This window comes from Nitratidesulfovibrio sp. HK-II (genome assembly GCF_003402415.2).
Taxonomy (GTDB): domain Bacteria; phylum Desulfobacterota; class Desulfovibrionia; order Desulfovibrionales; family Desulfovibrionaceae; genus Cupidesulfovibrio.
On the sequence record NZ_AP036014.1, the window covers coordinates 3,421,902 to 3,537,244 of the forward strand.

General features: G+C 67.2%; 98 protein-coding genes and 3 tRNA genes (1 of these 101 only partly in view). 46 read left to right on the forward strand and 55 right to left on the reverse strand.

What is annotated here, in order from left to right; translation table 11 throughout:
- Positions 1 to 131: 131 nt before the first annotated feature.
- From RVX_RS14455 to RVX_RS14500, 10 genes are all read right to left on the reverse strand, one after another.
- Positions 132 to 2,177 (reverse strand): methyl-accepting chemotaxis protein, encoded by a 2,046-nt coding sequence (locus tag RVX_RS14455; protein ID WP_116307909.1) that lies wholly within the window; start codon positions 2,175 to 2,177, stop codon positions 132 to 134.
- Between the two features lie 308 nt (positions 2,178 to 2,485).
- Complete coding sequence (locus tag RVX_RS14460) at positions 2,486 to 3,190, reverse strand: ABC-type transport auxiliary lipoprotein family protein (protein WP_116307910.1); 705 nt, start codon at positions 3,188 to 3,190, stop codon at positions 2,486 to 2,488.
- The gene (locus RVX_RS14465) at positions 3,187 to 4,110 is read right to left on the reverse strand and encodes an MlaD family protein (protein WP_116307911.1); all 924 of its coding nucleotides are present in this window, start codon (positions 4,108 to 4,110) and stop codon (positions 3,187 to 3,189) included. Before RVX_RS14465 ends, RVX_RS14460 begins: the two co-directional genes overlap by 4 nt.
- Before the next feature lie 19 nt (positions 4,111 to 4,129).
- A complete protein-coding gene (locus RVX_RS14470) occupies positions 4,130 to 5,041 on the reverse strand; it encodes an ABC transporter ATP-binding protein (protein ID WP_230404798.1) in 912 nt (303 codons plus the stop codon).
- 1 nt (position 5,042) lies between these two features.
- Positions 5,043 to 6,362, reverse strand: coding sequence for an ABC transporter permease (locus RVX_RS14475; protein WP_116307912.1), 1,320 nt, complete (start codon positions 6,360 to 6,362; stop codon positions 5,043 to 5,045).
- Between the two features lie 390 nt (positions 6,363 to 6,752).
- A complete protein-coding gene (locus tag RVX_RS14480; protein WP_043608924.1) occupies positions 6,753 to 7,025 on the reverse strand; it encodes a hypothetical protein in 273 nt (90 codons plus the stop codon).
- A gap of 258 nt (positions 7,026 to 7,283) precedes the next feature.
- On the reverse strand, positions 7,284 to 8,087 hold the full coding sequence (locus tag RVX_RS14485) for a DODA-type extradiol aromatic ring-opening family dioxygenase (protein ID WP_116308089.1): 804 nt from the start codon (positions 8,085 to 8,087) through the stop codon (positions 7,284 to 7,286).
- 167 nt (positions 8,088 to 8,254) lie between these two features.
- Positions 8,255 to 8,647 (reverse strand): hypothetical protein, encoded by a 393-nt coding sequence (locus tag RVX_RS14490; RefSeq protein WP_230404799.1) that lies wholly within the window; start codon positions 8,645 to 8,647, stop codon positions 8,255 to 8,257.
- 178 nt (positions 8,648 to 8,825) lie between these two features.
- Positions 8,826 to 9,251: a hypothetical protein gene (locus RVX_RS14495; RefSeq protein WP_230404801.1), complete on the reverse strand. Its 426-nt coding sequence runs from the start codon at positions 9,249 to 9,251 to the stop codon at positions 8,826 to 8,828.
- Between the two features lie 432 nt (positions 9,252 to 9,683).
- The gene (locus RVX_RS14500) at positions 9,684 to 11,096 is read right to left on the reverse strand and encodes a sigma-54-dependent transcriptional regulator (RefSeq protein ID WP_116307914.1); all 1,413 of its coding nucleotides are present in this window, start codon (positions 11,094 to 11,096) and stop codon (positions 9,684 to 9,686) included.
- A 202-nt stretch (positions 11,097 to 11,298) separates the two neighbouring features.
- Here RVX_RS14500 and RVX_RS14505 point away from each other — a divergent pair, with 202 nt between their 5' ends.
- The 4 genes from RVX_RS14505 to RVX_RS14520 all read left to right on the forward strand — a co-directional run bounded on the left by RVX_RS14505 (position 11,299) and on the right by RVX_RS14520 (position 14,990).
- Entirely contained in the window at positions 11,299 to 11,994 is a 696-nt protein-coding gene (locus RVX_RS14505) for a hypothetical protein (protein WP_116307915.1), read from the forward strand.
- A 168-nt stretch (positions 11,995 to 12,162) separates the two neighbouring features.
- A complete protein-coding gene (locus tag RVX_RS14510) occupies positions 12,163 to 12,549 on the forward strand; it encodes a Rid family detoxifying hydrolase (protein ID WP_116307916.1) in 387 nt (128 codons plus the stop codon).
- 381 nt (positions 12,550 to 12,930) lie between these two features.
- On the forward strand, positions 12,931 to 13,827 hold the full coding sequence (locus RVX_RS14515; RefSeq protein ID WP_116307917.1) for an HD-GYP domain-containing protein: 897 nt from the start codon (positions 12,931 to 12,933) through the stop codon (positions 13,825 to 13,827).
- Complete coding sequence (locus RVX_RS14520; RefSeq protein WP_116307918.1) at positions 13,824 to 14,990, forward strand: sensor domain-containing diguanylate cyclase; 1,167 nt, start codon at positions 13,824 to 13,826, stop codon at positions 14,988 to 14,990. The genes RVX_RS14515 and RVX_RS14520 overlap by 4 nt, the downstream gene beginning before the upstream one ends.
- A 141-nt stretch (positions 14,991 to 15,131) precedes the next feature.
- On the opposite strand, the gene RVX_RS14525 is transcribed toward RVX_RS14520, so the two are convergent.
- From RVX_RS14525 to RVX_RS14535, 3 genes are read right to left on the reverse strand one after another with little or no spacing between them, the layout of a single operon-like run.
- Positions 15,132 to 18,248 carry an efflux RND transporter permease subunit gene (locus RVX_RS14525; RefSeq protein ID WP_116307919.1) on the reverse strand — a complete coding sequence of 1,039 codons (3,117 nt, stop codon included), beginning with the start codon at positions 18,246 to 18,248 and terminating at the stop codon, positions 15,132 to 15,134.
- A complete protein-coding gene (locus RVX_RS14530; protein WP_116307920.1) occupies positions 18,245 to 19,663 on the reverse strand; it encodes an efflux RND transporter periplasmic adaptor subunit in 1,419 nt (472 codons plus the stop codon). The genes RVX_RS14525 and RVX_RS14530 overlap by 4 nt, the downstream gene beginning before the upstream one ends.
- Complete coding sequence (locus RVX_RS14535) at positions 19,660 to 20,559, reverse strand: CerR family C-terminal domain-containing protein (RefSeq protein WP_116307921.1); 900 nt, start codon at positions 20,557 to 20,559, stop codon at positions 19,660 to 19,662. Before RVX_RS14535 ends, RVX_RS14530 begins: the two co-directional genes overlap by 4 nt.
- Positions 20,560 to 21,352: 793 nt before the next feature.
- On the opposite strand from RVX_RS14535, the gene RVX_RS14540 reads away from it, so the two are divergent.
- The 6 genes from RVX_RS14540 (at position 21,353) to RVX_RS14565 (ending at position 26,653) form a co-directional block, all read left to right on the forward strand.
- Positions 21,353 to 23,299, forward strand: coding sequence for an NADH-quinone oxidoreductase subunit L (locus RVX_RS14540; RefSeq protein WP_420192357.1), 1,947 nt, complete (start codon positions 21,353 to 21,355; stop codon positions 23,297 to 23,299).
- Positions 23,299 to 24,147, forward strand: a complete 849-nt coding sequence (locus tag RVX_RS14545; protein WP_007524160.1) for a respiratory chain complex I subunit 1 family protein — start codon at positions 23,299 to 23,301, stop codon at positions 24,145 to 24,147. The genes RVX_RS14540 and RVX_RS14545 overlap by 1 nt, the downstream gene beginning before the upstream one ends.
- A gap of 15 nt (positions 24,148 to 24,162) precedes the next feature.
- Complete coding sequence (locus RVX_RS14550; RefSeq protein ID WP_007524163.1) at positions 24,163 to 24,636, forward strand: NADH-quinone oxidoreductase subunit B family protein; 474 nt, start codon at positions 24,163 to 24,165, stop codon at positions 24,634 to 24,636.
- A gap of 122 nt (positions 24,637 to 24,758) precedes the next feature.
- A complete protein-coding gene (locus tag RVX_RS14555) occupies positions 24,759 to 25,151 on the forward strand; it encodes an NADH-quinone oxidoreductase subunit C (protein ID WP_116307922.1) in 393 nt (130 codons plus the stop codon).
- Positions 25,152 to 25,163: 12 nt separating this feature from the next.
- Positions 25,164 to 26,240: a nickel-dependent hydrogenase large subunit gene (locus RVX_RS14560; RefSeq protein WP_116307923.1), complete on the forward strand. Its 1,077-nt coding sequence runs from the start codon at positions 25,164 to 25,166 to the stop codon at positions 26,238 to 26,240.
- A 17-nt stretch (positions 26,241 to 26,257) separates the two neighbouring features.
- Positions 26,258 to 26,653: a 4Fe-4S dicluster domain-containing protein gene (locus RVX_RS14565; RefSeq protein ID WP_116307924.1), complete on the forward strand. Its 396-nt coding sequence runs from the start codon at positions 26,258 to 26,260 to the stop codon at positions 26,651 to 26,653.
- 207 nt (positions 26,654 to 26,860) lie between these two features.
- On the opposite strand, the gene RVX_RS14570 is transcribed toward RVX_RS14565, so the two are convergent.
- Entirely contained in the window at positions 26,861 to 29,524 is a 2,664-nt protein-coding gene (locus RVX_RS14570; protein ID WP_116307925.1) for a sigma 54-interacting transcriptional regulator, read from the reverse strand.
- A gap of 277 nt (positions 29,525 to 29,801) precedes the next feature.
- Here RVX_RS14570 and RVX_RS14575 point away from each other — a divergent pair, with 277 nt between their 5' ends.
- The 5 genes from RVX_RS14575 (at position 29,802) to RVX_RS14595 (ending at position 32,695) form a co-directional block, all read left to right on the forward strand.
- Positions 29,802 to 30,101: a DVU0150 family protein gene (locus RVX_RS14575; protein ID WP_116307926.1), complete on the forward strand. Its 300-nt coding sequence runs from the start codon at positions 29,802 to 29,804 to the stop codon at positions 30,099 to 30,101.
- 30 nt (positions 30,102 to 30,131) lie between these two features.
- The gene (locus RVX_RS14580; RefSeq protein ID WP_116307927.1) at positions 30,132 to 31,157 is read left to right on the forward strand and encodes a sulfite exporter TauE/SafE family protein; all 1,026 of its coding nucleotides are present in this window, start codon (positions 30,132 to 30,134) and stop codon (positions 31,155 to 31,157) included.
- 41 nt (positions 31,158 to 31,198) lie between these two features.
- Positions 31,199 to 31,534, forward strand: a complete 336-nt coding sequence (locus RVX_RS14585) for a hypothetical protein (RefSeq protein WP_116307928.1) — start codon at positions 31,199 to 31,201, stop codon at positions 31,532 to 31,534.
- Positions 31,535 to 31,623: 89 nt separating this feature from the next.
- Positions 31,624 to 31,857: a hypothetical protein gene (locus RVX_RS14590; RefSeq protein WP_116307929.1), complete on the forward strand. Its 234-nt coding sequence runs from the start codon at positions 31,624 to 31,626 to the stop codon at positions 31,855 to 31,857.
- Position 31,858: 1 nt separating this feature from the next.
- Positions 31,859 to 32,695: a hypothetical protein gene (locus tag RVX_RS14595; RefSeq protein WP_116307930.1), complete on the forward strand. Its 837-nt coding sequence runs from the start codon at positions 31,859 to 31,861 to the stop codon at positions 32,693 to 32,695.
- 247 nt (positions 32,696 to 32,942) lie between these two features.
- On the opposite strand, the gene RVX_RS14600 is transcribed toward RVX_RS14595, so the two are convergent.
- Complete coding sequence (locus RVX_RS14600; RefSeq protein ID WP_420192358.1) at positions 32,943 to 33,572, reverse strand: flavin reductase family protein; 630 nt, start codon at positions 33,570 to 33,572, stop codon at positions 32,943 to 32,945.
- 92 nt (positions 33,573 to 33,664) lie between these two features.
- Positions 33,665 to 33,970, reverse strand: coding sequence for a putative quinol monooxygenase (locus tag RVX_RS14605; RefSeq protein WP_116307931.1), 306 nt, complete (start codon positions 33,968 to 33,970; stop codon positions 33,665 to 33,667).
- Between the two features lie 312 nt (positions 33,971 to 34,282).
- Between RVX_RS14605 and chrA the strand changes: the two genes are divergently transcribed.
- Complete coding sequence (gene chrA, locus RVX_RS14610) at positions 34,283 to 35,533, forward strand: chromate efflux transporter (protein ID WP_116307932.1); 1,251 nt, start codon at positions 34,283 to 34,285, stop codon at positions 35,531 to 35,533.
- 161 nt (positions 35,534 to 35,694) lie between these two features.
- Here chrA and RVX_RS14615 read toward each other — a convergent pair whose 3' ends face one another.
- The 3 genes from RVX_RS14615 to RVX_RS14625 form a co-directional block, all read right to left on the reverse strand.
- A complete protein-coding gene (locus RVX_RS14615) occupies positions 35,695 to 36,642 on the reverse strand; it encodes a zinc dependent phospholipase C family protein (RefSeq protein WP_230404802.1) in 948 nt (315 codons plus the stop codon).
- A 356-nt stretch (positions 36,643 to 36,998) separates the two neighbouring features.
- Entirely contained in the window at positions 36,999 to 38,465 is a 1,467-nt protein-coding gene (cls, locus tag RVX_RS14620; RefSeq protein ID WP_116307933.1) for a cardiolipin synthase, read from the reverse strand.
- A 73-nt stretch (positions 38,466 to 38,538) separates the two neighbouring features.
- On the reverse strand, positions 38,539 to 38,964 hold the full coding sequence (locus RVX_RS14625; RefSeq protein WP_007524182.1) for a universal stress protein: 426 nt from the start codon (positions 38,962 to 38,964) through the stop codon (positions 38,539 to 38,541).
- A 326-nt stretch (positions 38,965 to 39,290) separates the two neighbouring features.
- On the opposite strand from RVX_RS14625, the gene RVX_RS14630 reads away from it, so the two are divergent.
- The gene (locus tag RVX_RS14630; protein WP_116307934.1) at positions 39,291 to 41,966 is read left to right on the forward strand and encodes an EAL and GGDEF domain-containing protein; all 2,676 of its coding nucleotides are present in this window, start codon (positions 39,291 to 39,293) and stop codon (positions 41,964 to 41,966) included.
- 220 nt (positions 41,967 to 42,186) lie between these two features.
- On the opposite strand, the gene speB is transcribed toward RVX_RS14630, so the two are convergent.
- The 7 genes from speB to speA all read right to left on the reverse strand — a co-directional run bounded on the left by speB (position 42,187) and on the right by speA (position 50,168).
- Positions 42,187 to 43,056: an agmatinase gene (gene speB / locus RVX_RS14635; RefSeq protein ID WP_116307935.1), complete on the reverse strand. Its 870-nt coding sequence runs from the start codon at positions 43,054 to 43,056 to the stop codon at positions 42,187 to 42,189.
- Between the two features lie 296 nt (positions 43,057 to 43,352).
- On the reverse strand, positions 43,353 to 43,562 hold the full coding sequence (locus RVX_RS14640) for a hypothetical protein (RefSeq protein WP_116307936.1): 210 nt from the start codon (positions 43,560 to 43,562) through the stop codon (positions 43,353 to 43,355).
- Between the two features lie 206 nt (positions 43,563 to 43,768).
- Positions 43,769 to 44,986, reverse strand: a complete 1,218-nt coding sequence (gene nspC, locus RVX_RS14645; protein WP_116307937.1) for a carboxynorspermidine decarboxylase — start codon at positions 44,984 to 44,986, stop codon at positions 43,769 to 43,771.
- Between the two features lie 88 nt (positions 44,987 to 45,074).
- Complete coding sequence (locus RVX_RS14650) at positions 45,075 to 45,767, reverse strand: hypothetical protein (protein WP_420192359.1); 693 nt, start codon at positions 45,765 to 45,767, stop codon at positions 45,075 to 45,077.
- On the reverse strand, positions 45,748 to 46,263 hold the full coding sequence (locus tag RVX_RS14655) for a hypothetical protein (RefSeq protein ID WP_230404804.1): 516 nt from the start codon (positions 46,261 to 46,263) through the stop codon (positions 45,748 to 45,750). Before RVX_RS14655 ends, RVX_RS14650 begins: the two co-directional genes overlap by 20 nt.
- A gap of 358 nt (positions 46,264 to 46,621) precedes the next feature.
- Entirely contained in the window at positions 46,622 to 47,812 is a 1,191-nt protein-coding gene (locus tag RVX_RS14660) for a saccharopine dehydrogenase family protein (protein WP_116307939.1), read from the reverse strand.
- Between the two features lie 436 nt (positions 47,813 to 48,248).
- Positions 48,249 to 50,168, reverse strand: coding sequence for a biosynthetic arginine decarboxylase (gene speA / locus RVX_RS14665; protein ID WP_172596666.1), 1,920 nt, complete (start codon positions 50,166 to 50,168; stop codon positions 48,249 to 48,251).
- An 812-nt stretch (positions 50,169 to 50,980) separates the two neighbouring features.
- Here speA and RVX_RS14670 point away from each other — a divergent pair.
- Positions 50,981 to 52,126, forward strand: a complete 1,146-nt coding sequence (locus RVX_RS14670) for a GGDEF domain-containing protein (RefSeq protein WP_116307941.1) — start codon at positions 50,981 to 50,983, stop codon at positions 52,124 to 52,126.
- Between the two features lie 231 nt (positions 52,127 to 52,357).
- Here the strand turns inward: RVX_RS14670 and RVX_RS14675 are convergent, their stop codons facing one another.
- Both RVX_RS14675 and RVX_RS14680 read right to left on the reverse strand, forming a co-directional pair.
- A complete protein-coding gene (locus RVX_RS14675; RefSeq protein WP_116307942.1) occupies positions 52,358 to 53,923 on the reverse strand; it encodes a leucyl aminopeptidase in 1,566 nt (521 codons plus the stop codon).
- Positions 53,924 to 54,182: 259 nt separating this feature from the next.
- Complete coding sequence (locus RVX_RS14680; RefSeq protein ID WP_116307943.1) at positions 54,183 to 55,502, reverse strand: malic enzyme-like NAD(P)-binding protein; 1,320 nt, start codon at positions 55,500 to 55,502, stop codon at positions 54,183 to 54,185.
- A gap of 251 nt (positions 55,503 to 55,753) precedes the next feature.
- Between RVX_RS14680 and RVX_RS14685 the strand changes: the two genes are divergently transcribed.
- Together RVX_RS14685 and RVX_RS14690 are read left to right on the forward strand one after the other, a co-directional pair.
- Positions 55,754 to 57,118 (forward strand): TrkH family potassium uptake protein, encoded by a 1,365-nt coding sequence (locus tag RVX_RS14685; protein ID WP_116307944.1) that lies wholly within the window; start codon positions 55,754 to 55,756, stop codon positions 57,116 to 57,118.
- A gap of 36 nt (positions 57,119 to 57,154) precedes the next feature.
- Positions 57,155 to 57,820: a potassium channel family protein gene (locus RVX_RS14690; RefSeq protein WP_116307945.1), complete on the forward strand. Its 666-nt coding sequence runs from the start codon at positions 57,155 to 57,157 to the stop codon at positions 57,818 to 57,820.
- Between the two features lie 1,442 nt (positions 57,821 to 59,262).
- On the opposite strand, the gene RVX_RS14695 is transcribed toward RVX_RS14690, so the two are convergent.
- Positions 59,263 to 60,141 carry a DMT family transporter gene (locus tag RVX_RS14695; protein ID WP_116307947.1) on the reverse strand — a complete coding sequence of 293 codons (879 nt, stop codon included), beginning with the start codon at positions 60,139 to 60,141 and terminating at the stop codon, positions 59,263 to 59,265.
- A gap of 342 nt (positions 60,142 to 60,483) precedes the next feature.
- Between RVX_RS14695 and RVX_RS14700 the strand changes: the two genes are divergently transcribed.
- Positions 60,484 to 61,137: a septal ring lytic transglycosylase RlpA family protein gene (locus RVX_RS14700; RefSeq protein WP_116307948.1), complete on the forward strand. Its 654-nt coding sequence runs from the start codon at positions 60,484 to 60,486 to the stop codon at positions 61,135 to 61,137.
- 303 nt (positions 61,138 to 61,440) lie between these two features.
- Positions 61,441 to 63,624 carry an EAL domain-containing protein gene (locus RVX_RS14705; RefSeq protein ID WP_116307949.1) on the forward strand — a complete coding sequence of 728 codons (2,184 nt, stop codon included), beginning with the start codon at positions 61,441 to 61,443 and terminating at the stop codon, positions 63,622 to 63,624.
- Between the two features lie 119 nt (positions 63,625 to 63,743).
- Here the strand turns inward: RVX_RS14705 and RVX_RS14710 are convergent, their stop codons facing one another.
- The 8 genes from RVX_RS14710 to RVX_RS14745 all read right to left on the reverse strand — a co-directional run bounded on the left by RVX_RS14710 (position 63,744) and on the right by RVX_RS14745 (position 73,247).
- Complete coding sequence (locus RVX_RS14710) at positions 63,744 to 64,094, reverse strand: hypothetical protein (protein WP_116307950.1); 351 nt, start codon at positions 64,092 to 64,094, stop codon at positions 63,744 to 63,746.
- Between the two features lie 5 nt (positions 64,095 to 64,099).
- On the reverse strand, positions 64,100 to 64,705 hold the full coding sequence (locus tag RVX_RS14715) for a hypothetical protein (protein ID WP_007524218.1): 606 nt from the start codon (positions 64,703 to 64,705) through the stop codon (positions 64,100 to 64,102).
- Between the two features lie 169 nt (positions 64,706 to 64,874).
- A complete protein-coding gene (locus tag RVX_RS14720; RefSeq protein ID WP_116307951.1) occupies positions 64,875 to 66,671 on the reverse strand; it encodes a glycosyltransferase family 9 protein in 1,797 nt (598 codons plus the stop codon).
- 242 nt (positions 66,672 to 66,913) lie between these two features.
- Complete coding sequence (locus RVX_RS14725) at positions 66,914 to 67,693, reverse strand: septal ring lytic transglycosylase RlpA family protein (protein WP_116307952.1); 780 nt, start codon at positions 67,691 to 67,693, stop codon at positions 66,914 to 66,916.
- 507 nt (positions 67,694 to 68,200) lie between these two features.
- Positions 68,201 to 70,030: a cache domain-containing protein gene (locus RVX_RS14730; protein ID WP_116307953.1), complete on the reverse strand. Its 1,830-nt coding sequence runs from the start codon at positions 70,028 to 70,030 to the stop codon at positions 68,201 to 68,203.
- A 2-nt stretch (positions 70,031 to 70,032) separates the two neighbouring features.
- Positions 70,033 to 70,815 (reverse strand): hypothetical protein, encoded by a 783-nt coding sequence (locus tag RVX_RS14735; protein WP_116307954.1) that lies wholly within the window; start codon positions 70,813 to 70,815, stop codon positions 70,033 to 70,035.
- Between the two features lie 1,465 nt (positions 70,816 to 72,280).
- Positions 72,281 to 72,919 carry a type I restriction endonuclease subunit R gene (locus RVX_RS14740; RefSeq protein ID WP_116307955.1) on the reverse strand — a complete coding sequence of 213 codons (639 nt, stop codon included), beginning with the start codon at positions 72,917 to 72,919 and terminating at the stop codon, positions 72,281 to 72,283.
- 70 nt (positions 72,920 to 72,989) lie between these two features.
- Complete coding sequence (locus tag RVX_RS14745; protein WP_116307956.1) at positions 72,990 to 73,247, reverse strand: hypothetical protein; 258 nt, start codon at positions 73,245 to 73,247, stop codon at positions 72,990 to 72,992.
- Between the two features lie 564 nt (positions 73,248 to 73,811).
- Between RVX_RS14745 and dsrA the strand changes: the two genes are divergently transcribed.
- The 6 genes from dsrA to RVX_RS14775 all read left to right on the forward strand — a co-directional run bounded on the left by dsrA (position 73,812) and on the right by RVX_RS14775 (position 80,557).
- Positions 73,812 to 75,125, forward strand: coding sequence for a dissimilatory-type sulfite reductase subunit alpha (dsrA, locus tag RVX_RS14750; RefSeq protein WP_116307957.1), 1,314 nt, complete (start codon positions 73,812 to 73,814; stop codon positions 75,123 to 75,125).
- 18 nt (positions 75,126 to 75,143) lie between these two features.
- The gene (dsrB, locus tag RVX_RS14755; protein ID WP_007524226.1) at positions 75,144 to 76,289 is read left to right on the forward strand and encodes a dissimilatory-type sulfite reductase subunit beta; all 1,146 of its coding nucleotides are present in this window, start codon (positions 75,144 to 75,146) and stop codon (positions 76,287 to 76,289) included.
- A 63-nt stretch (positions 76,290 to 76,352) separates the two neighbouring features.
- Complete coding sequence (locus tag RVX_RS14760) at positions 76,353 to 76,586, forward strand: dissimilatory sulfite reductase D family protein (protein WP_007524227.1); 234 nt, start codon at positions 76,353 to 76,355, stop codon at positions 76,584 to 76,586.
- Between the two features lie 433 nt (positions 76,587 to 77,019).
- Positions 77,020 to 78,627, forward strand: a complete 1,608-nt coding sequence (locus RVX_RS14765) for a cobyrinate a,c-diamide synthase (protein WP_116307958.1) — start codon at positions 77,020 to 77,022, stop codon at positions 78,625 to 78,627.
- A 466-nt stretch (positions 78,628 to 79,093) separates the two neighbouring features.
- Positions 79,094 to 79,990, forward strand: a complete 897-nt coding sequence (locus RVX_RS14770) for a hypothetical protein (RefSeq protein ID WP_116307959.1) — start codon at positions 79,094 to 79,096, stop codon at positions 79,988 to 79,990.
- Between the two features lie 117 nt (positions 79,991 to 80,107).
- Positions 80,108 to 80,557, forward strand: coding sequence for a MarR family winged helix-turn-helix transcriptional regulator (locus RVX_RS14775; RefSeq protein WP_116307960.1), 450 nt, complete (start codon positions 80,108 to 80,110; stop codon positions 80,555 to 80,557).
- A 181-nt stretch (positions 80,558 to 80,738) separates the two neighbouring features.
- On the opposite strand, the gene RVX_RS14780 is transcribed toward RVX_RS14775, so the two are convergent.
- Both RVX_RS14780 and RVX_RS14785 read right to left on the reverse strand, forming a co-directional pair.
- Positions 80,739 to 81,032: an integration host factor subunit alpha gene (locus RVX_RS14780; protein WP_007524232.1), complete on the reverse strand. Its 294-nt coding sequence runs from the start codon at positions 81,030 to 81,032 to the stop codon at positions 80,739 to 80,741.
- A 26-nt stretch (positions 81,033 to 81,058) separates the two neighbouring features.
- Positions 81,059 to 81,478, reverse strand: coding sequence for an HIT family protein (locus RVX_RS14785; RefSeq protein WP_007524233.1), 420 nt, complete (start codon positions 81,476 to 81,478; stop codon positions 81,059 to 81,061).
- Between the two features lie 575 nt (positions 81,479 to 82,053).
- On the opposite strand from RVX_RS14785, the gene RVX_RS14790 reads away from it, so the two are divergent.
- A complete protein-coding gene (locus RVX_RS14790) occupies positions 82,054 to 83,064 on the forward strand; it encodes a radical SAM protein (protein ID WP_230404806.1) in 1,011 nt (336 codons plus the stop codon).
- Between the two features lie 63 nt (positions 83,065 to 83,127).
- Here RVX_RS14790 and RVX_RS14795 read toward each other — a convergent pair whose 3' ends face one another.
- Entirely contained in the window at positions 83,128 to 84,084 is a 957-nt protein-coding gene (locus RVX_RS14795) for a uracil-DNA glycosylase (RefSeq protein ID WP_230404807.1), read from the reverse strand.
- Between the two features lie 114 nt (positions 84,085 to 84,198).
- Positions 84,199 to 85,401 carry a pyridoxal phosphate-dependent aminotransferase gene (locus tag RVX_RS14800; RefSeq protein WP_116307962.1) on the reverse strand — a complete coding sequence of 401 codons (1,203 nt, stop codon included), beginning with the start codon at positions 85,399 to 85,401 and terminating at the stop codon, positions 84,199 to 84,201.
- A gap of 303 nt (positions 85,402 to 85,704) precedes the next feature.
- On the opposite strand from RVX_RS14800, the gene RVX_RS14805 reads away from it, so the two are divergent.
- From RVX_RS14805 to RVX_RS14815, 3 genes are all read left to right on the forward strand, one after another.
- Positions 85,705 to 86,397, forward strand: coding sequence for a YaeQ family protein (locus RVX_RS14805; RefSeq protein WP_116307963.1), 693 nt, complete (start codon positions 85,705 to 85,707; stop codon positions 86,395 to 86,397).
- Positions 86,398 to 86,958: 561 nt separating this feature from the next.
- The gene (locus tag RVX_RS14810; protein WP_147307543.1) at positions 86,959 to 87,534 is read left to right on the forward strand and encodes a hypothetical protein; all 576 of its coding nucleotides are present in this window, start codon (positions 86,959 to 86,961) and stop codon (positions 87,532 to 87,534) included.
- A 24-nt stretch (positions 87,535 to 87,558) separates the two neighbouring features.
- Entirely contained in the window at positions 87,559 to 88,110 is a 552-nt protein-coding gene (locus tag RVX_RS14815; protein WP_116307964.1) for a DUF4823 domain-containing protein, read from the forward strand.
- 186 nt (positions 88,111 to 88,296) lie between these two features.
- Here RVX_RS14815 and RVX_RS14820 read toward each other — a convergent pair whose 3' ends face one another.
- From RVX_RS14820 to RVX_RS14840, 5 genes are all read right to left on the reverse strand, one after another.
- Positions 88,297 to 89,709: an FAD-binding oxidoreductase gene (locus tag RVX_RS14820; protein ID WP_116307965.1), complete on the reverse strand. Its 1,413-nt coding sequence runs from the start codon at positions 89,707 to 89,709 to the stop codon at positions 88,297 to 88,299.
- 91 nt (positions 89,710 to 89,800) lie between these two features.
- Complete coding sequence (locus RVX_RS14825) at positions 89,801 to 90,475, reverse strand: amino acid ABC transporter permease (protein ID WP_116307966.1); 675 nt, start codon at positions 90,473 to 90,475, stop codon at positions 89,801 to 89,803.
- Positions 90,475 to 91,257, reverse strand: coding sequence for an amino acid ABC transporter ATP-binding protein (locus RVX_RS14830; RefSeq protein WP_007524251.1), 783 nt, complete (start codon positions 91,255 to 91,257; stop codon positions 90,475 to 90,477). Before RVX_RS14830 ends, RVX_RS14825 begins: the two co-directional genes overlap by 1 nt.
- Before the next feature lie 10 nt (positions 91,258 to 91,267).
- Positions 91,268 to 91,948: an amino acid ABC transporter permease gene (locus tag RVX_RS14835; RefSeq protein WP_116307967.1), complete on the reverse strand. Its 681-nt coding sequence runs from the start codon at positions 91,946 to 91,948 to the stop codon at positions 91,268 to 91,270.
- A gap of 166 nt (positions 91,949 to 92,114) precedes the next feature.
- Positions 92,115 to 92,864 carry an ABC transporter substrate-binding protein gene (locus tag RVX_RS14840; RefSeq protein WP_116307968.1) on the reverse strand — a complete coding sequence of 250 codons (750 nt, stop codon included), beginning with the start codon at positions 92,862 to 92,864 and terminating at the stop codon, positions 92,115 to 92,117.
- A 305-nt stretch (positions 92,865 to 93,169) separates the two neighbouring features.
- Between RVX_RS14840 and RVX_RS14845 the strand changes: the two genes are divergently transcribed.
- Together RVX_RS14845 and wbaP are read left to right on the forward strand one after the other, a co-directional pair.
- The gene (locus RVX_RS14845) at positions 93,170 to 93,742 is read left to right on the forward strand and encodes a flavin reductase family protein (protein WP_116307969.1); all 573 of its coding nucleotides are present in this window, start codon (positions 93,170 to 93,172) and stop codon (positions 93,740 to 93,742) included.
- Positions 93,743 to 93,869: 127 nt separating this feature from the next.
- Positions 93,870 to 95,282 (forward strand): undecaprenyl-phosphate galactose phosphotransferase WbaP, encoded by a 1,413-nt coding sequence (gene wbaP / locus RVX_RS14850; protein WP_116307970.1) that lies wholly within the window; start codon positions 93,870 to 93,872, stop codon positions 95,280 to 95,282.
- Positions 95,283 to 95,407: 125 nt separating this feature from the next.
- Here wbaP and RVX_RS14855 read toward each other — a convergent pair whose 3' ends face one another.
- The 5 genes from RVX_RS14855 to RVX_RS14875 form a co-directional block, all read right to left on the reverse strand.
- Positions 95,408 to 96,538: a glycosyltransferase gene (locus RVX_RS14855; RefSeq protein ID WP_116307971.1), complete on the reverse strand. Its 1,131-nt coding sequence runs from the start codon at positions 96,536 to 96,538 to the stop codon at positions 95,408 to 95,410.
- Positions 96,539 to 96,756: 218 nt separating this feature from the next.
- Complete coding sequence (locus tag RVX_RS14860; protein WP_172596667.1) at positions 96,757 to 98,472, reverse strand: SulP family inorganic anion transporter; 1,716 nt, start codon at positions 98,470 to 98,472, stop codon at positions 96,757 to 96,759.
- An 844-nt stretch (positions 98,473 to 99,316) separates the two neighbouring features.
- Positions 99,317 to 100,477 carry an AraC family transcriptional regulator gene (locus tag RVX_RS14865; RefSeq protein ID WP_116308096.1) on the reverse strand — a complete coding sequence of 387 codons (1,161 nt, stop codon included), beginning with the start codon at positions 100,475 to 100,477 and terminating at the stop codon, positions 99,317 to 99,319.
- 339 nt (positions 100,478 to 100,816) lie between these two features.
- Positions 100,817 to 101,053 carry a hypothetical protein gene (locus RVX_RS14870; protein WP_116307972.1) on the reverse strand — a complete coding sequence of 79 codons (237 nt, stop codon included), beginning with the start codon at positions 101,051 to 101,053 and terminating at the stop codon, positions 100,817 to 100,819.
- Between the two features lie 151 nt (positions 101,054 to 101,204).
- Positions 101,205 to 102,062, reverse strand: a complete 858-nt coding sequence (locus RVX_RS14875; RefSeq protein ID WP_116307973.1) for an SDR family oxidoreductase — start codon at positions 102,060 to 102,062, stop codon at positions 101,205 to 101,207.
- A gap of 132 nt (positions 102,063 to 102,194) precedes the next feature.
- Here RVX_RS14875 and RVX_RS14880 point away from each other — a divergent pair, with 132 nt between their 5' ends.
- A complete protein-coding gene (locus RVX_RS14880) occupies positions 102,195 to 102,605 on the forward strand; it encodes a winged helix-turn-helix transcriptional regulator (RefSeq protein WP_268914482.1) in 411 nt (136 codons plus the stop codon).
- A 93-nt stretch (positions 102,606 to 102,698) separates the two neighbouring features.
- On the opposite strand, the gene RVX_RS14885 is transcribed toward RVX_RS14880, so the two are convergent.
- From RVX_RS14885 to RVX_RS14895, 3 genes are all read right to left on the reverse strand, one after another.
- Positions 102,699 to 102,775: transfer RNA gene (locus tag RVX_RS14885), tRNA-Asp, on the reverse strand.
- Positions 102,776 to 102,875: 100 nt separating this feature from the next.
- Positions 102,876 to 102,952 (reverse strand) — tRNA-Asp (locus RVX_RS14890).
- Between the two features lie 6 nt (positions 102,953 to 102,958).
- Positions 102,959 to 103,034 (reverse strand) — tRNA-Val (locus RVX_RS14895).
- Between the two features lie 355 nt (positions 103,035 to 103,389).
- Here RVX_RS14895 and RVX_RS14900 point away from each other — a divergent pair.
- From RVX_RS14900 to RVX_RS14945, 10 genes are all read left to right on the forward strand, one after another.
- Positions 103,390 to 103,590, forward strand: a complete 201-nt coding sequence (locus RVX_RS14900; RefSeq protein ID WP_116307974.1) for a hypothetical protein — start codon at positions 103,390 to 103,392, stop codon at positions 103,588 to 103,590.
- A gap of 37 nt (positions 103,591 to 103,627) precedes the next feature.
- Complete coding sequence (locus tag RVX_RS14905) at positions 103,628 to 104,416, forward strand: polysaccharide deacetylase family protein (RefSeq protein ID WP_172596668.1); 789 nt, start codon at positions 103,628 to 103,630, stop codon at positions 104,414 to 104,416.
- 591 nt (positions 104,417 to 105,007) lie between these two features.
- A complete protein-coding gene (locus tag RVX_RS14910) occupies positions 105,008 to 106,192 on the forward strand; it encodes an ABC transporter substrate-binding protein (RefSeq protein ID WP_116307976.1) in 1,185 nt (394 codons plus the stop codon).
- A 315-nt stretch (positions 106,193 to 106,507) separates the two neighbouring features.
- Complete coding sequence (locus tag RVX_RS14915; RefSeq protein WP_007524300.1) at positions 106,508 to 107,434, forward strand: branched-chain amino acid ABC transporter permease; 927 nt, start codon at positions 106,508 to 106,510, stop codon at positions 107,432 to 107,434.
- Positions 107,431 to 108,372 (forward strand): branched-chain amino acid ABC transporter permease, encoded by a 942-nt coding sequence (locus tag RVX_RS14920; protein ID WP_116307977.1) that lies wholly within the window; start codon positions 107,431 to 107,433, stop codon positions 108,370 to 108,372. Before RVX_RS14915 ends, RVX_RS14920 begins: the two co-directional genes overlap by 4 nt.
- A complete protein-coding gene (locus tag RVX_RS14925) occupies positions 108,369 to 109,091 on the forward strand; it encodes an ABC transporter ATP-binding protein (RefSeq protein ID WP_043608964.1) in 723 nt (240 codons plus the stop codon). The genes RVX_RS14920 and RVX_RS14925 overlap by 4 nt, the downstream gene beginning before the upstream one ends.
- On the forward strand, positions 109,084 to 109,788 hold the full coding sequence (locus RVX_RS14930) for an ABC transporter ATP-binding protein (protein ID WP_116307978.1): 705 nt from the start codon (positions 109,084 to 109,086) through the stop codon (positions 109,786 to 109,788). Before RVX_RS14925 ends, RVX_RS14930 begins: the two co-directional genes overlap by 8 nt.
- Before the next feature lie 42 nt (positions 109,789 to 109,830).
- A complete protein-coding gene (locus tag RVX_RS14935; protein ID WP_007524308.1) occupies positions 109,831 to 110,484 on the forward strand; it encodes a CBS and ACT domain-containing protein in 654 nt (217 codons plus the stop codon).
- Between the two features lie 528 nt (positions 110,485 to 111,012).
- The gene (locus tag RVX_RS14940) at positions 111,013 to 113,193 is read left to right on the forward strand and encodes a glutamine synthetase III (protein WP_116307979.1); all 2,181 of its coding nucleotides are present in this window, start codon (positions 111,013 to 111,015) and stop codon (positions 113,191 to 113,193) included.
- A gap of 229 nt (positions 113,194 to 113,422) precedes the next feature.
- Positions 113,423 to 113,797 (forward strand): hypothetical protein, encoded by a 375-nt coding sequence (locus tag RVX_RS14945; protein WP_007524311.1) that lies wholly within the window; start codon positions 113,423 to 113,425, stop codon positions 113,795 to 113,797.
- A 43-nt stretch (positions 113,798 to 113,840) separates the two neighbouring features.
- On the opposite strand, the gene RVX_RS14950 is transcribed toward RVX_RS14945, so the two are convergent.
- Positions 113,841 to 114,128 (reverse strand): hypothetical protein, encoded by a 288-nt coding sequence (locus RVX_RS14950; RefSeq protein WP_172596669.1) that lies wholly within the window; start codon positions 114,126 to 114,128, stop codon positions 113,841 to 113,843.
- A 406-nt stretch (positions 114,129 to 114,534) separates the two neighbouring features.
- On the opposite strand from RVX_RS14950, the gene RVX_RS14955 reads away from it, so the two are divergent.
- Positions 114,535 to 115,343, forward strand: the 5' portion of a protein-coding gene (locus RVX_RS14955) for a sialate O-acetylesterase (RefSeq protein ID WP_116307980.1). It continues 82 nt past the right edge of the window; only the first 809 of its 891 coding nucleotides appear in the window; the start codon lies at positions 114,535 to 114,537; its stop codon lies off the right edge, out of view.

The window sequence follows — 115,343 nt, forward strand, 5'->3', positions numbered from 1 at the left end:
TCCTTCCCGGCGTTCCTCCACGCCCTGCTTTCCACTCCCCGCTCCGCCACAAACGCCAACGGGCCGCCCGGCATCGCCGGACGGCCCGTCCCTTTGCATCCATATATAATGTATGTGGCGCTACGCGCCGCCTATCCCTGCTTCAACTGCTCCACAAGCTGCCGCAACTCCTGCCCCATGCGGGCCAGTTCCGCCACGGCCTGCGCCGACTGCTCCATGACCTCGGCCGTCTCGGCCGCGATGCGGTTGACCTCTTCGGTGCCCCGGTTGATCTCCTCGCTGGCCGCGGACTGTTCCTCCGCCGCCGTGGCGATGGCCCGCACCTGGTCGGCGGTTTCCTGCACCACGTCCACGATGACCCGCAGCGAATCCCCGGCCATGGTGGCCAGTTCCGTGCTGCGCCCCACCGACATGGACGCCTCTTCCATGCCCCGCACGTTCTCGCGCGACGAGCCCTGGATGGCCCGCACGGCGTCGCCCACTTCCTTGGTGGCGTTCATGGTCTTTTCGGCCAGCTTGCGCACCTCGTCGGCCACCACGGCAAAGCCGCGCCCGGCGTCACCGGCGCGCGCAGCCTCGATGGCCGCGTTCAGCGCCAGCAGATTGGTCTGGTCGGCAATGTCGCTGATCACGTTCAGGATCTGGCCGATGGACTCGGCCCGGTCGCCCAGTTCGTGCAGGCTGCCCCGGAGCAGGGCGGTCTTCTCGTTGACGTCCTCGATGGCCTCCACCACCGAACCCACGATACCCGACCCGTCCTCCGCCTGACGGCGAGCCTTTTCGGCGTTATCCGCGGCGGACGACGCGTTGCGGGCCACTTCCATGACCGTGGAGTTCATCTCTTCCATGGCCGTGGCGGTCTCGCCGGTGCGCTCGCGCTGCACGTCGGCGCCCCGGCTGGCCTGCTCGATCTGCGCGGAAAGCTCTTCGGCAGCGGAGCCCACCCGGTCCACGATGACCTCCAACTGCGAGGCGGCCTGGTGCATGCCCTCGCTCTTGGCCCGCTCTGCGGCGGCGCGGGCGGCTTCCGCCTCGGCCATGGCCCGGCGGGCCTGTTCGCCCTGCTCCTCGGCCTCGCGAGTCTTCTGCTCGGCGGTCGCGATCATGGTCTTCAGGCGGTCCACCATGGTGCGCAACGCGGTGGCCAGCGTGCCGATCTCGTCGGCGCGGGCAAGGTCCAGGTTGCGCGAAAGGTCGCCCTCGGCCACCGCGCTGGCAAAGGCCACGCCCTTGCCCAGGGCCCCCACGATGTTGCGCACGATGAAAAAGATGACCAGACCCACCAGCACCAGGATCACCGTCGTGGCCACGCCGCTGACGTTGCGGATGGCCGCGATGGGATCGCTGATGTCGCTGTCGTCCACCGTGACGCACAGGATCCACCCGGTGTAGGGCTCTTCCGCGAAGTAGGCCAGCTTGGTCACGCCCTGCCGCTCGTAGCTGATGCTGCCGGAGCGCTTGGCCAGCACCTGCTTGCCCCAGTCTTCCTCGCTGATGTCCACCTTGAAAATGCGCGAGGCGTCCGGGTGGGCCAGTATCTTGCCGTTCTTCGCCACCAGGAAGGCATACCCCGTCTTGCCGACCTTGATGGGGCTGATGAATTCCTTGGCGTACTTGCCAAGGTCAACCGAGCCGTAGACAACGCCCGCCACCTTGCCGTCCACCTTCATGGGCGCGGCCACCACCACCACGGGGGTGTTGGTGGTCATGCTCATGAGCGGCTCGGACACCGTGGCCTCGCCCTGCATGCCGCGCTTGAAGTAGTCGCGGCTGGCGCGGTTGTCCTTGCCCACGGACTCGTCCAGGTTGCTGGCCACCACCACGCCATCCGGCCCCAGCACGTTGACCACCTGGTACACGTCGTAGGTGGCCACCACCTGGCGCAGGGCCTCGTTGGCGCGGCGCGTCACGGCGGCCCTGTCGCCGCCGGGGGGCACGCGCAGCACGTCGATCAGCACGTTGCGGGTGGCCTGCGAGGCGATGTCGTCGCGCTGGTCCTGCACGCGCCGCCCAAGTTCACCCACGGCCGCTCGCGTCATCATCTCCGACTGGGTGGTAATGGCTTCGAACAATGCTTCTTTCGACACGGAATAGGAAAGCCACGAGGAAACGACCATGCCGATGAGCACCAACCCCAGCGTCGGCACCAGAAAACGATTGCGAAGATTCCAACCCATGGAGCACCTCGCCCTGTTGCAGCCCTCCCCCGAGAGCGCCGCAGCTACCCGTCAGGGTGCCAGCTTACCATTACCCACGGCGCAGCGATAGACCCGTGGACCAACAAAACGGGATACGGCGCGAACAAACGGGGCCGGACGCAGGTCCAGCCCCGGAAAGCATGCGGAGAAGATGCAAGGGCACCCCGGATTTCGGGGGGAATGGCATGCGCGCCACGAGCGGCAGTCGGGGCCGGTGCCCGGCGGCGCTCCAGTGTGCGCCAGGAGCGGCAGTCCGGGCCGGTGGCCCGGCGGCGCTCCAGCGTGCGTCAGGAGCGGGCGGCGGCCATGGCGTCCAGGCTCCACGCGGTGGCCCGCGCCAGCACATCGCCCATGGCCGTCTCGAAGGCTGCGGCCACCTGCGGCAGGCCGGTCCCCGTGGCGGCAACCCGCTGTGCAACGGCGGTGAAGGCCACGATGCGCCCGGTCTTCAGGTCCACCAGGCGCAGGGCCAATTCCACCTCCACCTCGGGAGCGGACGCACCGCCATCGGCACGGGTGTTGAAACGGCGCAGGTCGGTCATCAGCCTGTAGTCGGGATAGATGCCCGCCGATTCCTCTGCCGCACCATCCAGCCTTCCGGCGCGCTCGAAAGCCTCCACCAGCAGCCGCTGCACCAGGCGCGGCGCGGGGCTGGTCCACTTGGCCCCGGCGTAGTAGCGCACCTCGCGCCCGGCGCCTGCCCCCAGCACCAGGGCGATGCGGTCGGTATCCAGCATGCGGCTGGTTTCCGGCAGGGCCACTGCCAGTTGAAGGCGCAGCGGCCCGCCCGCCGCCGGGGCGGGCATGGCCGGGGCCAGCAGCAGATGCGTGGGGGCCGGGCCGGGGTCCAGCACGCCAGCGCAGCCGGTCAGCAGACACGGCAGCAGGAACAGCAGGCACAACGCCAACGGCGGCAGCATGGCCCAGCGGGTGGGGTGGGAGGGGCGGACGGGGCGCGCGGCGGCGACGCGCGGATCGGTCGGGGGGGTCATCGGGCGTCATACTCCGGTACGGGGTTGCCGAACAGGAAGCGTCGGGGGTCGCTTTCCACCTTGTGGGCCAGCCGGTCCATGGTGGCCACCAGTTGCCGGGCCTCGGCCAGCAGGCGGCGCATGTCTTCCAGCCCTTCGCCCGAAAACTTGGCCAAGCCCGGCTCGGCCCGCGCCACCAGCCCGTCCATGCGCCGGGCCATGTCGCCCACGGCGCGGGTGGAATCGCGCAGGTCGGTGCGCAGGTAGTCGCGCATGTCGCCGGTGGCCCCTTCCAGCCCGGCCGAGGCGTTGGCCAGGCGGCGGGTGGTCACGTCCAGGTTGCCGATGATGCGGTCCATGGCGTCGGCCCTGGCGGCCAGCCGGGTGGTGAGCAAGTCCAGCGACTGCAACACCTGGGCCAGTGCCCGGCGGTTCTCGTCGTCGGCCATGCCGGACATGCGCTGGATCAGTTCGCGGCTGTCGGAAACCACGGCGGGCAGCCCGGCGAACAGGGCCTCCAGCCGTGAAAGCTGGGCGGGAATGACGGCCACGTCCTCGCCGTCGCGGGGCTTGAGCAGCGGGCTGCCCGCCGTGCCGCCGGAAATCTGCACCACGGTCACGCCAGTGATGCCGCGCGCCTCCAGCGCAGCAACCGAATCCTCACGCACCGGAGTCTGGGCGGCGATCTCGATGCGCACCTTGACCCGGCCGGGGTCGGTGGGGCTGATGGTGATGGCCTTCACCGCGCCCACCTTCACCCCGTTGAACAGCACGTCGTTGGCCACGCTGAGGCCGGAGACGTGCCCGGTGAAGTTGATGTCGTACTGCACCAGGTCCACCCCGCTGCCGCGCCCCGCCGTCCACAGGATGAAGGCCAGCGCCCCCACCACCGCCATGAGCGTGAACACCCCGACCAGCACGTAACTGGCTCTGATTTCCATGCATTCTCCCTTGGCAGAGCTAACTTGCCCGGTCGCCGACACCACCCGCCGCGTACGCGCCAGGCCCGCCAGGTCCGGCAGATCCGCCAGATCCGGCAGACCCGGTGGACCCGGCCCGCGCCTGCCCATTGGCCGGGGCGTCATGCCCCGCGTGGCCGGAAACTTCGGCCACCCCGGCGGCCACGCGTCCGCGCGGCCCGGTGAAATATTCGCGCAGCCACGGGTGGTCCACCCGCAGCAACTCGTCGATGGCGCCCACCGCGTAGATGCGTTTTTCCGCCAGCACGGCAACCCTGTCGCACACGGCATACAGCGAATCCAGGTCGTGGGTGATCATGACCACGGTAAGCCCCAGCGCGGCGCGCAGGTCCGCGATCAGCGCGTCGAAGGCCGCCGCGCCGATGGGGTCGAGCCCGGCCGTGGGCTCGTCCAGAAACACCACCGCCGGGTCCATGACCAGCGCGCGGGCAAGCCCGGCGCGCTTGCGCATGCCGCCGGAAAGCTCTGACGGGTATTTCAGCGCCGCCTCGGGCGCAAGGCCCACCATGCGCAGCTTCATGGCGGCCACGTCGTCCATGGTGTCGGGCGGCAGGTTGGTGAACTCGCGCAGGGGCACCTTGATGTTCTCGATGACCGTCAGCGACGAGAACAGGGCTCCGTCCTGAAACAGCACGCCCCACTGGCGGCGCACGGCGCGCCGCGCGGCCTCGTCGGCATGGATGATGTCCACCCCCAGCACGCGCACGTCGCCCGCCTGGGGGCGGCGCAGGCCAAGGATGGTGCGCAGCAGCACCGACTTGCCCGAACCGGAGCCGCCGATGAGCCCCAGCACCTCGCCGGGCAGCACGTCCAGGTCCAGATTTTCGTGCACCGTCACCGGGCCGAAGCGGTTGGCGATGCCCCGTAGCGAGATGATGGGCGCGTCCGTCATCCTACACCCCCAGCGACATGAACAGGATGGCGAAGCCCGCGTTGGCCACGATGACCAGGAAGATCGCCTCCACCACCGCCTGGGTGGTCAGCCGCCCCACCGATTCCGCGCTGCCGGTCACCCGGAAGCCCTGAAAACATCCCACGATGCCGATGATCAGCGCGAAGAACGGGGCCTTGACGAGGCCGGTGACGAAATTGGCCAGCCGGGTGATCTCCAGGAAGCGCACGGCGAACGCGCCGGGCGAGATGCCCAGCGACAGCCACGAGGCGATGCCCCCGCCCAGCACGCCCATGAAGTCGGCGATGAAGGTGAGCACCGGCAGCATCAGCACCAGCGCCACCACGCGGGGAATCACCAGCACCTCCATGGGGTCCAGCCCCATGGAGCGCATGGCGTCCACCTCTTCGTTGGCCACCATGGCCCCGATCTGGGCGGTGAACGACGAGCCTGAACGGCCCGCCACGATGAGCGCCGTCAGCAGCACGCCCAGCTCGCGCAGGGTGGAGACCTCGATAAGGTTCACCACGAACACCTGCGCGCCGAAGCGGGTGAACTGCTCCGACCCCATGTACGCGGTAACCAGCCCGATGAGAAAGGTGAGCAGCGCCACGATGGGCACGGCCTGGATGCCGGTCTGCTCCATGTGGTGCACGATGGACACCCAGCGCAACCGCCACGGCCGGACGGCGGCGGCGGCCAGCGACACCAGGAACATGCCCAGAAACCCGATGATGGAGCGGGCCTGCTCCAACTCCTCTACGAAGGATGCGCCGATGGCGTTCAGCGCGCGCAGCACCGGGGATACCCGGCGCTCGCGCGGCACCGTGGAAATGTCGATGGCCCGCACCCGGTCCAGCAGCATGGCCCGGCCCGGGTCGGGCACGTGCCATACCACGTGCGCGCCCGCAGCGGCCATGTTGGCGGCGGCCCGACACAGCAACTGCGCCCCCGCGGTGTCCAGGCGGCTTACCTCGGCAAGGTCCAGATGCACCACGGGGGCGTCGCCCCGCACGCCGCAGGCGGCGCAGACCCCGGCGCAGTGGCGCAGCAGCCGTGACGCCATGCGGCTGATGGAGCCCACATCCCACGCGCCGGTAAAGGTGAACACCTGCTCTTGCGTGCAGGTTTGCGCCAGGCCCACCCGTTTTCCCGCCTCCGTCCCATCGGGCGTCCCGCGGGCGAACGCGCCGTCCGCGCTGGCGGCGGCGGGCGCGCAGATCAGCCCCGGCTCGTGCGCCCCGGCATGGGCGTCCGGGTCGGGCCGCCGGTAGTCGCCCTTGAGGGTGGGTTCTCGGAACGGAGGGACGGTTTCGCGCATTGGGGCAATCTACCACGCCCCACCAGCCGCGCCAAGGGCAGGCTGCGCGTGCGGACAGCGGATCAAGCGCCGTGCAGGCCCGGAAACGGAGAGCGCACCGACGGCGGGCGCACAAAAGGACATCGCCGAAATGGACTGGAGGGGAAGGGCGCGGACGTGACGGAACGCGAAACCGACGGGCCCAGTTCGCACTGAAGGGGCCGGTTGCGCCCCCGGATGAATCGATGAATCGGACGAATCGAACGAACCGGGTGAATCGGGCGTGACTGGACCTGACCTGGCAGACCGGGCAGACCGGACATGAAAGGGCGGGCAAACACGAAGAGCCGCGCGGCCACGGCCCGCGCGCACCATGAAACTGCCCGATGGCGGCGATGCGGCGACGGCGGGCTATTCCGCGTCGTCGTCGTACCACTCGTGTTCGTAGCCGTCGGTGAGCTTGTAGCTGCGCACCTGCACCAGCATCTCGCCGTCCTTTTCGCGCACCGTGCCCACGATCTCCACATGGGCGTTGATGTGCGCCGCAAGGTCGGCCCCGGCGCCGCGCGGGATGATGTGGAACTCGGTATCCCCGGCGGCCACGGCCACCTTGGCGGCCATGTCGTCGTGCCCTTTCAGGGTGAGCGGCACGATGTACCCCTGAATAGTCCTGATGCCTTCCATGGTGTTCACAGATGTCTCTCGCGCGAACGGGAAAGGGTCCGCCCTTCGGACCCACACAACATTGCGAAATATTACCCCTTTCCAGAAAATGCAAGCGTTTGCCGGGCAAGGGCGCGTAAAAAAAATACCTTGCGGAAAATTACCTTTTATTCCGGATCATTGCGCATCCATACAGCGCGACCTTTCCGCCCCGGCACCGCCGTATTCCCCCGGAAAAGACCGGACAGCGGACGCCGCCGCGCCCCTTCCCGGCCGACGCTACCCGAAACGGTACGCGGCGATGGTGGCCCCCATGGCCCGGCAGGCGAACACCCGTTGCCCGATATCATCGCCCGCCGCCCCCGCAACGACCATCAGCGGCAGCAGGTGGTCTGCGCGGGGATGGGAGTCGCGCGCGGCCGGGGCCGCCTGCCAGCGGGCCAGGGCGTGGTTGCGCCGCGCCGGGTCCGCGTCGGTGACCGTGGCCGTCAGCCAGGTGTCGAACACGTCCGAATCGGGCAGGGGCAGGTTGTCGGCGCGGCGGAAGGCCCGCATGTTGTGGTAGCTCATGCCGCTGCCCACCACCAGCACGCCCTCGTCGCGCAGCGGCGCAAGGGCGCGGCCCAGCGCCAGGTGGGCCGCCGGATCCAGGTCGTGGCGCATGGACAGTTGCAACGTGGGGATGGTGGCCTGCGGGTACGAGAGCAGCAGCGGCACGAACACCCCGTGGTCGAAATCGCGCTCCGGGTCTTCGTCAAGGAAAATGCCCGCCCCGTCCAGCAGCGCGCGCACGCGGGGAAACAGGCCCGGCGCGGGCGGCGCGGGCCAGCGCAGTTGGTAGGTGTGCGGCGGAAAGCCGTAGTAGTCGAACAGCAGCCCCGGATCGGGCGTGGTGGCCAGGGTGAAGACGGGCTCTTCCCAGTGGGCGGAAATGACCAGCAACGCGGCGGGCGGTTCCGGCAAGGTTTCGGGCAGGCGGCGCAGCCATGCGGCCAGCGCGTCCCAGGTGCCGGGCGGGGTCCAGTCCATGAAGAAGCAGGGTCCGCCGCCGTGCGGTATGTAGAACGCGGGCTGCCGGGCCATGGGATGCACCTCGCTGCGACGCGGCAGACCGCGGCCCGCCATGAAAAAACAAACGGACACTCCGCCTCGCGCCCTAGGGGCTGTAACGCCGTGTCCGTCCTGTGCCCCGCGCGCACGGCGGGGCGCTGCCCCTCAATCGCGGAGCAGCGTGCATCGCCGGAACATGCCTAGATTCGACGTCCCAGATACGCGGTATCCACCCCGTACAGGTGCGACGCCTGCGGCGCGGATTCCCCGTTGTCCTCGTCCACCACCGAATAGCCGGTGACGTCAAGGGTGAAATAGCCGTCCTCGATCTGGCTGGCGATGCCCGTCACCACCACTTCCAGCCCGTCCAACTCAAGATCGGTGACGCCCCGCAGCAGAAAGATGCGGTCATCCATGGTCTCCAGCAGCGGGCCGTCGTCGGTAACCACCACCACGCCGGTCACCACCACTTCGGGCGTTTCCGGGGCCATGGTCATGCCCGCCGCATGGGCCGGTGTTGCCGTCAGCATCCAGTTCGACAGCAGCACCAGCAACAGCGCCACCACGGCCGCAAAGACCCTGCCGCCGCTCATCCCTTCCTCCGTCCGCGCCATCATGATCCGGCCCTCGTCCTTGCCTTGACATTCCCACCGCGCGGGCGACCACCCTGCGCGGACCCTTGCGAGTCGGCACGCCGTGCCCCGGCATCCCCGGTTCCGCGCCGCCTGTCCCGCTCCGGGCGCATCAAACCTTGTCACGCGCCCCCCAAATTCACCCCGCCGCATCCACCACCCCGAACTCCCGCACGGTGAGCAGCAACCGCCCGTCGCGCGCGGCCAGCCAGCCCGTGGCCGTCACCTTGCGGCGGCACAGTTCCAGCAGCGCCGGATGCTCCGCCACGTTGCCCACCACCAGTTCGCGTTCGCGGTCATCGGCAATGAGCACGCCGGAAACCTCGAAATTCTCGCCCCACGCATCCGGCAGGACATAACCCGTCACGGACACCAGGGAACCGTGGCCCCGCGCGGCCTGCCGCCCTTCTTCAGCGAGGGGCCCCGCCGTGCCCCCCTTGGGGGCCTCGAGCTCGCCGGAGTCTCCGGAAAGCCCGCCGCGCACGCTGGGGGCAATCATGCCGGACGTGGCGGCCGCCAGATCGGGCCCGTTGGGCTCGTTGCGCGAAGGATGACGTGAATCCATTCCGCATGGACAGCATTTTCCGCGCCATACCGCCAACTTGGCGTTCTTTCTAGACTTTCTGTATACGCACGACAAAAATAGGAACTTTGAATTCCTTTTTTTACGGATTGCCCGTTCAGCCCTGCATGAAAGAACACCTAACCTGCCGTTTCCCTGCTCAATACTATCATGTAACATACTGTATATGAAGAAACAGCGCAACAATCAGAATTTAAAGTTCCGAAATTTACAAAAGAGAATTCATACTTCCGCTTTATTGCATCTCCAGGCCGCGACCCACCAGAACGCCGCACGCCGACGGCGGGGAACGATCCCGCCGTCGGCGTGCAGGGCGCGTCCGGGCATGGTCCGACGCCCGGCAGTGGCGACCAGACGGGTCAGCCCCGCGCGGGGCTCCCGCTATCCGGTGCGGAGGATGACGCGCGGCGGTCCTTACCCGCGCAGTTTGTAATCCTCCTTGCGCAGGCCGTGCCGGGTCATCAGCGTGTGCAGTTGCCGGGTGGTCACCCCGGCAAGCGCGGCGGTGCGCTGGACGCTGCCCCCGCACTGGGCCAGAGCCCGTTCCAGGTAGGCCCGCTCGAACACGTCCACCGAGCGGCGGCGCGCCTCGGCCAGGGGCAGGGTGGTGTCCACCGTGGCCAGCCGCCCGCCCCCGCCGGGGCCGAAGAATTCCGCCGGAAAGCTGTCCGGCATGAGCACCGTGCTGCCCTCGAGGATGCAGGCCCGTTCGATGAGGTTTTCCAGTTCGCGCACGTTGCCCGGCCAGTCGTAACCCATGAAGGCGTCGATGACCTCCGGATGGATGGACCGGATGTCCTTGACCATCTGGGCGTTGTAGCGGCGCACGAACAGTTCGGCCAGCAGCAGCAGGTCTTCCTTGCGCTCGCGCAGGGGCGGCACGTCCACGGGAAAGACATTGAGCCGGTAATACAGGTCGCGCCGAAAGCGCCCCTGCGCGCACAGCGCGGCCAGATCCTCGTTGGTGGCGGCGATGACGCGCACGTCGGCCCGCAGCAACGCCTCGCCCCCCACCCGCTGGTAGGCGCGGTCCTGCAGCACGCCCAGCAGCTTGATCTGGGCCGACTGGCTGACGGTGCCGATTTCGTCCAGAAATATGGTGCCGCCCTCGGCAATCTCGAACTTTCCCGGCTTCTTGCGCACCGCGCCGGTAAACGCGCCCTTCTCGTGGCCGAACAGTTCGCTTTCGATGAGCGTGTCCGGGATGGCCCCGCAGTGCACGCTGATGAACCGCCGCGAACGCCGGTTGCTGTGGTTGTGGATGAGCCGGGCGATGAGGCTCTTGCCGGTGCCCGTCTCGCCCGTGAGCAGCACGGTGCTGCGCGTGCCCGCCACCAGCCGCACCTTGTCGAACACCTCGCGCATGCGGGGGCTGTTGGTGTGGGCCAGGTCCACCGCGTCGCCCGCCCAGTGGCGGTCGCGCAGGTAGTCCAGTTCGGACCGCACCAGCGCCGATTCGTGCAGCTTCTGGGCGACAAGGCGCACCTCCTCCTCCAGCAGGGGGTACGGCAGGTAGCCCCCGGCCCCGGCCTGCACCGCGTCCACGGCGTGGCGCACCGCGTCGGCCTCTGCCAGCACGATGATCTCGGCGGAGGGCACCCGGCGCTTCACCTCCCACACCGCCTCGTGCAGCACCCGGCGCGAGGGTTCGCGCCCCTCCAGCAGCAGGCCGAGGTCGATCAGCACCATGTCGTGCGCGCGGCCGGTGGCCTGCGCCAGCGCTTCTGCGCGGGTGCGGCAGGGAATGACCGTGACGTCGTCGGCAAAGCTGGCGCGCAGCACGTGCAGGGCGTCTTCATGGGGGGTGACGGCGAGCAGGTATTTCATGCGTTCCTCATTGCCCTTCCGCCTATGGGAAGCCGCGACGGAGCGCAAGCCCCGAGAAACGGCGGCGGCGGGCACTGCATCGACCCGGCTTTACACTTCTCTTTAAAATTCATAGAAAAACATAATGAGAAATACCGGACGCGGCAGACGGGGCGCTGGGGTCTCGTCGCTTCCGCGTCCCCACGATCACAGGAGGTTTCGCATGTTTCGTTCGCATGATGTCGCGCGCCGATCGGTGTTCGCCCTTCCGCAGCCGCCGGCCCTGCTGCTGGCGCTGGCCCTGGCGGCCATCCTGCTGCTGCCCGGCATGCCCCGCAACGCCACGGCCGCCGATGCCGCGTCGGTCATCGGGGCCATCGACGACGCCGTGCGCGAAGCCGACCGCGCGCGCGATGCTTACGACCGCGTGCGCTCCTCTGGCGACCGGGATGCCATCTCGCGCTACGAGCGCGATTGGCGCGATTCCGAATACAAGCTGGAAGACGCCCGCATCGAAAACCTGTCGCGCGAATCGGGCATGTCGCCCTCGCGCATCCGGGCCATGCGCGAATCGGGCATGGGCTGGGGCCAGGTGGCCAAGGAAGCGGGCGCGCACCCCGGCTCGCTGGGCGTGGGGCACTCCAAGAACAAGAAGGGCGGCTGGAACCGCGACGACGACCGTGACCTGTACCGCGACTACTATCGCGACCGTGATCGTGACCGCGACCGTGATCGTGACCGCGACCGTGATCGTGATCAAGGCGGCAAGGACGGCACGCACGACGACAAGCACGCCAAGGGCGGGCACGCGGACGACGGTCGGCAGGGCAAGGGCGGCAAGCCCGACAAGGGTGGAAAGGGCAAGGGCGGAGACGACTATCCCTACGATGGCAAGGCAAAGGGCAAGGGCAAGAAGTAACCGCCGACGCACGCCGGGATACGCGCGCGGCAACCAGCCGGGGGCCGCGCGTTGCCGCCGCCACGCCTTTACAACCACGGGGCCGCGCGGCTAGGCTGCGCCGTCGACGTACGTTGCCCGCGCGGCGCTTCCGCCGCGTTCCTTCCCCGCAACCCGCAGGAGCCCCCCATGGCCCAACGCACCGCCATCATCCCCGCCGGAGCCCCCGCCCCGGTCGCCCCCTATTCCCCCGGCCTCGCCTGCGGCGGACTGCTGTTCGTCTCCGGCCAGTTGCCCGTGGACCCGGCCACCGGCGCCTTCGTGGAGGGCGACATGGCCGCGCGCACCCGCCAGTGCCTGTGCAACGTGCAGGCCGTGGCCAAGGCCGCCGGGGCGGACCTGGACAAGGTGGTCAAGGTCACCGTGTTCCTCACCAACCTGGCCGACTTTGCCGCCATGAACGCCGCCTACGGCGAATTCTTCGCCGCGCCCTTCCCGGCCCGCTCCACCATTCAGGTGGCCGCGCTGCCGTTGGGCTCGAACATCGAGATCGAAGCCATCATCGACCTTTCCTGACGGTTCACTCCCGGAACTTCACGCGCCCGGCGGCTCCATTCCTACGGATGAACCGCCGGGCGCGCTTGCCCGGCTCCCGCCGTCGCCAGCCCCCCCGCCCGTCTCCTTAACGGCCCAGTGCAGCCCGTTCCTGCCCCGTCAGACTTCCTCACGACCCCATTTGACCCCATCCGGCCCCATCCCCGGCCGCATCCGGCCGCGCTCTGCCCCATCCGAGCCTCGTCCACTTTTTCCGGACAATCCGCCATTCCACCATTCCGTCCCCATTGACCTTGCCGGGGGATGGGGATATCTCCCTTTTTCATGAGAATGATTTTCAACATCACGATATCGGCAGCCCATTCCGGCGTCCTGATCCGCAAAACACCGGAGCGGCGGGCCATGCTGAGCATCCTGCTGCACCAGTTCGCGGAGTCGCTCGGCAACGCCATCGACGCCAAGGACGCCCACACCCGCTCGCATTCCGAGGAAGTGGCCCTGGCCGCCTTTCTGCTGGCGCGGGCCATGGGCCTTTCCCCGGCCGACGCCGACCGGGTGCACGTGGCCGGGCACCTGCACGACATCGGCAAAATCGGCGTGCCCGACGCCGTGCTGCTGAAGGCGGGCACCCTGACCCCGCAGGAATGGGAACACATGCGCGCCCACCCGGTCATCGGCGCGCGCATCGTGAGCCCCGTGGCCGACCTTGCCGACGAGGGCGTGGCCGCCATGATCCTGCACCATCACGAACGATGGGACGGCCGGGGCTACCCCAACGGCCTGCACGGCGAGGCCATCCCCCTTGGCGCGCGCATCATCGCCCTGGCGGACAGCCTGTCCGCCATGCTCCAGCACCGGCCCTACCGCCCGGCCATGCGCTTCGAAGAGGCCGAGGCGGAACTGCTGCGCTGCTCGGGCAGCCAGTTCGACCCCGCCGTGGTGCGGGCCTTTGTGAACGTGCGCGACGAGTTGCACCGCGCCATCACCGCGCCCTTGCCGCCACGCCCCGAGATTGCCAGCGCCGCCGTGGCCCCTTGCTGCCGCCACGGGCACGCCGTGCCCGATGCCATGCATGACGCCGCCCCCGGCGCGCGCCCTGCCCACTCGCCCGAAACGTCCGCCGTCACCACGGCAACCGCGACCAACGGCACTGGCGCAGTGGGCGGCACTGGCGCGGCGGGTGGGTCCGAGCCCCCCCGCCGAAACGATATCACCGCCCCACGGAGCGCCACATGGGAAGACACGTGGGAAGACGGCCGCGCCACGCCGCGCGGCCTGATGATCCCGGTGCCCGCATGAATCACCTTCATTCCTGCAATACCGGCGGCGCGCACGCCGACGCCGCACACCCCGCGAACCGGACCGACGCCGCCGCGCGCGCATGGGGTCTGCCCCTTGCCGCCCCCCGCTGGCTGCGCCGCCTGACCGACGCCTTCTGGCGCGGCGTGGACGCGCTGAACCCGCGCACCCGGCTGGCCATCGCGCTGTTCCTGGTGGTGGCCGCCCCCGCCGGGGTGCTGCTGCACCACCTGGAATCGCAGGGCCGCGCCGTGCTGCCCGCGGTGCCCGGCCTGCCCCGGGCGCTGCCCCTGGCCGTGTACGACGACATCATCCTGGCCGTGGCCCTGTACCTGGCCGGTGCGCTGGTGCTGTGCATTCCCGTGGCCGGGCTGGTCTGCCGCTTCGTGCTGCTGCGCGACATCCGCGAGATCAACGTGTTCTGCCTGGCCCTGCGCGAAGGCCGCCAGCCGCGCCCCCTGGCGCTGCCCAACGAGCAGGAGGACGAGCACGAACTGCTGCGCCTGAAGCGCAACCTGGAATGGATGGCTCACCTGGTGGCCAGCCGCGAGCGGCACCTGATGGCCCGGCTGGAGGCCACGGACAGCCGCGCCAGGCACATGGAGGAACTGGCCGTGCGCGACCCGCTGACCGGCCTGTTCAACCGCCGCCACTTCGAGCGGCGCATGGCCGAGCTGACCGCCGAGGCCCGGCTGCGCCCGCCCTTCCATCTGATGCTGGTGGACTGCGACCGCTTCAAGGCCGTCAACGACACCCACGGCCACGCTGCGGGCGACGAACTGCTGCGCCTGCTGGGCGACGTCATCGCCGAGGCGGTGCGCGCGGGCACCGACACCCCCTGCCGCATCGGCGGCGACGAGTTCGGCATCCTGTTCGCCTGCCCGGACGAGAACGCCGTGCGCACCGTGGCCGAACGCATCCGCCACCGCTTCGCCCAGTGCCAGTCCCACGGCTGCACCCTGAGCATCGGCATCGCCCGCTATCGCCCGCAAGGCGACGGCAACGCCGACGCCGCCTGCCAGTTGGCCCCGGTGACCGACGCGGGCAACGCCGCCTGCGCGGGCGAGGGCGCGCCCCTGGCCGTGCAGGCCATGGTGGCCCGCGCAGACGGCGCGGTGTACGCGGTGAAGCGGCGCGGGGGCAACGGCATCGCCGTTCGCTAGGGCGCGCGCATTCCCGCCCGCGTGCGGCTCCACGCCTGCCTCCCTGGACGACGACACCCCCGCCGATGCGCGCATCGGCGGGGGTGTTTCGTCATGGGGCAAGGGCCACTCGCGGCGGATACGGGAATGCCGCCGGGCGCGCTACGCCTGCGGTTGCGGCGCGCTCCGCTCGTTGCCCAGGGCGCGGCCCATCTTGCGCTGCAGCCAGCGGCTCAGCCTGTCCAGGTACATGTAGTACACCGGGGTGATGTACAGGGTCAGCAGCTGCGACACCATCAGGCCGCCCACCACGGCCAGGCCCAGCGGCCTGCGCTCCTCCGCCCCCGCGCCGAAGCCCACGGCGATGGGCAGTGCGCCCATGAGCGCGGCCATGGTGGTCATCATGATGGGCCGAAAACGCACCAGGCACCCGTGGAAGATGGCGTCGGCCGGTTCGCGCCCCTCGTTGCGCTCCGACTCGATGGCGAAGTCGATCATCATGATGGCGTTCTTCTTCACGATGCCGATGAGCATGATGATGCCCACGAAGGCGTACAGGTTCAGGTCGTAGCCGAAGAACATCAGCGTGAGCAGCGCGCCCATGCCCGCCGAGGGCAGGCCGGAAAGGATGGTCAGCGGGTGGATGAAGCTCTCGTACAGGATGCCGAGCACGATGTAGATGACGAACACCGCCAGGGCCAGCAGCACGGTCATGCCCTGCAGCGAACTCTGGAAGGCCTGCGCCGTGCCCTGGAACGACCCCACCACGTCGGCGGGCAGCAGGGGCGAAGCCACCTGCTCCACCTGGGCCACGCCTTCGCCCAGGGCCACGCCGGGCCGCAGGTTGAACGACACAGTCACGGATGGCAACTGGCCGGAATGGTTCACCGACAACGGCCCCACCCCTTCGCTGAGGCTGGCCAGGGTGTCCAGCGGCACCAGCATGCCGGAATTGGCCCGCACGTACAAAAGCGGCAGCACCGAGGCATCGCGCTGGTATTCGGGCAGCAGTTCCAGCAGCACTCCATAGTCGTTGGTGGGCGCGTAGATGGTGGATACCTGCCGCGAACTGAAGCCCGACTGCAACGCCTCTTCGATGCGCTGGGCCGAAACCCCCAGGGCCGCCGCCTTGTCGCGGTGGATGGTCACGCGCACCTCGGGGTTTTTCAGTTGCAGGTCGCTGGTCACGTCCTGCAAGCCGGGCAGGGTGCGCATTTTTTCTTCAAGCAGCGGTGCCACCCGGTACAGTTCCTCGGTGTCCGGCCCCTGGATGGTGTACTGGTACAGGCTCTTGGTGGTGCGCCCGCCGATGTTGATGGACGGCGGGTTGGACACGAAGGCCTGGATGCCCGGCAGGGTGTTCAGTTTCGGGCGCAGCCGCTGGATGATCTGCTCCGGAGTTTCCTTGCGCTGGTGGCGGTCCTTCAGCATGATGATCAGCCGCCCGGCGTTGCCGCCAAGGTTGGGCCCGCCAGCACCCACGATGGAAGTGAACGAGGCGATGGCCGGGTCCGCCGCCAGCACCCCATGCAGGGCGGTCTGGTTGCGCACCATGGCGTCGAACGAGATGGACTGGTCCGCCTCGGTGAAGCCGGAAAGCTGCCCCGTATCGCCGCTGGGCAGAAAGCCCTTGGGCATGACCACGAACAGCCACGCCGTCAGGCCCAGCACGCCCAGCGAGGCGAGAAAGGTGATGAAGTGGTGGCGGGTGGTGAAGCGCAGGCTGCGCTCGTAGATGTGCAGCAACCCGTCGAAGAACGCCTCCAGCGCGTTGTACACGCGGCCGTGGCGCTCCGCGCCGTGCGGCTTCAGAAAGCGGCTGCACAGCATGGGCGTGAGCGACAGCGAGACCACGCCCGAAAGGCCGATGGCCACCATGATGACCACCGAGAATTCGCGGAACAGCCGCCCCACCACCCCGCCCATGAACAGCACGGGAATGAACACCGCCGCCAGCGAGATGGTCATGGAAATGATGGTGAAGCCGATTTCCTTCGACCCGTCCAGGGCCGCCTGCATGACCGGCTTGCCCATTTCCTTGTGGCGCACGATGTTCTCGAGCATGACGATGGCGTCGTCCACTACGAAGCCCACGGCCAGCGTCAGGGCCATCAGTGACAGATTGTCCAGGCTGTGCCCGAACACGTACATCAGCGCAAAGGTGCCCACCACCGACATGGGCAGGGCCAGGCTGGGGATGACCGTGGCCGAAAGGCTGCGCAGGAACAGGAAGATCACCAGCACCACCAGGAACACGGTGAGCACCAGGGTGAACTTCACGTCGTCCACCGATTCGCGGATGGTCTGCGAGCGGTCGTACATCACGTTCAGCTGCACCGACGCGGGCAACTGCCGCTCGAACGAGGGCAAGATATCCTTCACCGCGTTGACCACGGCCACGGTGTTGGAGCCGGGCTGGCGTTGCACGGCCAGCACGATGCCGCGCGTGTCGTTGAACCAGGTGAACTGCTTGTCCTGCTCCACGCTGTCGATGACCCGGCCAAGCTCGCCCAGGCGCACCGGCGCGCCATCGCGCCAGGCCACCACCATGGGCCGGTACGAGGCGGCGTCGAACAGCTGGCCGCTGGCCTGGATGTTGCGCGAGGTGTGGTCGCCCTGCAGGGTTCCGGTGGGCAGGTTGACGTTGGAATCGGCAATGGCCTTGGCCACCTCGTCAAGGCCAAGGCCGCGCGTGGCCAGGGCGCGCGGGTCCACCTGGGCGCGCACCGCGTACTTCTGCGAACCGTACACCTGCACCTGGGCCACCCCGGCCACCATGGAGATGCGCTGGGCCAGCATGGTGTCCGCGTATTCGTTCACCTGCGACAGGGGCAGGGTGGGCGAGGTGAGCGCGATGTACAGGATGGGCTGGTCGGCGGGGTTGACCTTGCGGAAGTAAGGCGGCGTGGTCATGTCGTCGGGCAGGCGGCGCTGCGCCTGCGAGATGGCCGACTGCACGTCCAGCGCGGCCGCGTCGATGTCGCGGTCGAGGGCGAACTGGATGGTGATGCGCGTGCGCCCCAGGGTGCTCGACGAGGTCATGGAGTCGATGCCCGCGATGGTGGCGAACTGGCGCTCCAGCGGGGTGGCCACGGCGCTGGCCATGGTTTCCGGGTCGGCCCCGGAAAGTTCCGCCGTAACCTGGATGGTGGGAAAGTCCACGTTGGGCAGGTCGCTCACCGGCAGGTTGCGGTAGCCCACCACCCCGAACAGGAACATGGCCAGCATGACCAGGCAGGTGGTCACCGGCCTGCGGATGAAGAACGCCGCGATGTTCACTGGCGCGCCTCCGCCGGGGCCGCGCCCTTGCCGCCGGACTCGACCTTCTGGCCAGATTGCCCGGACGGGCCGGACTGGCCGGACGGGCCGGACTGGCCGGGCTGGCCGGACTGGCTGGCCGGGTCGCCGGGGGTGACGGGCTTGGCCGAGGCCGGAGCAGCGCCCGCCGGGGCCTTTTCCTCCACCAGCGCGCCGGGGGTCAGGCGCAGGTGGCCGTCCACCACCACCCGCTCGCCGGGGGCCACGCCCTCTTCCACCACCACGGAGCCGCCGTGGGAAAGCCCGGTGCGCACCTTGCGCAACTGCACCGTGTTGTCCTGTCCCACCACGTAGGCGAACAGCCCCTGGCTGCCGGTCTGCACCGCCTGCGAGGGCACCACCACCGCGCCGGGCAGCGCGCCCAGCTCCACGTACACGTCCACGAACTGGCCGGGCCAGAGCACCCGCGATTCGTTGGCGAAGGTGCCGCGCATGCGGATGGTGCCGGTGGCCGTGTTCACCGTGTTGTCCACGAAGGTCACCGCCCCGCGCGCGGAAACGGCCGTGCCTGTGCCGGGCCCGCCGTCGGCCTTGCCGCCGTCGCCCGTGCCGGGACCGGGCACCCGCGCCTCCACGGGCACGCCCCCGGCGGCCAGGCGCGCGCGGGCGGCGGCCAGGTGCATTTCCGGCAGGGCGAAGCCCACGTAGATGGGCTCTATCTGGTCGATGACCACCAGCACCGTATCCGCCCCGGCGCGCACCATGTTGCCCTGGTCCACCTTGACCTGCCCGGCGCGGCCCGACATGGGCGCGGTGATGGTGGTGTACGAAAGCTGCACCCTGGCCGTCTCCACCGTGGCCTCGTCGGCGCGCACCGTGGCCCGCAGCGAATCGGCCGTGGAGCGGTACTGGTCGAACTGTTCGCGGCTGATGTAGCCGTCGGCCACCAGCGCCTCGAAGCGACGCACGTCGTCGTCGGCCTTGGCCAGCAGCACGCGGTCGCGCTGCAGCTTGGCCTGGGCCTCGTTCAGCGCGGCCTCCAGCACCCGGCGGTCCACCGAGAACAGCAGGTCGCCCTTGCGCACGTCCTGCCCTTCCCGAAAGTGCACGCCCACGATCTGGCCGTCCACGCGCGACTTCACGGACACCGTGGCGTAGGGCTCCACGTTGCCCACGGTGCGCACCACCACGGGCAGATCGCGCCGCTCGGCCAGGGCCGTGGCCACGGGCACCGGGCGCTTCTGGGGCTTGGCCTTGGCGGCGTCATCGCCGCCGGAGCAGCCCGCCAGCACGGCCAGCAGGGCCAAGGCCAGCAGCGCGGACAGGGCGGGCAGAAGCCGTCGGACGCGGGGACGGGCGGACGGAAGGTTCCGGGCGGGCGCAAGGCCCCGGACGGACGGCGAGGGGGCGATGGGGGATCGGGTGGAGGTGTTCATGCGGGGTTCCGTTTGCGGCTGGGAGTGGGGGTGGCGGATGCGGCGCGCGACGCCGCTTCGTCGGGGGATTCCGGGTGTCCGTCGCGCAGGCGCGCCCGCAGGGCGGCTATGCCCGCCAGGGAGAAGGCGGTGATGTGGTCCTCCAGCTCGTCAAGGCTGGCGGCGTCGTACGAAATTTCAGGATACAGCAGCGGGATGACGTGCCGCGCGAAGTGGTGGTGCAGGCTCTGCCCCACCACGCTGAGCGCGCACAGGGCCACGGCGCAGGTGCGCTCCGGCTCGTCCAGCAACTCGCGCACCGTTTCGGCCAGGTACCCGGCGCGCGCGCCGATGACCCGGCCCACGATGTCGCCGATGACGCCGGTGGGGTCGGTCATCTCGCGGATGAGCAGCCTGTTGTACCAGTCGGGCCGACGCGAACCGCGCGTGCGGTGCAACTGCGAATGGATGAAGGCGCGCAATCGTGTTTCCGGGTCGGCAGGTTCGGCGGCGGCGCCGGGCGCCTCGCCGGGCGTGCCCGCTGGGGGCAGCGGCGGTTCCGGAAAGGGTTGCAGCAGCACCTCGCGGTACAGGCCCTGCTTGTCGCCGAAGTGGTATTTCACCAGGGCCACGTTGACGCCCGCCCGGCGGCAGATTTGGCGCAGCGAGGCGCGGTGGAAGCCCAGTTCGGCAAAGGTCTCGCCAGCGGCGGCCAGAATGCGCGCCCGGCTGTCCTGGCCGGTCGCATCGGCTGCGTTCCTGTCCGGGCTGGCCGTACCCGTACCAGCAGCACCCGGACCAGCCATGTCCGGACCGGCCATGCCCTGACGGGCAGGAGCGGCGGCGTTGTCGGCGGACGCGGCCTGGGCGCGTTCGAGAGAGGCGGAGGGATGGAAGTCCGGCAAGGCGTCGTGCATGGGATGTCCGTAGGGCATGTGGGCGTGGCCAGGGCCGAGGCCGGGGCACGGGGGCAGGATGCGGCCCCGCGCTGGCGGGCCGCGCATCTCCGGTCCGCACCGGAGGGCGTTCGGCCTACTTAAACGAGTGTTTAAGAAAGTCAATAGCCCGTCAACGCTCTGTAATAAAAGCTCATCAGCACAACTCACGGCGCACCCCGCGCCGCCCTCGCGCTTGTACCCTTTCGCCACATGCTCGAAGGGCGCGCAGCCGCTCCGGAGCGGCGGCCCACCGCCTGCCGCCCGCGCCATATCCGCCCGCGCCAACGGATACACACGCCCCTCCCCCGCCGCGTCGGCGACCAGCCCGGCCACTCAAAACGCCTCCCGCGCCAGGGTGCGGGAAACCGCCCCCTCGTTGCGCGCCCCATCTGCATGCCCGGACACATCCCGAATGCGCCCCTATCGCTCCCCTGATGCTCCCCTGTCGCACCCGCGGCATTGCCTTGATCCCGCGCCCGCCGCGACGCGGACGCACGTTCCGGCATGTTTGCCCGCGCAACTCGCCATTCCATGCTCCCGCAAATAAAAGCAATGCTCACATGTGAGACATGCGCTAATTCCTACCTGCCAATTAGACTGTGCGACCAACCACCTGTACTATTTTACAATTTCCTTGACGTTTCCAGGTTGGCGGGACATAGAATCCGTGCGGGAATCCAAGGGCCCATGCCTGTAGGGCATGCAATCCGTGAGCGGCGACGTCCACCCGGAGGCGGCGCGGCTCTCCTTTGTCCTTTGTTACGAGGTGCGTATGCTGGACACCCTTGTCTTCGGAAGCGTCGTGTTTCCACTTTTAGCTGCCCTGGCGGTCTATTTCGTCAGGGGCGACGCCGCGCGCAGCATCATCGTCCCGGTATCGGTGGCGATAACCGCCGCGGCGGCGGTGGGACTGGCGGGTCTCGGCTCGTTTTCCTACTCGCCCCAAGCCATTCTTGGCATCAGCCTCAACGGCCTCATCACCGTTCTTGATTTCGCCCTTCTCGGGTTCATTTTCCTCATCGCGCTGCGCATGGGGCACCTGCTTATCATGGGGCTGACGGTGCTGCAGGTGCTCGGCATGGTCTATCTGGACTTCTTCCTGATGGACCACGGGGCGCCGGTCACCGGCTTCTTCGCCGACAGCCTGTCGCTGACCATGGTGCTGATCATTTCCATCGTGGGGGGCCTCATCTGTTTCTACGGCCTCGGCTACATGAAGGAGCACGAGGAGCACCTGCACCTCGCCAAGAGCCGCCAGCCGCGGTTCTTCTTTTTCATGCTGCTCTTCCTGGGCGCCATGAACGGCCTGGTGCTGGCCAACAATCTGTCGTGGATGTACTTCTTCTGGGAAGTGACCACCCTTTGCTCGTTCATGCTCATCGGGCATGACGGCACCGACGAGGCCAAGACCAACGCCACCCGCGCCCTGTGGATGAACATGGCGGGCGGCGTCGCTTTCGTGGCCGCGCTCATGTTCCTGCAGAAGAGCACCGGCACCCTTTCGGTGCAGGACATCCTGGCCAAGTCGGCCGCCCCCGGCATGAAGACCGCGGCAATGCTGCTGCCCATGGCCTTCCTGTGCTTCGCGGGCTTCACCAAGGCCGCGCAGGTGCCCTTCCAGAGCTGGCTGTGCGGCGCCATGGTGGCTCCCACCCCGGTTTCCGCGCTGCTGCACTCCTCGACCATGGTCAAGGCGGGCGTGTACCTGGTCATCCGCATGGCCCCTGCCTACCAGGGCACCATGCTTTCCGCCGCCATCGCCATCTTCGGGGCGTTCACCTTCATCACCACCTCCGCCCTGGCCGTAGGCCAGAGCAACGGCAAGAAGGTGCTGGCCTACTCCACCATCGCCAACCTGGGCCTGATCATCGCCTGCGCGGGCATCAACACCTCGGCCGCCATCGCCGCCGCCGTGATGCTGATCATCTTCCACGCCATCTCCAAGGGCCTCCTGTTCCTGTGCGTGGGCGCCATCGAGCAGAAGATCGGCTCGCGCGACATCGAGGCCATGCGCGGCCTGTTCAAGGTGATGCCCCGCACCGCGGTGATCACCGTCATCGGCATCGTGACCATGATGCTGCCGCCCTTCGGCATGCTGCTGGCCAAGTGGATGGCGCTCGAATCGGCCGCCACCGCCACCGCCGCCATGCCCCCGCTGGTTATCATGCTGGCTCTGGGCAGCGCCCTGACGGTGCTGTTCTGGGCCCGCTGGGCCGGGGTGATGCTGGGCTCCACCATGCCGGGCGAAAACCCGCCCGCCGAACACCAGCCCTTCTCGGTGCGCCTGCCGCTCTTGCTGCTGGCCGCCGGGGCCGTGGGCCTCTCGCTGCTCTCGCCCTTCGTCTACAGCATGCTGGTGGCCCCGGCCACGGCCCTGTACGCCAAGGCTTCCGCCTACACCGTGACCATGGGCGTGTTCGAGAACAACGCCGGGGTGTTCGCGGTGTACCCGCTGTTCCTGCTGCTGGGCGTGGGCTTCATGTACGCCCTGCGCGCCGCGAAGAAGGTGGGTCCCGAAGCTGCCAGCCTGCCCTACATGGGCGGCGCGCAGAAGATGGTGGACGGCAAGATCGGCTTCAACGGCCCCATGAACGGGTTCGTGGAAGCCGCCGCGGGCAACTACTACCTGGAAGCCCTGTTCGGTGAATCCAAACTCTCGAAGTCCATCAACGTGATCGCCATCGTGCTGCTTGCGGTCATGCTCGGGGGGGTGCTGTAATGCTTACGTTCATCGCCGCTCTCATCGGGCTTGCCCTCACCCCGGTGGTCGGGGGCCTTCTTGCCGGTGTTGACCGCCGCGTCACCGCCCGCCTGCAGTCCCGCTTCGGGCCGCCCATCCTGCAGCCCTTCTACGACGTGCTGAAGCTGCTGGGCAAAGCGCCCATGGTGGTCAACTCGTGGCAGGTCATGTCGGCCTACATCTACGTGATGTCCTCCGCCCTGGCCGTGCTGCTGTTCTTCATGCAGGGCGACCTGCTGCTGCTCTTCTTCGTCATGACCATCGGCGCGGTGTTCCAGGTGGTGGGCGCGCTGTCCGTGCCTTCCCCCTACGCCCAGGTGGGCGCCCAGCGCGAACTGCTGCAGATGCTGGCCTACGAGCCGCTGATCATCGTGGTGTTCGTGGGCATCTCCATGGCCACCGGCAGCTTCAAGATCGCCGACATCTACGCCATGGACAAGCCGCTGCTGCTCAGCATGCCGTTCCTGTTCATCGCGCTCGGCTACGCGCTGACCATCAAGCTGCGCAAGTCGCCCTTCGACATCTCGGCCTGCCACCATGCCCACCAGGAACTGGTGCGCGGCGTGCTGACCGAATACTCGGGGCCGCACCTGGCGCTGCTGGAAATCGGCCACTGGTTCGACGTGGTGCTCATCCTCGGCCTGTGCTCGCTGTTCTGGCACACCAGCATCGTCGGCATGGTCGCGCTGCTGGTGGTGACCTACGCGGCGGAAATCCTGATCGACAACATCTGCGCGCGCATGACCTGGCCGTGGATGCTGAAGAACGTACTGGGCGTGGGGCTTGTGCTGTCGGTGTTCAACCTGCTCTGGCTCTACGTCAGCTAAGGGGAGGAGGCGATAATGGGTCTGCTTGAGAACTGGATCAACAAAGGCCGTCTGAAGTCCCCGTGGGTCGTGCATTTCGACTGCGGGTCGTGCAACGGCTGCGATATCGAAGTGCTGGCCTGCCTTACCCCCGTCTTCGACGTGGAGCGTTTCGGCATCATCAACGTGGGCAACCCCAAGCACGCCGACGTGCTGCTGGTCACCGGCACGGTGAACCACCGCAACAAGAAGGTGCTGAAGAACATCTACGACCAGATGCCCGACCCCAAGGCCGTCATCGCCATCGGTGCGTGCGGCACCTCGGGCGGGGTGTTCCGCGAGTGCTACAACGTGGTGGGCGGCGTCGACCAGGTCATCCCGGTCGACGTGTACGTGCCCGGTTGCCCGGCCAAGCCCGACGCCATCATCGACGGCGTCGTCACCGCCCTTGACGTGGTGAAGGCCAAGCTCGGCCTTGGCGAGATGCCCAAGGTGACCGTCATCGACTAGGCCGCATGGCGGGATGCCCCCGCCGACGTCCGCGCCGTCCTGCCCCCCCGTGGGCGGGACGGGCGCGAACCCTCAAGCGCCGGAAGGACCGGCGAGCCCCCCACGGGGCAACGAGGACAGCAATGCCCACGCACAGCGAAATACTGAACGCAACGCCCATCGCCGTCGATGCCGTGGTCGCGCAGGCCAAGAGCATGTTCGACCAGGGCTACCGCCTGGTCACCATGTCCGTGGTGGACCTTGGCGACGGCAACGTGGATATCTTCTACCACTACGACCTGAACAACGAGATGACCCACTTCCGGCTGACCCACCCCAAGGACCAGCCCGTGCCCAGCATCTCTCCCGTCTACTTCGCCGCGCTGCTCGTGGAAAACGAGTCGCGCGACCATTTCAACCTGAAGTTCGACGGCCTGGTGCTGGATTTCAACCGTACGCTGTACCTGGATGACGAGATTACCTCGACCATCTCGGCGCCGTTCTGCAAGATCTCCACCATCCAGAAGAAGGATTAAGAGGTAGGTCTCATGTCCCGCACCATCATTCCTTTCGGTCCGCAGCATCCGGTTCTGCCGGAACCCCTGCACCTGAAACTGGTCGTCGAGGATGAAACCATCGTCGAAGCCATTCCCGCCCTGGGATACGTGCATCGCGGCCTTGAAACCCTCGCCAGCATCCGTGACTACAACCAGATGGTCTACATCGTGGAACGGGTGTGCGGCATCTGCTCGTGCATCCACGCCATGTGCTACTGCCACGGCCTTGAAACCATGATGAACGTCGAGGTGCCCACCCGCGCCAAGTACCTGCGGGTGATCTGGTCGGAACTGCACCGTATCCACAGCCACCTGCTGTGGCTCGGCCTGTTCGCAGACGGCTTCGGCTTCGAAAGCCTGTTCATGCAGTTCTGGAAGATCCGCGAACGCGTCATGGACATCAACGAAGCCACGGCGGGCAACCGCGTGGTCATCTCTGTCAACGTGGTGGGCGGCGTGCGCCGCGACCTGGACAAGACCCAGCAGCGCTGGATTCTCGACGAGCTGGACAAGCTGGAAAAGGAACTGCGCCAGCTGATGAAGACCATGCTCGACGACTACACCGTGAAGAAGCGCACCGTGGGCGTTGGCGTGCTGACGGCCGAACAGGCCCTCCAGCTCGGCGCTGTCGGCCCCACCCTGCGCGGCAGCGGCGTTGCCCAGGACGCCCGCCAGCTTGGCTACGCGGCCTTCGACGAACTGGACTTCGAGCCCGTCACCTCGCCCGAGGGCGACAGCTGGGCCCGTTCCAAGGTCCGGTTCATGGAAACGCTGCAATCCATGGATCTCGTGCGTCAGGCCATTTCGCGCCTGCCCGATACCGAACTGGCCGTCAAGGTTCCCGGCAAGCCCACCGGCGAGGTGGTCTGCCGTGTCGAACAGCCCCGCGGCGAGTTGCTGTACTATCTCAAGGGCAACGGCTCGAAGAACATGGAGCGGGTGCGCATCCGCACCCCCACCTTCGCCAACATCCCGCCGCTTCTGGCCATGCTGCCCGGCGCGCAGCTTGCCGACGTGCCCATCGCGGCCCTGACCATCGACCCGTGCATCAGCTGCACCGAGCGGTAAGCAAGGAGACAAAGACCATGTACATGCTCAGCAACGTGCTGCGGAACATCATGGGGAAATACTCCACCCGGCTGTACCCGTTCGAAACGAGGCCGGCGTACGAGGGTTTCCGCGGCAAACTGGTGAACAACATCCACGACTGCATCTTCTGCAAGAGCTGCCAGATCAAGTGCCCTTCGCAGTGCATCACCGTGGACCCCAAGGAAGGCAAGTGGGATTGCGATCCCTTTGCCTGCGTGTACTGCTCGGTGTGCGTCGATGCATGCCCCACGCACTGCCTGTCGATGGAAAACCAGCATCGCAAGCCCGCGCCCAGCAAGTTCGTGGTGAGCCTGCAGGGCACGCCCAGAAAGTCCAAGAAGGCCGACAAGAGCGCCGAAAAGCCTGCCGAGGCCGACGCTCCCGAAGCCTAGACGAATACCCCGCGCGTCCGGCACGGCGAATGCCGGGCACGCGGCTGCCTTGAGAGCTGACCGGGAAGCGGGGAAACGACCCGGAACAGAAGGGGCGCGGTGAAAACCGCGCCCCGCTCTGTTCCGAAATGTGGGAAATCGAGAAAGGCGTGGCAAGCCGCGCCACGCACCGCGCGACAAAGAGGCATGCCCGGGGCCTAGGACGTATCAGTCGGCGTCGGCGGCCTTGCTTCCCGCGCCGTGCGCCAGAACGTAGCGCGTGGAGGGTCCCTGTCCCACCTTGTCCAGCACCCGCCGCTTCACCATGTCATGCAGGTCATGGTTGGCCGTCCGCACCGGCAGCCCCCCGCCAATGCAGTTCTGGTACTCCTGCCGGGTAATGGATCCCTGCGCCAGGACACGGCTGTAGGCCAGTTGCTGGCGCTTGTTCAGCGTGTGTCGGCCCGGCCCGCCCACACCGCCATGAAAACCCGCAGCGCCGTCCAGATCGGACCGGCCGGGTTCAGCCACCCCGGACGGTGCCTGTCCCGCCCCTCCGTCGGTCTGTTCGAGGTGCCCACCGTCCGGAAGCTCACGCGGCAAATCGTGCGGCAGGACGTGTGACAGCCCCCCCGCAGTATCGTCCTTCTCCACGTCTCCATCCCTTTTCACCAGAGCCAGACGCCCCGCATCGCCCTCGAGCACGATGTCCTCGGCTTGGATGACGTTGCTCTCCGCCATCACCGCCGCATTGGTGATGCGGTTGATGAACTCTCGCACGTTGCCCGGCCAGTCGTGCCCCATGAGCTTGTCGATGGCGCCGTTGCTGAAGCCCAACCCTTGCTTGCCCGCCTTTTTTTCCGCGTTCACCAGGCAACGCACGGCCAGCAGCGGAATACTTTCCTTGTGTTCGCGCAGGGGCGGCGTGGACAGGGTAATGACCTTAAGCCGGAAATAGAGGTCCTCGCGAAAGGCCTTGCGCTCTATGAGCTGTTCCAGGCTCACGTTGGTGGCGGCAATGATGCGCACGTCCACGTCGATTTCCGAATCGCTGCCCAGCGGCTTGATCTTGCGCATGGCCACCGCGCGCAACAGCGCCTGCTGCACCTTGGGTGACGCCGTCTGGATTTCGTCCAGAAAAAGGGTGCCCTGATTGGCGTTGAGAAAGGCCCCCTTGCGCTCGCTCTTGGCCTCGGTGAAGGCCCACTTCACGTGACCGAACAGCGTGTCGAGCAGCAGGTTCTCGTCCAGCGCGCCACAGTCCACGCAGATGAACGGCCCGCCGGAGCGTCGGCTGTGCCGGTGGATGGCCTCTGCCGTAAGCTGCTTGCCGGTGCCGGTCTCGCCCACGATGAGCACGTCCACGTCCACGCGCGCGGCCTTCAGCACATCGCTCTTCAACTGCTCGATCTTCGGCCCAAGACCGCAGAATTCCGGCAGGCCCCCTTGCAACGCCCCGGTAATCTGCGCCTGCAACTGATCGTCGATGACGGCCCTGCGCCGCATGTTCACCGCCCGCAACGCCTCGTCCTTTGAACGGATAAGCTCGGACTGATGGCGCATGCGCTCGATCATCTTGTTCACCGCATCCCGGAGCATGCCCGTCTCGTATCCGGAATGCGGAATGTCCACCGGGGTCATTTCCTGCGAGGCCCATGCGGTGCTCACCGCATGCGTCATCTTGAGGATGGGCTTCGCGATGACCCGGCTCACCAGATAGACCAGTGCGGCTATCAGGGCGATGGTGCACAGGGTTATGAGCAGCATGATGTCGATATGGCGGTACCCTGCGGTCAGCGTGAGTTGGCTGCGATCCATGGTGGCGATGCCCGCATACACCACCGGGGCCTGTTCCGGGCGGGTGGTGAAGCGCACGGGTGCATAGGCCTGGATGCAATCACGCGGAAGGCCCGTCTGGGGCGTATCCGCCGTGAAGTCGGCGCTGGTCAGGGTTGCCAGGCCGGACCGGCCCTCATTTATCGCGCGCACCATCCGCCAGAACGGCTTGTGCAGCGAACTTGGCCGAAACGCACAGGAAATGTACGGATTGCCCAGCGTCCCCTCGAACCCCGCGCGGGCGAGATACGTGGCCAACGGTGGATCCTGCTTATCGATGTCCTCGGACTGGAACAGTTCCCAGCCGTCCGTGTCGAACATGAAGCTGTACAGTATCTCGTCGTTGTACTGCACGCCCCGCAACGGCGACTGGGCCGAACTGTACAGCGAAAGAACGTCGCGGATCTGGCGCACGTCCAGGGCCAGCAGCAAATGCCCCCGTTCGCCCCCGGGCGTGACGTACGGCGTGGCCATGCGGATGACCTGTGAAGACACCTTGCGATTGGGATTGGTTTCGGAGGGGAAGGGATATTCCACCTCCATGACCGGCGATATCCAGACTTCACCGGACTCCAGCGGGGGCAGCTTTTCGATGAACAGGAACGGATTGGGGTGGATTTTGTCCAGCCTGTTCTCCGGCAGGGTCAGTATCTCGCCATCGTTGATGACGAAGAAGGTATGGCCGCCTTCCTTTTGCGAGATCTTGGCAAGCTCGCAATATCTAGTACCGGAAATGGCCAGACGACGCTCCAGAAAGCCCCGCAGCAGCCTGTCTTCACCCGCCTGCTGTTCGGCGATGAGCAGGTCCTGCCTGCAATGCCCCAGAAAGTCCTCCACCTGCCGGGCCATGGCCTGGGTCTGGACGGCCGCGATGCGCTCCAGCCCAGTCTGGATGAATGTGTTGGAAAGCAGGTGGGTAAGATAGCCGGTAACCGCCAGGGTCAGAACCACGGGGGGCAACAGGGCCAGCATGAGTTTGCCCTTGAGGGTCATGTCCCTGAACCAGTTGAAGGTATTCGACAGTTTTTCGAAGACGCTCCGTCCCATATCCGGCATTGCCAAAACTCCTTCTTGAAATTCGGAAGCATGGAACTCCACGCCAGCCCACCTTGCGATATCGCTTGCCAGAAGCAGCGTCAACCCGCCTATTGCAACCCCCTGCAAACACGAAAAGTAACGCCTTTCTCGCCAACCGCCCTGCCAACCTTCGAATGGCCCGAGGTTTGCTTTTATTGCGAAACAACGGGCTCGCAGCCACAGCGCAACCCCGGAAACAACGTATCGGCATTACGCCGGACGGAAACGGGACAACCCCATACCTTCGGAGGAGTACATGTACAGGAAACTGGCCAAGCTGGGCGGCCTTGCAGCTCTGGTGCCCATGCTCGTGCCGTCGTCGCTCTGGGCGGCGGGTGGCAAGGCGGCGGAACTTGTCGTGGTGGCGGACACGCGGGTGCTCACCTCACCCGTGAACCGATATTTCGCGAACCTCTACAACACCGACATTCTGGTCTTCGCCGTATGGGCCGTGGTGCTCACCGCCCTGCTGGGGTGCATCCTCGGCGTCATCATGGACCGCATCATGATGTCCACCGGCATCGACCTGACCAAGCGCAAGATCATCGAGCACTAACCGGAGCAAACCACCAGGAGTGAACTAAACATGGAATGGTTGTACATGCACATGCCCATTTCGGGCGTGAACATCCTGTGGCCCGGTCTTGTGCTCATCGGCTTCTCGGTGGGCGTCATCGGCGGGTTCTTCGGCATGGGCGGCGCGTGGATGGTGACCCCCGGCCTCAACATCCTGGGCTTTCCGATGGCCTTTGCCATCGGTACGGACATCGCGCACATCGCCGGCAAGTCCATGATCTCCACCATCCGGCACTCGAAGTTCGGCAACGTGGACTACAAACTCGGCATCGTCATGCTTGCAGGGACCATGGTCGGCATTGAGATCGGCGCGCAGATCGTCATGCATCTCGAACGCATCGGCCTTGTGGGCAGCGTGGTGCGCTGGGTATACGTGGTGGTGCTTGCGCTCATCGCCTTCATGGTCTTTGCCGACTACGCAAAGGCCGTAAGCAAGCGCAAGCGCGGCGAACTGGGTGAACACGGCGCGGAAGGAATCACCTGGTACAAGACCATGCACCGCATCAACATTCCGCCCATGATGCACTTCCGCGAAGCCGGCATCACCTGCTCCATGTGGCTGCCCATCATCGTCAGCCTGGCCACGGGCGTCCTGGCCGGCTTCCTGGGTATCGGCGGTGGCCTGCTGCGCATGCCTGCCCTTGTCTACCTGATCGGTTGCCCCACTCACATCGCCGTGGGTACCGACCTGTTCGAAGTCATGGTCTCCGGCCTTTACGGCGCCTTCACTTACACTCTCAAGGGCCGCATCGAAATCGTGGCCGTGTTCGTAATGCTTACTGGCGCCGCCATCGGCGCGCAGATCGGCACCGTGGCCACCAAGTACGCCAAAGGCTACGGCATCCGCGTTGCCTTCGGCCTCGCGGTCCTCGCCTGCATGGTTTCCATCATCCTCAAGCAGTACAAGATGAACGATGCAGCCGCCGTGGTCATCCTTGGCGCCATCGGCCTCATCTGCCTGTGGATATGCAAGATCATGTTCACCGGTGCCGCCCACGAACTGCGGATGAAGAACGCTGGCCTGGCCACCGAATAGCCCCACCGGGCACCGATGCACACGCAATACGGAGTGGAGAAATGAGGAAGTTCGCCATTTTCAGCGCCACAGCGCTGCTTTCCGGCCTGCTTGCGGCGGCCCCGGTCCTTGCCGCGGAAGTCATTCAGGGCAAGTGCCTGGACGTCAACCCCCAGGCAAAGACCCTCACCATCGAGGAATACGACATCAACTTCGACAAGGACTACAAGTTCGGCCATCCCACCGGGGTCAACACCACGGTGGACCTGACCAGGGCCAAGATCGGCATCGACCCGGTGCCCGGCGACATCCTGCGCATCGCGTACGACGCCGAAAAGGACAAGAAGGTTGCCCTGAAGGTGATGAACATCACCAAGCAGAACCTGATGAAGAAGTAGCCCCTGCCGCGGCCCGCCCCCGCCCCCCTTGACCGCATCCTCTCGGGGGCGGGCCCTTTAACCAATCTGGTACGCACAAGGAGCGGCGCATGAGCAGATCTTCGTACAACCTGAAGCAGGCACTGGTGGTGGTGACGCAGGACGTGCTGCTGCTGGCGGAACTGGCACTGGCCATTTATCTTGGCAGCCGGAATCCCGATGACCTGTCGGGCATCTTCCTGCGCACCTTCATTCCCCTGGCCGCCCTTACGGTCTTTGCCTCGCGCTTGGCCATCCGTCGCCTGACCGCCGCAAGCCCCACCACCGTGCCCACGGAAGCCTGACATGGCCCGACTGCCGGATGCCCCACGCCTGCCCCGGCGGGACGAACTCGCCTGGAAGGGTCTGACCTGGGTGAGCAGAGCCCTGCTGCTGCTTCTGGTGCTGGCCCTCATGGATACCGTGGCCGGAGGCTTTCTTGGCAGGATACCGTTGCAGGTGGTGCGGGGCGAAGCAGAATACCTGACCGCCCAGTTGAACAAGCCCGTGGATGTGGGGACGGGATTCGCGCTGGAGACAGGCCCGGAGGATGCAGGCAGACTTCTGGACTACCGGACAGACGCCGTGGGGCTGACGCTAACGTTCGTCGAGGTTGCCGGGCGCGACTGGCGGGCCCTGGCCAGCGTGGAGCAGGACACTCCCACCGGTATTTACATGCTGCAGGTGTTCCGGCGGGGCGATGCCGTCGCCGACAAGGAACCGGTGCACGATCTGCGCGTGTTCAGCGACCAGGCCGCCGCCAATTCCGTGGCTCCCACCTTCTGTCAGCGGCAACTGGGCTTCCCGCCCTTTTACATCCTGTTCGGTATCGTCCCCCCGCTCGCGGCCTGCTTCTACCTCAGCTTCAGGATTTCCGGACGCAGGCTCGGCAGTCTCGCCGCGCAGGGCATTGCCCCCATCTACCGTCTGACGCGCCGCAAGCAGCACTGGGAATTGCTGGTGGGCCTGGGGTCCATGCACGGGGTCACGGTCGGCAGCAGCCTTGTGGTCCTGAACCGAAACAAGAACCCCGTTGACGAGGCAGAAGTGGACACGGTGGAGCGGGACACCGCACACGCCACACTGCCGCTGGACAGCAAGGTTCAACCCGATTTCCTGGTGATGCTCAAACCCCGGGGCTGAACCGCGCGACCGCCGCGTATCATGGACAGATCAAGGACGGATCAGGGATGGTCCCAAAGCAGCCCGCTCAACGGGAAGGCGGGGCCATCCCCGCAAGGTTACGACATACGGCGCGGAATACCGCGCCGTACGCATTCGCGGGGTCCGCACACGCGGCATGCCGGGCAGCCACAAGCCAATACCGCCATGTCCGCCCGAAACGCATCAGCTAGCCGGACGGCCCCCGCGCCGGAATCAAGCGCCGGACCTATTCTTGCGCCTCGCCGCCGCCCGCCTTTTGCCGCAAGGCCTTGCCGTCGTGCCATGCCCGGCCCACCACGTCGCCCATGGACCAGTAGCGGTTGTCGGGCATGGTCAGCAACATGGGCCGCATCAGCCTGGGGTCTGGCGCGCCGTCACCGTCCAGGCAGTCCTGCGCGCACCATGCCCCGACGATCTCGCCGATGAAAAAGGTGTTGCTGGGCAACTCCACGGCGGTGTGCACCCGGCATTCGATGCCCAGCGGGCATTCGCGGATCAGCGGCGCGGCGTCGAGATGCCCGTGGAACACCTCGAACAGGCCGGACTTGTCCACGCGCGCGCCAGAGGTGATGCCCGTGTAGTCGGTGACCGCCGTCATCTCCACGGTGGGAAAGTTCACGCTGAACTGTCCGCTGGCGGCGATGGCCCCGTGGCTGAAATTGCGCCGGTTGATGGCCACGCCCAGCATGGGGGGCTGGTAGTTGACCCGCGTCAGCCAGGCCACGGCCATGAAGTTGGGCCTGCCGTCGGCCATGCAGCCCACGATGGTCTGGGCCATGGGCACCACGAAGGCGTTGGGGGCGATGTCGACGCGCCCCGAGATGGTCGGGGAACTGGTCGTCACGTTGTCTGCCATGGGGGCCTCCTCCCCGTCGGGGGATGCGGAAGGGGGAAATGCGAAAGTGCAAAGGGGCCGTGTCGCCACGGCCCGGCAGGGTAGCGTTCCCGCTACTTCACCAGCCGCCACAGGCGCACGTCGGAGGGCCCTTCGAAGACCTCTGCCGCCGCCTCGCGGAAGGCCAGCAACTCGGGCGTGGCCAGATGCGCGTCCAGGGCCTCCCTGGACGTCCACTGTTCGATGAAGGTGAAGTTGCGCGGTGCGTCCAGTTGCTGCTGCGCCTCGTAGCGCAGCATGCCCGCGTGGCGCTGCGTGGCGGCCACGATGCCCGCGATGAGTTGCGCGGCGCGGGCTTCGCTGCCGGGACGGGCGGTGAGCATGGCGGTGACGGCCACGGGAGTATCGGCTTGCGACATGATATGTGCTCCTTGCGCTGTGTTGAAAGATGATCCCGCCGATGGTGCTCCACCGCGCGGATGGTGCCGGAGTTTCGCGCAATGGAACATTTTCGGCAAGTACGCACCAGAAAGATACCGACACACCTTCAGGTGTCCTGTCACGAACTGCATTTTGCCCGTGACCCGCCCTTGTAAGCGACCGCTTACACAAGTAGAATGCTGCCGCACAGACGCATCACCAGCGAGCATCACACTGGAATATCAACACAAATTACCATCTGCTCCGATCGACGCGGCGGGCGTCCCCGCCATGCCCGTCCGACATGCTGCATGGCGTTCCGCCGCAACATCGAGGTCACCGTGCCCGCCACACCCACGAACGCTTCCCCGCCGCCGCACGCGGGTGCCACGCCCACCCTGCGCGAACTGTTCCTGACCTTCCTGCGCCTGGGGGCCACGGCCTTCGGCGGGCCCGCCATGCTGCCCGTGGTGCGCGCCATGGTGGTGGAGCGCAAGGGCTGGATGGACGAAGCCGCGTTCCGCTCCGGCGTGGCCCTGTGCCAGGCGGTGCCGGGCGCCACGGTGATGCAGGTGGCCTCTTACGTGGGCCTGCGGCTGCGCGGCACGCCCGGCATGCTGGCCGGATTCTTCGGGTTCACCCTGCCCGCGTTCCTGATGATCACCCTGCTCTCGGCCATGTACTGGAAAAACCGCGAACTGCCCGCCATCATGGCCGCGTTCATCGGCCTGAAGGCCGTCACCGTGGCCCTGATGGTGTCCGGGCTGCTCGACTTCGGCAAACGCTACCTGCGCATGGGCATGGATTGGGTGATCGGGGCCGGGGTGTGCGGATTGACCCTGCTGGGCGTCCACCCCATCGTGCCGGTGCTGGCGGCTGCCGGGGCTGGCGTGCTGGCATACCGCGACGGCGACGCCACACCCGTTGGCGCGCCCGGCAACGCTCCCGGCGGTCCGCTCAACCTGCCGGGCAGCTTGGCCGCGTTGCGCGGCCTGCTGGCGGGGCTGGCCGGGGTGGCCGTGGCGCTGGCAGTGCTGGGGGCCCTGCGGCCCGACCTGTTCGCCCTGGCCGTGTCCATGCTGCGCACCGACCTGGTGGCCTTCGGCGGGGCGCTGGCGGCCCTGCCGGTGATGCGCCACGAGGTGGTGCACCTGCGGGGCTGGATGAGCGACGCCGCCTTCCTGGACGGGGTGGCCATCGGCCAGGTGACGCCCGGCCCCATCATCCTCACCGCCGCCTTCATCGGCTGGCGGGTGGACGGCCTGGTGGGGTCGGTGGTGGCGGGCCTCGCCATCTTCACGCCGTCGCTGTTCTTCATGCTGGGCGCGGAGCGGCTGGTGGCGCGCATAGAGCATTCGCGCATCTACCGCCGCGCCGTGCGGGCCACGCTGGCGGGCTTCACCGGCCTGCTGGGGTACCTCGCCATCACCGTGGCCCAGGCCCTGCCCCCCACGCCCCTGCCCGCCGCCATCGGCGTGGCGGCCTTCGCCGCGCTGCGCGCCGGGGTGGACGTGTTGTACGTGGTGGGCGCGGGTGCGCTGGCCTCGTGGCTGCTGGCCTGATTGCGGCCCGTTCCCCCTGCATCTTCCCCCCTCGGCATGCGTCTTCGCCAGCGACGGGTCCATACGAAAGGCGGCGGGATTGCTCCCGCCGCCTTTCGTGACATGCATCGCCATGCGTCGTCATGTCGCCGCGCGCCCACGCGCGGAAAGATCCGGTGCCCCTATGCCGCCTTGCAGGGGGTGGGCAGGTAGGGCAAATCCACCAGCCGCTCGTCCAGCGGAAAGCGCACGCCGCCAGAACGCCAGGCCACCAGGGGCTGCACGCCCCGGCATACGTCGCGGGCCTCGGCCAGGTGATCGCTGCCGATGGGGTCGATGCCCGTCACGGCGGACGCATACGGGTCGCGCAGCACATCCAGCACGGCGCGCACGCTGACGTCGATCATGTCGCGCAGGTAGGCCCGGTCCGCCGCGTGCGGCATGACCCGGTGCATCAGGCGCAACGAACGCCGCCACGACTGCTTGCCGCTGACGGCCACGCTGCCCTGGAACAGCCGCTTCTTGAAGGCGAAGGGCCAGTGACCGCCGTGGGTGGCCTGAAGCAGGGTGCGGTCCGCCGCGCCGTTGGGCAGGCGGAACAGGCGGGCGGCCTCGGCCGCGTCCCATTCCACCATGCGGTCGGCCTGCATCTCGATGTACACGTGGCTCAGCTTGCCGGTGCCGGGTGTGCCGCCCAGCAGGGTGGGCACGTAGTGGTTGTGGGCCACGGTGTCCGCCGCCAGGTGGGAAAGGTAACCGCAGGCGTAGGCGTGCAGGCGCGGGGTGTCCGCCGCCTCGTACAGGGCGTGCCCGGTGCTCCAGTTGTGGCTGTGGCCGGGGGTGACGGTGCAGCCCTTGCCGATGAAGATGTCGGCGGAAAGGCTGCCGTACAGGAAGGCGTCCGGATGGGCCAGCAGGGCGGAGCCCACGGCGGCGGGCAACAGGGATGCGTTCTGCAGCAGCCAGTGCGCGGCCACCATGTGCACGCCCGGCCCCCAGGCGAAGGCCGCGTCGGGCAGCAGCACCACGCACAACGCCGCCAGAACGGCGCACAAAGTCAGGACGCCGCGCGGAGCCGAAGGCGCGCGCGAGGCGGGGGCGGGGATGGCGGGAGAATCGGTATCGGACACGCGCGGGTCGCACGGCATGCCGCACGCAACCGGGTGCAAGGGGGACGTATGCATTCCGAAGGCTACCTTCCGGGAAAACTGCGTTGCGAGCCCCTTGTAATCCCCCTGCCGGGGGTGTCAACCCCACGGTACGCGCCCCCGAACGGCCCGCACCGTCCCGCCCCGCCCTCTTGCATCATGCCGCCATCATTGCATTCCCCCGCAACGCAAACGCGGCGCGCACCGTGCCCCTCGCAAGGGATCGCCACACGCCATGAAACACGCCACGAAAAGCACCATGATGCCGGGGGGCTGCAAGCCCCGTCCGGCGGAGGCAATGCGTGATTTTTTTCCGCTCGGGGGCGGAGAGGATACCCCTACAGGTAGGGCGAGAACAGCCAGCACCCGGCGTCGCGCAGGCGCACCGGCATGCTCCGCGCGTTCAGCGACGCGGCCGACACCTCTTCGGACACGGCGCGCACCGCCTCGAAGTGCTGCCCAAGCTGCCGGGCCACGGAGGTGTCCAGCACCTCCACCGCCAGCTCGAAGTTCAGGCGCAGACTGCGCGGGTCGATGTTCGCGGAGCCCACGTGGGCGTAGCAGCCGTCGATGAGCAGCAGCTTGGTGTGGCAGAACGGCGGCGGCTGGTAGAACACCCGCACCCCGCTTTCCAGCAGCGAGGGCAGCAGGTTGCGGGTGGCCCAGTGCACGAAGGGCAGGTTGTTGCGGCTGGGCAGCACGCAGTGCACGTCCACCCCGCGCAGGGCGGCGGCGCGCAGCCCGCTGATCAGTTCGCGCGAGGGCAGGAAATAGGGCGTCATGATGTGGATGGACTGCTCCGCCCCGGCCACCACGCCCGCCAGCAGGTCGTGCACGCGCTCGAAGCCGAAGCCGGGGCCGTCCAGCACCATGCGGCACAGCGAATCGCCGCAGGGTTCCTCGCGCACCGGGGGGCCGGGGGCGTATTCCCCGGTGACGAAACCCCAGTCGCGCAGAAAGGCCTCCTGCAACTGGGCCACGATGGGGCCGCTGAACAGGAAGTGCAGGTCGGTGACGCAACGGATGCAGCCCTGGGCGGCCATGTGGTTCTGGGCGATGTTCATGCCCCCGGTGAAGCCCACCTTGCCGTCGCACACCAGCACCTTGCGGTGGGTGCGCAGGTTCACCGAAAGCTGCGGCGGCACGAGGTGCGGCGGCAGGAAGCGCTCCACCCGCACTCCCCGCTTCGCCAGCCGCCGCCAGGCGCGCGGCCAGTGGTACAGGCCGCCCACGCCGTCCACGATGACCCGCACGTCCACGCCGCGCGCGGTGGCGTCGGCCAGGGCGTCCGCGAAGCGCTGGCCCGCCTCGCCGGTGCCGAAGATGTAGGTGGTCAGGAAGACGCTGTGCTCGGCGTTGTCGATGGCGTCGAGCATGGCGGGGTAGGCCTGTTCGCCGTTGTGCAGGGGCTGCACGTGGTTGCCCCCGGCCAGGGGCCGCCCGGTGACGGCGTAGCCCACCCTGGCCAGCCGCTCGTACCGCTGCGGCACGATGCCGGCAGGCATGGCCCCCGGCGGCTCGTGTCGGGCCGGGCCGCCGTGCAGGCGGCCGCCCTCGCGCAGGCGGCGGGTTTCCGATTCCTCCAGCAGGCGGGCGGCGCGACTGTGCACGCGGTTGATGCCGAACAGGAAATAGAGCAGCGGCCCGGCCACGGGAAAGGTAAGGCAGACGGCGATCCACCCCAGCGCCGCGCGCGGGTCGCGCTTGTGCAGCAGGGCATGGCCCGCGGCGAACACGGACACCGCGTACATGCCCGCGATAAGCAGCCACTGCAGCGCGCCCAGCGTGAGGGCGGCGGGGGTCATGCCGCGCCCCGTGGCGGCGCGGCGCGCAGGGCGGGTTCAGGCATGGGACGGACGGGCCGGACCATGACGGAACCTAGCGGACCACGAGAACCGGCACCTTGGCCAGATGCAGCACCTGGTGGGTGACGCTGCCCATGATCACGCCGCCCAGATCGCTCAACCCGCGCGACCCCATGACGATGGTGTCGCACCCTTCCTCGTCGCACACCCGCACCACGGCCCGGCCGGGCGCGCCGTCCACGATGCGCACGGAATTGGGCACCCCCAGTTCGTCCAGCAGGGCGCGCGGCTCCGCAAGCAACTGTTCCGCCTCGGCCGTGCACTCGCGCACCAGTTCCTCGCGCGCCTCGCCGCCGATGAGGGCGGGAATTTCGCCAAAGCTGTGCATCAGCACCACGTGCCCCGTGTCGCCGCAACGGGCCAGGTTCACCGCGTGGCGCAGGGCAAGCCGAGAATGTTCCGAACCGTCCATGGGAAGCAGTATTCGTGCATAGGGCATGTCGCGGACTCCTTCGTGCTGGGCGCGCCGGTGGCGCTGCGTGGGTGCACCCCCAGCGTCCGCCCGCCACGCCGATTCCGGCATGCGGGGCGGCTTTCCGCACCATGGCGGGGGGATGCCGATGCATGCACAATGGCACGACTGGCGCGACCTGCGCAACCCCCGTCCCGGCCGGTTGGCCGTTCGCCGGGGGGCCACCGCATGGGCGCGGGCGCACCATGGACGCCCGGCACGGGCTGCCCCCCGCCCCTTCCTGCCCCCCCGGCTTTCTGGTATGCCATGCCATTGGGCCTTCCACGCGCGCCATGTTTCCAAGGGGGACTGCGATGACGGGCGACAAGCTGGACGACGGGGTCATGTTCGCCACCGGCGGCACGGCGGGGGATTCCGCGCCGACGGGACCATCCTCACGGTCAGGGTCGCCCGGCCCATCCGGCGTATCCGATCCCCCCAATGCTTCCGGGCTGCTGCGCGCCCTGCTGGACAACCCCATGGTGGCCCTGTTCCTGCGCGACGGCGCGGGCCGCTACCTGGCCGCCAGCCACCTGTACGCCAGCCTGGCCGGAGTGCCGGGCGCGCAGGTGGTGGGGCGCACCCCGCACGATTTCTTTCCCCCCGCCGTTGCCAACGCCCTGCTGGACGAAGACCGTCGGGTGACCGCCACAGCTGCCCCCCTGCTGTGCGAGCGCATGATGCCCTTCGGGGGCGCCGAACGGGTGTTCCGCGTGGCCAAGCTGCCCCTGCCGCCCGACGTGGCGGGCGAAGGGGGCGTGCTGGGCCTGGCCTTCGACGTCACCGCCATCGTCCAGGCCGAAATCGAGGAAGAGGTGCGCCAGCGCACCGCCGAACTGGCCGAAAGCACCGCCCGCTTCCGCGCGCTGTTCGAACTGGCCCCGGACGCGGTGTACGTGCGCGGCAAGGACGGCCGCATCCTGGACTGCAACCGCACCGCCGAACGCCTGTCCGGCCACCCGCGCGAAACCCTGCTGGCCATGCGCACGGCGGATCTGCTGCCCGAAGACATCGAGGCGCGCATCGACCATCTGCTGGCCGGGTGCCCCGTGACCGATGTCCCTGCCGGGCACGCTGGCGACGCCTGCCCCACCGGCGGGTTCTGCATGGAAGGCCAGTGCCGCACCGCGGGGTCCACCCACGAGGCCGAAGTGAGCGTGGTGCCGCTGCCGCCGTCCCTGTCCCCCGACCATGACCGGAATCAGAACGCGGATCAGGACGGGGGCATGGCCGCGCTGGTGGTGGTGCACGACATTTCCGGCCGCCGCGCGGCGGAACGCCAGGCCCGGCTGTTCGAGCGGGTGTTCCGCAACGCGCTGGAAGGGATCTGCATCACCGACCCGGAAGGGGTCATCGTGGCCGTGAACCCGGCCTTCACCACCATCACCGGGTTTCCGGCCGCCGACGCCCTGGGCAACACCCCGCGCATCCTGAAATCGCACCATCACGACGACGCCTTCTACGAGGACATGTGGCGCGCCCTGGTGGAGGAAGGCCGCTGGGAAGACGAGATATGGAACCGCCGCAAGAACGGCGAAGTGTACCCCGAATGGCTGAGCATCAGCGCCATACCCGGTCCCACCGGACGCACCGAATACTACGTGGCCGTGTTCCACGACATCACGGAACTGAAGGCCAAGGAATCGCAGATCCAGCACCAGGCCAACCACGACGCGCTCACCGGCCTGCCCAACCGCGCCCTGCTGCGCGACCGGCTGGGCATGGCCATCAACGGCGCGCGGCGCGAGGGCCGCAAGGTGGCCGTGCTGTCCGTTGACCTGGACAACTTCAAGCAGGTCAACGACAGCCTGGGCCACATGGTGGGCGACATCTACCTGCAGCAGGCCGCCGAGCAGATGCGCCAACTGGTGCGTCCGCAGGATACCCTGGCCCGCGTGGGCGGCGACGAATTCGTGGTGGTGCTGCAGGACGTGCAGGGCGAACGCGGCGCCGCGCAGGTGGCCGAACGGCTGCTGACCCGGTTCACCGAGCCGGTGCGGGTGCAGGAACACGAACTGTTCGTGGGCGCCAGCGTGGGCATCGCCCTGTTTCCCGACGATGGCGACGACCCGGACACCCTGGTGCGCAACGCCGACATCGCCATGTCGCGCGCCAAGGAACAGGGCAAGCGCCGCTACCATCTGTTCACCCCGGCCATGAACGAACGCGCCGTGCGCCGTCTGTCGCTGGAAGGCGACCTGCACCGCGCCCTGGCCGCGGGCCACATCATCGCCCACTACCAGCCCCGCGTGGACCTGAACACCGGCCTGATCACCGGCATGGAGGCCCTGGCCCGCTGGACCCGCGCCGACGGCAGCCAGGAGCACCCGGCGGAGTTCATCCCCCTGGCCGAATCCACGGGGCTCATCGTGCCCCTTGGCGAGCACATGCTGCGCCTGGCCTGCGCCAGAACCCACGCCCTGCGCGACGCCGGGCACGAAAACCTGCACGTGGCCGTGAACCTTTCCGTGCACCAGTTCCGCCACGCCAACCTGGTGGGCATGGTGGCCGACGTGCTGTGCGAAACGGGCCTGCCGCCGCACCTGCTGGAGCTGGAAATCACCGAATCCACCATCGTCACCGACGTGGACCACACCCTCCGCAAGCTGAACCAGCTGGCGGAAATGGGCATCGCCCTTTCGGTGGACGACTTCGGCACCGGCTATTCCTCGCTCTACCAGCTCAAGAACCTGCCGCTGACCTCGCTGAAGATCGACCGTTCGTTCATCCGCGACATTCCCGACGACCCCAACGACGCCGCCATCGCCGCCACCATCATCACCATGGCCGACAGGCTGGGCCTGCGCGTGGTGGCCGAGGGGGTGGAAACCCCGGAACAGCTCAACTTCCTGCTGCTGGAAGGCTGCCACGAGGTGCAGGGATTCCTGTTCAGCCGCCCCCTGCCGCCGGACGATTTCACCGCGCTGCTGGCCCGGGGCAGGCGGCTGACCGTGCCCCGTGACGGAAACGAGGGCCTGGACGGCATCTGACCGCCAGGCCGCCAGGCAACCCCCTGCCAGGCTGCCCCCCGCACGACGCGAACGCCCCGGCTTCCGGATGTTTCCGGGCCGGGGCGCTGGCGTTGTTGTGTACGGGTGGGACGCGTGCGTGCGGACGCCCGGCCCCGTGCATGCGGCAGAAGGCTGACCCACGCGCGAGAACCGCGCGCGGGGAACGCATGCGGAAGAAGGAACGCGAAAGGACGCCGACTCAGCGGCAGAGCCGCTGCACCAGCCCCATGATGTCGTACACCAGCCGGGCCGCCGCGAAGTCCGCCGCGTGAAAGCCGTCCATGGGGGCCAGCTCCACCACGTCGAAGCCCAGCACCTGCCGCCCGGCCATGACCAGTTCCAGGCAGCGCCGGGCGTCGTACCAGCCTAGGCCGCCGGGCACCGGGGTGCCGGTGGCGGGCATGATGGAAGGGTCCAGCCCGTCCACGTCGAAGGTCACGTAGATGCGTTCCGGAAAGTCCGGCGGCAGCAGCGGGTCAGGGATGCCGTGGCGGGCCAGCGCGGCGGCGTCCAGATGGCCGACGCCCAGCGCGGCGCGGCAGTCCACCTCTTCGCGGCACAGGGCGCGCACCCCGATCTGGAACAGCGGCAGGCCAAGGTCGGCCACGGCGCGGCGCATCACCGCCGCGTGGCTGTAGGGCGTGCCGCCGTAGCTGTCGCGCAGGTCGGCATGGGCGTCGAACTGGATGACCCCAAAAGTGCCGTACTGGCGATGCAGCGCCCGCAGCGCCCCCAGGGTGACGGTGTGTTCGCCGCCCAGCAGCACGGGCAGCCCCCCATGGGACAGGGCCGTGGCCGTGGCGGCCTCGATGCGCGCCAGCACCGCTTCCGCCCCGCCGCAACAGTCCACGGCGGGCGCGGTGTGGATGCCAAGGTCGGCGGGCACCGATTCGCCGTCCCACAGTTCCAGTTGGTCCGACGCGGCAAGGATGGCGGCAGGCCCCGCCGCCGTGCCCCCGCCGTAGGACACGCTCTCTTCGTAGCCCACGGGAATGACATGAAAACGCGCCCCGTCGGGCGCGACATCGTCCAGTTCAGAGGCCAGAAAACGCCCTTGGGCGTGCCGCATGGCAAGCTCCGGTAACGCCTTCCCGCGCGGGAAGGCGGCTGTTTGCCCATTCGCGCGGCCTGACACCCCTGACAGGTCGCGCGCCCTTCCAACAACACCGCCCATCAGGGGGCGGCAGCAGAAACCAGGAAACGAAAAGCGCGTACAGCGCCGCTATCTGCGGCACATAGGCACGGCACGGAGAGTTCGCCCCAGACCGCGCCAGACCGCACCAGACCGAACCAGATAGGGCCAGACAGGGCAAGACCAGCAGAAACCGGCGCAAGGTCCCGCGTGGTCTGTCGCCCCACGGCGGGCTACGCCACCAGGGTACGCGCGCCCTCCACGTCGAAATACGAAAACCACAGAAACCGGCGCAGCCGCACGCGGGCCGGTTCGTCCCAGCGCAGCCGCTTCACCGCCGGGTCCAGCCACACCACCACGCCGTCCACCATGTGCCGGTGAAAGGCGGGCCGCATCCATTCCGGGGGTTGCCCCACGCGCACGGCGGGGGTTCGCACGGGCATGATGCGCGTCGCTCAGCCGCAGCCGCGCGCCGCCTGCATGTACACGATCACGTTGCCGCCGCCCGACAGGATGCGTTCCCGCGCGTTGTCGTCGATGTAGATCATGGCCGCCTCCGGGGCGCGTGGCGCCCGCATGCACACATGCTAGGCATTGCCGGGTGCGGGCGCAAGCGTCGTCGCGCGGGGACGGGGGTCCGCCCGCCGCATCAGGACAGGCGGTACTTGAATGCCTCGTAGCCGAAGGAACGCACCACCTCGCGCCGCGCGCCACGCCCATCCGCACCGGCAGGCCGGTAGCGTGCGATGGCGGGCAGTTGCAGCCCGTTGAAGGTGGTGGTCTTGACCATGCTGTAGATGGCCATGTCCAGAAAGGCCAGCCGGTCGCCGGGTTGCAGGGGCGCGTCGAACGAATATTCGCCGATGACGTCGCCCGCCAGACACGACTTGCCCGCGAAGCGGCAGGTCCACGCCTTTTCGCCCGGCAGGCCGGAGCCGATGCAACCGGGGCGGTAGGGCATTTCCAGCACGTCGGGCATGTGCGCGGCGGCGGAGGTGTCCAGGATGGCGATGGGCATGTCGGCCTGCACCACGTCCAGCACGGTGCACAGCAGCACCCCGGCGTTCAGGGCCACGGCCTCGCCCGGCTCGATGTACACCTGCACCCCGTACTTTTGCTGCATGCGGTCGATGCACCGGCACAACAGGTCCAGGTCGTAGCCGGGGCGGGTGACATGGTGCCCGCCGCCGAAGTTCAGCCACTTCATGCGCGCAAGGTGCGCGCCGAATTTCGCCTGCACCGCGTGCAGGGTGCGGTCCAGCGCGTCGGCGTCCTGCTCGCACAGGGTATGGAAATGCAGACCGGAGATGCCGTCCAGCGCGTCGTCGCCGCGCGCCGCCGCCTCGGCCAGTGCGGCCTCGAAGTGGTGGGGCCGCACCCCCAGGCGCGAACCGGGCGAACACGGGTTGTAGATGGCCACCGCCCCTTCCGAGTGCTCCGGATTGATGCGGATGCCGCACTCGATGGGCCGCCCCGCCGCGGCCACCGCCGGGCGGAACCTGTGCCACTGCGCGAACGAGTTGAACACCAGGTGGTCGGCCAGGGTCACCAGTTCGGCCATGTCCGCGTCGCTGTACCCGGCGGCAAAGGCGTGCACCTCGCCCCCGAACTCCTCGCGGCCCAGACGCGCCTCGTGCGGGGAACTGGCGCAGGTGCCGTGCAGCACCCCGCCGTGGGCGCGCGACAGCAGCGGAAACAGGCTCCACATGGCAAAGCCCTTCAGCGCCAGCAATACCTTGGCCCCGGTGCGGCGCTGCACCGTGTCCAGAATGGCGGCGTTGGCCTCTATGCGCGCCTCGTCCACCACGAAGCACGGGGACGGGAAGCGGGTGGGGTCGAGCTTGGCGAGATAGGCTTGGTCCATCATTCAGGGGGTACTCCTTGCGAAAGCGGAAAACGGGGATGCACCGGCAACAATGTGGCGTTCTGTCGGCCGCGCGGATGCCGGAAAACGTTTACGCCCCACCCGTGGCGATGGCGCGCATGCGCTGCATGAGCAGCGGGACGCGTCCCTGGCTGGCCGGGTCAGGCGGCAGGTAGCTGGGCAGCGCGTCCAGAAAGTCGTCATCGGCCAGCAGTGAGGCAAAGACCGTGGCAAGGTAGCCGCGCACGGCGACGTCCGCAGCCAGGACCTCATCCAAGATGTCCGGTCGGCCATCCAGCACGGCCACCAGGTCTTCCATGTCGTGGCTGGTCAGGTAATCGCCATTACCCCGGCCCCGGTAGGCTTCCAGCTTGGTGGCCAGAAAATACACCGGGCCGACCACCCGCAAAGTCACGCCGTCCACGGTCATGCGCACGGCATGGCGCAGTGCATCCGCATACCAGCGGTTGGAAAAGCCCAGGATGGCCTCGTCCGTGGGCATGACGTCGAGCAGCAACGCTCCGTGCCGCCAGCGGCACACCACGCCCATGTCCTCCGCGAAGCCGCGAGCCCGCAGTCGGTCGGCCACGCGGTAGTAAGCGGCACGGGTGACCGCCTCCACAATGACGTCCACGTCCAGCGTGGGGCGTACATCCGGGGCCGCCGGGTCGGTCAGCAGCAGGGCCACGCTGGCCCCGCCCACGAAGGCCACTTCGTCCACAAGGTCGCCCATCAGACGCGCGGCGTCCAGCACATGCCCGATGTTATGCAGACGGCGCATCATCACCATCCGGCTCCTTGCGCAGCAGCGCGGCCAGCAGTTCCGTCGCCCGCTGCTGTTCGCGCGCCCGCCCGATGCGGATGGCATCGAGCAGGCACAGGGCATCGTACAGTACATCGCCGGGTCGGGCGATGTCCGGCACGGAACGATACAGCGGCGTCAAGGCCACGCCCCGATTCTCCCCCGTGGGGTGAGGCCAGACGCATACCCCAACGTCATCCAGGTTCTGCGCGAATTCGGCGCGCAACACGGGCGCGGCAAATGCCGTCAGCACCCCGCGCGTCACCGTGCCGATGTCCGGCGGAAAGGCGTACTTCACGCCATGCACCAGAAATTCTTCCAGCGCCGCACGCACGGGCCTGCGCCGGTTGGCGTCATAGAGGCGGGCGTATGTGGCACGCTTGATGGAACTGTGGACCATGGACATGCTCATGCCCAACGCCACGCCCAACTGGTCGTAGGTCCAACGGGTACGCCGCGCCACTGAAAGCTTGAGCATGACGAGTACATCTTGCGGGAGCAGGTTCATGTGCATTCCATATTCTAGATTCTAGAATATCGCAAGCTCCTCTCTGAAAATTACTGCCCCGCTACCCCCATATCACTTCCAGAACAAGGACCGGGGGACCGCCCGCGCGGCCCCCCGGAATTCATGCTGCTCGCTGTGCCGAGGCAATCGGCATTCGGAGGGAGTTTGTTCTCCGGCAAGGAAGAGATGTGGGCCGCGAGGGAGTGTGCGTCAGCCGTTACACGAGCAACGCGAGTATTACGGATGGCGACCGCACAGCGCGCTTTTGGTACGTGACTGAAGCGGAACGCATCTCTGACGCAGCCGGAGGGCAAAATACCCCGAATGCCTATTTTTCAACCACAACCCACGGCAGCCCGTGCGTGTTCAGGGCGTCCATGAACGGATCGGGGTCCAGCTGTTCCATGTTGTACACACCCTTGCCGGACCACTTGCCGGTCATCATCATCATGGCGCCGATCATGGCGGGCACGCCGGTGGTGTACGAAATGGCCTGAGACCCCACCTCGCGGTAGCATTCCTGATGGTCGCACACGTTGTAGATGTAGACGGTCTTGGGCTTGCCGTCCTTCACCCCCTGCATCAGGCAGCCGATGCAGGTCTTGCCCTTGGTGCGCGGGCCAAGGGATGCCGGGTCGGGCAGCAGCGCGCGCAGGAACTGGATGGGCACGATCTTCTTGCCGTCGTGCTCCACTTCGTCAATGCGGGTCATGCCCACGTTTTCCAGCACCTTCAGGTGGTTCAGGTAGTTGTCCGAAAAGGTCATCCAGAACCGGGCGCGCTTCAGGCCCTTCAGGTTCAGCACCAGCGATTCCAGTTCCTCGTGGTACATCAGGAAGCACTTCTTCGCGCCGATGCCGTCCGGAAAGTCGTAGTTCATGGACCACGACAGGGGGTCGGTTTCCACCCATTCGCCCCGTTCCCAGTAGCGGCCGCGCGCGGTCACTTCGCGGATGTTGATTTCCGGGTTGAAGTTGGTGGCAAAGGGGTGGCCGTGGTCGCCCGCGTTGCAGTCGATGATGTCGAGCACGTGCACTTCGTCCAGCAGGTGCTTCATGACGTAGGCGCAGAACACGTTGGTCACGCCGGGGTCGAAGCCGCTGCCCAGAAGGGCCATCAGCCCGGCCTTCTCGAAGCGTTCCTGATAGGCCCACTGCCACTTGTACTCGAACTTGGCTTCGTCCAGCGGCTCGTAGTTGGCGGTATCCAGGTAGTGCACGCCGGTTTCGAGGCAGGCGTCCATGATGGTCAAGTCCTGGTACGGCAGGGCGATGTTCAGCACCATGTCCGGCTTGTACGCGCGGATCAGCGCCACCAGTTCGGGCACGTTGTCGGCATCGACCTGGGCCGTTTCGATGGTGCGCCCGGTGCGGGCCTTCACGTCCGCGGCAATGGCGTCGCACTTCGACTTGGTGCGGCTTGCCAGCATGATTTCGGAAAATACGGAGGGAACCTGCGCGCACTTGTGGACGACCACGCCGCCCACGCCGCCAGCGCCGATGATGAGGACACGTGCCATGACGCACTCCTTTGCGCACCCCGCCCGCCCCGAACACCCATGCCCGGAAACGCGCGACCGCGCGACACTGCTGTGGTTATCCCGAACGGCCAGCCCCACACCATGGGACGGCCCCGCTTGTTGCCTGTATGTGCCGGTGACCGGCGTCAGCATACCATGCGCTTGGCATGACATGCATCAAGGGTATCCTGCTTCGATGGGATGCGGCGTCTTGCGCTTCAGGCCTTTAGCGATTTCCGCAAAAGCACTACCACGCCCATGGCGACAGTGCGATTGCGGGACGCCCACGGCACCCTCTTCCGAAAGAGGCATCTTGTTCGCTGGCGAGGAAGGCGAGCCTTTCATGCAGGGAGTGTACTCTTATCGTACTCGACCGGAATGAAAGGCGACGCCTGACGAAGCCAGCGGGCAAGAGGCCCTTTCGGAGCGGGTGCCGTTAGCGTTCGAAGTAGGTGTAGCCCCGCAGCCCATCCTCATACGCCTGCATCACCCGGTACCGGTCCGAGGGGGTGATGCGCCCCTCGCGCACGGCCTGTTCCGCCGCCTCGCGGATGTCGTCGATGATGCGGCGGGGGTCGTATTCCACGTACGACAGGATGTCCGCCACGGAATCGCCGCGCAGTTCGCGCACGAATTCGTAGCTGCCGTCCTCGTGCACGCGCACCGAAACCACGTTGGTGTCGCCCAGCAGGTTGTGCAGGTCGCCCAGGGTTTCCTGATACGCCCCCACCAGGAACACGCCGAGGTAGTATTCCTCGCCGTCCTTCAGGGGGTGCAGGTCCAGGGTGCCCTTCACGCCTTGCGGGTCGATGAAGTGGTCGATGCGGCCGTCACTGTCGCAGGTGATGTCGGACAGGATGCCCTGGCGCGAAGGCAACTCGTTCAGGCGGTGCAGGGGCACCACCGGGAACAGCTGGTCGATGGCCCACGAATCGGGCAGCGACTGGAACACGCTGAAGTTGCCGTAGTAGATGTCGGCCAGGGCCACGTCTATCTCGGCAAGATCCTTGGGCACGTGCTTCAGCTTCTGCTTCTCCTGGGCGATGCGCTTCATGATGGCCCAGAAGTAGCGTTCGCCAAGGGTGCGTTCGCGCAGGGTGATGCGCCCGGTCAGGAACTGCTGGCGCACTTCGTCGCGGTAGTACACGGCGTCGTTGTAGCATTCCTGCAGGTTGCGCAGGGTAAGACCGGCCAGCGCCTCGCGCATGTTGCGCACGGGCTCGGGGCAGTCGTCGGGCAGGATGTCGGGCAGGTTGCCGATCTCCACGCGGCTTACGTCCAGGATGTTGAACAGCAGCATGGAGTAGTAGGCCACGGTGGCGCGGCCCGATTCGGTGACGATGTGCGGATGGGCGATGCCTTCCTCGTCGAGGATGTTCATCACCGCCTCGATGATGTCCGCGCAGTATTCGTCCAGGCTGTAGTTGCGGCTGCTCACGTAGTTGGTGTGCGAGCCGTCGTAGTCCACGGCAAGGCCCCCGCCAAGGTCCAGGTAGCCCATGGCCGCGCCTTCGGCCACCAGTCCGCCGTAAATGCGGCAGGCTTCCATGACGGCGGCGCGGATGTCGCGGATGTTCGGCACCTGCGACCCCAGGTGGTAGTGCAGCAGCTGGAAGCAGTCGAGCATGCCGTGGTCCTTCAGCAGGTCCACCACGTCGACGATCTGCGCCGTGGTCAGGCCGAAGGTGGAGCGTTCGCCGCCCGAATCGGTCCAGTGGCCGCCCGCCTTCACGGACAGCTTGGCGCGCACGCCGATGAGCGGGCGCACGCCAAGGCACTTGGAGCGTTCGAGGATAAGCGGCAGCTCGCTGGCCATTTCCAGCACGAAGAAGCACTTGTAGCCCATGCGCACGGCGTGCAGGCCAAGGTCGATGAACTCCTCGTCCTTGTAGCCGTTGCAGACCAGGCAGGCCTCGTGGTCGCGCAGTTGCGAGACGGCGGCGATGAGTTCGGCCTTGCTGCCTACCTCCAGCCCGTGGTGGTAGCGCGAACCGAACTGGGCGATCTTTTCGACCACCTGCTGCTGCTGGTTGACCTTGATGGGGAAGATGCCCCGGTATTCGCCCTTGTAGCCGAGCGACCCGATGGCCTTGCGGAAGGATTGGTGAAGACTGGTGATCTGGGAATCGAGAATGTTCTCGATGCGCAGGAGCACGGGCATGTCATAGCCGCGCTCCCGCATGCCCCGGATGATTTCCGGGATGCTTACGGCAGGACCGCGGTTGTCTCCGAAAGGATAGACCACGACATCGCCGCTGGCGGCGACATCGAAGTACCCGGCACCCCAATTGCGGATGCCATAGAGCTCAGCGGAGTCTTCGACACTCCACTGCTGCAGCGTACGGTTTCTTGCCAATTCCCGAACCTCATACATACCCCGTTTACAGGTGCATGCCACGGCGCCGCCATTGCGGCGGGCCGACCAGAGCCTCTCTCTTCCCCCATGCGCGGGTGCAGGGCAGGGGCGCGCACGCGTTGGAAGAGTGGCACTATCTATTGATAGCGGGGGGCCTTGTCAACGGTATTTTGCCCCATTTCTCGCGATTGTCACAGCACCCCGCCATCATTGGGACCGCACGATGCGCACCGCGTACCCGGTGGGCGTTTTCCCCCATTTTGCGGTAGGGCACGAGGCGAGATGGCGCTGGCCGCTGACAGCCCCCCACCGCTGTGGTATGCGGAGAGCGTATTTCGCGAAAATGATATCCGATACAGACTAAAGGAAAATCGAAATTCCGCCGTAAAGCAGAGGTCGGCCCGGTCGGATGTCCTGCCGCATGGCCGACAAGGATAGCCGGACATCTGCCGGATGGCTTCCGGAAACCGTCCGATCACCGCCTGATGGCGAATGCACGCCGGGCGGTCGGCAGCAGGCGCGGACACTGCCGCGCCCGCCTGCACGCGGCACGGCTCCGCGACGGTCCCGGCCCGGCCTTGCGGCCAGCGTTCGCACTCCACGGTTTCAATGTTTCCAAGGTCCCATTCCGGGTAGCGCGTGCGGCACGTTCGGGGAAACGTGCGGGGAGGACGCCGTTGCCCGCCCCCCGCTACCGCACCCTGCGTTTCCCCTCACGCATGGAACAAGCCGCCCGACCTTCGCCAGCGCTTCGGCGCGCGTTGCGGGCATGCGCGGCGTTGCCCGCCCGCCCCCTTCCACGAGAGGCACCAGTGATCGACAAAAGCAGGCTGCACCGCTGCGTGAACGCCCTGCTTGCCAATGGCCTGCAGGAAAACGCCGACCCGGAGACCGCGCGCGTCACCGGGGTGGCGAACCTGTTCTATGGCGTCACGGCGTTGTTCGCCTCGGTCATGGGCCTCCTGGACTTCGCCCAGGGGCAAACCGCCTTCGTGCTGTTTTTGCTGGTGCTGCTGGCGCTTGCCCTGTTCGGGCTGTTCTGGGTGCGCCGCACCGGCCGCCACGTGCTGCCCAGCACCGCGCTGGTGGCGGTGTTGTACTGCCTGTCGCTGTACCTGGTGGCCCACGGCGGGGTGGAGGGCAGCGGCTTCGTGTGGCTGTTCATCTTTCCGCCCGTGGTCATGCTGACCTTCGGCCTGTCCATCGGCATCCTGCTGATGGGGGCGCTGCTGGCCGGGGTGGCGGCCATCCTGTTCCTGCCGGGCGATCCCTTCCTGTACGCCGACTATTCGCAGGCCTTCCGCATCCGCTACATGGTGGCGCTGATCTGTTGCGGCATCTTCGCCGGGCTTGCCGAATACACCCGGCGGCACACCCAGCGCCTGCTCATCCTGCTTACCCAGCAACTGGCCGAAAGCGCCCGCACCGACGAGTTGACCGGCCTCGCCAACCGCCGCGCCCTGTGCGAGCGGCTGGAATACGAGCAGGTGCGCGCCCGTCGCACCGGCCGCCCGTTGTCCATCGCCATCTGCGACATCGACCACTTCAAGTCGGTGAACGACTGTTACGGCCACCAGTGCGGCGACCAGGTGCTGCAAACGGTGGCCGGGATGCTGCATGACAACCTGCGCCACCAGGACACCATCTGCCGCTGGGGCGGCGAGGAATTCCTGCTGCTGCTGCCGGAAACCGACGAGGCCGGTGCCGCCCGGCTGGCCGAAAAGCTGCGCGACCAGGTGGAACGGATGGAATACTCGTACCACGGCATCCCGGTCAGCGTTACCCTGTCCTTCGGGGTGCACACCTGCGGCCCGGAAGGCGACATCGACTACCACATCCGCAAGGCCGACCAGAAGCTGTACCTGGCCAAGGAACAGGGCCGCAACCGGGTGTTCGCGGGGGAAGTGCCCGACATCTTCCTGCCCGAGGGGTTGTTGCTGGAAGAAGAGGAAGCCTAGCGTCCTTCCGCCCCCCGCCCCCCCCCTGCCCGCCCCGTCCGCCCCGTCCGCCCCGTCCGGCGCTTTCCGGACGCTTGCCGCAGCCTCTTTCCATTTTCCGTCAGACCATCCTGCCGCATGCCTGCCGGTGCGCGGCGTTCCGCATGGTTTGCTTTCCGGCCGGAACGCACGCGGGCCGCGAAGGTTTCCCCTCGCGGCCCGCTGGTCGTTTTCAGGATTCCGCGCCGTGCGCTACACGCCGCCGCGCGCCAGTTCCAGCAGCGTGCGCACGGCAAAGCCGGTGCCGCCGCTGGGGCAGGTGGAACTCTTCTTGGCCGTGTAGGCCGGACCGGCGATGTCCAGGTGCGCCCAGCGCACGCCCTTGTCCACGAACTGCTTCAGGAACAGGGCGGCGTTGACCGCGCCGCCCTCGCGCGCGCCCACGTTGGCCATGTCGGCCACGTCGCTCTTCAGGTTCTCGAAGTACATGTCCCACAGCGGCAGGGGCCAGAAGCGGTCGCCCACCACGTCGCCCACCCCCCGGATGCGGCCGGACAGGTCGTCGTCGTTGGCGAACACCGCCGCCACGTCGGTGCCCAGCGCCACCACGCAGGCCCCGGTCAGGGTGGCCAGGTCCACCACCACCTCGGGAGAATATTCGCGCTGGGCCCAGGTCAGGGCGTCGCACAGCACCAGCCGCCCTTCCGCGTCGGTGTTCAGGATTTCCACCGTCTTGCCGGACAGGGTGGTCACGATGTCGCCGGGGCGGGTGGCCCGGCCGTCGGGCATGTTCTCGGTGCAGGGCATGACGCCCACCACCCGGCGGGGCACGTCGGAGCGGCCCAGCGCCTCGAACATCCCCAGGATGGCCGCCGCGCCCGCCATGTCGCCCTTCATCTCGTGCATCTTGGCGGCGGGCTTCAGGCTGATGCCGCCCGTGTCGAAGGTGATGCCCTTGCCCACCAGCACCAGCGGCTTCTGGTCCTCGGTGCCCTTGGGGGCATGCTCGATGACCACCAGCCGGGGTTCCTCCTCGGCCCCACGGAACACAGAGGCAAAGGCCCCCATGCCCATGTCCGCCAGTTCGGCGCGGCCCAGCGAACGGGCCTTCATGCCGTACTTCTTCGCGATGGCCTCGGCCTGTTCGGCCAGGTGGCCGGGGGTGACGAAGTTGGGCGGGCCGTTGACCAGGTCGCGCGCCAGGGTCACCCCGGCGGCGGCCGCCTCGCCCCTGCGGGCGGCGGCGTGCAGGTCGTCCGGCACCGAGGCTTCGGCGCACAGCAGGGCCAGCCAGCGCGGCTCGAAGCGGGCGTCTTCACCGGTTTCGGAACCGGCGTTCCCGCCCCCGTTGCAGTTGCCGTTGGTCTTGAACCGATCGTAGCGGTACAGGCCCAGCAGCGCGCCGCACACGGCCTCCTCGAAGGGGGACCATGCAGGGGCCGCATCGCCAGTCCCCGCCACGCGGGCCAAGGCCACCGCATCAACAGCCACCGTCTCTATCTTCAGCTCGCGGCAGCGGCGCAGGGCCGCGCCCGCCGCCGCGCGCAGCCCGGTCGGGGCCGTGGCCGCGAACGCCTCGCGCTTGCCAAGCCCCGCCGCGATCACGCGCGGCACGGCCAGGTCCGGGTGCCCGTGGAACACGGCAACCTCGTCCTTCTTGCCCCGAAAATCGCGCACCGCCGGGGCAATGCCCAGCCACGGCGCGGCCTCCAGCAGTTCCGGCGCCCCGTCCGACAGGGCCTCGCCCTCGAACAGGAACACGATCACCGCATCCGCACGCCACTGGGCTGGACCGCCCACCTGAAAGCGAATGTCCACGTCACACCTCCATCACGCGCCTCTCCGGCGCGATTCATTCAGGATAATCCTTGTCAGAGAAAGAAGGAACCGGGGGAAGGAACCTTTTGATAAAGGTTCCTTCCCCCGGACCCCCATCCTCCAAAACTTTTCATTCGGGTTGTTGCAATGGCACCCGGCACAGGCAACCCGTGCTACGTCCCGATTATCCACAATGAAAACGTTTTGAGGGAAGGAGGGGGGGTTCCTCCCTCCCCGCTTCACGTGTCCCCTCAACGCATTAAAAATCCAAGCCGTACGTATCAATAAACTGCCCAATGCGGGCGCGCGCGGCCTGCATGCGCTCGCGCAGTTCCACCTTGTAGGCGGCAAGATCCAGCTGGCGGCGCGCCACGCCGGTGCGCATGGCGGCTTCGGCCACGGCCGGGGCCACCCACTCGATGACGCGCGGGTCCAGCGCCTTGGGGATGATGTAATCCACCCCGTAGGACAGTGCCGCAAGGCCGTAGGCGGCCAGCACGTCGGCGGGCACGGGTTCGCGCGCCAGCGCGGCCAGGGCGCGCGCGGCGGCCAGCTTCATCTCCTCGTTGATGATGGTGGCGCGGGTGTCCAGCGCCCCCCGGAAGATGAAGGGGAAACCCAGCACGTTGTTGATCTGGTTGGGGTAGTCGGAACGGCCCGTGGCCATGATCACGTCGCTGCGCGCGGCCTTGGCGTCCTCGTACGAGATTTCGGGGTCGGGGTTGGCGCAGGCGAAGATGATGGGGTTCGGGGCCATGGCGCGCACCATGTCCTGCGTCACCATGCCGCCCACGGAAAGGCCCAGGAAGCAGTCCGCGCCGCGCATGACCTCGGCCAGGCTGCCGTGGTCGCGTTCCTGCGCGAATTCCAGCTTCTGCGGGTTGAGGTCGGTGCGGCCCTTGTGGATGAGCCCGCGCGAGTCGAACATGAACACGTTGCGGCGCAGCACGCCGAACGATTCGAAGAACCGGGTGCAGGCAATGGCCCCCGCGCCCGCGCCGCTGACCACCAGCTTCAGGTCCTGCGGCAGACGGCTGGTCATTTCCAGCGCGGCGATGAGCCCCGCGCCCGAGATGATGGCCGTGCCGTGCTGATCGTCGTGGAACACCGGGATGTTCATCTGGCGGATCAGGGTCTGTTCCACCTCGAAGCACTCGGGGGCCTTGATGTCCTCGAGGTTGATGCCGCCGAAGGTGGGCTCCAGCATCTTCACGAACTCGATGATCTTCTTGGGGTCCTTCTGGTCGATGGACAGGTCGTACACGTCCACGTCCGCGAAGATCTTGAACAGCACGCCCTTGCCTTCCATCACCGGCTTGCCCGCCAGCGGCCCGATGTTGCCGAGCCCGAGCACCGCCGTGCCGTTGCTGACCACGGCCACCAGGTTGCCCTTGTTGGTGTAGTCGTAGCCCAGCGCTTCGTCGGCGTGGATGGCCCGGCACACCTCGGCGACGCCGGGGGTGTAGGCCATGGAAAGGTGCTTCTGCGTGGCGCAGGGCTTTACGGGCACCACCTCTACCTTGCCCTTGTGGCCGTCAGAGTGGTAGCGCAGCGCCTCTTCCTTGGTGAACAGGGCCATGAATGCCTCGCTTGTCGTTGACGGTGCGGATAAACGGAACGAAATCTCACCCGCGACGGACCCCGCGCTCACGTGCCGCGCCGAAGGCTTTCCCCGGCTTGCGGCGGGCCGCTTGCGTGCGACCGCGTCGCGTTGTCCTTGCGACCAAACCACGTTGTCCTCGCGTTCGGGCAACGTAGTGCAGCCGCGCATCCAATGCAAGCAGCGCCCACCCCGCTTGCCGCGCGGAACGAACCGGGATAGTTTCAGGAATGGTCCACCGTCGCCTGCTCTCGCCCCTCATCCTGCCGGTGTACTCGTTCGCGGCCACCATTCTTGCCGGGGCCGCGCTGCTGTACATGGGCGTCAGCCTTTCGCCGTCCGTGGGCGAAGAAGGGCTTTCCTTCGTGGACGCGCTGTTCACCGCCACCTCCGCCGTATGCGTGACCGGGCTTACGGTGGTGGACACGGGCTCCACCTTCAGCCTGACGGGACAGTGGATCATCCTGCTGCTCATCCAGCTCGGCGGCCTCGGCATCATGACCTATTCCAGCCTGCTGCTGTTCCTGCTGCGGCGGCGCGTGTCCCTTACAGACCGCTTGGCCGTTGGCCAGGCCCTGATGCACGACGCCTCGTTCCACCTGGGGCGGTTTCTGTACCGGCTGGTGCGCACCATCGTGTGCATCGAACTGGCGGCGGCCTGCCTGCTGTACATCTTCGCGCCCACGGGCATGGGCGCGTTCGGGGCGCTGTTCCATGCCGTTTCGGCCTTCTGCAACGCGGGCTTCGGCCTGCGTCCGGACAACCTGATGCCGTGGCAGGAACACGCCGGGGTGAGCCTGGTCATCATGTTCCTGATCGTGGTGGGGGGCATAGGCTTTTCGGTCATCGACGAGTTGCTGGGGGCGGCGCGCACCAAGCTTTCCGGCAAGCCCTACCGCCCGCTCAGCCGCCATACCCGGCTGGTGCTTTCCACCACTGCGTTCCTCATCGTGGTGGGGGCCGCGCTGATCTGGCTGGCCGAATACTTCAGCGACTACATCGGGCTGACGCCCACCGGGCTGGTGTTGCCCGCCTTCTTCCAGTCCGTCACCTGCCGCACGGCGGGCTTCAACACCATGGACATCTCGCGGCTGACCGATTTCACCCTGATGGTGATGATCTGCCTGATGTTCGTGGGCGGCTCGCCGGGCTCGTGCGCGGGCGGCATCAAGACCACCAGCTTCCGGGTGCTGGCCGGGTTTGTCGAGGCGCAGCTGCGCGGCAGGCGGCAAAACGTGCTGCTGGGCCGCGCCGTGGACGCGGCCACCCAGTCCAAGGCGCTGACCCTGTTCCTGTTCGCCATCATCGTGGTGACCGTGGGCACCATGGTGCTCAGCCTGACCGAAGGCGGCGTGGCCCCCCACACCCATACCCGGTTCCAGCAGCTGGACCTGATGTTCGAGGTGGTTTCCGCCTTCGGCACCGTGGGCCTGACCACCGGCGTCACCCCGCACCTCAGCGTGCCGGGCAAGCTGCTGATCACCCTGCTGATGTTCATCGGCCGCATCGGCCCCGTCTGGCTGCTGGCCACCCTGCAGCACCTGCAGAGCGAACCCAAGTTCCGCTGGCCCGAGGTGGACTACCCCATCGGGTAGCCCACCCGCGCGCTGGCGGCACGCCCGGAGCATACCATGGTCGACATAGCGAAAAAATTGGAAATCGGCATCGTCGGGCTGGGCAAGTTCGGCTTGCAGCTTGGCCGCACCCTGACCGAGATGGGCCATACCGTGGTGGGCCTGGACACCGGCGAGGCCCGCGTGCGCCTTGCCCAGGACGCGCTGGCCCAGGTCTACCAGGCCAACGCCGCCGACATCGCGGTATTGCAGCAACTGCGCTTCCAGGACCTGGACATCGTGTTCGTGAGCGTGGGCGACTCCATGGAGACCTCGCTGCTGGTGGTGCTGAACCTGCAAGAGCTTGGCGCGCGCAAGATCGGGGTGAAGGCGGCCTCCATCGAGCACCGCAAGGTGCTCACCCGCCTTGGCGTGGACCTGGTCATCCTGCCCGAACACGACGTGGCCACCCACGTGGCCCACCGGCTGGCCAACCCCGGCATGCTCGACCTGCTGCCCCTGGGCGGCGGCGTGCTGGTGCAGGAACTGATCGTGGACAAATGGGCGGGCCGCACCCTGCTGGACCTGAAGCTGGTCAACGACTACGGGGTGATGGTGGTGGCCGTGAAGCCCGCAGGCGGCAAGGAGTACCGGTTCGTGCCGCAGGCGCACGAGACGCTGGACCGGGGGGATGCGCTGGTGGTCATCGGCAAGCAAGAGGATGTGTTGCGGCTGGCGCCGTAGGTGGGGGGGGTGCCGCAGGGCGGTGAGGATGGGGAGGCGTGGCGCGTTGATGGGCGCGGCATTTACGAAGACGGTCCTACGCTTTTGACCACGCTCGATTTCGTTATGCCTCCGGCGGTGGGGAATGAGAGGGGGCGCACGCTGCTGGGCACGGCCTCTACGAAGACAGTCCTGCCCTGCTGAACGCGCTCGATTTCGTCATGCCTCCGGCGGGGAATAAGAGGGGGCGCGCGTTGCTGGACACGGCCTCTACGAAGACAGTCCTGCCCTGCTGAACGCGCTTGATTTCGTCATGCCTCCGGCGGGCAAGGGGCCATTGAGCGATGGCCCCTTGCATCCCCGCGCTCCAGGGGGGCTTCGCCTCCCCTGGACCCCCGACGTTTCTTGCGCGGCGTCCCTTCGGCGGCAGCTTCCCTTCGGCGCAAGACGCCTCCGGGTGATCTGCCGCCGGTGACGCCAATGCGCGCGAATCTCTCGTTGTCCAAATGACGCATGGGCGTTCTTCCAACCCATATCCTGCACCGCATTCCCGTGCCGGACAGCTTCCCTCCGGCGCTGACGCGCCTTCGGGCGATCTGCCCGGCGGAATGCGGATGTGCACTAATCTCCCGGTACCCTCATCGCAGTCGGTCGCCTTGCCCCATGCCTTCGTTGCGACGCATGTGCCGCCGTCAAAGCCCGGCGTCACACGCTTCTACGCGCGGCACCTTTCCGTTGGGCATAATGACGGACAATTCCCGGGGCTTGGCCTGCTGCGCTGGCGCAAACAGCGAACGACCATTGTCTGTTGCCCTCCCTTTCGACCAATGCGCCACCCCATACGCAACCTTGATGTGGTGTTGCGCGTCCGCAGCCGGAGATCACCGCCGAGGCTTTGCGAGGTGGAAGCTCCGGCGTTGCGGATGCGCGCCGCAGACGCACTGGAGATAAAGGCACCCACGCTACACAGTGACGACGAGAGCCACGCGCACATACGCATTCTAGCCGCCAGATCACCCGAAGGCGCTTTGGCCGAAGGGAAGCTGGCGGCGAAAGAATGCGGTGCAGGATTACGTGCGGTTAAAGGCCCCCGTGCCGCATAAAAGCGTCGGGAGATTCGTGCGCATTGGCGGCACCGGCGGCAGATCGCCCGAAGGCGCTTTGCGCCGGAGGGAAGCTGTCGCCGAAGGGACGCCGCGCAAGAAACGTCGGGGGACCAGGGGGCGGAGCCCCCGGAGCGCGGGGGTACAGGGGGCCGCCGCTTAGCGGCCCCCTGTCCGCCGGAGGCATAACGAAATCGAGGGCAACCAACAGGGCAGGACTGTCTTCGTAGAAGCCTCACCCCTCAACGCACGACATCTCTTTCTCTTCCCCCCGGAGGCATAACGAAATCGAGCGCCCTCAACCGCGCACAACAGTCTTCGTAGTGGCCGCACCCGACAAGGCACAACCCACTTCAACGGCTACGCCCTGTTCGTAATGAACACCCCACACGTCACCAGCGCAGCCCCCATCAGCAACGACACGGGCAGCGCCTCGCCCAGCATGGCCCACGCGCAGACGATGGCCGTCAGCGGCACGAAATTGATGAACACCCCGGCCCGGCCCGCGCCTATCTCCTTCACCGCCTCGTAGAACCAGGTGAAGCCCAGCACGGTGCCGAACACCCCCAGGTACGCCACGGACACCCACAGCGCCACGGGGTACTCCGGCAGGGCCGCGCCCATGCCTTCGCGCAGGGCGAACGGCAGCAGCATCACCGTGCCCACGGCGCACGACCAGGTTACCGCCGCCAGCGGCGACAGCGCGCGCATGACCACCTTGCCCAGCAAAGAATACGCGGCCCAGCTGGCCAGGCAGCCCAGCAACGCCATGTCGCCCCACGACAGGGCCGACGAAAACAGCGTCAGCGGGTTGCCCCTGGTGATGGCGATGACCGCCCCGCTCACCGACAGCAGGATGCCCGCCAGCTTGCGGCGCGACAACGGCTCGCCCAGGAACAGCGCCGCGCCCACGGCGATGGCGATGGGGTTGTTGGTGACGATCACCGCCGCCCGGCTGGCGGGCACGGTGGCAAGACCGGTAAAGAACAGGGCGTTGTAGGCGAACACCCCGGTGGCCCCCAGCAGCAGCACCCCGGCCCACCCGTGCATGCCCCACGTGGTCAGGCGCGGCAGCGCGCCTTCGCGCTTGCGCACGTACCAGAACAGCAGCCCGGTGGCCACGGCAAAGCGCAGAAAGGCGGCGGAAAAGGGCCCGGCATGGGCGGCGGCGATGCGCCCGGCGACAAAGGTGCCGCCCCAGAACACGGTGGCCAACATCAGCTTGGCGTACAACAGCATGAACGACTCCCGCGAGCGTGAACAAACGCGGCGGCGCGGGCGCACGGTGCGCGGGGCTCGTCGCAGGACACAGAAAATAACGCTGCAACGCCGCAACCGCGAACTGTGGGACCACAGCATGTTACAGCATCACGAGACCTGTAACACCCCGAGATTGCGGCACGTTGACACGTGCGGCGATATACGGGAAAAACACGGTACTGTCGAGATACCGCACCCACGGTTTGCCCGGCAGCCCGTTGCACGACGGGACACACCGAAAGTTGCCCCAGGGCCGCGCCCTTGCGCCGGGCAGGACGCGACCCGCCACGACCTTCCGTGGCACGCAACCGCAGGAGGACCATGACCCGACGACACCACCTACGACATCTGACGACCCTGCTGATGCTCTGCGCGCTGGTCCTGACGGGCCTGCCCGCGGCGGCCAGCGAAGCGCCCGCCAAGCGCGGCCGCGCCTCGTGGTACAGCGGCGACCTGCACGGCAAGAAGACCGCCAGCGGCGAAGTCTACGACATGAACGCCCTGACGGCCGCGCACAAGACCCTGCCCCTCGGCACCGTGGTCCGCGTGACCAACCTCTCCAACGGCCGATCCGTGCTGGTCACGGTGAACGACCGGGGCCCCTATCGCGGCAACCGCGACATCGACGTCTCCTACTCCGCCGCGAAACAACTGGGCATCGTCAAGCCGGGCAGCGCCGCCGTGCGCATCGAGGTGCTGGGCGACGCCAGGGGCCGCCCCCTGGACCCCGACAGCGCCTACTTCGTGCGCATCCGGTCGTACGCCAGCAAGGCCGAGGCCGAGCGGCTGGTCCGCAGGCTGGAACGCGAGGGCGAAGCCGCCGCGCGCGTCCGCGCACGCACCGAAAACGGCCGCAAGCGCTGGATGGTCTGCGTGGGCCCCTTCCGCGATTTCGACGACGCGCGCGCCCTGCGCCGCCACCTGATGCAGCGCCACGCCGACATCGACATCGTGGCCGACCGCGCCCGCGACTGACCGCCGCGCCGCGTTCCGGTCGTCATCGTCCGCCCCCCGCCTTCGCCCGCTTCTTTCCCCTCCCGGCGCAGGCTTCCGCCATGACCTGTCGCGCCTTCCGCGAACGGTCACGAATGGTTACGCCCGCGTGACGCAACGCCGCGCCGTGCCCAACGACTTCGCACGGGCCGCGAGGCCACGCGCCCGTGGCGCAACCAGCGTGACCCGGCCATTTTTTTGTGGATAATTTCCGCGCAGCTTGGCAAGCTTGGGTGAAACGCATCGTCAACACCATCCGCGCAACCCACAGGGAACTGGCGTCCCATGCTGCAACGTCCCCCCCGCATCCTCACCATCGACGACGACATCAACGTCCGCTCCAACCTGGTCGCCTATCTTGAAGACAGCGGCTTCGAGGTGTTCGAGGCGGAAAACGGCCGCCGCGGGCTCGAGGTGTTCGCCGAACACGCCCCCGACCTCGTGCTGGTGGACCTGCGCATGCCTGTCATGGGCGGCATGGAAGTACTGGAACACCTGCGCGCGGAAGCCCCGGACGTGCCGGTCATCGTGGTGTCCGGCGTGGGCGTGCTGGAAGAGGCGGTGGAGGCCCTGCGCCACGGCGCGTGGGACTACGTGACCAAGCCGGTCACCGACATGCGCGTGCTGGAACACGCCGTGAACAAGGCGCTGGAGCGCGCCCGCCTGCTGGAGGAGCGCAAGCGCTACCGCGAGCACCTCGAACAGGAGGTGCAGGAACGCACCCGCGAACTGCGCGAGATCAACGAACGGCTGGTGGAATACCAGGCCCTGCTGCAGGAGAAAAACCAGTTCCTGGAGGCGCTGGTGGAGGGCATGCCCAACCCGGTGTTCTACAAGACGCTGGAGGGCAACTACATCGGCTGCAACCGCGCCTTCAGCAAGCTGATCGGGCGCACGCCCGAAGACATCGTGGGCCGTTCGGTGCACGAAATCCTGCCGCAGGAGCTGGCCTGCCGCGTCGACGAGTCCACCCGCCGCCTCGACAGCGCCGACGACGACGGCGCGGGTTACTCGTGCATGATCGACCTGCGCGACGCCGACGGCGAGGACCGGGTGCTGGTGCTGTACAAGAGCTATTTCCGCGACCGCACCGGCCAGCGCGCGGGCGAGGTGGGCACCTTCCTCGACGTCACCGAGCTGAAGCGCAAGGAAGCCCAGATCGTCCACCAGGCCACCCACGATGAACTGACCGGCCTCCCCAACCGGGTTGGGCTGCGACAGCGCATGGAAGATCACGCCCGCGCTGGCGGGCCAGCCGCGCGGCTGGCCGTGCTGTATCTGGACATGGACAATTTCAAGACCGTCAACGACAGCCTGGGCCACGCCGTGGGCGACGAACTGCTGCGCGCCGTGGCGGGCCGCCTGGTAGGCATGGCCCCCCGGCGCGAAATGGTGGCGCGTCTTGGCGGCGACGAGTTCGTGATGCTGCTGCCCCTGTCGCCCGACGGCAACGGCGAGGCGGCCGAGGCGGAATCGACCCGCATTCACGAGGCGTTCTCACGCCCCTTCAACGCCGCCGACCACGAACTGTACGTCATGCCCTCCATCGGCATCAGCGTGTCGCCGGACGATGGCCGCGACCCCGCCACCCTGCTGAAGAACGCGGAAATCGCCATGTACCGCGCCAAGGAACAGGGCGGCGCGCGGTTCCTCCGCTTCACCCAGGCCATGAACGACGACGTGACCCGGCGGCTGGCCATTGAAAAGAGCATCCGCAAGGGGCTGGAAAACGACGAATTCGTGGTGTTCTACCAGCCGCGCGTGGACATCATGGCCGGGCAGGTCACCGGCATGGAGGCGCTGGTGCGCTGGGCGCGGCCCGACGGCACCCTGGTGCCCCCGCTGGAATTCATCCCCGTGGCCGAAGACACCGGCCTGGTGGTGGCGCTGGGCGAACGGGTGCTGCGCGACGCGTGCATCCAGACCCGGCGCTGGACCGACGAACTCGGCCCCCTGCGCATTGCCGTGAACATCTCGGCCCGTCAGTTCCAGCCGGACCTGCTGGACCGGGTGGAGGCGGCGCTTGCCGAATCGGGCCTGCCGCCCTCGCAACTGGAACTGGAAATCACCGAAACCACCATGATGCGCGACCTGCCCACCTCGGTGGCCATTCTGGAGCGGCTGGCGGAACGGGGCATCTCCATCGCCATCGACGATTTCGGCACCGGGCATTCCTCGCTGTACTACCTGAAGAATTTTCCCATCGACACCATCAAGATCGACCGTTCGTTCGTGCGTGACGTGCCCGGCGACGAGGGCGACGCCACCATCGTCTCCACCATCGTCACCATGGGGCGCAACCTGTCGCTGAACGTGGTGGCCGAAGGCGTGGAAACCGACGATCAGCTCGACTTTCTGCGCGCCCACGGCTGCCGCGAGGTGCAGGGCTACTACTACAGCAAGCCCCTGCCCGTGAACGGCTTCGAGAAGTGGATGCGCGAGGCCCTGGCGGTGGGCGGCAAGAAATAGGAGATCGCACCGAAACGCCCGCGCAGGCGGGCAAAGACGACACGTAAAAAACGGGGGCCGGATGCGACAGCATCCGGCCCCCGACTCATTGCATCGTCTGGTGCCGTGGAGAAGAAAGGCTAGACTTGGCCTCGCCCCAGGGTGAGCATCCTCGGCATGCCGCGCGTGGCCTGGCGGTAGCCGCACAGGCGCTGCGACTCGCGGCGGGACTGCTGCAGCTGGGTGCGGATGTTGTCGTGCAGCCTGCGGGCTTCCTCGGTCAGACGGCCCTGAAGGCATTGCAGGCGCTGCAACTTGTCGCGCAGGTCGTCGAGGGCGGCCGGGTCGCGGCGGCTCCAGGCCATCTCCACCAGTTCCGCCCGTTCGCGCGAGGAGGATTCGGCGGCGTCCACGTCGCCGGACGCGAGGGCGCCCAGTTCGCGCTCGCCCAGTTGCAGGGCCATGTCGAGCAGGGAAAGGCTGTCGGCCATGGCGGCTACCCCTTGCTGGCCTGGCGGATGTCCTCGCGCAGGGCCTGGATGACCTTCTTCCAGGTTTCGCAGGCGGGCAGGAATTCGTATTCCAGCAGGTCCGCCAGCAGAATCCAGTCCTCGTTTTCCAGCACTTCGGTCATTTCGCCGAGCAGGTCGGAAAAACGTTCCACGTTGTCGCTGAAATCCTTGGTGACGCGCAGCGAAAACTCGTTGCGCAGCACGCCGATCATGCCCATGAAGTCGCGGGTCACTTCCAGCAGGTCCTGGAACATGTCCAGCGCCTCGGCGTCGTCGGCCTGGCGGAACAGGGTGGCCACCTGGCGCGAGCCATCGGTCATCACCTGCACCACCTTGTACAGTTCGCGGGTGATGTTCACGGCCATTTCGCCCACGGGCATGCTGCGGATCTCGACGGAGCGGATGTCGCGCTGCTCGATGTCCTCGGCCTGGTGGGGATAGATTTCCGAGAACGCCTCGTCGTTGACGAGCACGTCGGTGACCACGCGGTTCTCGAGGTAGCTGCCCTCCATCACCTTGACGAGGATTTCTTCGAGATTCGCGAAGTTTTCCAGCTTGATATCGGCCTGGCGGCCATCAATTACGATCATGGGGTCTCCCTCCTGCATCCCGGCACCGGGAAATTTTGTCACGTCCGCCTGCAATAAAGCAAAAAGCGGGCCATGCACCGGGAATCAAGCTCCGGCATTGGTCATGCGCCATACGGCGGACGGCGTGAGAAGAAAACGGAGAGGCGACGGAAAAGCGGGGGGAGGGGCGTCAGGCCGAAGCTTCGAGATGGGCAAGCCACGCGCGAACCAGGCCACGATAGGCCGCCGCCAGCGCCAGCACGGAATCCAGCGTGCCGCCGGCCCCCTGCGACTCGCACAGCCACAGGTGACCAAGCACGTTGAACAGGCCGCTGTTGTCCCACAGCGCCTGCACACGGCCCACGGTGCCGAGAAAGCGCGACTTGGCCATGTCCGAAGGGCGCACCTTCAGCAGGCCGCCCTGCTCGCCCATGAGATGCAGCAGCGCGTCCGCCTGGCGCAACTCGTCCACGGCGCGGGCGCGCACCGCGTCGGTCAGGGCGCAGGGGCCTTGCGGCGGCCAGAGGGAATGGCCTGGACGGGGCTCCCCCGTCTGGCCCGCCGGATGCGGGGTCGCAGGGTGGGAGCCAGAAGGACATGGGACCGCCCGGTCAAGAAACTGACGATAGAAATGGCGTTGCAGGCGAATCCAGCGGGTGCGGTCGTCCCCTTCGTGCCCGGACAGCGAGACAAGGTCCATGAACCCGCGCCCCGGCATGGGAAGAGAGGCATTGGAGATGGCGGTGGGGTCCGTCTCGCGCAGGGTGCGCCACACCCGCGCCTCGCGGGGGGCGTTCGCCAGGTCAGGACCGTCCAATGAGTCCGGCGCGTCAGGCGCGCCCGCAGGTTCGGCCGCCGTGGGCCAGCCGCCCGTGGACAGATGGTGGCGGGCCAGATCGAAGACGATATCGGCGGAAATGACGTGGCGGCAACGCTCGGCGTGCGGACAGGGCGCGCCGAACGGGCACGGGTGGCAGTCCAGCGCGGGTTCCAGGCAGCAGCAGTCCTCTCGATAGGGGCCGGTGTCCCACGGCTGCGCCGTGGCCAGAAAGATGGCCAGCACCGGCACGTCCAGCCCGGCGGCCAGGTGCATGGTGCCGGTGTCGTTGGTGACCAGAAGACGCATGTGGCGCAGGGTGGCGGCCAGTTGCGGCAGGCTGGTGGCGCCGATGAGGTCGATGCACGGAACCTGGTCCGCGCCGGTGGTTGCGGCGTCCTCCGCCAGCGCGGCGCGCAGCCGTTCGCCCAGCGTGCGTTCGCCGCCCGCGCCCAGCAGTACGGGCACCAGGCGCAGTTCGCGCCACAGCCGTGCGGCCAGCGCCGCGAAGTGGGCCACCGGCCAGCGGCGGCGTTCCTCGCTGGCGCCAAGCTGCATGGCCACGTACCCGGCATGGTCCGGCGGCGCGGCCTGCGCCAGACGCGCCCCGGCTTCCGCCAAGGCATCCGGCAGCGGCCCGCGCAAGGCGTATACCGGGTCGACCCCGCCCACGCCCGCCGCCATGCGGAACAGATCCACCAAGTTGAACGGGCTGCACCCGCGCTGCCGGGTAGAGGCTTGCAAGAACGCCGACCACGGGTCCGCGTTGACGCCGAACCCGAACGGGTCCAGCCCGAAACCGCGCAGGTCGCCCCCGTCTCCCCCGCCCTCGCCGTTGCCCGCCAGCAGACGCGCCAGCAGTCGGCCGCCCAGCGTGGCCGTAAGGTTCAGCACCGCGTCATGGGCATAGGCGGAGCGCAGCCGGTTCGCCCATGTCATCAGCCCAGCCGTGCAGACCCGCCAGTCGCCGCCGGGCTGCACGCCCGCCAGCAACGCCGAGCCCGGCAGGGCGGCCACGTGGTCCACACCTTCCAGCAGCGCCGCCGCGCCCGCGAAGTTCTCCAGACACACCAATCCCACCCGGTGCCCCTGCGCGCGCAGGCCATGCACCACCGGCTGCGTTTGCAGCAGATCGCCGAAGCGGGTCAGGTTCACCAGCAGGAGATTCATGGCGCATCCTTACCGTGTGCAGGGCCGAAAGGAAACGGGGAGAGGCGGGCATCGGACTGGCGAAGCATGAGGACCACGCGCGGATCAGCCAACTACCACGTGCTGATGGCGCTTGCGCACGACAGGATTTTCGTTCTCCGGCAAGGAAGATGAGTCTTTTGCGAAGGGAGCGTACTCTTTCGTACGTGACCGGAGCAAAAGGCGAAATCTGACGATGCCGGAGGACGAAAAGACGGAGTGCGCTAGTCGGCCACCACGAAGTTGACGGCAAACTCACCCTTCAACTTCTCACGCATGCGCTCGGCCTCGCTCAGGGTGCTCCACGGCCCCACCTGGACGCGCCAGAAGCGGACCATGTCGGCCCAGTACATGCGGGCGTTCCAACCCTGGCCCTGCAGGCGCGTCACCAGGCGGCTGGCGTTGTCCTTGTTGGCGAAGGCCCCCACCTGCACGTAGAAGCGGCCGGTCATGTCGCCGTCCTGCAGGCCGGGCACGTCGCCCACGGATTCCACGCGCACCCGCGCGGTGCCGGGGCCCAGCATGCCGATCTGGTTGGCGGCGGTGTTGGTCAGGTCGATGATGCGGTCGCCCACGAAGGGCCCCCGGTCGTTGACGCGTACCGTGGTGGACCGGCCGTTCTGCAGGTTGGTCACCTTGACCACGGTGTTGAACGGCAACAGCTTGTGCGCGGCGGTCAGGCCGTACATGTCGTAGATTTCGCCGTTGGCGGTCTTGCGGCCGTGAAAATCCTTGCCGTACCAAGAGGCCACGCCTTCTTCCGAAAACCCGTGCGCCGAAAGCAGGGGATGATAGGTCTTGCCCAGCACCGTGTAGGGCTTGGCGCGCGGCCCCTGGGGCTGGCCCTTGGGATACTTCACGGACTGGTCCGACGGCGGCGCGGAAATGCGGCGCGAACCGGAGCCGCAGCCCGTGGCCAGCAGCGCGGCAAGCAACAGCAGCACGATGATGCAAACGGAACGGGACGGCGCGAAACAAAAGGGGCGGGGACTTTCGAAGGGCATCAAGGCTCCGTCGGGTTGCGCCGGATACGGCGGGTGCGGCGGCCATGAGCGAATCATGACGCAATCGGGCGGCAGCGGAAACCGGCAGCTCTGACCGGCACGACACGCGGGAGCAACGGGCCGACCACAAAGCTCCGGGCATGGCGTGCCGGGCACGGCGGACGTGACGCGCCGTGCGCTGTCCGGACTGTTACCGAAAACCGGCGCGCACGCAACTGCTTGCACATCCCCCAGCCATGGAACGCAGCAGGCCGCGTCGTCCGCATCCCCGTCCCGCTCCGGGTCGTCCGCTGCGGTCGGCAGCCCGGCACGACGGCATGGCGCGGTCGCCCGCAGCAGTCGCCCCCTGCCGCGAAACGGACAGCCCGTCTGTTTCGCGCCGCCCCGTTCCGTGCACTGGGCTGCCATGCGCCACGGCATCCGGCCCCGACGGACACGCCTGGCCGAATGCCACGAACGAAAAAAGGCCCGGAAGCGTCACCGCTTCCGGGCCTTTCCAATAGGTAACTATTCGTCGGAATCGCTGTCCACCACGTCCTCGATGGCCTCGGCCTGGCGGAGCAGTTGCTCGATCTGGATGTCCGCGCCGATGATCCCGGTGATCTCGTCGTTGTCGTCGGTCACCGCCGTGGACACGGTAAGGATCAACTGGCCGGTGAACTGCGACTGGTACACGTCGGTGATGTGCAGTTCGCCGGTCTGCATGGGCCGGATGAACCAGGCGCGATTGGAGAAGTCGAAGCCCAGCGGCAGCTGTTCGTACTTCGACTTGTACGCCGGATCGGTGATGGCGGCGGAGAGCAGCTTGCCCTCCTTGTCGGTGAGGTACAGGTACTGGATGAACGGGTACTCGCGCACGAAGTCGCGCATGCACGGGTACTTGTCCTCGCCGCCAAGGCCGGTGATCTGGCATTCCTGGGCCAGCTTGATGATCAGGTGCGCCGAAAGCTCGCCCGCCAGCTTCTTGATCTGGTCGAATTCCGAGGCGAACAGCTCGGGCATGAAGCGCCGCACCAACGCCTTCATTTCCTTGTTGGAGAAGGAGGTGTTGCGGCCCTTTTCATAGGCGTCCATGATCTTGGTGTAGATCTTGCCCACGGCCGGGTGCTTCTTGGACACGTGCCGGTCCTCGGCCAGGCCCAGGTACTGGTTGATCCAGTAAGCCACCCCGGCGCGACCCGACTTGTCGGTGATGATGATGGGCACCGGCCGGTTCAGGATCTTGCGCGTGTCGAAGATGTTGTAGATTTCCTCGTTCTTGGCCAGGCCGTCCACGTGGATGCCCGCGCTGGTGGCGTTGAAGTCCTTGCCCACGAACGGGTAGTTGTCCGGGATGCGGTAATCCAGTTCCTTCTCGAAGTATTCGGCGATCTCGCTGATGACGCGGGTGTCCGCCGCGTCGTCGTCGCCGGTCAGCGAGATGTACTCGATCACCAGCGCCTCCAGCGGGGTGTTGCCGGTGCGCTCGCCAAAGCCCAGCAGCGTGCAGTTGACGCCCGAGCAGCCGTACAGCCACGCGGTGGCCCCGTTGATGAGCACCTTGTGGAAGTCGTTGTGGCCGTGCCATTCCAGCCACTGGCCGGGCACGCCGCCTTCGTCGGTCATGGCGCGCACGATGCGCGGCACCGAGCGCGGCAGGGTGGCGCCGGGGTACGGCACGCCGTAGCCCATGGTGTCGCACAGGCGGATCTTGACCGGCTGGCCGCTCTGCTTCGAAAGGTCCATCAGCTTGCGCGCGAAGGGCAGGCAGAAGCCGTGGATGTCGGCGCGGGTGATGTCCTCGAAGTGGCAGCGCGGGGTGATGCCCCATTCCAGCGCCTGTTCCACCACGCGCAGGTAGTTTTCCATGGCCTTTTCGCGGTCCAGGCCCAGCTTGAGGTACAGGTGGTAGTCCGACACGCTGGTCAGCAGGCCCACTTCCTCGAACTCCATGTCCCGCGCGATCTTCAGATCGTTGACGTTGGCCCGGATCCACCCGGTGACGCGGGGGAACTTGTACCCTTTGGCCCGGCAGGCCTCGATGGCCTTGCGGTCCTTGTCGGAGTACATGAAGAACTCCGAGGCGTGGATGAGACCGCTGCGGCCGCCCAGGCGGTGCAGCATGTCGAAGATGTGCACGATCTGCTTCACCGTGTAGGGCGGGCGGGCCTGCTGGCCGTCGCGGAAGGTCGTGTCCGTGATGAACATCGGCTCCGCCGGGCGCGGCATCAGGAAGATGTCGTCGAACTCCACGCGGCTGATCTTGGAATAGGGAAAGATCTCGCGGTACAGTTCGGGGTCGTCGCGGTTCTCCAGCCTCACGCGGGAGGAAGCGCGATGAAGATGCAGCAGGCTCATGGCTAGATGGCCCTCCTTCGGGGGGTCTGGTCGATACGCTGTTCCGCCTCGGCCGCGAGGCGGTGCGCGCGCTGGCAGCCGGGCGCAAGGGCCACGGCCGCGCGCGCGGCGCGCAGGGCGTCTTCCGGCCTGCCGCCGTCAAGCAGGGATTCCCCCGCCTGGATGAACATGCGCTCCGGCTTGTCGCCGTACAGTCCTTGCAGCAGCGGGCCGTATTCCTCGCCGAACACCGAGCGCACAAGCTCGTCGCGGTCGAAGAGCAGCCGCGCCAGCAGCCGGTTGCCGCCGTGCGCGGCGTAGTACAGGCACATCAGCCTGCGGGTGCGCCCAAGGATGTAGCGGATGCGCCGGATTTCGCGCTCCATGCTTTCCCGCGTCTGGGCCAGCATGGATGCGAGCGGCTCGACGATGGCCCGCACCTCCTCCCCCATGTCCTGCTCGCGCAGGGCCCGGTACTGCGGCGCGTAGTGCTGGTGCTGGTAGGCGTCTTCCTTCAGCTTCACGCATTCGTGAAAGACATAGCCCACGGCCCAGTCCAGCATGGGCGCCACAGGGTCTTGCGCCGGGTGGTTGCGGAAGAGGTGGTGCGCGGTGTCTTTCAGACGCCAGAGCAGCCCCTTGTTCATCATTTCGCCCAAAAGGTCGCGCATGACGGGGAAGGAAACCGCGCCGGCCTCGTCGAACCGGTGGAACTGCCCCTCAAGCACGACGCTCGCCATGCAGAAATCCCGCATGACGTCCCGTGCGAACTCGGCCAGATTGGCCTCTACCCAGCGTCTCGACATGGTGCGTGGTACTCCGAAGGGGGATGTATAGCGTGATTTGACAAGGACGGGAAGTGTGGGGTGGAGGGCTATCGCCGTGCTGGCGCGGTCCCCATGAAGACGGGCGTGCGCGGTTCGGGGCGCTTGATTTCGCTATGTCTCCGGCGAGAAGGGAAAGAGGTGCGGTGCTGTGACGGATGCGGCCTCTACGAAGACAGTTCTGCCCTGCTGAGGGCGCTTGATTTCGTTATGTCTCCGACGGGGACAAAAGAGATGTCGCGCGTTGCGGGTGCGGCTTCTACGAAGACGGTCGCGCCCTCTTGATAGCCCTCGATTTCGTCATGTCTCCGACGGGCAAGGGGCCGCTAAGCGGCGGCCCCTTGCATCCCCGCGCTCCGGGGGCTCTGCCCCCTGGTCCCCCGACGTCTCTTGCGCGGCGCCCCTTCGTCGGCAGCTTCCCTCCGGCGCAGAGCGCCTCCGGGTGATCTGCCGCCGGTGACGCCAATGCGCACGAAGCTCCCGCCGCCTTTATGAGGCATGGGTGCCTGTACCCACGCCCTCGTTGCGACGCGTGTGCCGCCGTCAAGGCCCGGCGTCACACGCTTCTACGCGCAATACGTTTCCGTTGAACAATGCGCGGAATGCAAAACATTACAACCAGGCATGATGCGCCGCTGCGGATTGTGGAAAACGAGGAAGCCGCACGACCGCCCGCATACAACCTTGGCGCGGCAATACGCGTCCGCAGCAGGTGATCCCCGCCGAGGCTTTGCGAGGCGGAAGCACCGGCGTCGCGGATGCGCGCCGCAGACGTACTGGAGATAAAGGCACCCACGCTACGCAGTGACGACGAGAGGCACGCGCACATACGCATTCCCATCGCCAGATCACCCGGAGGCGCGTAGTGCCGAAGGGAAGCTGGCGGCGGAAGAATGCGGTGCAGGGCAAACCTAGCATCCAAGGTAGTTCCATGCTGCTCAACGGAGAGGTGCCGTGCGTAAAAGCGTGTGACGCCGGGCCTTGGCGGCGGCACACGCGTCGCAACAAGGCCATGGGGCAAGGCTACTGACTGAGACGAGGATACCGGGAGATTCACGCACATTCGCGTTCCCGTCGGCAGATCACCCGAAGGCGCTTTGGCCGAAGGAAGCTGCCGACGGAAGGAACGCGGTGCAAGATGTGTGGGGATAGAGGCACCCTCGTTCCGCCGTGCCAACGGGAGCCATGCGCACATACGCATTCCGCCGGGCAGATCGCCCGGAGGCGTTTGCGCCGCAGGGAAGCTGCCCGGCACAGGAATGCGGTGCAGGATACGTCGGGGGTCCAGGGGGCGGAGCCCCTTGGAACGCGGGGGTGCAGGGGGTGTTCGTTACAACACCCCCTGCCCGCCGGAGGCATAACGAAATCGAGCGGCATCAATCGCGCGAGACTGTCTTCGTAGAAGCCGCCCCCGTCAGGGCACATCCCCTTCCCCACCGCCCCGCGCCTACAACAAACACACATCCTCGCCGCAGCACCGCTTCAAAAACGCCGTGTACGCCCCCAGTATGCGCCGCTCGCCCGCCGCGCGTTCCGGCGTCAGCGGCGGGCACGGGTGCTCGGCGGCCAGCCGCCGCAGGTCGTCCCGTTTCGGCAACGCCCGCATGCCCTCGCCCAGCACCGCGCCGTCCACGGCGGCGACAAGCAGGGCGTCGCGCGTGTCGGTCACGGCCACCAACGGCGCGGGGCCGCCGGGAAACAGCCGGGCCGCCGCCACGCTTTCGCGGGCGTAGGTGCCGGGCGCGCCGGGGCAGAACAGCACCAGGCACAACGGCGAGCCGTCGTCGTCGCGCAGGGTCAGGTCCACCACGCGGCACCCCTCGTCGGGGTCGGCGGTGCTTTCGGACGCGTAGGAAGGTTCGGGAGAAGGCGAAGAGGAGGGAGAGGGCGAGAAAGAGGCGGCATCGCCGACAGGCGGGGCGTCAAACCGCACCCGCACGCGCGGCTCCACCAGCCCGCGCGGGTGGCCAAGCTCTTCCACCAGCAGCCGCGCCAGCGCCTGCCGCAGCTCCTCGTAGGTGGTGTGGTCCACGTCCTGCCCGGTCAAATAGTCGCGCAGGGTGGCCCCAAGGCTGACTTCGTGCATGCGGCCTCCGGCAATCCTGCCTTTTTCGGAAGGTTTGCACCGGAATTCACGAGCGCCGCTGCCGCGCGTCTCAGTTGGCCTTCAGAAGGGCGTGCGCCACGGACTCGTCATACAGCTTGAGGGGATCGGTTTCACGCCCCATGTCGCGGTACATGCCCGCCGCGTGCCGGATGACCTCCAGCGGCACCCACTCGTGGCGCTCCCACACCTCGGGGCGGTCGGCCCGCCACAGGCGAAATTCCACGCTGCCTCCGTGCGCGCGCACGTAGACGCGGGTACGTTTGTCGTTGGGGTCGGGGTAGTAGTAAAGGCCAAGATCATCCTGCATGGGCACTCCTGAACACGTGAAAAAGCGAGTGACGCCCGCGCGCCGTGACGGATGCGGCCTGCCGGGGCGTGCGCGTCCGGCGACGGGCATACGGTCAATGCCCTATCCCGCCGATGCGCGCAAGCTGTTGTCATTCCCCGGTGGGTGGGCTACAAGCAAGGGAGTGTCGCCCGCCCCCTGCGCGGCGGCACCGGGGATGTCCGACGGGGATGCTGCCATGCCCCGTCCCCGCGCGAAAGCGCGGCGGGCACCGGAATGGACGAAGGTTTCGCGGCGCCACCGACTCGCCGCCCCTTGGGCCGCTTCGGCAATCCCGACAAGACGTTGCATGCGCTTCACCAAACGGCGAAGCGCCATGCCAGCCCGTGTCGGGGCTTGACAACGCGCCGGAATCCTTTTAGGAATGGCGTTACTTTGTCCAAAAAATCACGAGTTTTCCGGGCGCAAGGGCCGCGCCGACCAAAGCCCTTACCTCCGGAAGACGCCGTCCTGTTGCGCCCCAGGGGCGATGGGCGTGTCTGTTGAGAGTCCAGAACTTCAACAAACCAATGTGGAGGTAAGGCAATGGCGAAACATGCAACCCCCAAGTTGGACCAGCTCGAATCCGGGCCTTGGCCCAGCTTCGTGTCCGACATCAAGCAGGAAGCTGCTTACCGGGCTGCCAACCCCAAGGGTCTGGACTACCAGATCCCGGTGGACTGCCCCGAAGACCTGCTTGGCGTGCTCGAGCTGTCCTACAACGAGGGTGAAACCCACTGGAAGCACGGCGGCATCGTCGGCGTGTTCGGTTACGGCGGCGGCGTTATCGGCCGTTACTGTGACCAGCCCGAACAGTTCCCCGGCGTGGCGCACTTCCACACCGTGCGCGTGAACCAGCCCGCGGCGAAGTACTACCACACCGACTACCTGCGCCAGCTCTGCGACCTGTGGGACCTGCGCGGCTCCGGTCTGACCAACATGCACGGCTCCACCGGCGACATCGTGCTTCTTGGCACCCAGACCCCGCAGCTTGAAGAACTGTTCTTCGAACTGACCCACAAGATGAACACCGACCTCGGCGGCTCGGGCTCGAACCTGCGTACGCCCGAAGCGTGCCTTGGCATGTCGCGCTGCGAATACGCCTGCTACGACACCCAGGCCTGCTGCTACGCCCTGACCATGGAATACCAGGACGAACTGCACCGTCCGGCGTTCCCCTACAAGTTCAAGTTCAAGTTCGACGGCTGCCCCAACGGCTGCGTCGCCTCCATCGCCCGCTCCGACTTCTCGGTCATCGGCACCTGGAAGGACGACATCAAGATCGACCAGGCCGCCGTCAAGGCCTACGTCGGTGGCGAACTGAAGCCCAACGCGGGCGCCCACTCGGGCCGCGACTGGGGCAAGTTCGACATCGTGGCCGAAGTGGTGGAACGCTGCCCCTCCAAGTGCATCTCCTGGAACGGCTCCGCCCTGTCCATCAAGACCAGCGAGTGCGTGCGCTGCATGCACTGCATCAACACCATGCCCCGCGCCCTGCGCATCGGTGACGAACGCGGCGCGTCCATCCTGGTCGGCGCCAAGGCGCCCGTCCTCGACGGCGCCCAGATGGGTTCGCTGCTGGTGCCCTTCGTGGAAGCCACCGATCCTTTCGACGAAATCAAGGAAGTCATCGAAAAGATCTGGGACTGGTGGATGGAAGAAGGCAAGAACCGCGAGCGTCTGGGCGAGACCATCAAGCGTCTCAGCTTCCAGAAGCTGCTCGAAGTGACCGAGATCGCCCCCCAGGCACAGCACGTGCAGGAGCCTCGCTCCAACCCGTACATCTTCTTCAAGGAAGAAGAAGTGCCCGGCGGCTGGGATCGCGACATCACGGAATACCGCAAGAGACACCAGAGATAAGAAGAGGGGTAGCACATCATGGCATTCATCTCTTCCGGGTACAATCCCGAAAAGCCGATGGAAAACCGTATCACGGACATCGGCCCCCGCAAGCACGACTCCTTCTTCCCCCCGTTCATCGCCAAGAACTTCGGGAAGTGGCTGTACCATGAAATCCTGGAACCCGGCGTGCTCATGCATGCCGCCGAATCCGGCGACAAGGTCTACACCGTGCGTGTTGGCGCCGCGCGCCTGATGTCGATCACCCACATCCGCGAGATGTGCGACATCGCCGACAAGCACTGCGGCGGCTTCATGCGCTTCACCACCCGCAACAACGTCGAGTTCATGGTCGACAACGAAGCGGCCCTGAAGGCGCTGAAGGAAGACCTGGCCTCGCGCAAGTTCGCCGGCGGCTCCTACAAGTTCCCCATCGGCGGCACCGGCGCCGGTGTGTCCAACATCGTGCACACCCAGGGCTGGGTGCACTGCCACACCCCCGCCACCGACGCCTCGGGCCCGGTCAAGGCCATCATGGACGAAGTCTTCACCGACTTCCAGTCCATGCGCCTGCCCGCCCCGGTCCGCATCTCGCTGGCTTGCTGCATCAACATGTGCGGCGCGGTGCACTGCTCCGACATCGGCGTGGTGGGCATCCACCGCAAGCCCCCGATGATCGACCACGAATGGACCGACCAGCTGTGCGAAATCCCGCTGGCCGTTTCGGCCTGCCCCACCGCCGCCGTGCGTCCCACCAAGGTGGAAGTCGGCGACAAGAAGCTGAACTCCATCGCCATCAAGAACGAACGCTGCATGTACTGCGGTAACTGCTACACCATGTGCCCCGCCCTGCCCATCTCCGATGGCGAAGGCGACGGCTGCGTGATCATGGTGGGCGGCAAGGTTTCCAACCGCATCTCCATGCCCAAGTTCTCGAAGGTCGTCGTGGCCTACATCCCGAACGAAATGCCGCGCTGGCCCTCGCTCACCGCGAAGATCAAGCACATCATCGAGGTGTACGCCGCCAACGCGAACAAGTACGAACGTCTGGGCGAATGGGCCGAGCGCATCGGCTGGGAAAGCTTCTTCAAGCTGACCGGCCTTGAGTTCACCCACCACCTCATCGACGACTTCCGCGATCCGGCCTACTACACCTGGCGTCAGAGCACCCAGTTCAAGTTCTAAGCCGGACGGCAACCACATTCCGGGGGCGGGTTTGCCGCCCCCGGATAACCAAAGGGGCTATCCATGGAAGAAGCCAAGAACAAGGTCGTGGAATTCCTGCAGTCCAAGGCCGGCTCGAAGAGCAAGTTCTACTTCAACGACTTTCTCGACCTGTTCCCCGACAAGGGCCCGCGCGACGTGAAGAAGATCCTCACCGCGCTGGTGAACGCCGAAGTTCTGGAATACTGGTCCTCCGGCAGCACCACCATGTACGGCCTCAAGGGCGCCGGCAAGCAGGCCGGGGCCGAGGGCGAATAGTAGTTCTCCACGCCGGGGAACTGTTTTTCCGAAAAGGCGTATGGACTGCAAGGTTCATACGCTCTTTTCATATGCGCGCCCCGCAGGGGCGGCGCCTTGGCACATGCGTGCCCTGCGGGGACCGCACCCGCGCAATATCCTGACTTGCGGCCGCCCAGGCGCTACGCCCGATGCGCGCGGCCTGAAGTGTGCGCCTGACACGTGCCCCTGACAGTGCCCTGACACCTGCGCCTGACACCTGCGCCTGAAGCGCGCACCCGCGCGGTGCGGCGGCCCGTGCCTGCACGCCGACGCGCCGCGGGCTGACACGGTGCGTAGTTCTGGCCGCATGCCGTCCGGCAGGACGTCAACCGCAGCGCCAGCCTCGCGCGCCGCACCCGTCGCCTTTCCCACCACCCCTCACGCCGTCCGGGTCATCCGGCATCCCTGCTGCATGAATCTTCCACGCATCGTCATCGCCGGGCTTTCCGGCGGCTCGGGCAAGACGCTGGTGTCCCTCGGCGTCGTGCGCGCCTTGGCGCGCGCGGGCCTTGCGGTAAAGCCCTGCAAGAAGGGCCCGGACTACATCGACGCCTGGTGGCTGGCCCTGGCCGCAGGGCACCCCACCACCAATCTGGATCCCTACTTCCTCGGGGCGGACATGCTGCGCTCGCTGTTCTGGACCCAGTGCGGGCTGGCCGGAGGGCAAGGGCAGCCCGCCGGGCAGTCGTCCGGCGGCGCGCGCGTTCAGGACGCGCCGTGCGGTTTCTCCCTACTCTCCCGGCCGGGTCCCTTCGACATGGCCGTCATCGAGGGCAACCGGGGCCTGTTCGACGGGCGCGACCTGTCCGGCAGTTGCTCCACGGCCGAGCTGGCGCGCATCCTTGGCGCGCCGGTGGTGGTGGTCATGGACTGCACCAAGATGACCCGCACGGCGGCGGCCATCGTGTCCGGCCTGCGCCACTTCGAGCAGGGCGTGCGCATTGCCGGGGTGATCCTGAACCGTACGGCGGGACCGCGCCACCGCACGGTGCTGCGCGAGACCATAGAGCACTACACCGACGTGCCGGTGCTGGGCGTGCTGCCCAAGCTCACGGACAACCCCATCCCCGAGCGGCACATGGGCCTGGTTTCCGGCATGGAGCATGAGGAATGCGTGGCCGGGCTGGACCGCGTGGCCGACATCATGGCCGACCACGTGGACCTGCACCGCCTGCGCGAGGTGGCCGCCTCCGCCCCCGCCCAGCGCCAGCCCATCGCCGACTTGTGGTCGCTGCTGCCCGGCGCGGACCACACAGCCCCTGCCCCTTCCGCCCAACGCGACGTGGAGCCGCAAGCCGTACATCATGCCCGCCCGCGCATCGGCTACGTGCACGACGCGGCCCTGTGGTTCTACTACGAAGAAAACCTGCTGGCCCTGCGCCACGCCGGGGCCGACCTGGTCCGCCTGTCCCTGCTGGACGATGCCCTGTGGCCGGACCTTGACGGCCTGTACCTGGGCGGAGGCTTTCCGGAAACCCTGGCCGCCCGCCTTGCCGCCAACCGCCCGGCCTTGGACAGGCTGCGGGGACTGTCCGACGCGGGTCTGCCCATCTACGCCGAATGCGGCGGCTTCATGGTGCTGGGCCGGTCCATCGTCATGGACGGCACGGAACACCCCATGGCGAACATCTTTCCGGTGCGCACGGTATTCCACCCCAAGCCACAGGGCCTCGGCTACGTGGACGCCACCGCCGTGCGGGACAACCCCTTCCACCCCGTGGGCGCGCCGTTTCGCGGACACGAGTTCCACTATTCGCGGTGCGTGCCCTGCGACACCCCGACAGCCGAAGGCACTGCCGAGCCAGATTGCGCCAGTTCCGGCCCCGCCACCCTTCCCGTCTGCGCCCTGCTCCTTACGGCCCAGTCCGGCCACGTCACCGGCATGGGCGAAGGCCGCGACGGGCTGCTGCACAACAACACCCTGGCCGCGTACACCCACATCTTCGCCCCCGCCGTGCCCCATTGGGCCCCGGCAATGGTGCGTGCCGCGCGCGGCTTCCGGTCCGGACGCCCCGCCTAGCCCAACGTCATCTAGCCCACGCGCCGCAAGCACCCCCGCCCCTGCGCAACGCATCGGCAAGCTCCGGCATGGTGAGCGAACGCGCTTGACATCCCCGCGCATCAATATTATTAGCAACAAAACTATTAGCGAACAAACAATAGCCCAACATCAAATGAACATACCCAGAAACGTGAACTTGCCCCGGCGACCTCCATTGACCAAGGGCAGTTCTGCAACACAGCGCCGCCGCAAATCGCCAGACCCGTCCTGCGCGCGGCTCGTCCGTGTCACGCCAGAGGAATTGCGCATGTTGTTGACGGACTGGCCCGACGGCAGTACCTAACGCGCTTTCCTTTCAGCTGATGCACACCGCGCGGCGTCGTCACGCATTTCCCTTTGCCTGATGTACCGCATCTTCATGCCGACGTCGCCAACTCCCCCACATCCGACGCGCGCCCAGGCGCGCCCTGTACAGGAGCCTTGCATGCCCCGCTCGTTTTCCGGCGTCCTCACCCGGCCTACACCCGATACGATCCTTGCCGCACTGCTGATGACCCTTGCCCTGGTGCTGGCCACGCCCGCCGCGCATGCCGCGGACAATGACCTCACCGCCACCGTCACCGGGCGCGCAGTGGGTGAGGCCGACATGGACGACGGCGGCTCGGTGTCCGTCACCGAAACCGGGGCCAGCCTGCGCTACCGCTGGTTCGGCATCGACTACCTGAACCGCAGCTACGACTGGTCCGACACCAGCGACCTGCCCTTCGGCCACGGCAGCGACCCGTGGGAACAACTGCACCTGCTGCGCCTGCGCGCCGAAATCTCCGACCAGTTGGGTATAGGCGGCCTTGGCTGGTTCGCGGGCGCGGGCCTTACCGCCGGCTGGGAAGAGGAAATGGACGACGCCTGGGGTGTTTCCGGCACGGCCGGGCTCACCTGGGCGGTGGGCGGCGTGCGCCTGCGCGGCGGCGTGGGCGTCTCGGCCCATCCCATCGGGGTGCGGGCCATGCCCGTTGCCGCCGCCGACTGGGGCAACCAGCGCGACCTCGGCTTCTCGGCCACCCTGGGCATACCAGAAACCATGCTGCGCTACCGTACCTCCGACGTCTTCTCCTTCCGCCTGGGCGGACGCATGGACGGAGGCACCTACCGCCTTGCGGACGACAGCCCGGTCGAGCGCGAAGGCTACATGAAAACCTCGTCCCTCACCCTTGGCGGGTACATCGACGTCACCCCGCTGGACGACCTGACGCTGACGCTGGGCGCGGAATACCTGACCCGGCGCGAGATGACCGTGTACAATTCCGACGGCGAGGAAAAGGACAGCTACGACGTGCACGACGCGCCCGCGCTGTTCCTGCGTCTGCACTACGGCTTCTAGCCGTCCGCAGGGGCCAGCCAGACGCTCGCGGCCCCGTGGGCCCCGTCGATATTGACGCAGACGGGGCCGCGACATATCCCGGACATACCGCCGCGCCTTCCAACCACCAGGATCCGCATGCCCACCGACGGCCCGCTCCCTGATGTCCTCACCTCGCACCGGCTCAGCACGCTGGTGGGTGAACTGTCGCGCGCGTGGCGCGCCCGTCTGGACCAACGTCTCAAACCGCTGGGCTTGTCGCAGGCTTCCGGGGTGGTGCTATGGGCGCTTGCGCTGGGTGGCGCACTTACCCAGACCCAACTGGCCCGGAGCATCGGCATAGAAGGCTCCACGCTGGTGCGCCAAATCGACAGGCTGGAGGCCGATGGTCATTTGCGCAGGGTGCAGAGCCCCGATGACCGGCGGGCCAATCTGCTGGAGCTTACCGACTCTGGCCGCAAACTGGCCAACGCCGTGGATGCCGTGGGAATCGCCGTGCGCGACGAACTGTTCGCGGGCCTTGCTGTTACGGACCTGGACACCACCATGCGCACCCTGCACCAGTTGCGCACCCGCCTGCCGGACTGAACCCGTCCGTACGCACGCGCCCGCGCAGCGGGGCAGGCAAAGGCCAGCCCCGCCCCGGCCACGCCATCCTCCCCCATCCTTGCATCCCGCCTGCCCGAAAAAACACCGACGCCGCCCCCCGGCCGGGGAGCGGCGTCGAAAACCCTTGCGGCCCGTGGCCGGGCGGGTGCGCGCGGACGCGCTATTCGTCGTTCAGTTCGGCGCGGAACTTGCGCGACAGGCGAAACACCACGACCTTGCGCGGGGGCAGGGTGATGGTTTCGTCGGTCTGCGGGTTGCGCCCCTTGCGGGCCTTCTTGTCGTAGGCCTCGAACTTGCCGAATCCGCTTATGAGCAGGGCATGATCCTTCTTGATCGCCTGCTTCATGATGCCGAGAAGCGACTCGACAACGCCTTTCACTTCGGCGCGGTTCCTGTCGGTCTTTTCATAGATGGCATCGACAATTTCCGCCTTGGTCAGGGTCTTGCCGCTCATACTGTCCTCCGGGCCGGTGCTTCCGGCTACTCCATGCGTTCCCTGATGGCCTTCGCGAGAGCCTGCATCTCGTCGATGCTGCCGTACTGCCCCTGCGGCCACAGTTCGTGGCCGTCGCCGGGAAAGCGGGGCACCAGATGCCAATGGACGTGGAACACCACCTGTCCCGCCGTCGCGAAGTTGTTCTGGAATATGTTCAGTCCTTCCGCTCCGGTCGCCTCCATGACGGCACGGCCAACACGCTGCTGGGCGGCGATGATGTGCTCGCCGAGCCGCGCGGGCATGTCGAGCACCGTGCGGTGATGTTCCCTGGGAACGATCAGCGCATGGCCCCGGTTGACGGGTCCGATGTCCAGAAAGGAGAGCACGTGGTCGTCGGCGTAGATCTGCGCGCAGGGAATTTCGCCACGCACTATCCTGCAGAAAATGCAATCGGACTGGGACATGGATTCTCCGTCACATGGAACACTTTGAAATCATTCGGCCGCGCGTACCGGCGCAAAGCGGCGGGCATGTAACTAGTTATATACACAGTCAAAGCCGCAACCGCAAGTAAAATCTTGCAAGATTATGCCGGGTTGCCACGCCTTGCGGCACAAGGGCTTCCGTGCCATCGTCCCCGGCGGGGAACGCCGCCGCCCCCCTTTCCGGGGCCACCCCATGCAGCACCCTACCTCTGAAGGTAGGAAAAACACCGTAGCCTGTGGGCGGAATCCGCCCGGACGGTGCATCCCGATACGCCCTGATAGTAACACATCAACAACACAAGGCAATCATGTCGGCGTTGATTTTTCCGGTCCCGGAGCCCGTTTGCGCCAGTTGCGGCGGTCGCGCCAGTTGCGGCGGTCGCGCCAGTTGCGGCGGTCGCGACGGTCGCCCAGCCGCCCCGCACCCCGCCGCCGGGGCGGAAGCCGTACGGGGCACGGCGTTGCCCCCCGCTGCGGCAAAGACCGGAACCGCCCGCAGCCGCCCGCGCATCCTGCCGGTTTTCCTGCCCTTTGCCGGATGCCCCAGCCGTTGCGTGTTCTGTGCGCAAGACGTGCAGACCGGCCAGCGTGGGGGCGCGGATTCCGTGGCCCGCGCCTTGGAACAGGCGGAGGCGCGCCTGAAACAGGAAGCGCTGACCATGAACAAGGCGCTGCAAGCGGACACGCCGCAAGGGGCTGACGCTCCGCAACCGCCGCCCGGCCCGCTGGAAATCGCCTTCTACGGCGGCACCTTCACCCTGCTGCCCGAAGCGGAGCGCGCCGCCTGCCTGGACCTTGCCGCCCGCTGGCGTGAACGCGGGGTGGTCTGTCGGGTGCGCTGTTCCACCCGGCCCGACGCCGTGACGGAACGCGGCCTCGCGAACCTGCGCGCGGCGGGCATGGACTGCGTGGAACTGGGGGTACAGAGCTTCGACGACGCGGCGCTGGAGGCCGCCAGCCGGGGCTACGCCGGATCCGTGGCCCGCGCCGCCTGCGCCATGGTGGCCGGGGCTGGGCTGCAACTGGGGGTGCAACTGATGCCCGGCATGCCGGGGGTGACGCCGGAAGTATTCCGCGCAGACGTGCGCACCGCCCTGTTGCCGGACAACGCCGGGGCGCATCCGCTGGCGTCCTTCCTGCGCTTCTACCCCTGTCTGGTGCTGCGGGGCACGCCGCTGGCCGAGCGCTGGCGCACTGGAAGCTACGTTCCGTGGTCGCTGGAAACCACGGTGGACGGACTGGCCGACGGCCTGCTGGCCGCCTGGGCGCGCGGGGTGGCCGTAGTGCGCATGGGCCTTTCGCCCGAAGACGGCCTGGACGACGCGGTGCTGGACGGGCCGGTGCACCCGGCGCTGGGCCAACTGGCCAAGGCCGAGGCCCTGCGCCGCCACGTGGTCGCGCAGCTGGCCCAGTTGCCGGGGCCGCCCGTCCGCTTCGGCGTGCCGCGCCGGTTGCGCGGGCTGCTATGGGGCCACGCCAACGGGCTGGTGGCCGCCTACGCGGCCATGGGCATCAGCCGCGACATGGTATACTGGCGCGACGACGACATTTTTTCGCTGGAATAACGAAGGCGGCCACCCCGCACTCCGGGGTGGCCGCCGCCGCAAAACCTTCTTGCGCCCAACCGTTCACCAACGGATGGGAACGTCCCCCCGCGCCGCCAGCCAGGCGTTGACCCGCGAAAAATGGCCGCACCCGAAGAACCCGCGCGACGCCGACAGGGGCGAAGGATGCGCCGCCGTCAGCACCAGATGCGCCGGATGTGTCACCAGTTCGGCGAACCCGTGCGCGGGCCTGCCCCACAGCAGAAAGGCGCACGGCTGCGGCCGCGCGCCCAGCGCGGCCATGATGCCCCGCGTCACCACCTCCCAGCCCAGGCCCGCGTGGCTGTTGGGCTGTCTCTCTTCCACGGTGAGCACCGTGTTCAGCAGCAGCACGCCCTGCGCGGCCCAGCGTGACAGATTGCCGGAAGGGACGGAGGATGGGATGGCGAACGGAGCCAGCAACGGGGAGCCTGCGTGCGTGCCGCCAGCCACACCCGATGCGGCAGCCGCCTGTTCGCCGCAATCGGCGGCCACTTCCTTGAAGATGTTGCGCAACGAGCGCGGCAAGGGCACCCCGTCGGCAACGGAAAAGGCCAGGCCGTGGGCCTGCCCCGGCCCGTGGTAGGGGTCCTGCCCCAGAATGACCACCCGCACCGCGTCCCATGGCGTGGCGCAGAGCGCCCGGAACACGTCGGCGCGGGCGGGGTAGATGGTGCGCCCCTGCGCGCGCAGGGTTTCGGCCTTCGCCAGAGCGTCAAGGTGCTTTCGGGCGGCCAGTTCCGGCACGTGTCCCGTCCAACCGGTACCCGCCAGCGGGTCGGGCCCAGCCAGCGCGGCGGGGTCGGGCCCAGCCAGCGCGGCGGCATCGGGAATGACAGGCGCACGCGACGCTGCGGAACCTCCGGCGGCACCGGGTGCGCGGCGCGCAAAGCCTGACGCACCCATGGGCATCCCGCCGGGCGAGACGGTCGCCGCGGGACCATCCACCTTGCGCGGCCTGCCGCGCCGCCGGGGGGCCGCCTGGGGCTGGGCGTCGTTCATGGGCGACGATGCCGCTTCGGGCGATGGCGCGGCACTGGCCGCAGCCGACCGCGCATCCCCCCCCGGCTCCGCTCCACGCGCCGGGCCGTCCACCAGAATCCTGCGCCGGGCCATCTACAGGGCCGCCACCCAGTTCTGGATACGGTCGAAGGCCTCGGTCAGCTCCGCCTCGTCCATGCCGAAGGACAGCCGCAGGTGCTGCTCGCCCGTGGGGCCGAACGAGCCGCCCGGCACGGTGATCACCCGCGCCTCTTCCAGCATGCGCCGGGCCACGGTCATGGAGTCGGCATCGGTGAAGGTGTAGCGGGCCATGGCGTAGAATGCGCCGCGCGGCGGCACGTAGGTGAAGTGCGGGGCCAGCGCGTCCAGGCGGCGGCAGGTCAGGTCGCGCCGGGCGGTCAGGGCCGCGCGCATGGCGTCCACGCAGCCCTGCGGGCCGGTCAGCGCGGCAAGGGCGGCGTGCTGCGACACGGTGGGCGCGCACACCGCCGTGGCGTCGTGCACCTTCAGCAGCTCCGCCATCCACGCGGCGTCGGCGGCCACGTAGCCCACGCGCCACCCGGTGAGCGCGTACTTCTTGGAAAAGGAGTTCACGGTGATCACGTGGCGGCGCAGCTCCGGCTGGCCCACGGGCGAGAAGCGGTGCGTGCCCGGCGCCTCGCCATACACCATGTAGTCGTAGGTGTCGTCCACGATGAGCACCAGGTCGCGCTCCAGCGCAAGGTCGCACAGGGCGCGCACGTCGGCCTCGTCGTACACCCCGCCGGTGGGGTTGCCGGGGCTGCACACGATGATGGCCCGCGTGCGCGGGGTGACGGCGGCGCGCACCGCGTCCACGTCCAGCCCCCAGTCGGCGGCGCGCAGGGGCACGTGCACCGGCACCCCTTCTGCCATCAGCACCTGCTCGGCGTGCGAGGCGTAGCCCGGCGAGGGGATGATCACCTCGTCGCCGCGCTCCACCACCGTGAGCATGATCATCACCAGCGCTTCCATGGCCCCCACGGTGACGCCGATTTCCGTCTCCGGGTCGAAACGCGCGCCCTTGCGGGCCAGGATGTCCGCCGCGATGGCCTCGCGCAGGGCGGGCATGCCGGGTTGCAGGCTGTAGCGCCCGGCCGTGGGGTCGTCGCGCAGGGCGCGGCACACGGCCTCCACGATGTGGTCCGGCGTGCTGAACGAGGGCACGCCCTGCCCCAGCGACACGCATCCGCCCACCTTGGCGGCCAGCATGGGCATGAGCTTGGTGGCGGAAATGCGGATGTTGCGCACGCGCTCGGCAACGCGCAGGGAAGATTCCGGGGGAGTGGTGTGGGACATGGTCGGCTCCGGTGACTGACGGAATTGGGCGCAAATGGGCGGAAGTGACGAAATGGCCGCGCGGGTGGGCAAGCTCCGCGTTGCGCGCGGGCGCCCGGTGGTGCGATGCGTCGGCCAGCAATGGGCTATACCCGCCCGCGCCGCGCTCCGCAACGCGCGGGGCGGAGGAGCTTCCGCACGGGCAAGGCCCGAAGCCCGCTCCCGCGCGTCGTCCCCCACCCTTGCATCGCCCCGCGCACGGTGGCACCCTGACGGCACGGCTGCGCAAACGGATGCACCCGTTAGCCACTCCCCGAGGACCGCATGAAATTCACCTGCACCATCGAACATCTGCCCGGATCGCGCCCGCTGGAGATGCCGCCCCGGCTGCCGCGCCATGTGGCCGGGCACCGGGCGGGTTACGACACAGGCTTCGGCATGGACGCCGCGCCGGACACCGGTGACTACAGCGACTATGGCCAACGCCCTGTGCCCGCTTCCGGCCTGCCCCTGCCGGTGCGCGACCGCATCGTGCTGGATGCGGCCCCCGGCGAAGTGCCGTGGCATATCGCCCTGAAATTTCTGGGCTACCTGCTGTACCGGGAATGGGAACCGCGCGTGGAGGAAGGCGTGGGCTGGCACTACAAACCGGATCTGGTGGCGCTGGACGCGGCGGGGAACATCCGCCTGTGGCTGGACTGCGGGAACATCGCGGCGCGCAAGACCGACCGGGTGGCGGCCAAGCTGGGCGAGGACACGCCCTTCCGCATCCTGCGCCGGACCGAAAAAGACGCGCGGCAACTGGCGGCCACGCTGGCGGGAAAGGTGCGCCACCCGCAGCGGGTGCGCCTGATAGCCTTTGACGCGGGGTTCGTGGACGCCATAGCGGCGGGGCTGGACAGCACCAACCGCATCAAGGCCCTGCGCGGGGCCGACCGGCTGGACCTGACCTTCGAGACGCGGCAGGACCGGGTGGAGTTGCACAGCCGGTTGCATGTGCTGGAACTGAAGGGGTAGCCGGAACAACATGCTCCTGACGACCAGCGGCAAGCCAGAACCGCCTGCGCATCATCCTCATAGCAATACCAAATTATAGATAATTCTATGTGGATTTTTTTCATATCACAGTACATTGGCCGCAATACTCACTTTACGTTTCTTCCACAGCAGGCACACGCACTTTTAAGAACACAGCAGACTCCCAACACATAATCCAAGACAACTTTCCAGACCTTCCCACACAATAGAAAATTGATATCCACATCAAAAAAGAATGCGCGCATATCTCAACATGCGCGCATTTATTTTTTAGACAATTCAACAGAGTAAAATAGCACAACCCCAGCATACATACGCCACAAGTCCATCCCGAAAGTGCCACTGCAAAATTCAAAATGAAAACATATACAGTTGACACCTTACACAAAACAGCGTCATAGATACCCACGTTTGCACCCGCTTACATGCAGGGGTGCTTTTTCTCTCAGAACCATACACCCATCCTGAAAATCGCCTGCCATAAATGCTGCTCATCCTGGCGGCCTGGTGGGGGCATCACCAGCGACAAAGAGAGGATTCATGGGCAGATATCTGGGCCTTCTCGTCATACTCCTCGCGCTCACCCTGAACGGGTGTTCGTGGCACAGCATGGGAGACAAGAAGGTCTCTTTCGAACCTGGATACGCCAACGCGCCCCTCAACAAGAACAAGGCGTTGTATATCACGGTCGCAGCCCCGTTCCCGTCGGACGCGCAGGCAACACCGGACTTCATATCGCTGCAATTCAGCAAGAACATACGCCATGCCGTGCGGTCTTGCATACCCGGCGACCTCACCGCAAACTCCGACGAGGCAATCCAGAGGGCAAAAATGCAAGGGGGCGACTACCTTGTGACCTTGAACGTTTCACGTTGGAAAGCGCAAAGCATTTCAAATCCTGCACACGAAGTATCCATGGACGTCACCGTGTTCGACACCGAAACAGGAGCAACACTCAACAAGGCCAAAATCGAGGCCACATGCTACGCCATGTTGATGGGCCTTGAATTCTCACCCCGGGAATGTGTGCGACCACAGATTGACGCGTGGGCACAACAAACCTTTGGAACAGACAGCACATCAGCTCCCCAACAGGACCGAGGAACCTTCAATTAGATAGGGACATACGGGAAAGACACCATGAAACGCCTGCACCTTGCACTGGTCATTATAATAAGTGTGACCCTTTGTGCCTGCTCCATGCGCGTAGGGCACACCTCGTACCAGGTGACCCCGCTCAAGGACGCCAAGCTCCTGGATGGCGGCAAAAATCTGTACATCGCCATGCCTGCCGACTTCCAACAGAACGGTTCCGCACAGAAGGACTCCGGCCTGAAGACGCAGCAGGCGCTGCTGAAGGCCATGGAAACGCTGCCGGGCGCGAAGGTACCCGCCGATGCACCGCAAGACGTGCCCAGCGCCATGACGGCTTCCCGCCAAACCGAATGCGCGCTGCTCGTTGAAGTGCGCATCGTGGACTGGAGTGATCCGCCCGCGAGTTTCCAACTGCACTCCGACAGAGGGGAAGTTGTGCTGTCTGTCCATGATGTGGAAACGGGCGCTCTCTTACGTTCCGACAGTCTCACCTGCAACGGTTCGCCTACGACCATCAACATGGTCGGAGCCTATAACCCCGCTGACTGCCTGAAACCCGCTTTTGCCGAATGGAGCGCAAAAGCGTTCAGCAAGTGAACGACAAGTGCGGGGCCTTGCCCTGAAGGCAGAGCAGGCACCGCGCCGAAATCCCGGCACCGCCGCCCTCTTGCATGACCCGAAAGGGCATATCGCCTCCCTGCAACGCACGCGGCGCCTGCGCGCAACAGCACGCAGGCGCCGCCTTGCGCTCATACCTCGCCCAGACAGGCCTTTCTTGCTTTCCTACCCGAACACCTTGCCGGGGTTCATGATGCCCTGGGGATCGAACACCTGGCGAATGCCCTGCTGCAACCGGATGGAGGCGGGGGAAAGTTCCAGGGGCAACAGGTGTTTCTTGGCCTCGCCGATGCCGTGCTCGCCGGAAATGGTGCCGCCAAGTTCCAGCACCTTGCTCACCAGGGCCACGATGCCCTGCTCCACCATGTCGCGGGTGTCGCGGGTGGGGGCGGTGACGTTGAGGTGGATGTTGCCGTCGCCCGCGTGGCCGAAGGCGAAGATCTCCATGCCGTAGCGCTGCTCGAACTCCGGCAGCGCGGCCACGAGGTCGGCGATGGCCCCCAGGGGTACGGCCACATCCTCGGACATGTACAGGGCGGCGTAGTCGTGAATGCGCAGCGACACCTGGCGGCGCGCGCCCCAGACCCTGGCGCGGGTTTCCTCGTCGGCGGCGGGCAGCACGTGGGTGGCGCCCTGCTGGCGGCAGATGGCGGCCACAAGATCAAGCTCGGGCACGATCTGCTCACGCGCGCCGTCCAGTTCGATGATCAGCAGCGAGGGCTTGTCGCCGGGCACGGGGATGGGCAGCAGCTCGCCCAGCAGGCGGATGCAGCGGTGATCCAGGAATTCGATGGCCGAGGGCAGGTGCCCGGACCCCAGCACGGCGGCCACGCCGCGCATGGCGGCGGCCATGTCCGGAAAGGCCACGGCCATGCTCACGGTGGCGGGCGGCAGGGGCACCAGCTTGAGGGTCAGGGCGGTGATGACGCCCAGCGTGCCTTCCGACCCGCACAGGAGGTGGGCCATGTCGTAGCCCACCACGCCCTTGCGGGTGCGCACCCCGGCGCGCAGCAGCTCGCCGTCGGGCAGCACGGCCTCCACGCCCAGCACGTAGTCGCGGGTGACGCCGTACTTGACGCAGGCGGGCCCGCCCGCGTTGGTGGCCACGTTGCCGCCGATGGTGGAACGGTCCATGCCCGCCGGGTCCGGCGGGTAGTACAGGCCCTGTTCGGCGGCGGCGTCGCGCACGCGTTGCGAGATGACGCCCGCCTCCACCTCGGCCACCAGGTTGCGGGGGTCGATGGCGCGGATGCGGTTCAGGCGCTCCAGCGACAGCACCACCCCGCCGCGCACGGCAAGGCAGCCGCCCGCAAGGCCGGTGCCGCCGCCGCGCGGAATGACCGGGATGCCGTGGGCGCTGGCGCAGCGCATGAGCGCCTGCACCTGCGCCACGGTTTCCGGCAGCACCACCAGGTCGGCGGGGGCGCGCAGTTCCGAGGCGTCGCGGTCGTAGGGTTCACCAGGGGCGTGCAGCACGGCGGCTTCTCCCACGGCGGCCACGATGGCGGCGCGGTGGGCGTCGGTGAGCACGAAGCGGGGGGCGGAATCAGAGGTCGGGGGCAGGTTGCGATCAGACATGGCGGCACGCTGGCCCGGCCGCGCGTCAGGGGCGTGCGCCGCCGGCTCCGTCACCGGGCGGGGCCGGAGAGGAAAACCGGCGCGCGGCGCGCTACTGGCGCGGGCGGCCGAACCCGGGAATGTGGAATCGGTCCTCCAGTTTGTGGAGCAGCCACGAAGCCACGGTGACAAGAAACAGGTAGTACGCGCCCACCACCAGGAACACCTCGGTGAACCGGAAGGTGCGCGACGCGAGCACCTTGGCCTCGCCCGTGAGTTCGATGCACGTGATCACGTAGGCGAGGGACGAATACTTGATGAGGTAGACCACCTCGTTGCCGCAGCCCGGCAGCGCGCGCCGCACGGCCTGGGGCACCACGATGGACACCAGGGTCTGCATGGTGCTGAAGCCCAGGGCCTGCGCCGCGCTGAGCTGACCCTGGCGGATGGAGAGCAGCGCCCCGCGCACGTATTCCGAGTTGTAGGCCGCGCTGCACAAGATGAAGCCCAGCACGGAGGCCGCATACGGTTCGAGATAGATGCCGATGTTGGGCAGGCCGAAATAGAGGATGAACAGCTGCACCAGCAGCGGCACCCCCCGGAACAGGGCGGTGTAGGCGTTGGCGGCGCGCTGCATCCACGGCTTGCCGAACACCCGCACCACCCCGATGATCACCCCGAACAGCAGGCCGAACACGGCCGAGGGCACGATGAGCTTCACGCTCATCCACAGCCCGGCGTTCAGCGAGGGGAACACCCGGTCGACGAGGAAATCGACGTCGAACACTAGCTGCACTCCTCGCACAGGTCGGTCAGGCGACTGCAGAAATCCGCCGTGCGGGTGCCGGAACCGGGGGCCAGCAGCTCTGCCGGGGAGCCGCGCTCGATGATGCTGCCCCGCTCCATGAACAGGATTTCATGGGCCAGGGCGCGGGCGAAGTCCATCTGGTGGGTGGCCATGACCATGGTCATGCCGCCGCGCGCCAGGTCGCGAATGACCGCCAGCACCTCGCCCACCAGCTCCGGGTCCAGGGCCGAGGTGGGCTCGTCCAGCAGCATGACCTTGGGGTCCATGGCCAGGGCGCGGGCAATGGCCACGCGCTGCTTCTGGCCGCCCGAAAGCTGGGCCGGGTACAGAGTGGCGCGGTTGGCCAGGCCCACCCGCTCCAGTTCGGCCATGGCCCGTTCGGCGGCGGCCTTGCGGTTCATGCCGCGCACCTTGCGCAGGGCGATGGACACGTTGTTCAGCGCGTCCAGATGGTCGAACAGGTTGAAATCCTGAAAGATCATCCCCACTTGCTGGCGAAAGGCATACAGCTCGGACCGACGCGCGGCGTCCACCACCCGGCCTTCGAGGTAGATGTGCCCCTCGTCCGGCGGGATGAGGTGGTTGATGCACTGCAACAGCGTGCTCTTGCCCGCGCCGGAGGGGCCGATGAGCACCTTCAGCTGGCCCTTGTCCACCTCCATGGTGACGGAGGACAGGATGCGCTTGCCGCCAAGGGTCTTGCCGATGTTCTCAAGGCGCAGGATGGGCGCGGGTGCGGAAACGTTTTCGGGCATGGCCATGGGAATGTCCTTATAACGGTCCGTGGCTGGCGTAGCCCGGAATGTGCAGCTTGTGTTCGAGACGGCGCAACACCTTGAGCCCGATCAGGGTGATGACGAAGTAGAGCGCGCCCGCCGTCATGTACAGCGGCAGGTGCTCGTAGGTGCGCGATGCCACGAAGTGGGTGCGGGCCATGATCTCGGGCGTGCCGAGCACGAAGGCCAGCGCAGAATCCTTGAGCAGGATGGAATATTCGTTGGACCAGCCGGGTATGGACAGGCGCAGGGCCTGCGGCAGGATGATGGTGCGGATGGCCGTGCCGTCGCTCATGCCAAGGGCCCGCGCCGCGCGCAACTGGCCCTGCGGCAGGCCCTGAATGGCCCCCCGGAATATCTGCGACTGGTAGGCGGCGCTGGTCATGCCCAGCACCAGGCACGAGGCGGCGAAGGCGGAAAGGTTCAGCCCGATGAGTTGGAACAGCCCGAAGTAGAACAGCAGCAACAGCACCAGGATGGGCATGCCCCGAAAGAACCAGACGTAGAACCCCACGGCAAGCCGCACGGGCCACGCGCCATAGGCCTGGGCCACGGACATGGGCACGCCGAGCACAAGCCCCAGGGCCATGGCACCGAACACGGTGCCAACGGTGACCAGGGTGCCTTCCAGAATGTACGGCAGCGCCTCTATGATGGTGGTGATGCTTTCAAGCATGAACGCGGGCCGGGCGGCCCCCCCTTTTTTTGCTGTTGCGCGCCGGGGCGCAACGGGTTGCATACCCAAAAAAGGTCCGGAAGGCGACAGGAGATTTCCCGCGCCTTCCGGATGGATGCACCGCGCCGGGCAGGGCGCGCAAACGCCCGGCCCGGCCGCGAACGGATTACTTCTTGGCCAGGTGCTTCTGCTTCAGCTGTTCCCAGTAGGGGTCGGCCATGAGCAGCTTGTAGCCGTCGTTGATCAGCTTCAGCAGTTCGGCGTCTTCCTTGCGGGTGGCCACGCCGAAGTCTTCGGGGTCGCCGTACACGCCCACGACCTGGATGGCCTTGCCCTTGGCGGCGGCGTCGTCGGCGGGCAGGTTGTCCATGGTGGCGGCGTCGATGCGGCCGTTCAGCACGTCCTCGATGGCCAGCGGGGCGGAATCGTAGAAGCGCAGGTCATAGCCGTAACCCTTGGCTTCCTTGTCCTTCTGCAACGCTTCGGCCTCGGAGGTGCCGCGCTGCACGCCCAGCTTCACCTTGCCCTTCAGGATCTGGTCGGCGGTGAGGGCGGAACCCTTCTTGGCGATGAAGACCTGCTTCACGTTCCAGTAGGGATTCGAGAAATTGACCTTCTGCTTGCGTTCTTCGGTGATGGACATGCCGGAGCAGACCATGTCGATCTTCTTGGCCAGCAGGTTGGGGATGATGCCGTCCCAATCCATGGGCTGGTGGGTGACCTTGAAGCCCATCTTCTTGGCGATCCAGTCCATGGAATCCACGTCGAAACCGGCGGGCTTGCCGCTCTTGTCCACGTAGGCGAAGGGGGGATAGTTGGCGTCGATGCCGTTGATGTAGGTCTTCTCGGCAAAGGCCACGCCGCCAAGCGCCAGGACCAGGGCCAGGGCCGCCACAAGGGTGGTCATTCTGAACATGCTTGTGCTTCCTCTCGTTCGTTGAACCGTTGCTTCACCACGCCCGCGCGCGGGGCCTGTCCCCGCCACGCATACCCGGCCACGCATACCGCCATGCGAACATGCCGGAAAAGCTAAATTTCTTCATTTCGCTACCAGAAACGGAGTACCCGCGCAAGCGCCCCTGGCGTGATTTTGACAATTGCGTCGCCACTTGCCTTGCCGCGAAGGCCAAAGTTTGCCACACTCGGCCGCAGCGCCCGGCCCCCAGCGGACCTCGCCGTCCGGCTGCCGCGCCGCGCCCATCACCCCAAACGAGGTCGGACATGAAGAAATCCCTGGGTGCGCGCACCCTTGCCTACCCTACCCCGCTCTTTCTCGTGGGCACTTACGACCGCGATTCGCGCCCCAACATCATGGCGGCGGCATGGGCGGGCATCTGCTGCTCGCAGCCGCCGAGCATCGCCGTTTCGCTGCGCAAGGCCACGTACACCTACCGCTCCATCACCGAGCGCGGGGCCTTCACAATTTCCATCCCCTCGCGGGCCTACGTGCGCCATGCGGACTACGCGGGCATCTATTCCGGCGAGAACGAGGACAAGTTCGCCTCGCTGGGGCTCACCCCCGTGCCGGGCGAACACGTGGACGCGCCCTATGTGGGCGAGTTTCCCATGGCCATCGAGCTGAAGCTGATCCACCAGATCGAAATCGGGCTGCATACGCAGTTCATCGGCGAGATCATGGACGTGAAGGTGGACGAAGCGTGCCTGCGCGACGACGGGCTGCCCGACATCAACAAGGTCGACCCGGTGATCTTTGCCCCGGTGTCGCGCGAATACTACGCCGTGGGCGAGTTCCTGGCCAAGGCGTTCTCGGCGGGCAAGGGGCTGCGCGCCTAGGGGCACAGCGCAAAGCGCCACCGCGCGACGCCGCACTGTTGCGGCGTCACGCGGCATCCCTTATATAGGCCGCCTGCCCTGGAGCGCCGGGGCGACAAACGTCACCCGGACCATCAACGGAACACGCATGAGCCTTTGCCCCGTCCAGATCGCCTCGTGGAGAGCAACCCTGCTGCTGGTGCTGGCGGATACGGCCATCATCGTCGGCCTCACCTTCGTGGCCGCGCTGCTGCGGGACATGGCGGGCCTGGGCATCCAGTGGTCCTTCTACCCGCAACTGCTGCCATTCCTCCTGCTGCTGCCGCTGTTCAACGGAGTGCTCGGCCTGTACGCCGACATTTCGCTGCCCCCGCCGCAAGAGCTGAAAAAGCTCACCCTCGGCGTGACCCTGACATTCTTGTGCGCCGGGTCGTTCATCTTCTTCGCCAAGGGGGGCGAGCGGTATTCGCGCGCGGCCTTCCTGCTGGCGTGGCTGGGCTGCTCGGTGGCCCTGCCGCTGTGCCGCCACTGGCTGCGCACCCGCTTCGCCAACCGCACGTGGTGGGGCGCGCCCGCCGTTATTCTGGGCGATGGCGACGCCGCCGCCGAGGTGGCGCGCACCCTGCTCGCCAAGCCGTGGATCGGGCTGCGGCCCGTGGCCTGCGTGGCGCCGGGCGTGCAGCCGACCGCTTCCGACTGTGGCTGCGGCCTCGCCTGCTGCGCCAGCGACGAGGAAGCCCTGCGGCTGTACCCGCGCGCCTACGGCCTGCTGCTGCTGGACAGCTTCGAGGACGCTAGGGGACGGCAACGCATCGTCGAGGCCACGGCGCGGTTCCGCAACGTGCTGATCATGCCGCCCTTTTCCACGGGCGGCGCGCGCCTGTGGGTCAACGCCATGGACATCGGCGGGCTGCTGGGCCTGCTGGTGCGCCAGAACCTGCTGGACGCCAACCGGGTGCGCCTGAAGCGGGCCATCGACCTGCTGTTCACGCTGGGCGGCGGGGTGGTGGCCCTGCCGCTGATCCTGGCCATCGCGGTGTGGATCCGCATCGACAGTCCGGGGTCGCCCTTCTTTACCCAGCGGCGCATCGGCCAGAACGGCCGCGAACTGCGCATCCTGAAATTCCGCACCATGGTGCGCGACGCCGAATGCGTGCTGCGCGACTGCCTGGACGCCGACCCCGCGCTGCGCGCCGAATGGGAATGCGACCAGAAGCTGAAGAACGACCCGCGCGTGACCCGCGCCGGGGCCTTCCTGCGCAAGACCAGCCTGGACGAATTACCCCAGTTGTGGAACGTGCTGAAGGGCGAGATGAGCCTGGTCGGCCCCCGCCCCATCGTGGACAACGAGGTGAGCAAATACGGCGAGGTGTTCGACCTGTACACCCGCGTCAAGCCCGGCATCACCGGGCTGTGGCAGGTTTCCGGCCGCAACGACGTAAGCTACCCGCAGCGCGTGGAGATGGACCGCTACTACATCTGCAACTGGTCGGTGTGGTTCGACATCTGGATTCTGGCCAAGACCGTGCCGGTGGTGCTGCAGCGCAACGGGGCGTACTAGAAATTGCCGGGGTGCACCCCGCAAACGCATGAAGGCCGGGAACATCTCCCGGCCTTCATGCGTTTGCGGAGGCATGCCCGCGCGCGCAATGGCCTGACACGGCCACGCGGCGAAGGGCCAGCGCTTCAGCGCCCCATCCCCTGCCCGGCCATGTCGCGCAAAGCCTCGTCCACCACCGCGCCGAACTCGGCGCGGAACCGTTCCTCGCCAAAATTCCGGGCATGCGCCGCGATGCGCGCCGGGTCGAACTGGTGTTCCGCACGCTCGAAGCGATCCAGCGCGGCCACCAGCGCATCCACGCTCTGCGTGCCGAAGAACAGCCCGGTCTCGCCGTCCACCACCGTCTCCAGCGCCCCGCCCCGCCCGTAGGCGATGACCGGCCGCCCGGAGGCCATGGCCTCCACCGGCACCATGCCGAAATCCTCTTCGCCGGGGAACACCAGCGCGCGGCTCTCCGCATAGACGGCGCGCATGGCCCCGTCGTCCAGCCGCCCCACGAAGCGCACCGTGGGCCCGGCCTGCGCCTCCAGCGCGCGGCGCATCTCGCCGTCGCCCGCCACCACCAGCGAACGGTTGGTAGCGGTGCAGGCGCGCACGGCAAGGTCGGCCCGCTTGTAGCCCACCAACTGGCCCAGGCACAGGTAGGGCGCGCCGTCCGCCGGGCGCGTGGGCACGCCGCCAGCCGGGGCCAGGGCTTCCACGTCCACCGGAGGCGTCACCACGACCGCATCCCTGCGCCAGTGCTTGCGGATGCGCGCCGCCACCGTGCGCGAATTGGCAACGTAGCGGTCCACCCGCATGGCCGACACGGCGTCCCACATGCGCAGGTAGTGGAACCACGGGCGCATCATGCCCCGCACGAACCACCCGGCCTCCTCCAGATAATCCTGATAGAAATCCCACAGGTAGCGCATGGGGCTGTGGCAATAGCAGACATGGGGCGTGTCCGCGCGGGTCAGCACCCCCTTGGCGGGGCCGGACTCGCTGGAAATGACCAGGTCGTAGCCGCGCAGGTCCAGCTGTTCGAGGGCCAGCGGCATGAACGGCAGGTATTTCTTGTAATGGCGCACCGCGCCGGGCAGGCGCTGGATGAACGTGGTGCGGATGTCGTGCGCCAGCAGCGTGCGCGACAGACGGCCGCGATCGACCACGTGGGTGAAGATGTCGGCCTGCGGGTACATGCGGCACAGCGCCTCGACAACCTTTTCGCCGCCGCGCATGCCCACAAACCAGTAATGTATGATGGCTACCTTCATCCCGCCTCCGGCCCGTGGCCGATCCTGCCAGAACTTCCTGTTACCGCCGACTTGTAGCGCGCCCGGCCATGCCGCGTCCAGTGCGGGTTGCGCCGTGCCGTCCATGCCGTCCGGGCCCCCGCCCGGCCCGTCCACCACCACGCGAAACGCCCCGCCGGAGGTTCCCGGCGGGGCGTGGTCGCATCGTCCCGGCATCGCGCTGGCGCGAAGCCCCGGCGCTACTTCTGGGCCGCCGGGGGCGTCACCCCGCGCTTGTCGGCCAGCAGGCGCACGGCGTGTTCCAGCGCGCGGTCCACGTTCTCGAACAGGTTCTCGCGGCCGATCAGGTCCAGGGTGCCGAAGCGCTCCATCATGTTGCGCGCGGCGGGCCGCACGCCGGAAAGCAGCAGCGCGGTGTCCCGGCGGCGGCAGGTGCGGTAGAACGCCTCCAGCGCGTTGGCCCCGGTGGAGTCCACGGTGTTGGCCTTGCGCATGCGCAGGATGAACACCTCCGGCTGCTTCTGCAACGCCTGCGACACGCTCTGGAAGCGGTCGGCCACGCCGAAGAAGAACGGCCCGTCGATCTCGTACACCTGCACCCCTTCGGGCACGGCCAGTTGCGCCGTCTCGCGGCCCAGGATCACCGGTTTGTCGTCGATGGCGCAGGAGCAGATGGCCGTCACCTCGCTCATGCGGCGCATGAACAGCAGCGCGGCCAGCACCACGCCCACGTACACCGCCACGGTCAGGTCGATGACCACGGTGAGCACGAAGGTCAGGCACATCACCGTCACGTCGGACTTGGGCGCGCGCAGCAGGCGCAGGAACTTGTGCAGTTCGCTCATGTCCCACGAGACCATGATCAGCACCGCGGCCAGGCTGGCCAGCGGAATGAACGAGGCCAGCGGCGCGAGAAACAGCACGAAGGCCACCAGCACCGCCGCGTGGATCATGCCCGCCACCGGGGTCTGCCCGCCGGAGCGGATGTTGGTGACCGTGCGCGCGATGGCCCCGGTGGCTGGAATGCCGCCGAACAGCACCGAGGCGATGTTGGCCGCGCCCTGGGCGGTGAGCTCCACGTTGGAGTTGTGCTTGTCGCCGGTCATGCCGTCGGCCACCACGCACGAGAGCAGCGATTCGATGCCCGCCAGCAGGGCGATTGTCATGGCGTCGGGCAACAGTTGGCGCACCTGGGCGAAGGTGAAGGTGGGCCAGGCGAAGCTGGGCAGTTCGCGCGGGATGCCGCCGAACCGGCTGCCGATGGTCTCCACATCCAGCCCCAGCGCCCACACCGCCAGCGAGGCCAGGCCCACGCCCACCACTGGGGCGGGTATGCGCGGTATGAACCGCCGCGTGGCCAGGATGCTCGCCAGCGCGAACCCGGCCACGCACAGCGTGGTGGGGTTCAGGGTATCGAGATGCTCGCCGTAGGCCAGCCACTTCTCGAAGAACTCCGGCGGCACCGCGTCCATGGTCAGGCCGAAAAAGTCCTTCATCTGCGACGAGAAGATCAGCACGGCGATGCCCGCCGTGAACCCGGTGGTGACCGGGTAGGGAATGTACTTGATCAGCACGCCGATGCGGCACAGGCCGAAGAGGAGCAGCATGGCCCCGGCCAGCAGCGTGGTGATGACCAACCCGTCGTACCCGTGGCGGTAGATGACGTTGTAGATGATGACCACGAACGCGCCGGTGGGCCCGCCGATCTGGTAGCGGCTGCCGCCCAGCAGCGAGATGAGGAACCCGGCCACGATGGCGGTGAACAGTCCGCGTTCCGGCGTGGTGCCCGAGGCGATGGCGAAGGCCATGGCCAGCGGCAGGGCCACCACGCCCACGGTAAGGCCTGCCAGCAGGTCGCGGATGAATTTCTGCGCCGAATACCCGGCGCGCAGTTCCGTGATGGTGCGCGGCAGGAAGGATGTCGCGCCGTCTTCCATGTTGTCTGTACCAGCCATTGCCGCTCCCTTGCTTGGTCGCGCCGGGGTGCCGCGTATGGCGGCCAGGCACCGGTGGCGCTTGTCGTTGCCGGACCTTGCGCGGCAGCCCTCCGCGCCCTGTCCGCTCCTACAGGAGTGCGCCACGCCACGATTGACGCGCGTACTCACTCGCACAAACCGCCTACGTTTCGCCGGACATGCCGCACGATGCATTGCCCCGACGGGACCGCAGGTCAGCCGGGGTGCGCTCCGCGCCGCAAACTGCGGCAGCGCTGCCGTTTTCAGCAGTAAGTAAGACACGCACCCCAAAGCCCGGTCCATTACGCCCGGTGCGCCGCATTGGCAAGTGGGCTGTTATGAACTTTCATTTCGGTGCGTTATGATGTGTTATACAAGACTTCGGGTTTGCGCTGTGCATGCTTTCACGCCGCTGGCGAGGCGGGGGCTGCGTGGAAGGCTCCTGTGAAGGGGAGCCAGACGGCCTGACAGCCCGGCATGAGGAGCGGCGCGGGGACTCCGGAACGGCAACGGCCAAGGGGGCGTTGCCAACGAGAAGAACCACGAAATGCAGGGGCGTGGCACGGCAGACCGCGCATGGACGGTGGTCGGCCGACGAGACCGCATCCGCACGCTCCACGGCTGGCACAAAACATCGCCCGCAGGCAGCAACCCACGGGCGATGTTGAAAACGGAGTCGGGCCCGGGCGCGCCGGGTATCGGCAAGCCATCGGACGCCATCCGCCGGACGTCCGTCGCCAAGCAGGGGGGGCAGGGCGGCAGGGGGGGGCAGCGCGAACTGGACCGTACGGGACCGTGCAGGACCGGGCGGGACCACACGACTGGCCAGCGCGCCCGGCACCCCCTACAGCGGCCGCACCGCCACGCAGATGCCCACGTCCCACGGCCCTTCGGGCGGGCAGCCCAGCATGTCGTGGTACAGTTCGTAGCCGGGGCGGTCGTCGCACTGCCAGCCGCTGGCGGGCAGCCACTGCGAGTACATGTCGTTCCACGCCTTGAAGAACCCGTCGCAGGCGATCATGCTGCGGTATTCGGCGTAGAGCCCGCCGGGCAGGTTCTGCACGCTGATGCCCGCGTCGGCCAGTTCCAGCGCGTCCACCTCCGGCCCGATTTCGATGCAGGCGTCGTAGCGGCAATGCTCCGGCGGGGTCACTTCCGGGTTGTCCCAGCTGATGCCGAAGCCGGGCACGCCGGGGCGCAGCAGGCCGCGCTGCCCGGTCAGGGCCATCAGGCGGCCCCACACCGGGCCGATGGTTTCGCTGGCGTAGGGGCCGATGTGCCGCAGGTAGGCCACGCGGTAGGCGGGCATTTCCTTCACGTCCACGTTCATGGCGTCGCTCCTTGCGCTGTCCGGGTCCAGCCGGACGTGCGGGGGGCCGTCCGGCAGCCACGGAATTTCATCCTGCGCGGGCGGGTTGCCCGGCAGGGGCCGCATGCATGACGGCTGCGGGTGCCGCGGCGGGGGACGGTCCGCCGCGCCGCGCATGGCCTGTTGGTACTCCACCCCGGCGGCGGGGACGTTTCCGGCATTGCCATTCGCCGCCCCGGCGCCCGCCGACACGATATCCGCCGCCCCGCCAGCCGAAGGATACGCGCGAAAGGGGTCGGCCAGCAGGCAGCACGCGCCCTCCCGGTCCGCGCCGGTGCGGTAGTGGCGGCGACGGCGAAACTCGCTGGGGGTCATGCTGAAGCGTTCGCGAAAGGCGCGGGCGAAATTCTGCGACGAGGAAAACCCGCAGTACATGGCCACGTCGGTCACGCTCACGTCCGGCGCGAAGGCCAGCATGTTGGCCGCGCGGTCCATGCGCAGGCGGCGGATGAACGCCTGCACCGTCTCGCCCGTGAGGCCCGCGAAGATGCGGTGGAAGTGAAAGCGCGAAAACGGCGCGGCCCCGGCCAGTTCGTCCAGGGTGAATTCGCGCGCCGGGTCCGCCGCGATATGGTCGATGACCCGGTTGATGCGCGCCTCGTAGCGGCGCAGGGTGTCCTCCCGGACAGGCCGCATGGGGCGGCCGGGCCCGGCGGCCCGGTCCGGAAGGGGCTGGCCGAAGGCGGTGTCCGTAACGGCTTCAAGATGCCATGCGTCCGGCCAGCCAAGGGGGGCGGGGACGCCATCCGGCCCGGCAGGGAGGCTGTCCGGCGGGCTGTCCGGGGGGACGCCGCATGGACGCATGCCATCGTGCATGGCATCGCACATGGCAGGGGACATGCCGGGGCGGGAAGGTCCGGGCGGCGTGCGGGTCATCGAAGGCTCCGGTCGTGGATGTCCGTTCGGGGAGACAGGCGGGCAGACAGGCCGCGCGTCGCGCCTGCGGCGTGCGAAACAGACCCGCCCCATTGCTGGTCAGAGCCTGGTGTCCTTGGTGCCCGAATAGGTGAAGGCGCTGGAGAGCATGGCCCAGTGCCCGCCCCTGTCCACGCCCACGGCCAGACCGCAGGCGCACCAGATGCGCCCGTCGCGCTCCTCGGCCTCGTACACGCGAGTGATGCGCTCCTTGTGGCAACGCAACACCTCGCCCTTGCCGAGTTTCAGGTACTTCCAGAGTTTGCGGCGGCAGGCCGCGCAGCGCAGCGTGAGCATGGCCCGTCAGATAGCAGGTGTGAAGGAAAGTGTCAGCCACGGCGCGCACGTCGGGCTGGTCCACGGACAGAAGTCCCGCTCAACGCACCGGGGCCGCGACATTCCTGCCACGGCCCCGGATGCATCCTAATATACGGTGCCCTCGGACGGGTCATGCCGTCTTCAACGCGGTCTCCATCAGCGCGGACAGCGGCGTGGTAGGCCGCCCGATGAGCGCGGAAAGCTGGCGGCCATCGTCGAACAGGCCGCCCCTGGCCGCGCCCGCGTCGGAATCGGCCAGCAGGTCCGCGATGGGTTCCGGCAGACCCGCGCCCACCAGCACGTTGCGGAACTCCGCCTGGGGCATGTCGGCATAGCCGATCTGCCTGCCGGTCTGGCGGCTGACCTCAGCGGCCAGTTCGGCCAGGGTGTACGCGGTATCACCCGCCAGTTCGTACACCTTGCCCGCGTGGCCTTCGCCGGTCAGCACGGCCACGGCGGCGGCAGCATAGTCCTCCCGTGTGGCGGAGGCGATGCGCCCCTGCCCCGCGCTGCCCACGAACGCGCCGTGTTGCAACGCGGCGGGCAGGCTGGCCAGGTAGTTTTCGGTGTACCAGCCGTTGCGCAGCAGCACGTGCGGCAGGCCGGACGCCCGCAGCAGGGCCTCCGTTTCACGGTGCTCCGCGCCAAGGCCCAGCGGCGTGGTGTCCGCGTGCAGGATGCTGGTGTACGCCACCAGCCCCACGCCCGCGCGCCTGGCGGCCTCGATGACGTTGCGGTGCTGCGGCACGCGCCCGCCCACCTCGCTGGAGGAAATCAGCAGCAGCCGGTCCACGCCCGCGAAGGCCGCGTCCAGCGTTTCCGGCTTTGCGTAGTCGGCCGCGCGCACCACCACGCCCCGGGCGGCAAGATCCGCCACCTTGGCGGGGTTGCGCACCGCCGCCACGATGTTCTCGGCAGGCACGCGGGCCAGCAGCCCTTCCATCACCAATCGGCCCAGTTGGCCGGATGCTCCGGTTACGGCAATCATGATCGAACTCCTTTACGTTTGCGGTTGGAGTTGCCAATATATGGCCGACACGCACTTTACGTAAGTACGCACATGAAGGTAAGTATGAAGAAAGATGCCCCCCATGCCGCCCCCGGAGCAGCCCCCGGGCCCGTGAATACCCGGGATTCCACAGCGTTCCGGACGTCTGCGGCCCCATCCGTTCCCACCGCACTGCTCCTGCGGGGCAACCTGTTCGCGGAAAAGTGCCCGTCGCGCCAGATTCTTACCCACGTCACCAGTCGCTGGGGCGTGCTGATCCTGGTGGCCCTGCTGGACGGCACCCACCGCTTCAGCGAACTGCGCCGCCGCATCGGCGGGGTGAGCGAGCGGATGCTGTCCCAGACCCTGCAATGGCTGGAGGCAGACGGCTTTGTCCTGCGCATCGCCTACCCCGTGGTGCCGCCCCACGTGGAATACAGCCTGACCCCGCTGGGGCGGGAGATCAGCGAGCAGGTGCGCCAACTGACGGATTGGATAGAAGAGAATCTGGGCAGGATTCGAGGCGGGCAGGCCGCAGGGTAGACCGAGAGGCAGATCAGGTCCCGTCCCCCTCCCCGGATGCCGCCCCACAACGCAGAAGGGGCGAGGTATTGCTACCTCGCCCCCGTGCATTCGTGGCGGAGCGGAAGGGACTCGAACCCTCGGCCTCCGGCGTGACAGGCCGGCGTTATAACCGTCTTAACTACCGCTCCGCGGAAACCCGACACGGATACCGACCGCAAAGCGGTCTTCCGCACCGGGAAATACTGGCTTGAGAAAAAGGGGGAGCTTGCGCTCCCCCCTCTGGGATCCTGGCGGAGCCGAAGGGACTCGAACCCTCGGCCTCCGGCGTGACAGGCCGGCGTTATAACCGTCTTAACTACGGCTCCGCGTGGTGGTGGGCAGTGCAGGGCTTGAACCTGCGACCCCCGCCGTGTGAAGGCGGTGCTCTCCCAGCTGAGCTAACTGCCCGCGCAGGAAGGAATGTCTATCCTCACCCCCCCGAAGTTGTCAACGGAATTTTTCCGGAGGCGCACATTTTTTTGATTCGCCAAGGCAATGCCCTAAAATACTGGTGCATTACTGTGCGGCACGCGCGCCAGCGCCCGCTACGGCGTAACTACTTCCGGTCGACCCGTCCCCGCCCCCGCCGCGTCGCGCTGCCCGCCCGTCACCCGCCACAAACCGCAAGCATGCGCAGACAATCCTTGCATGCCGCAACGTCTCTCTATACAAAGGTACTCGCATACCGTCGTCGTGCGCGGCGTCTCCGTGCAGCGCCCGGCGTCGGAAGCGGATATCCCTTTCAGGAGTGCGAAACACGCACATGTTCGATCCCACGGATACGGACGCCGCAGAGGCCCAACCCTGCCGCTCCTGCATACAACCGGCCATCGACCACAGCATGCAGCTTACCCTGCTGCTGCGCGACGCAACCGCCTACGCCGCCAGGTTGCGCTCCCGCTTCGCGGATGAACGCCCCCACGCGCCGCCCCCGACGCCCGACACGTCGGCCCGCAGCAACTGACGCGATTCCACGCCGCACCCCCACAGCGGGAGCCCCCATGCTCGCCCACACCACCGCGCATCCCCTGCATGCACCGCGCCCCCGGCGCAGTCGCCCGGCCCTCTCCGTGCGCCGCTCCGTCGGCCTTGCTCCGTTCCTGCTGCTTGCCCTGCTGCTTGCCGCGCTTGCCCTGCGCCCCGCCCCGGCCGCAGCCCGCGACCCCTCGGTGCTCGACGGCCTGGTCCTGGCCCAGCGCGGCGCAAGCGCCAACCTGTGCGCCCTCACCTTTGACGACGGCCCCGGCCAGACCACCGAAGCGCTGCTGAACATCCTGCGCGACAAGGGCGTGCGCGGCACCTTCTTCGTGGTGGGCTCGCGCGTGCACCTGTACCCGGAAACCCTGAAGCGCCTGGTGGCCGAGGGCAACGAGGTGGGCAACCACACCTTCTCGCATAGCAGCATGCGCCAGCGCGCGCCCGTGGAGCAACTGAGCGAAATCACCCGCACCAACGAGGAACTGGCCAAACTCGGCATCGTGCCGCGCTACCTGCGCCCCCCCTACGGCCGCTACGACAACGCCACCATCGACGCCGCCGCCGCCCAGAGCATGACCATCGCCCTGTGGTCCGTGGATAGCCGCGACTGGCGAAAGCGCGACCTGGCCGCCATCCTGCCGCGCAAATCCTATGGCGTGCTCGGGGTGCGCGGGGTGTTCCTGTTCCACGACAACCACCGCGAAACAGTGGAGGCCCTGCCCAGCCTCATCGACCGCCTTACCGAGGCGGGCTGCACCTTCGTCACCATGTCGGAATACGTGGAGACCTCCGGCCCCCTCTGCCTGCACTGATCCGCCCGCATTGGCGGCTCTTTCTGCCCCCTCGCGACACGCAGCCCCGGCCGCCGACCCCCACCGGCCCACCGGGGCTGTTCCGTTTGCGCCCACGGCCATCCCGTCCCTCCCGCCGCATCCCGCCCCATCGCGCCCATTGCACGGGAAGGGCGACGACAATTCCGTCGCTTTTCCACACCGCTTCTACCTGGTTCGCGCCCCTCTCCGGCAACACAAACGGACTGTGCGCGCATCCAATGGGTTGAACAACCAACCGTATTGATTGCAAAATTTTTTAAAAATGAGTGATGTCCAGCCAAACCGGAGTATTACCACTCACCAACGACACCGCCGCCACTGTTCGCCGTGTTTACATTCTCGTCTAAACGCGAGTATTGGAACGCCATTACAATGTTCCGGCTCGCGAGAAGGAGCCCGCCGCACTTCGCGGCCCGAAGCGACAGGGCGTACCGCCCCGGCGCGCCGCCCCCTGGCGGCCGCCGACGCCCCGCCCGTTTCGTGCCGCACGCCTCGTGAGCGCATGCGCGCCGTTCCGGCCTCGTGGCCGGGCGGCGTCCGTTTCCTTCACACTGTCGCGGAGGTCGAACCATGCGCAATATCCTGCTGGCCCTGTGTCTTTCCCTGTGCCTCGTCCTGCCCGCCACGGCTTCGGCGGCGGACACCGCCTTCAGCGTGCCGCTGCCGCTTACCGGCGGGCAGGCCAAGTTCGGCGAGATCATCAAGAAATCCATGGAAATCGCCGTAGAGGAAATCAACGCCAAGGGCGGCGTGAAGGGCGGCAAGCTGGTGCTGCGCTTCGAGGATTCGCAGGGCAAGCCCGAGATCGCGCGGTCCATCGCCGAAAAGATCATCGACGTGCAGAAGCAGCCGCTGCTGTTCGGCGAATACACCTCGGCCTGCGCCAAGGCCGTGGCCGCCGTGGCCGAGGAACGCAAGACCCCCTACGTGGTGGTCGCCTCGGCCGCCGACGAGATAACCCAGCAGAACTACAAGTACGTCTACCGCATCAACCCCACCAACGCCTATTACGCCTCGGGCCTGTTGTCCTTCATGGACAAGGTGGTGAAGCCCAAGACCATGGTCATCCTGTACGAATCGTCCGACTTCGGCACCTCGGGCGCGGAAGAGATGGCCAAGTCCGCCGAAAAGGCGGGCATCAAGGTGCTGATGAAGGAGAAGTACGAAAAGGGCGCGGTGGACTTCAAGCCCATCCTCTCGCAGGTCAAGGCCCAGAACCCCGACGTCATCTACATGGTTTCCTACGTCATGGACGCCGCCCTGCTGATGCGCCAGATCAAGGAACTGCGCATCGACGCGCGCCTGTTCGCGGGCGGGGCCGCCGGATTCGCCATCCCCGAGTTCATCGACAACGCCAAGGACGCCGCCGAGTTCGTGGTTACCGCCACCCTGTGGAGCCCGCAGGTAAGCTACCCCGGCGCGCGCGAATTCGCCGAGAAGTACAAGGCCGCCCATGGCGACTACCCCTCGTACCACGGCGCGCTGGCCTACTCTGCCGTCTACGTGGTCAAGGACGCCGTGGAACGGGCCAAGGCGCTGACCACCGAGGACATCAACGCCGCCATGAAGGGCGTGGACATGATGACCGCCTTTGGCCAGGTGAAGTTCGAGAGCCGCGACGGCTACCAGAACCAGAACTTCATCGACACCCTGGCCTTGCAGGTGCTGCACGGCAAGCACGAGACCATCTGGCCCGAACGCTACGCCAGCGCCAAGCCGGTGTTCCCCATCCCCAAGTGGCGCGAACGCAAGTAGCGCCATCCGCCACCACGCAGTGACCGTGCGGCGGCGGAGTGCCTCCCGCCGCCGCGCGACACCCCGGCCCCAGGGGCCGTCTACCGTGGATTGATCCCCGTCCGCCCCTCCGCACCCCCAGCCGGGGTCGGGTTCACAAACCCGGCTCCGGCTGGACGGAGGACCGATATCCGGACCGCACCCGATCGCAATGCCCGCCCCCACACGGACCGGGACGGGCACCCTTGCGCGGGGTTGCGCATGCCCGTTCCGCCGCCGCGCGGACAACCCGTTGCCAGCCAACTCAGGCCAACCAACCCAGGGAGGTCACGCCCCATGTGGGTGCAAGCCGAAGTGTTCCTGCAAACCCTTGTCGCCGGCATCCTGCTCGGCGGCCTGTACGCGCTCATCGGCATCGGCATGACGCTGATCCTCGGCGTCATGAAGATCATCAACCTCACGCACGGCCAGCTGATGATGGTGGCCATGTACATCGCCTTCTGGCTGTTCACCCTGTTCGGCATCGACCCGTACGTGTCGCTGCTCATCGCGCCGCCGCTGATGTTCGCCTTCGGCATGCTCATCCAGAAGGCGCTGGTGAACCCGGTGCTGCGGGTGGAATCCATCCTGCCGCACAACCAGGTCATCCTTACCGTGGGCATTGGCCTGGTGCTGCAGAACGCGGCCACCATCCTGTTCACGTCCGACTACCGGTCCACCCCGGTGGACTACGCCTCCACCGCCTTCTACCTGTCCGACCTGTGGCAGGGCACGCCGGTTGAAATCTCGCTGTCGCTGCCGTGGACGGTGTCGTTCCTGCTCTCGGTGGTCATCACCGTGCTGCTGTGGTTCTTCCTGGCGCACACCGACACGGGCAAGTCCATCCGCGCCACCGCGCAGGACAAGGACGCCGCCATGATCATGGGCGTGAACGTGGGGCTGATGCGGGTCATCACCTTCGGCCTCGGCTCGGCGCTGGTGGCCTGCGCGGGGTGCCTGTTCATCCCCATCTACTACCTGTTCCCCGCGCTGGGCTCGCAATTCACGCTCATCGCCTTCGTCATCACCATCCTCGGGGGGCTCGGCTCCACGCTGGGGGCCATCCTCGGCGGGCTGATCCTGGGGGTGTTCGAATCCATGACCGCCACCTACGTGGGCATGGGCTGGGCCCCGGTGGGGCGCTTTGTCATCTTCGTGGCCGCGCTGGTGTTCCTGCCGGGCGGCGTCGCCTCGCTCCTCAAGACCAGGAAGCTCTCGAAATGAAGAACAACCTCGCTCCGCTCATCGTGCTGGCGGTGCTGGCTGCCCTGCCGTTGCTGGGCCTGAACAGCTACGTCATGCACATCCTCATCCTGTCCATCATGTGGACCCTGGCGGGCATGGCCTGGAACCTGCTTGGCGGCTACTGCGGGCAGGTCTCGTTCGGGCATGCCGCGTTCTTCGGCATGGGCGCGTACAGCGCCGGGCTCATCCACCTGCATCTGGGCGCATCCCCGTGGTGGGGCTTTCTGGCCAGCCTGCCGGTGGTGGCGCTGGTGGCCCTTGGCATGGGCTCGGTGGTGCTGCGGCTGCGCGGCCCCTACTTCGTGCTGGCCACCCTGGCCATCGGCGAGGTGCTGCGCATCACCTGCGAGAACCTTACCGATTTCACCAAGGGCACCCTCGGCATCATGATCACCCGCACCTGGGTGGAAAAGACGCAGTATTATTACATCATCCTGGGGCTGGCCGCGCTGGCGTTCATCGTCTGCCGGGTCATCGTGCGCTCGCGCTGGGGCTACTACTTCGTGGCCATCCGCGAGGACCAGGACGCGGCGGAATCGCTGGGCATAGACACCACGCGCTACAAGACCATCGCGCTCACGGTCAGCGCCATGCTCACGGGCCTGGCCGGGGCGTTCTACACCAACTACATGGGGTACATCGATCCGGGGGTGGTGTTCTCGCTGGGCGAGATTTCCATCCTGATCATCATGGTGGTCATGGTGGGCGGGGTGGCCACGGAATGGGGCCCGGCGCTGGGCGCGGGCATCATGGTCATCCTGGCCGAATACATCCGTTCGCTGCCGCTCATCGGGGTGGCCTACCAGACCATGTTCGGGGTGCTGCTGATCGTGATCATCATCTACCTGCCCAACGGGCTGGTGGGCGACTGGCCGGTGCTCAAGCGCAAGCTGCTGCGCAGGGGGGCCACGGCATGAGCATGCTCGAAATCCGCAAGCTGTCCATGTTCTTCGGGGGGCTGGCCGCCCTGCACGACGTGAACTTCGACGTGCGCCAGGGCGAGATACTGGCCCTCATCGGCCCCAACGGCGCGGGCAAGACCACGCTGTTCAACTGCGTGAACGGCTTCTACAACCCCTCCGAGGGGCAGGTGCTGTTCAAGGGCAAACCCATTACCGGGCTCAAGCCGCACAAGGTCTGCAACCTGGGCATCGCCCGCACCTTCCAGGTGGTGAAGCCGCTGTCGCGCATGAGCGTGTTCGACAACGTGCTGGCCTCGGCCTTCCTGCGCAACCCCACCCGCAAGGGCGCGGAGGACGTGGCCGACGAGGTGCTGCACTTCACCGGACTGTGGGACGACCGCGACCAGCTTTCCAAGGGGCTGCCGCTGGGCAAGCGCAAGCGGCTGGAAATAGCCCGCGCGCTGGCCACCCAGCCGGAATTCCTGCTGCTGGACGAATCGTTCGCGGGGCTGAACCCGGCGGAACTGGACGTGTCCATCGACATCATCCGGGGCATCAAGCAGCAGGGCATCACCGTGATGATCATCGAGCACCACATGAAGGTGATCATGGCCATATCGGACCGCATCGTGGTGCTGAACTTCGGCCAGAAGATCGCCGAGGGAACCCCGGCGGAAATCAGCGCCAACAGGCAGGTCGTGGAAGCGTACCTGGGGGAGGAGCACGGTGCTTGATGTACGCGGCATAGACGTGGCCTACGGCGACGTGCAGGTGATCTGGGACGTCTCGTTCCGGGTGGGCCAGGGCGAGATAGTGGCCATGATAGGGGCCAACGGCGCGGGCAAGTCCACCATCATGCGCACCGTATCGGGCGTGCTGCGCCCGGGCAAGGGCGAGATACTGCTGGCGGGAGAGGCCATCCACACCGCAGAGCCTTACGGGCTCATCGAGCGGGGGCTGGCCCACGTGCCCGAGGCGCGGCGGCTGTTTCCCGAAATGACGGTGGAGGAAAACCTGGACATGGGCTCGCTGCGCGGCCGGGCCCGCAAGGAACGGGCGCGCACCAAGGAGCGGGTGTTCTCCATCTTCCCGCGCCTGTCCGAACGGCGCAGGCAGCCTTCCGGCACCCTGTCCGGCGGCGAGCAGCAGATGCTGGCCATCGGCCGGGGGCTCATGGCCCTGCCCCGGCTGATCATGTTCGACGAACCATCGCTGGGCCTTGCGCCCATTCTGGTGCAGGATATCTTCAACGTCATCCGCACGGTGCGCGACGAGGGCATGACCGTGCTCATCGTTGAGCAGAACGTGCGGCAGACCCTGGCCCTGTGCGACAGGGCCTATGTGCTCGAAAACGGACGCATCACCCAGGAGGGCGCGGGGGCAGACCTGCTCCGCGACCCCCACGTGAAGGCCGCCTATCTCGGCGTGTAGCGCGCAACGGCCGCCACAGCCATCCACCCAACGGAGGTTCCCATGCTGGTCAAGGACTGGATGACCACCCACGTCTACACGGTGACGCCGGACGATTCCATCTCGTGCGCGGCGGGCATGATGCGCGAGCGCAACGTGAAGCACCTGCCCGTGACCGAGGGGGGCATCGTCGTCGGCATGCTGTCCGACCGCGACATCAAGGCGTACCTGCCCTCCAAGGGCACGTCGCTGGACATCTACGAGATCAACTACCTGCTGGCCCGCACCAAGGTCAGCCAGGCCATGACCCGGCCGGTGGTCACCATACCGGCCGAAACCCCCATCGAGGACGCGGCCATGATCATGCACGACCGCGACTTCGGCTGCCTGCCGGTGACCGAATCCGCACCGGGCGGGCCGCGCCTGGTGGGCATCATCTCCGACAACGACCTGTTCCGGGTCATGGTGGACATCACCGGCGTGCGCGGCGGCGGGCACCGGCTGGCCCTGGTGCTGCCCGACCGGCCCGGCTCCATCAAGGAGGCGGGCGACGTGGTGCGGGCGCGCGGCTTCCGCCTGCAGAGCATCATGTCCACCAACGAGAAGGCCGCGCCCGGCACCCGCTACGTGGTGCTGCGCACCCGTGGCGAGGGCGACTGGGACGGCCTGCTGGAGGACATCGGCAAAAGCCCGTTTCACCTCGTGCACGCGCTGTAGCTGGCGCGCCGACCAGACATGCCGAAGGGCCGGGAGACGATCCCGGCCCTCTTTCGTTGCGCCGCCATCCATCAACATAGATGCACCGGGCGGGCGCCCCCCCTGGCCCGGCGCATCCGCCGCCGATCGCGCCTCTCGCCCCCCCGCCGATCGCGCGGCCCCCGCGTTTCCCGCTTGCCTCCAAAACAGGCTACTGTTACAAGTTTGCAAAAATGAATCAGGCGCGACCCCTCATGTTTTGCACGAATTTGTAAAATTTGCAGCTTTTTCTCCGGGGCCGTGCGCGGGCCGAATTGCCAACCGCACGGAACACCGGCCTTTTTTTTAGTGGACCGCTTCTTGCTTTTGTTTTTGGCGTCGCTACGCGCCGACACCCGCCACGTGGCACGCGGCGGCACCGGCACGCCGCCGCACCCCGGCAGGGCGACCACGTGAACAGGGACACCGGCGCGAGCAGGTTGCGCCGGACAAAATGCGACAAATTTGTAAGCATCGCGATTACCGCAACCACCTTTCAGGAGAACGTCCATGAGCGGAATCCAGGCCCGTCTGAACGCGATCTCGGCCATCACCAACTACAAGCCGAGCGCGGCCCCCATGAACTTCGCCGAAACCAAGCCCACCGAGCTGTTCGGCTGCAACGTCTTCAACGACAAGGTCATGAAGGACCGCCTGCCCAAGGCCGTCTACAAGTCGCTGAAGAAGACCATCGAGCTCGGCGAAAAGCTCGACCCGTCCATCGCCGACGTGGTCGCCAACGCCATGAAGGACTGGGCCATCGAGAAGGGCGCCACGCACTTCACCCACGTCTTCTACCCGCTCACCGGCCTGACCGCCGAAAAGCACGACGCCTTCCTGGTGCCCGACGGCAAGGGCGGCGCCCTGGCCGAATTCAGCGGCAAGCTGCTGATCCAGGGCGAGCCCGACGCCTCCAGCTTCCCCTCGGGCGGCCTGCGCGCCACCTTCGAAGCGCGCGGCTACACCGCGTGGGACGTGACCAGCCCCGCCTACCTTCTTGAAAATCCCAACGGCACCTTCCTGTGCATCCCCACCGCGTTCGTTTCGTGGACCGGCGAGGCCCTGGACAAGAAGACCCCGCTGCTGCGCGCCAACCAGGCCCTGAACAAGCAGGCCCAGCGCGTGCTGAAGCTGTTCGGCACCGAAACCAGGCTGCCCGTGGGCTCGTTCGCCGGGGCCGAGCAGGAATACTTCCTCATCGACCGCAACTTCGCCTTCGCCCGGCCCGACCTGCACATCTGCGGCCGCAGCCTGTTCGGCGCCAAGCCCGCCAAGGGCCAGGAATTCGAAGACCAGTACTTCGGCGTCATTCCCCGCCGCGTGCTGTCCTTCATGATGGAAGTGGAGCGCGAGCTGTTCAAGCTCGGCGTGCCGGTGAAGACCCGCCACAACGAAGTGGCCCCCAGCCAGTACGAAATCGCCCCCATCTTCGAAACCAGCAACCTGGCCACCGACCACAACCAGTTGGTCATGACCGTGCTGCGCAGCGTGGCCAAGCGCTACGGCATGGTCTGCCTGCTGCACGAAAAGCCCTTCGCGGGCATCAACGGCTCGGGCAAGCACCTCAACTACTCCATCGGCAACGCCGAACTGGGCAGCCTGTTCGATCCCGGCGAAAGCCCGCACGAGAACGCCCAGTTCCTGGTGTTCTGCGCCGCCGCCATCCGCGCCGTGCACAAGTACGGCGCCCTGCTGCGCGCCACCGTGGCTTCCGCCTCCAACGACCACCGTCTGGGCGCCAACGAAGCCCCGCCGGCCATCATGTCCGTGTACCTCGGCGCACAGCTGGCCGACGTGTTCGAGCAGCTCAAGACCGGCAAGGTCAACGGCTGCAAGAAGGCCTGCGTCATGAACATCGGCGTCGACGTGCTGCCGCCGCTGCCCATGGATCCGGGCGACCGCAACCGCACCAGCCCCTTTGCCTTCACCGGCAACCGCTTCGAATTCCGCGCCGTGGGCTCGTCCATGTCCATCGCCGGTCCCCAGGTTGCCCTGAACACCATGATGGCCGAATCGCTGGACTACATCGCCACCGAACTGGAAAAGGCCACCAAGGGCAACCCCGCCAAGCTCAACGACGCCGTGCAGAAGCTGCTCCAGAAGATCATGCAGGAGCACGACAAGGTCATCTTCAACGGCGACGGCTACTCCGAGGAATGGCACAAGGAAGCCGAAAAGCGCGGCCTGCCCAACCTGAAGACCACGCCCGACGCCCTGCCCGTGCTGAGCAGCCCCGAAGTGGTGAAGCTGTTCACCTCCTACGGCGTGTTCAGCGAAGCGGAAGTGAAGTCTCGCGAGGAAATCTACCTCGAGCAGTACTGCAAGACCGTGAAGACCGAAGCCAACCTGGTCATCCGCATGGCCCGCACCATCATCTTCCCCGCCGCCATGCGCTACCAGGGCGAACTGGCCGCCACCTGCGCCAACCTGAAGGCTGCCGGGCACGACTACAAGGTGGTCACCCTTGAAGACGTGACCGCCAAGCTGCGCGCCATGCAGGCCGCCGTGGGCGATCTGGAGAAGAAGCTGGAGCACGAGGCCGCCAGCACCCACGCCGAAGCCAAGCACATGTGCGACGTGATCCTGCCCGCCATGCTCAAGGTGCGCGAATACGCCGACGCGCTGGAAGCCGTGGTGGCCGACGACCTGTGGGCCCTGCCCAGCTACCAGGAAATGCTGTTCATCAAGTAGGGCCCGCGCCCTGCCGCACGGCAGCAGCAAGCATAACGATACGGGGCCGCCTTCGGGCGGCCCCTTTCGCGTGGGGCGGCGGCCCCGGCGGTCTTGACGCGGCGTCCGGCCCCGTCTAGGGCATGGACACCACGCGCCGAGTCCGGGTTCCGCCCGGCACGCGCCCTTCGCCACGGCATGCACGGGAGCGGGGCTGCATCAGGGGCGCATATCCATCAAAGAGGATGCCATGGCCAATCAGGAAGAAGACGACGGCTACGACTACCTGTTCGAGGCGGCCTACGAGGCGCTGGAGGAAAGCGGGTTCACCGGCCTGCTGGTGAGCGGCTACGAGGACATGCCCGAGCCCGCCCCGGTGGAAGGGCACATGCCCGACCTTACCGCCACCAACGCCAAGGGCGTGCCCTGCATTTTCGAGATCTGCCCGCGCGAGGCATTCGCCACGCAGGAACTGGCGGAACGGCTGCAGGCATTTGCCCGCCACGCGGAAGCCAGCAAGGGGCATCTGGTGCTCATCGTGCCCGAGGGCGAAGAGGACGTGGCCTGGGCCTTCCTGTCCGAACACGCCATCCCCGAAGACCGCCTGGACGTCTGGGAAGCGTAGCGCCGCGCCCGCACCGGCGCGCAACCGAGGCGACGACCTTCCCTCACCCCCGGTCGCGCACGTCGCGCCGCCACGAGCACAGCGGCGCGCAGCAGCCAAGGCCCTGGCGCAGTTCGGTCAGGTCAGGTCCGGAGTCGTCCTGCGACGGGCCAGGGGCAGTGCGGCAAGACGCCGTGTGGGTCGGGGCCATCAGCTGGCACAGGTAGCGGCCCAGCGCGCCATCCCAGACAAGTTCCGGGCAGCGCGCCACGTAGCCGTGCAGATGGTGCGACACCAGGCACTGGTCGGAAAGGCAGCACCAGCCGCAGCCCACGCAGGGAGTATGGGACATGAAGGCACCGTGAACAGCTTCGCGGGCAAGCCGTCCCCCTGTTGACGGACATGTTGCGGGGGGTGGCTCCGGGCCGCGCGGGCTCCATGCACCTTCCGGGGCGGGCACGGTCTTGGGAGGGGATTGGGCCGCACCCTACACCACGGCCACGGGCATGGCAAATGGGCGGTCAGCGCCGCATTGCATGCCGTACGGGCCTGCCTTGGAGGCGCTCTTCGGGGCGGGCCACGCAGTCGCCCAAGAATCCACGCCCTTGCTCCCGCAATCTGCCCCGCAACGGGTTACACGCTGTTACCATTTGCCGCTTGCCTTCCGCACCGCGTGGTCCTAGAAGGCATGCAGCCAATTCTCCACACCGCGCACACCGGGCATGCGCCGCGCCGCCAGCCCACCGCAGGTCCCTGCCATGTCCCGCCGCACCAGCCTGTTCCGCATCTGCGCCCTGCCAGCCCTGCTGGCCCTGGGGGCGCTGCTGCACGCCCCCCTGCGCGAAGGGGTGGTGGGGCTGGCCCGCTACACCAAGGCCCGGCTGTACGATTACAGCCTGTTCGACGATTCCGACCTGATCACCGACGTTTCCAACCGCACCCCGGTGCCGCTGGAACGGCTGGCCGACGGCAACACCCTGTACGTGCTGGTCATGGGGCAGTCCAACGCCGCCAACGAGGTGGACACTCCCCTGCCCCCCGACGACCTGGAAAACGTGTTCATCGAATACGACGGCACCCTGTACCCCGCCGAAGACCCCATGCTGGGCGGCACGGGTGAACGGGGCTCGGTGTGGTCGCGCTTCGCGCGGCAGGCCCTGGCCACCGGGCGCTGGCGGTACGTGGTGCTTTCGGTCATCGCCGAGGGCGGATCGCCGCTGTCCTACTGGCTGCCGGGCGGCCCGGTGCGCCCCAAGCTGGAAGACCGGCTGCGGGCCATCCAGCAACTGCCCATCCGGCCCGACTACGTATTCTGGTTCCACGGCGAATCGGATGCCCTCAATTCGCTGCCGCGCCTGCTGTACAAGCACGACTTTCTCGATCTCGTGGGCGCGCTGCGCACCTTCGGCATCGACAACCCGGTGCTGGTCTCGCAAACCTCGCTGTGCCGCCGCCTGGGCACGGAAGCAGTGCGCCAGGCCCAGCAGGAACTGGCCCGCCAGGTGCCCAACGTGACCCTGGGGCCGGACACCGACGAGGTGGGCCTGCCCTTCCGCCGCGACGGCTG

Bases quoted from the DNA above. Each gene is read 5' to 3' on its own strand.
- RVX_RS14490 (WP_230404799.1), bottom strand. From the start codon at position 8,647: ATGAGCGGCGGCAGGGTCTTTGCGGCCGTGGTGGCGCTGTTGCTGGTG.
- RVX_RS14695 (WP_116307947.1), bottom strand. From the start codon at position 60,141: ATGCTGTTGTACGCCAAGCTGATGTTGGCCACCGTGTTCTGGGGCGGC.
- RVX_RS14515 (WP_116307917.1), top strand. From the start codon at position 12,931: ATGCTGAGCATCCTGCTGCACCAGTTCGCGGAGTCGCTCGGCAACGCC.
- cls (WP_116307933.1), bottom strand. From the start codon at position 38,465: ATGACCCCCGCCGCCCTCACGCTGGGCGCGCTGCAGTGGCTGCTTATC.
- RVX_RS14860 (WP_172596667.1), bottom strand. From the start codon at position 98,472: ATGGCTGGTACAGACAACATGGAAGACGGCGCGACATCCTTCCTGCCG.
- RVX_RS14920 (WP_116307977.1), top strand. From the start codon at position 107,431: ATGAAGAACAACCTCGCTCCGCTCATCGTGCTGGCGGTGCTGGCTGCC.
- dsrB (WP_007524226.1), top strand. From the start codon at position 75,144: ATGGCATTCATCTCTTCCGGGTACAATCCCGAAAAGCCGATGGAAAAC.
- RVX_RS14555 (WP_116307922.1), top strand. From the start codon at position 24,759: ATGCCCACGCACAGCGAAATACTGAACGCAACGCCCATCGCCGTCGAT.
- RVX_RS14605 (WP_116307931.1), bottom strand. From the start codon at position 33,970: ATGTCGCAAGCCGATACTCCCGTGGCCGTCACCGCCATGCTCACCGCC.
- RVX_RS14765 (WP_116307958.1), top strand. From the start codon at position 77,020: ATGAATCTTCCACGCATCGTCATCGCCGGGCTTTCCGGCGGCTCGGGC.
- RVX_RS14705 (WP_116307949.1), top strand. From the start codon at position 61,441: ATGCTGCAACGTCCCCCCCGCATCCTCACCATCGACGACGACATCAAC.
- RVX_RS14950 (WP_172596669.1), bottom strand. From the start codon at position 114,128: ATGTCCCATACTCCCTGCGTGGGCTGCGGCTGGTGCTGCCTTTCCGAC.
- RVX_RS14870 (WP_116307972.1), bottom strand. From the start codon at position 101,053: ATGCTCACGCTGCGCTGCGCGGCCTGCCGCCGCAAACTCTGGAAGTAC.
- RVX_RS14905 (WP_172596668.1), top strand. From the start codon at position 103,628: ATGCTCGCCCACACCACCGCGCATCCCCTGCATGCACCGCGCCCCCGG.
- RVX_RS14875 (WP_116307973.1), bottom strand. From the start codon at position 102,062: ATGATTGCCGTAACCGGAGCATCCGGCCAACTGGGCCGATTGGTGATG.
- RVX_RS14770 (WP_116307959.1), top strand. From the start codon at position 79,094: ATGCCCCGCTCGTTTTCCGGCGTCCTCACCCGGCCTACACCCGATACG.
- RVX_RS14725 (WP_116307952.1), bottom strand. From the start codon at position 67,693: ATGCCCTTCGAAAGTCCCCGCCCCTTTTGTTTCGCGCCGTCCCGTTCC.
- RVX_RS14540 (WP_420192357.1), top strand. From the start codon at position 21,353: ATGCTGGACACCCTTGTCTTCGGAAGCGTCGTGTTTCCACTTTTAGCT.
- RVX_RS14780 (WP_007524232.1), bottom strand. From the start codon at position 81,032: ATGAGCGGCAAGACCCTGACCAAGGCGGAAATTGTCGATGCCATCTAT.
- RVX_RS14630 (WP_116307934.1), top strand. From the start codon at position 39,291: ATGACGGGCGACAAGCTGGACGACGGGGTCATGTTCGCCACCGGCGGC.
- RVX_RS14625 (WP_007524182.1), bottom strand. From the start codon at position 38,964: ATGCCCTATGCACGAATACTGCTTCCCATGGACGGTTCGGAACATTCT.
- RVX_RS14915 (WP_007524300.1), top strand. From the start codon at position 106,508: ATGTGGGTGCAAGCCGAAGTGTTCCTGCAAACCCTTGTCGCCGGCATC.
- RVX_RS14495 (WP_230404801.1), bottom strand. From the start codon at position 9,251: ATGGATTCACGTCATCCTTCGCGCAACGAGCCCAACGGGCCCGATCTG.
- RVX_RS14800 (WP_116307962.1), bottom strand. From the start codon at position 85,401: ATGTCCCACACCACTCCCCCGGAATCTTCCCTGCGCGTTGCCGAGCGC.
- RVX_RS14710 (WP_116307950.1), bottom strand. From the start codon at position 64,094: ATGGCCGACAGCCTTTCCCTGCTCGACATGGCCCTGCAACTGGGCGAG.
- RVX_RS14455 (WP_116307909.1), bottom strand. From the start codon at position 2,177: ATGGGTTGGAATCTTCGCAATCGTTTTCTGGTGCCGACGCTGGGGTTG.
- RVX_RS14730 (WP_116307953.1), bottom strand. From the start codon at position 70,030: ATGAGCCTGCTGCATCTTCATCGCGCTTCCTCCCGCGTGAGGCTGGAG.
- RVX_RS14485 (WP_116308089.1), bottom strand. From the start codon at position 8,087: ATGGCCCGGCAGCCCGCGTTCTACATACCGCACGGCGGCGGACCCTGC.
- RVX_RS14935 (WP_007524308.1), top strand. From the start codon at position 109,831: ATGCTGGTCAAGGACTGGATGACCACCCACGTCTACACGGTGACGCCG.
- RVX_RS14700 (WP_116307948.1), top strand. From the start codon at position 60,484: ATGACCCGACGACACCACCTACGACATCTGACGACCCTGCTGATGCTC.
- RVX_RS14475 (WP_116307912.1), bottom strand. From the start codon at position 6,362: ATGCGCGAAACCGTCCCTCCGTTCCGAGAACCCACCCTCAAGGGCGAC.
- RVX_RS14845 (WP_116307969.1), top strand. From the start codon at position 93,170: ATGAAGAAATCCCTGGGTGCGCGCACCCTTGCCTACCCTACCCCGCTC.
- RVX_RS14820 (WP_116307965.1), bottom strand. From the start codon at position 89,709: ATGTCTGATCGCAACCTGCCCCCGACCTCTGATTCCGCCCCCCGCTTC.
- RVX_RS14585 (WP_116307928.1), top strand. From the start codon at position 31,199: ATGAGGAAGTTCGCCATTTTCAGCGCCACAGCGCTGCTTTCCGGCCTG.
- RVX_RS14865 (WP_116308096.1), bottom strand. From the start codon at position 100,477: ATGCGGCCTGTCCGGGAGGACACCCTGCGCCGCTACGAGGCGCGCATC.
- RVX_RS14570 (WP_116307925.1), bottom strand. From the start codon at position 29,524: ATGCCGGATATGGGACGGAGCGTCTTCGAAAAACTGTCGAATACCTTC.
- RVX_RS14530 (WP_116307920.1), bottom strand. From the start codon at position 19,663: ATGAACACCTCCACCCGATCCCCCATCGCCCCCTCGCCGTCCGTCCGG.
- RVX_RS14690 (WP_116307945.1), top strand. From the start codon at position 57,155: ATGGTCGACATAGCGAAAAAATTGGAAATCGGCATCGTCGGGCTGGGC.
- RVX_RS14650 (WP_420192359.1), bottom strand. From the start codon at position 45,767: ATGATGCGCCGTCTGCATAACATCGGGCATGTGCTGGACGCCGCGCGT.
- RVX_RS14595 (WP_116307930.1), top strand. From the start codon at position 31,859: ATGGCCCGACTGCCGGATGCCCCACGCCTGCCCCGGCGGGACGAACTC.
- RVX_RS14480 (WP_043608924.1), bottom strand. From the start codon at position 7,025: ATGGAAGGCATCAGGACTATTCAGGGGTACATCGTGCCGCTCACCCTG.
- RVX_RS14925 (WP_043608964.1), top strand. From the start codon at position 108,369: ATGAGCATGCTCGAAATCCGCAAGCTGTCCATGTTCTTCGGGGGGCTG.
- chrA (WP_116307932.1), top strand. From the start codon at position 34,283: ATGGCGTTCCGCCGCAACATCGAGGTCACCGTGCCCGCCACACCCACG.
- RVX_RS14460 (WP_116307910.1), bottom strand. From the start codon at position 3,190: ATGACCCCCCCGACCGATCCGCGCGTCGCCGCCGCGCGCCCCGTCCGC.
- RVX_RS14660 (WP_116307939.1), bottom strand. From the start codon at position 47,812: ATGGCACGTGTCCTCATCATCGGCGCTGGCGGCGTGGGCGGCGTGGTC.
- RVX_RS14840 (WP_116307968.1), bottom strand. From the start codon at position 92,864: ATGTTCAGAATGACCACCCTTGTGGCGGCCCTGGCCCTGGTCCTGGCG.
- RVX_RS14830 (WP_007524251.1), bottom strand. From the start codon at position 91,257: ATGGCCATGCCCGAAAACGTTTCCGCACCCGCGCCCATCCTGCGCCTT.
- RVX_RS14775 (WP_116307960.1), top strand. From the start codon at position 80,108: ATGCCCACCGACGGCCCGCTCCCTGATGTCCTCACCTCGCACCGGCTC.
- RVX_RS14900 (WP_116307974.1), top strand. From the start codon at position 103,390: ATGTTCGATCCCACGGATACGGACGCCGCAGAGGCCCAACCCTGCCGC.
- RVX_RS14580 (WP_116307927.1), top strand. From the start codon at position 30,132: ATGGAATGGTTGTACATGCACATGCCCATTTCGGGCGTGAACATCCTG.
- RVX_RS14505 (WP_116307915.1), top strand. From the start codon at position 11,299: ATGTTTCGTTCGCATGATGTCGCGCGCCGATCGGTGTTCGCCCTTCCG.
- RVX_RS14735 (WP_116307954.1), bottom strand. From the start codon at position 70,815: ATGTCGAGACGCTGGGTAGAGGCCAATCTGGCCGAGTTCGCACGGGAC.
- RVX_RS14470 (WP_230404798.1), bottom strand. From the start codon at position 5,041: ATGACGGACGCGCCCATCATCTCGCTACGGGGCATCGCCAACCGCTTC.
- RVX_RS14500 (WP_116307914.1), bottom strand. From the start codon at position 11,096: ATGAAATACCTGCTCGCCGTCACCCCCCATGAAGACGCCCTGCACGTG.
- RVX_RS14805 (WP_116307963.1), top strand. From the start codon at position 85,705: ATGAAATTCACCTGCACCATCGAACATCTGCCCGGATCGCGCCCGCTG.
- nspC (WP_116307937.1), bottom strand. From the start codon at position 44,986: ATGATGGACCAAGCCTATCTCGCCAAGCTCGACCCCACCCGCTTCCCG.
- RVX_RS14910 (WP_116307976.1), top strand. From the start codon at position 105,008: ATGCGCAATATCCTGCTGGCCCTGTGTCTTTCCCTGTGCCTCGTCCTG.
- RVX_RS14655 (WP_230404804.1), bottom strand. From the start codon at position 46,263: ATGCTCAAGCTTTCAGTGGCGCGGCGTACCCGTTGGACCTACGACCAG.
- RVX_RS14545 (WP_007524160.1), top strand. From the start codon at position 23,299: ATGCTTACGTTCATCGCCGCTCTCATCGGGCTTGCCCTCACCCCGGTG.
- RVX_RS14740 (WP_116307955.1), bottom strand. From the start codon at position 72,919: ATGCACGAAGTCAGCCTTGGGGCCACCCTGCGCGACTATTTGACCGGG.
- RVX_RS14685 (WP_116307944.1), top strand. From the start codon at position 55,754: ATGGTCCACCGTCGCCTGCTCTCGCCCCTCATCCTGCCGGTGTACTCG.
- RVX_RS14510 (WP_116307916.1), top strand. From the start codon at position 12,163: ATGGCCCAACGCACCGCCATCATCCCCGCCGGAGCCCCCGCCCCGGTC.
- RVX_RS14715 (WP_007524218.1), bottom strand. From the start codon at position 64,705: ATGATCGTAATTGATGGCCGCCAGGCCGATATCAAGCTGGAAAACTTC.
- RVX_RS14940 (WP_116307979.1), top strand. From the start codon at position 111,013: ATGAGCGGAATCCAGGCCCGTCTGAACGCGATCTCGGCCATCACCAAC.
- RVX_RS14795 (WP_230404807.1), bottom strand. From the start codon at position 84,084: ATGAACGACGCCCAGCCCCAGGCGGCCCCCCGGCGGCGCGGCAGGCCG.
- RVX_RS14565 (WP_116307924.1), top strand. From the start codon at position 26,258: ATGTACATGCTCAGCAACGTGCTGCGGAACATCATGGGGAAATACTCC.
- RVX_RS14720 (WP_116307951.1), bottom strand. From the start codon at position 66,671: ATGAATCTCCTGCTGGTGAACCTGACCCGCTTCGGCGATCTGCTGCAA.
- RVX_RS14560 (WP_116307923.1), top strand. From the start codon at position 25,164: ATGTCCCGCACCATCATTCCTTTCGGTCCGCAGCATCCGGTTCTGCCG.
- RVX_RS14855 (WP_116307971.1), bottom strand. From the start codon at position 96,538: ATGAAGGTAGCCATCATACATTACTGGTTTGTGGGCATGCGCGGCGGC.
- RVX_RS14815 (WP_116307964.1), top strand. From the start codon at position 87,559: ATGAAACGCCTGCACCTTGCACTGGTCATTATAATAAGTGTGACCCTT.
- RVX_RS14945 (WP_007524311.1), top strand. From the start codon at position 113,423: ATGGCCAATCAGGAAGAAGACGACGGCTACGACTACCTGTTCGAGGCG.
- RVX_RS14785 (WP_007524233.1), bottom strand. From the start codon at position 81,478: ATGTCCCAGTCCGATTGCATTTTCTGCAGGATAGTGCGTGGCGAAATT.
- dsrA (WP_116307957.1), top strand. From the start codon at position 73,812: ATGGCGAAACATGCAACCCCCAAGTTGGACCAGCTCGAATCCGGGCCT.
- RVX_RS14835 (WP_116307967.1), bottom strand. From the start codon at position 91,948: ATGCTTGAAAGCATCACCACCATCATAGAGGCGCTGCCGTACATTCTG.
- RVX_RS14600 (WP_420192358.1), bottom strand. From the start codon at position 33,572: ATGGCAGACAACGTGACGACCAGTTCCCCGACCATCTCGGGGCGCGTC.
- RVX_RS14760 (WP_007524227.1), top strand. From the start codon at position 76,353: ATGGAAGAAGCCAAGAACAAGGTCGTGGAATTCCTGCAGTCCAAGGCC.
- wbaP (WP_116307970.1), top strand. From the start codon at position 93,870: ATGAGCCTTTGCCCCGTCCAGATCGCCTCGTGGAGAGCAACCCTGCTG.
- RVX_RS14520 (WP_116307918.1), top strand. From the start codon at position 13,824: ATGAATCACCTTCATTCCTGCAATACCGGCGGCGCGCACGCCGACGCC.
- RVX_RS14465 (WP_116307911.1), bottom strand. From the start codon at position 4,110: ATGGAAATCAGAGCCAGTTACGTGCTGGTCGGGGTGTTCACGCTCATG.
- speB (WP_116307935.1), bottom strand. From the start codon at position 43,056: ATGCGGCACGCCCAAGGGCGTTTTCTGGCCTCTGAACTGGACGATGTC.
- RVX_RS14745 (WP_116307956.1), bottom strand. From the start codon at position 73,247: ATGCAGGATGATCTTGGCCTTTACTACTACCCCGACCCCAACGACAAA.
- RVX_RS14575 (WP_116307926.1), top strand. From the start codon at position 29,802: ATGTACAGGAAACTGGCCAAGCTGGGCGGCCTTGCAGCTCTGGTGCCC.
- RVX_RS14810 (WP_147307543.1), top strand. From the start codon at position 86,959: ATGGGCAGATATCTGGGCCTTCTCGTCATACTCCTCGCGCTCACCCTG.
- RVX_RS14640 (WP_116307936.1), bottom strand. From the start codon at position 43,562: ATGCCCGTGCGAACCCCCGCCGTGCGCGTGGGGCAACCCCCGGAATGG.
- RVX_RS14590 (WP_116307929.1), top strand. From the start codon at position 31,624: ATGAGCAGATCTTCGTACAACCTGAAGCAGGCACTGGTGGTGGTGACG.
- RVX_RS14550 (WP_007524163.1), top strand. From the start codon at position 24,163: ATGGGTCTGCTTGAGAACTGGATCAACAAAGGCCGTCTGAAGTCCCCG.
- RVX_RS14680 (WP_116307943.1), bottom strand. From the start codon at position 55,502: ATGGCCCTGTTCACCAAGGAAGAGGCGCTGCGCTACCACTCTGACGGC.
- RVX_RS14535 (WP_116307921.1), bottom strand. From the start codon at position 20,559: ATGCACGACGCCTTGCCGGACTTCCATCCCTCCGCCTCTCTCGAACGC.